The organism is Streptomyces sp. BV286, assembly GCF_019090165.1.
GTDB lineage: Bacteria > Actinomycetota > Actinomycetes > Streptomycetales > Streptomycetaceae > Streptomyces.
This window is the reverse complement of sequence record NZ_JAHRIB010000172.1, coordinates 1-100724: the sequence shown is the minus strand read 5'-3', so window position 1 is coordinate 100724 and position 100724 is coordinate 1. Positions and strand designations below refer to the sequence as shown.

The window sequence follows — 100724 nt, the reverse complement described above, 5'->3', positions numbered from 1 at the left end:
CCGGCTCCGGCCGCGCCGGTACCGGCTCCCGCTCCCGTCACCCCGGCCCAGGCGCCTGCCGCGACCTCGGGTGACGACGGCGCGTACGTGACCCCGCTGGTGCGCAAGCTCGCCGCCGAGAACGGCGTCGAGCTGGCCTCCGTCAAGGGCACCGGCGTCGGTGGCCGTATCCGCAAGCAGGACGTCCTCGCCGCCGCCGAGGCCGCGAAGGCGGCCGCCGCAGCCCCGGCTCCGGCCGCGGCCGCGGCCGCGCCGAGCGCCGCCAAGAAGGCGCCGACGCTGGAGGCCTCTCCGCTGCGCGGCCAGACCGTGAAGATGCCCCGCATCCGCAAGGTCATCGGCGACAACATGGTGAAGGCCCTGCACGAGCAGGCCCAGCTGTCCTCGGTCGTCGAGGTGGACGTCACCCGCCTGATGAAGCTCCGCGCGAAGGCGAAGGACTCCTTCGCGGCGCGCGAGGGCGTCAAGCTCTCCCCGATGCCGTTCTACGTGAAGGCGGCGGCCCAGGCGCTGAAGGCCCACCCGGCCGTCAACGCCCGGATCAACGTCGAAGAGGGCACGATCACCTACTTCGACACCGAGAGCGTCGGTATCGCGGTGGACTCCGAGAAGGGCCTGATGACCCCGGTCATCAAGCACGCGGGCGACCTGAACATCGCCGGTATCGCCAAGGCCACCGCCGACCTGGCGGGCAAGGTCCGGGCGAACAAGATCACCCCGGACGAGCTGTCCGGCGCGACCTTCACCATCAGCAACACCGGTTCGCGTGGTGCGCTCTTCGACACGATCATCGTGCCGCCGAACCAGGTCGCGATCCTGGGCATCGGTGCCACGGTCAAGCGCCCGGCCGTCATCGAGACGGAGGAGGGCACGGTCATCGGCGTCCGTGACATGACGTACCTGACGCTCTCCTACGACCACCGTCTGGTGGACGGCGCCGACGCCGCCCGTTACCTGACGGCGGTCAAGGCGATCCTGGAGGCGGGCGAGTTCGAGGTCGAGCTCGGCCTGTAGCTCCGCCATATCGCAGCAGAAGGTGCCCCTGTCCGGCTTGCCGGACAGGGGCACCTTCGCGTGGTGCTCCACCCCGTAGAGGCCATCCTGCGGGCCGGTGGGGGCTGGTCGCGCAGTTCCCCGCGCCCCTGAAAGACGAAAAGCCGGGGGCGTGGCCCCGCTTTTCAGGGGCGCGGGGAACTGCGCGACCAGCCACGCCCGACGGGAAGCCGCCGGACAGCCCGCAGGCCCCTCCCCTGTCGCGCACGGCCAACCCGGCGGAGCCACGTGTGCGGCTCATCTCACCTGCGGGAAAGCACCCCCGCGCACCCTTCCCGGAGGGACTACCGGCCTTATTGTCTAGAAGTCAACGCCCTCGGGGCCGGAGCGCCCCAGCCTAAGGAGCCCTCAATGACCGCGCCCGTCGTCCACTCGCTCCGCGAGCAGATCCGCGAGCACATCGTGGAGGGGATCGTGAGCGGCCGCTGGAAGCCGGGCGAGCGGATCGTGGAGCGGCGGATCGCCACCGAGCTGGAGGTCAGCCAGACGCCCGTGCGGGAGGCCCTGCGCGAGCTGGAGTCGCTGCGCCTGATCGAGTCGGCGCCCAACAAGGGCGTGCGCGTACGGAACCTGACCGCGGCGGACCTGGAGGAGAGCTATCCCGTGCGGGCGGGTCTGGAGGCCATCGCCGCCGAGCTGGCCGCCGAGCGGCTCGCCGCCGACTGCTCGGCGCTCGAACCGCATGTCACGGCCCTGTACGAGGCCGACCGGAAGGCCGACGGCACCGGACAGGTCCGCCACACGGTGGGCTTCCACCGCGAGCTGGTGCGGGCCGCGGGCAACTCCGTGCTGCTGCACACCTGGGAGGGCCTGGGCATCGAGGTCTTCACCGCCCTGTCGATCCGCTGGCTGGGCACGGTCCAGCAGTCGTACGCGGAGGAGCACGAGGCGCTGGTGGAGGCGTTCCGGCGCCGGGATCCGCTGATCGCCGAGCTGGTCAAGGCGCATGTGCTGGGGTGCGCGCCGCGGACGGGCAACGAGCCCGCGTAACCGCGATCCCGTCCCGTCGGCTGCCAGCAGTGGAGCGCCGGCCCGCTCAGAAGTACCCCCGACGGCATGCCTCACCTGCGAAAACAAGGCACCGCGTGCCTGCAGCCAAGGCACCGCGTGCCTACTTTGTCGTGATCAAGAGGTTTTCCCCTTCAACCCTTTGATCGATCATCGATCAGCGAGTTACAGTCACCGACGGGCTCCCACACGAGCCCGCCGCCCTGTCCTGCCAAAGACCAAGGGCACCCCCCGTAGAACCCCTTGCCGACGAGGGAACCCCCTCCGCATCCGGAAGGCGGCGCAATGACCGACCCCACCGCAATCCAGCCGAGCGAGCTCGACCAGCTCCCGGACCGCGACCCGGAGGAGACCGCCGAATGGCAGGCCTCCCTGGACGCCGTCACCAAGGCGGCCGGGCCGCACCGAGCCGCGTATCTGATGCGCCGCACGCTGGAGCGCGCCGAGGGCAACGGCCTCGCGCTGCCCAAGCTGCTTGAGACCGACTACGTCAACACCATCCCGACCGCCGCCGAGCCCACCGCGGACGGCGACGAGGCGATGGAGCGCAGGATCACCGCGTGGAACCGCTGGAACGCGGCCGCGATGGTGACCCGGGGCGCGAAACACGGCGTGGGCGGGCACATCGCCACCTTCGCCTCCGCGGCCTGGCTCTACGAGACGGGCTTCAACCACTTCTTCAAGGGCAAGGAGGCCGACGGGTCCGGCGACCAGCTCTACATCCAGGGCCACGCCTCCCCCGGCATCTACGCCCGCGCCTTCCTCGACGGCCGCCTCACCGAGGCGCACCTCGACAAGTTCCGCCAGGAGGCGGGCGGCAACGGCCTTCCGTCGTACCCGCACCCGCGCCGGCTTCCCTGGCTGTGGGAGTTCCCGACGGTGTCGATGGGCCTCGGCCCGCTCTCCGCGATCTACCAGGCGCGCTTCAACCGCTATCTCACCAACCGCAACATCAAGGACGTCTCGGCGTCCCACGTGTGGGCGTTCCTCGGTGACGGCGAGATGGACGAGCCGGAGTCGACGGCGGCCCTCGCACTCGCCTCCCGCGAGGGTCTCGACAACCTGACCTTCGTCATCAACTGCAACCTCCAGCGCCTCGACGGCCCGGTCCGCGCGAACTTCAAGATCGTGCAGGAGCTGGAGGCCCAGTTCCGCGGCGCCGGCTGGAACGTCATCAAGTCGCTGTGGGGCAACGCCTGGGACGAGCTGTTCCGGCTCGACACCACCGGCGCCCTCGTCCGCCGCCTCCGTGAGGTCCCGGACGCGCAGGTGCAGACGTACCAGACCCGCGACGCCGCCTACATCCGCCAGGACTTCTTCGGCGCCGACCCGGCGCTCGTCGAGCTGGCGAAGCTGCTGAGCGACGACAAGATCCTGGAGTGCTTCCACCTCTCCCGCGGTGGTCACGAGGCGCGCAAGGTGTACGCCGCGTACAAGGCGGCCGTCGAGCACAAGGGCGCCCCGACGGTCATCCTGGCCCAGACGGTCAAGGGCCACACCCTCGGCGAGGGCTTCGCGTCGAAGAACGCCAACCACCAGATGAAGAAGCTGTCGACGGACGAGTTCAAGCAGATGCGTGACCTGCTCGAACTGCCCATCTCCGACAGCCAGTTCATCGACGGGGTCGTCCCCTACGGTCACCCGGGCGCCGACGCCCCCGAGGTCCGTTACCTGCAGGAGCGCCGCGCGGCCCTCGGCGGCCCGGCCCCCGCCCGCCGTACGCACCCGCTCGCACCGCTGCCCGCCCCGGCCGACAAGGCGTTCACCGCCTTCGACAAGGGCTCCGGCTCGCAGAACATCGCGACGACCATGGCCTTCGTACGCCTGGTCAAGGACCTGGTCCGCGACAAGCAGTCCGGGAAGCGCTGGGTGCCGATCGTCCCCGACGAGGCGCGCACCTTCGGCATGGAGAGCCTCTTCCCGTCCCTCGGCATCTACTCGCCGAAGGGCCAGACGTACGAGCCGGTCGACCGTGACCAGCTGATGTACTACAAGGAGGCCAAGGACGGCCAGATCCTCAACGAGGGGATCACCGAGGCCGGTTCGATGGCGGACTTCATCGCCGCGTCCACCGCGTACAGCACGCACGGTGAGGCGATGATCCCGTTCTACATCTTCTACTCGATGTTCGGCTGGCAGCGCACGGCCGACCAGATGTGGCAGCTCGGCGACCAGCTCGGCCGCGGCTTCCTCGTCGGCGCCACGGCGGGCCGTACGACGCTGACGGGCGAGGGCCTGCAGCACGCGGACGGGCACTCGCCGGTCATCGCGGCGACGAACCCGGCCGCCATGAGTTACGACCCGGCGTTCGCGTACGAGGTCGCCACGATCGTCAAGGACGGTCTGCGCCGCATGTACGGCGAGGCCGCGCCCGGCGAGGACTCGAACGTCTTCTACTACCTCACCGTCTACAACGAGCCGATCCCGCAGCCCGCGAAGCCGTCGGGTCTCGGTATCGACGAGGGCATCGTCAAGGGCCTCTACCGCTTCAACACGGCGGAGTCGGCCGGGGTCCAGGTCAACGCCGCCAACGCCCCGCGCATCCAGCTGCTCGGCTCCGGTACGGCGATCCACTGGACCCTGGAGGCTCAGCGGCTGCTCGCGGAGGAGTGGGGTGTGGCCGCGGACGTCTGGTCCGCCACGTCCTGGACGGAGCTGCGCCGGGACGCGCTGGAGGCCGACGCGGCACTGCTGCGCGGCGAGGAGCGGGTGCCGTACGTGCGCCAGGCGCTGCACGGTGCCGAGGGGCCCGTCCTCGCGGTCTCCGACTACATGCGGCAGGTGCCCGACCAGATCGCGCAGTGGGTCGAGCAGGACTACTCGTCGCTGGGCGCCGACGGTTTCGGCCTCTCCGACACCCGTGAGGCGGCCCGCCGCCACTTCGGCGTCGACGCGCAGTCGATCGTCGTGGCGGCGCTGGCCCAGCTCGCGCGGCGCGGCGAGGTGCCGGCCTCGGCCGTGAAGGAAGCGCGGGAGCGGTACGGGTTGTAGGTGTCGTACGCCGGCTGCGGGCCGGTGGGGGCTGGTCGCGCAGTTCCCCGCGCCCCCGGACAAAGCGGGGCTGCGCCCCTGCATTGTCCGGGGGCGCACCCCGTACGGCCCGCACCCGCCCACCCGGCAAAATGGGTGCATGCGTGCTGCCCGGCTCATCAAGATGGTGTTGCTGCTCCAGTCCCGGCCGTCGATGACGGCTGCCGAGCTGGCCCGGGAGCTGGAGGTGTCGGAGCGCACGATCACCCGGGACGCGCAGGCCCTCTCGGAGGCCGGCGTCCCGGTGTACGCGGACCGGGGCCGGGTCGGCGGCTACCGGCTGATCGGCGGGTACCGAACGAGGCTCACCGGGCTCGCCAGGAGCGAGGCCGAGGCCCTGTTCCTCTCCGGGGTGCCGGGCGCGCTCCGCGAGATGGGCCTGGAGGACGCGGCTTCCGCCGCCCGGCTGAAGGTGTCCGCCGCCCTGCTGCCCTCCCTCAAGGACGCCTCCCGGACGGCGTCCCAGCGCTTCCATCTGGACGCGCCCGCCTGGTTCGCCGAACCGAAGACCCCCGAGCTGCTGCCGTCGATCGCCGAGGCGGTCTGGGACGACCTGCGCATCACCGCGCGCTACCGACGCCAGGAGGCCGACGTGGAGCGCGAGTTGGAGCCGTACGGTCTCGTGCTGAAGGCGGGCGTCTGGTACGTGTGCGCCCGGGTCACCGGGTCCGGTTCCTTCCGCGTCTACCGCATCGACCGGTTCACGGCGGTCGAGCCCGGCAGCGAGCGCTTCGGCCGCGACGAGTCGTTCGACCTGCCGGGTTTCTGGGCGGAGCGGGCCGCGCAGTTCGCCCGCTCGCTCCTGCGGGCGACGATCGTGGTGCGTCTCACCGAGGCGGGCGCGCGGCGGTTGAAGCACACCGTCGACCCGCTCTCGGCGCAGGAGGCCCTGGCCGAGGCGGGCTCGCCCGACGACGGGGGCCGGATCACGCTCACGCTGCCCGTCGAGTCGTACGACGTCGCGTACACCCAGCTGCTCTCCCTCGGCCCCGAGGTGGAGGTCCTGGAGCCGTCCGGGCTCAGGCGGCGTTTCGCCGAGGCGGCGGCCCGGACGGCCGCGTACTACGAGGAGCAGGGCTGAGGGGCTCCGGCGCGAGGGCTACCGGTAGCCGGTCACGTCCGCCGGCCTGCCCTGCGACTCCACCTCGATGAGGTAGCGCCACGCGTCGGGCGCCGAGCCGTCGACGTCCGTGAAGCCGTACTCCTGGGCGAGGCCGCCGCTGGACAGCGACCGACCGTTCCAGCGGGCCACGTCGGGGTCGGCGGCGAGTGCGACCAGGGCCCGGCCGACGTACGTGGGCGTCTCGGAGATCGCGAAGTGCGGGACGTTCTCGCAGGCGTCCCGCCAGTTCTCCTCGGTGACCTTGAAGGCGGTGTCGAGCATGGCCTCGGAGCGCAGCCAGCCAGGGGTGACGCAGACCGCCGTGCAGCCGTACTCCTTCAGCTCCTCCCCCAGGTCGTACGCCATGCGGATCGGGGCCGTCTTGGCGAGGTCGTAGAAGAGGGGCTTGCGGTAGCGCCGGTTGTACTCCTCGGTGCCGTCGGTGACCTCGACGAGCAGCCCGCCGGGGCTGCGGACGAGCAGCGGCAGCGCGCAGTGGCTGGTGACGATGTGCGACTCGATGCCGAGGCGCATGATCCGCAGCCCCTTGTCGAGGTCCATCTCCCACATGTCGGGCTGCTTGTCCGCCGACCAGTCGAGGAGGACGTCTCCGCCCCAGATGTCGTTGACGAGGATGTCGAGCCGGCCCTGCTCGCGGTCGATCCGGTCGACGAGCGCGCGCACCTGCTCCGGTTCGAGGTGGTCCGTCGGTACGGCGATCCCGCGGCCGGCGACCCCGGCGGCCGCGTCGACCAGTTCGCCCGTCTCCTCGATCGTCTCGGTGGTCCGGCCGACCTCGCTGACGTGCTCGCGGGTCGTGCGGCCGGTCACGTACACCGTGGCTCCCGCGCGTCCCAGCTCGACCGCCATGGCCCGTCCGGCGCCGCGGGTGGCGCCCGCGACCAGGGCGATCCTCCCGGTGAGCGGCTGCGCGGTCCCCTGTGCTGCTTCCTCTGTTCTCTCCATACGCCGAGCATCCCGCCGAATACCGACACCTGCTGTCGGACTTTCCGCAGGCATGTGCGCGGATAACGATCCGCCTGTCCCCGGGTGCGCGGGCCCGTCACAGGCCCGATGCTTGTCCCGTGATGGACGAGACGGAGTTCTGGGAGCTGGTGGACGCGACCCGCGAGGCCGCCGAGGGCGACCCCGAGGAGCAGGCCGATCTGCTGGTCGAGCGGCTCCTGAGGCTGGATCCCGAGATGGTCCTGGACTTCGCCCGCCACTTCGAGGCCCGCTACAACCGCGCGTACACCTGGGATCTGTGGGGCGCGGCCTGGATCCTGCTCGACGGGGCCAGCGACGACGCCTTCGACTTCTTCCGCTGCTGGCTGATCGGCCAGGGCCGGGAAACGTACGAGAGCGCCGTGCATGATCCGGACAAACTGGCCGACCTCCTGACGGACTTCGACGACGAGGTCGACGGGGACGGCGAGGAGCTGGGCTACTCGGCGGACGAGGCGTACGAGCAGCTCACCGGTACGGTCGCGCCCGACCTGGGTATCGCGGCGGCCCCGCCGGAGCCGCTCGGCACTCCGCTCGACCTGGAGAACCACTCCCTGCTGGCGGAGCGTTTCCCACGGCTGTGGGACCGGTTCGCGGACTGACGCGACGGGACACCGGCGCCGCTCGCAGCGGCCGCCACTCGCAGCGGACTTCGCCCGCCCGCTCCGCCTGCCCCGCTCCCTCTTGCCCTGCTCCCCCTATTGCCCTGCTGCGCCCGGCCCTCTCTACCGGGCCGGGCCCCGCGACCTCTCGGACCCGGTCCCCGGCGCTCCTGCGGGCAACGGCGAGCCCGCCCCCGGGGCGCTGTGCGGGGGCGCCGCGTTCGCCCGGTCCAGCGCGGACGCGGTGGCGGCGGACGGCCCCACCACGACGGCGGCCACCACACAGGCCACGGTCCACGGGCCGCGCATCACCCGCGCCCACAGGGACGTGCCCCGGGACGGCGGCTTCCTGCGGCTGTTGCTGTTGCTGTTGCTGTTGTCCGTACGACTGCTCATGTCCCTGCGACCGTTCATGATCCCCGCCTCCAGTCGGTGCGTGCCTCGACGGTAGGAGGCGTGGCTCGGGGTGATCCGTGAACCGGCTGTGGCGTACCTGTGAGGCGGTCGTACGGAGCCGCCGGGGGCCTAGGGACTGCCCTGGAGCCTGCCCTGGAGGCGGGCCGCGTGCTGTCTGATCTCGGGGAGCCTGGCCATGAGGGCGGCACCCGGGCACGCGGTCCAGTAGCCGTCGGTGTGGCCGGAGACGGCCGTGAAGGTGCCGCGGGTGCCCGCGCGGTACTTGCTCAGGCTGTTGGTGGAGACGAGCCGCACGGTGGCGCGCGGGTCGATGCCCGTGAGGCCCAGTTTCCAGGCGGCGACGGCCGCGATGGCGTCGGTCATGGCCTTGGGGACCGGCACGCCCGAGGTGAAGGTGCCGAGCGCGGCGATGCCCGTCGTGCCCACGTTGAAGCCCTGGGTGTGGGCGCCGACGACAGCGCGCTCGGTGCCGCCCGCCCGGCCTTCGTAGATCGTGCCGCAGCGGTCGACGAGGAAGTTGTAACCGATGTCGTCCCAGTGCCGGACGCCGGCCTGCCCCGTGTAGAGGTACTGGATGATGCGGGGCGCGTCGGCGCAGTCGTACCCGTTCGGCGAGTCGGTGTGGTGCACGAAGACGGCGGACACACGGTCGGCGTACCGGGTGGGCGGCCGGGTGTAGGAGGCGTCGCCCAGCCAGCGTTCCCTCGGCACGATGGGGGGCTTCGCGGCCTTGTGGCCGACCACGGCGGCCCGCGCCCGCGCCGCGACGGGGCGCTCGGGGTCGCCCGCGGTCCGGTCGATGCCCACGGCGCAGAGCACCAGTCCGGCGACGGCCACGAGACCGGGGGCGCAGGCGAGGGCGACACGCGCGCGACGGGGTGCGCGGGCCAGGAACGGCGGACGCGCTCCGCCCGGCGCGCGCGTGGGAGGTGTACGCCCCGGCCCATCCCTCCGTGCCATGGGCGCGCGCCCCTGCCGGACTCGTCGCATCGAGCGCCCCAGCTTCTCGCGCAGCCCTCTCGGCACGCCCCAGGTGCGTCGTGGGGGCGGGGTCCGATGGGCGCGCATGGGAACCACTCTCCGGGACACCTGGGACGTCCGCGATGTGTGCTGTGCCACCCGGTGGAACCAACGCCCCGGTCCGGGACGTTTCTACAGGTCCACGCACGTGTGCCGGCCGGCCGGTTCCACGCGCGCGTACCTGATCACTGGGCCCGCCCGGCACGTACTAAGGGGCCCAAGAGAAAGGGAGCTCCGTGGACCTGCTCGACATCCTGCTGTTGCTGGTCATCCTCGGCTATGCGGCGTCCGGCTACCGGCGCGGCCTGGTCGCGGGCTGTGTCTCGCTGGCCGGCTTCGTGGGCGGTGCCGTCATCGGCGTGTGGGTACTGCCCTGGGTGATGGACCTGGTGGAGGCGGGGACCACGGCCGCGACGGTGACGGCGGTGCTCACGGTGCTGCTGCCCGCCGCCGCGGGCCACGAACTGGCGGGGCGTCTGGCGCTGCGGCTGCGCCGCGAGCTGGACCGGGGCCCCCTGCGTGTGGTCGACGGAGTGGGCGGTGCGGCGGCGAACACGGTCGCGGTGCTGCTCGTGGCCTGGGTGGCCGCGAGCGTCCTCGGCGCGTCCGCCTCGCCCGTCGTCACCTCGTCCATCCGCGGCTCCGCGCTGCTCGGCACGGTGCAGGACGCGATGCCGGAGGCCACCCCGGCCTGGTTCTCCCGGGCCACCTCGGCGCTCACGGAGGCCGGCTTCCCGCAGGTCTTCAACCCCTTCGAGAACGAGCCGACGGCCAGCGTCGCCAAGCCCTCCGGGGACAGCGTCACCTCGGCGGCCACACGGGCCGCGCAGCGCTCCACCGTGAAGGTCGAGGGCGCGGTCGGCACCCAGGGCCGCGAGGGCAGCGGTTTCGTGTACGCGCCCGAGCACGTGATGACCAACGCCCACGTGGTGGCGGGCATCGACAAGCCGACCGTGCGCGTGGGCGGCACGGGCCGGGCGTACGAGGCGACGGTCGTCCTCTTCGACCCCGAGAAGGACGTGGCCGTGCTCGACGTACCGGGGCTCAAGGCACCCGTGCTGCCCTTCGACGACACCGCGGCCCGCGGCGACGCGGCCGTGGTCGCCGGCTACCCGCAGGACGGCGGCCTCGACCTCCAGGCGGCCACGGTCGCGAACAAGATCAAGGCCCGGGGCCAGAACATCTACGGCTCCGACCCGGTCACCCGCGAGATCTACTCGATCCGCTCCACGGTCCGCCCGGGCAACTCCGGCGGGCCCCTGCTGACCACCGGCGGCAAGGTCTACGGCGTCGTCTTCGCGCGTTCCACGAGCGACGCCGAGACGGGATACGTGCTGACCGCCGACGAGGTCGCGGACGACGCCGAGCGGGCGGCGACGGCCTCGTCGCCGGTGGACACGGGTGACCTCGTGACGTCCTGAGAGCCCTGTTCCCCGGGCGTCCACGCCGTGCGTCCCGGCCCGCCCGAGGGACACGTTCCGCCGACCGGGCGGCCCGTGTCGCCGTCTCCCGCCGGGCGTACGCTTCCTCGCGTGAGCACCGAGCCGTCCCGAGCGACCATGACCCCGTCGCTGACCGAACGCCGCAAGGCGGCAACCCAGCTGGACATCGCCCGCGCCGCCGCCGAGCTCTTCACCGAGCGCGGTCCCGACGGCACCACGGCCGAGGAGATCGCCGTACGCGCCGGCGTCGCACCGCGCACCTTCTACCGCTACTTCCGCAGCAAGCAGGACGCCGTCGGCCCGCTGCTCGCGATCGGCGGGGACCACTGGCGCGAACGGCTCGCGGGGGCCGAGCCGGGCACCCCGCTGCCCCGGGCGCTGGAGTCGGCCGTCACCGAGTCGCTGACCGTCCCCCACGAGGCCAAGGCCGAGGGCATGCGCTGGACACGGGGTCTGCTGCGGGCCGCCGCCGGGGACCCGGCGCTGCGCGCGGTCTGGTACCGGGTGAACCAGGAGTCCGAGGACAGGCTCGTTCCCGTCGTGGCCCGGCTGGCCGGGGACGACGCCGACCCGCTGGAGATCCGCTTCGCCGCCGCGGCCGCGACGGACGCGATCCGGGTCGCCCTGGAGACCTGGGCCGAGTCGGACGCGGGCCTGGAGGGTCCCGGCTCCCCCGCGGAGCTCGCGATGCGGTGCCTGCGTGAACTGGCGGGTGGTATGCGGCTGCTGACGGAGCCTCAGCAAAGCTGAACGCCCGCCCCGCCCGACTCAGGCCCGTTCCGTTCCGGACGCAGAAGCGGCAGCGGCGGTGGCGGTGGCGGTGGCGGTGGCACTGACAGTGACAGTGACAGTGACAGTGACAGTGACAGTCAGAGGCTGCGGCCCATGAGTACGTCGTCCACGTACTCCCCGTCGAGATGGAACTCGCCCGGCTGGATCCCCTCCACCACGAACCCCTCCGACTCGTAGAGCTTGCGGGCGGGCGTGTTGTGGCCGAGGACGCGCAGGGTGATCCGGAGCGCGCCCTGGCGGCGGGCCTGCGCGACGACGGCACGCACCAGCGCCCGTCCGACGCCCTGGCCGCGCACCTCGTCGGCGACGGCGAGGCCCTGGATCTGCCGTACGTGCGCGTTGGAGGCGAGGGGGGTGGGGTAACCGAGCCGTACGTAGCCGACGACACGCCCGCCCACCTCCGCGACCAGGTGGTCGTGGGGCCCGAAGCGTTCGTTGAAGAACGGCTCGTACGGCGGCTGGTCGCGGGGTCTGACCGCGTGCAGAGAGGACCAGGTCGCGCGGTCGAGAAGGGCCAGCACCTCTTCGTCGTCGGGCACTGCGACACGTATGTACGGCTCGGGCATGCAGATCACTGTAGGGCGACGCGGCGGGAGTCGCCCTCGTGTCCGGGCACCCTCGGCGCGATGCTCCCGGGGAGGCAGGCGGAGTATGGAGGCATGGATGCTTCGCGAATCGCCGTGGCCGGCGCGTCCGGCCTCATCGGTACGGCCCTGGTGCGCTCCCTGACCGCGGACGGGCACGAGGTGGTGCGGCTGGTGCGCCGCAAGCCCCGGGCGGACGACGAGGTGGAGTGGGACCCGGGGCGGCAGTACGTGGACGCGGCGGGACTCACCGGCTGCGACGCCGTGGTGAACCTCGCGGGCGCCGGGATCGGCGACCGCCGCTGGACCGACGCGTACAAGCGGACGATCCGCGACAGCCGGGTGCTCGGCACCGCCACGCTCGCGGAGGCCGTGGCCGCCCTCGACGAGCCGCCGCGGGTCTTCCTCAACGGCAGCGCGATGGGCATCTACGGAGACACCGGCGAGCGGGCCGTCGACGAGAGCACGCCCCCTGGGGACGGGTTCCTGCCCTCGGTGTGCGTGGAGTGGGAGGAGGCGGCGGCTCCGGCGCAGGAGGCGGGCGTACGGACCGTCTTCGCGCGCACCGGGCTGGTGGTGGCGGCGAAGGGCGGCGCCTGGGGCCGCCTCTTCCCGCTGTTCCGGGCGGGGCTCGGCGGGAGGATGGGCGACGGGCGGCAGTACTGGAGCTACATCGCGCTGCACGACCACGTGGCCGCCCTGCGGTTCCTGCTCGACTCCGAGTCGCTGTCCGGGCCCTTCAACCTGACGGCCCCGGAGCCCCTCACCAACCGCGAGATCACCGCCGCCATGGGACGTGTCCTGCGCCGTCCCACGCTCTTCGCGGTGCCCGAGCCCGTCCTGAGGGCCGCACTCGGCGAGATGGCCCAGGAGGTGCTGGGCAGCCAACGCGTACTGCCCACACGGCTGTTGGAGTCGGGCTTCACCTTCGCGTTCCCCGGCATCGAGGACGCCGTCCGGGCGGCCCGGGCGTAGGGGTGCCGGCGGCCCCGGCGGCCGGGCGGACGTCCGGCGCCGCGGCCGAAAAGCCGCGGGCCGGGACCCCCTCGGGCCGAACGCGGCCGAGGGCCCGGGGAGGCCGGTCGCTGCCCGTCGGCGGGGTCGCCCGGCCGACGGTCCCGCTCCCCCTGCCGGGATGGGCAGTTGGCCCGGGCATAGTCGGCGGGCCGCGGCGCCGACCACATGCGACCGGTGTGCGACCGTGCCCTGTCCGTGCGCGACTTCGCCCGACCGGCGGCAGCCCTAACCTCGACCCGAACTCGGGTATTCCGAAAGCCCGTTGGGGGCATGACGCCCCCAGCAGCCGCGCGACCTCGAGGAGGGGCACGTGATTGAGCCCGCTAGTGGGGCGGACGTCGTCATCGTGGGGGCCGGGGTCGCGGGACTCTCCGCCGCCCATCGGCTGAACAGCGCAGGTGTGACGACCCTGGTCCTGGAAGGCGCGCCCTGTGTGGGCGGCCGTATGACGACCGAGAAGGTCGACGGTTTCCGTCTCGACCGCATCGGCCGGTTCCTCTCGACGTCGTACCCGGAGCTGCGGCTGACCCCGGGCCTCGACGCCCTTGTCCTGCGCCCGTTCGCCCCAGGTGTCCTCGTCCACGCCGAGGGGCGTGTGCACCGTGCGGGTGAGCCCGCGAGCGCCGGGGGCGCAAGGGGCGCACTCGATGCGGCACGCGCCTTCGTGAGCCCCCCGCGAAGGGCTCGGCAGATGTCCGCGGCCACCGCTCCGCCCGTGTCACGGGCCTTCCCCCCGCTCGGGGGCCCACTCGACCAGGCGCGGCTGGCCGCGGCCCTCGGCCGGATCGCGACGGTCCCCGTGGGGCGGCTGCTGGCCCGGCCCGAGCGGCCCGCGGGGCAGGCGCTGGCAGCCCGCGGCATGCCCGCCCGTACCGTCGAGGGGTTCGTGCGCCCGCTCCTCGCCGCGCTGCTCTGCGATCCGGATCTGACGTCGTCCAGCCGGTGTGCCGACCTCGCGCTCCGAGCCTTCGCCTCGGGGCGGCTGTGCATCCCGGAGGGCGGCGCCGACATGCTGCCGGAGCTGCTCGCGGGGGCCCTGCCGCCCGGGACGGTCCGTACCGGCGTGCGGGTCACCTCCGTCTCGACCACCTCCGTGACGACGGCCGAGCACGGTGAACTGCGCTGCCGGGCCGTCCTGGTGGCGACCGGGGCCCGCGACGCCGCCGAGCTGCTGCCCGGTCTGCGGGTGCCCCCGCTGCGTCCGGTGACCGTGGTGCACCACACGGCGGACGAGCCGCCCCTGACGGACGCGGCGCTGCTCCTGGACGCCGACCGCCGGGGCCCGGTGGCCCACACCGCGGTCGTCAGCCAGGTCGACCCGTCCCGCGCCCCCGCGGGCCGCGCCCTGGTCTCGTCCACGATCCTGGGGCCGCCGCCCGCCGATCTGGACCGGACGGTGCGCACGCACCTGGCCGCGCTCTACGGCACCGCCACACACCGCTGGGAGCTGCTCGCGGTCCACCACACGCCCGACGCGGTGCCCGCGATGCCGCCGCCGCACGACCTGCTGCGCCCGGTGCGCCTGCTGGCTGGCCTGTACGTCTGCGGCGACCACCGCGACACCGGCACGGTCCAGGGCGCCCTGCACTCGGGTCACCGGGCCGCGGCGGCCCTCCTGGCCGATCTCGGCGTCGACTCGGCGCCACAGGCGACACCGTTACCGGCCCCGACCGCCGCAGCCGCATAGCCGAACCGACCCGAACCGGCGTCGCCAGAACCGGGGGTGGAGGTCCCGTCGCGGGGCAGGACCTCCATCCCCTTCCACCACGGCGCCCCACAAGGGGCGCGAGGAACTGCGGCCCGCAAGGGGCGCGGGGAACTGCGCGCCCAGCCACATACGACCCGCAGCCGCGACATCCCCTCCCCACCCCTGACCTTCGGCGGCCTCAGCCGAGCGCAGCGACCTTGTCGCGATACCCCCGCACCGGCACCGCGTCCTTGTACGGTTCGAGCCGCCGCTCGAAGTCACGTACGTACTCCAGCGCCCGCACCGACCGCATCTCCGATGCCTGCGCCGCCGCCTCCGCGCCCAGCTGGCAGGCCTGGTCGAGCTCGCCGAGGCCGAGCCGGGCCGAGGCCAGGACCACACGGCAGAAGAGCCGGCTGCGCGCGTAGCCCGGAGCACGCAGCTGCAGGGAGCGCTCGGCGTGCTGCGCGGCCGCCCGGTACTGCTGGAGGTCGCGGTGGCAGTGCCCGAACTCGTCCGCGAGCTGCGCCTCGTCGAAGAACCGCGCCCAGTACGGGACTTCGTCCCCGGGCCGGGCCGTCTCCAGGGCCCGCTCGGCCCGCACCAGCGAGGCCGTGGCCGCGCGCACCTCGCCGAGCACGCCGTGCCCGCGCGCCTCGACCGCGTACAGCAGCGCCTGGACGACCGGCGGCGCGGAGGAGCCCACGCCCTGCTGGGCGACCCGGGCCAGCTGGACCGCCTCCCGGCCGTGCCCGAGATAGACGGCCTGCCGGCTCATCGTCACGAGCACGTACGAGCCGTACGCCCGGTCCCCCGCCGCCTGCGACAGCCGCAGCGCCTGCACGAAGTACCGCTGTGCCAGTCCGTGCGCGGCGATGTCGTACGAGGTCCAGCCCGCCAGCCGGGTCAGGTCGGACGCCGCCGCGAACAGGCGGCGCCCCGCCTGCTCGCCGTACGTGCCGCGCAGCATGGGTTCCAGCTCGTGCTCCAGGTACCGCACGAGGGCCTGCCGGGCGTGCCCTCCCCCGTAGGTGTTGTCGAGCGCGCGGAAGAGTTCGCCGACCGATCGCAGCGCCGCGATGTCGCCCGCGGTCACCCGCTGCCCCGGCCCGCGCTCGGCGGTGGTGCGCTGCCGGGAGGCGGGCCCCGCCCCTTCGAGCCCGGGCGGGAACTTCGGGGCGGCCGGGCGGCCCTGTACGGGGATGCGCGCGGCAGCGGGGTCGCCGCGGCTCACCCGGTCGTCGGCCCGGCCGATCAGCCAGTCCCGGCTGGGTACGACGAGTCCCGCCGGGGTGAACGCGATCTTGCGCAGTTCCGCGTGGCTGCCCGAGTCCTTGCGCCACAGTCCGCCGACGATGTCGACGGCCTCCTCGGGCGTGGCGGCGAACTCGAGTCCCGCGTAGACCGGCGCGCAGGCGTCGAGTCCGAGGTCCTGCGCGCTGAGCCGGCGGCCGAGGCGGCGGGTGAACACCTCGGCGATGAGGGCCGGTGTGGTGCCCCGGGGCTGCTGCCCGCGCAGCCACCGGGTCACTGATGTCTTGTCGTATCTCAGATCGAGACCGTGTTCGAGGCCGAGCTGGTCCACTCGACGGGCGAGCCCCGCGTTGGAGAACCCCGCTTCTGCGATAAGTGCGGCGAGCTGACGGTTGGGGGTGCGCTGCGCGGGTCGTTCCGTCATCTGCGGTGCGAACTCCTGCCTTCCGGGCTGGGGGCCTGCACGGACAGGCCCGGGTGAGGTCGGCCGCCATGCGGTGAGCAGCCCTTATTAGCCTCGTGAACGGCGCGAATGTAGCGGTCCGTAAGCACCCGATCGCACACTTCGACACGCATTCATCCGATCGTGTGAGGATTGCCCCGAGGGCTGACGCACACGGGTCGGACGTACAGTGGCGTGGGGCCGTGACGAGCCTTACGACTCTTGCAGGGAGGCGCTTGCCGTGAGTGAGCTGCGGTTCGTCCGCATGGGTTTCGGTGCGGACGCCGTCGAGTACCAGGAGGCCTGGGACGAGCAGCGCCGCGTCCACGCGGCCCGCTTCCAGGACGAGGTTCCCGACACGTGCCTGCTCCTGGAGCACCCGCCGGTCTACACGGCCGGCCGGCGCACGGCGGACAGCGAGCGGCCCCTCGACGGCACGCCCGTCGTCGACGTGGACCGGGGCGGGAAGATCACCTGGCACGGTCCGGGGCAGCTGGTCGGCTACCCGATCCAGAAGCTTCCGCGCCCTGTGGACGTCGTCGCCCATCTCCGGCGCCTGGAGGACGCGATGATCCGTGTCTGCGCGGAGTTCGGCGTCGAGACCAGCCGGGTGGAGGGGCGGGCCGGCGTCTGGGTCCTCGGTGACCCCGTGGCCGAGCGGCCGTCCCTCGGCGGGCTCTCCCTGGACTTCGACCCGCGGCTGGCCGACGAGGAGTTCGACCCGCGGCTGGACGGGCCCGAGTACGCGCCCTCGAACGCCGGTCAGCGGCGCGAGGACCGCAAGATCTGCGCCATGGGAATCCGGGTCGCCAAAGGCGTCACGATGCACGGCTTCGCGCTCAACGTGAACCCCGACGTGGCGAGCTTCGACAAGATCATCCCCTGCGGGATCCGTGACGCGGGGGTCACGTCGCTCGCCCACGAGCTGGGACGCGACCTGACCATCGCGGAGGTGCTGCCCGTCGCCGAGCGGCACCTGGCGGACGTCCTCGGCAACGCGGAGCTCCGGCCGCGGGCCGTGGTCGCGTAGGGACCGTTTTCCCGCCGCGCCGCCCCTGCCCGCCCCTCCTGGGAATGCACCCCCGTTCCCGAAGGTTGCCCACCCCGGGGGCCGAGAACCGCACGGGCGTACCCTGGTGTACGCCGAAGAATCGAAGCTACAGGGAGCCGATGTGTCCGCAGTCGCACCCGACGGACGCAAGATGCTGCGCCTGGAGGTCCGGAACGCCCAGACCCCCATCGAGCGCAAGCCCGAGTGGATCAAGACCCGGGCGAAAATGGGTCCCGAGTACACGAAGATGCAGAACCTCGTGAAGAGCGAGGGCCTGCACACGGTCTGCCAGGAGGCGGGCTGTCCCAACATCTACGAGTGCTGGGAGGACCGCGAGGCCACGTTCCTCATCGGTGGCGACCAGTGCACGAGGCGCTGCGACTTCTGCCAGATCGACACGGGCAAGCCCGAGGCGCTGGACCGTGACGAACCCCGCCGCGTGGGCGAGTCCGTGGTCACGATGGACCTCAACTACGCGACCATCACCGGCGTCGCCCGTGACGACCTCGACGACGGCGGCGCCTGGCTGTACGCGGAGACGGTCCGCCAGATCCACCAGCAGACCGCGGACCGCGCCGAGGGCCGGACCAAGGTCGAGCTGCTGGCCCCGGACTTCAACGCCGAGCCGGCCCAGCTCGCCGAGGTCTTCTCCTCCCGCCCGGAGGTCTTCGCGCACAACGTGGAGACGGTCCCCCGCATCTTCAAGCGCATCCGCCCCGGCTTCCGCTACGAGCGCTCGCTGAAGGTCATCACGGAGGCCCGCGACTACGGTCTGGTCACGAAGTCCAACCTGATCCTCGGCATGGGCGAGACCCGCGAAGAGGTCAGCGAGGCCCTGCGCCAGCTGCACGAGGCGGGCTGCGAACTCGTCACCATCACGCAGTACCTGCGGCCCTCCGTGCGCCACCACCCCGTGGAGCGGTGGGTGAAGCCGCACGAGTTCGTGGAGCTGAAGGACGAGGCCGACCAGATCGGCTTCTCCGGCGTCATGTCGGGCCCGCTGGTCCGCTCCTCGTACCGGGCCGGTCGCCTCTACCAGATGGCGATCGAGAAGCGCGGTTCGTACGTCGCCTCGCAGGCTCTCTGAGCCGCACGCGGCACCCCACCGGATGGCACTCAGTGCCAGACGAATGTGTGAATCAGCGCACAAGTCGCTACTCGCGAGTAATGGTCGATACGACGCGGCCCCGACCGTCCCCGCAGATGGGGGCCCTGTCGGGGCCGCGTCGGCGTTTCAGGCATGCACAGCAAGGCTTCACTGGCGTTTGACCAGCCGGTCACGCCCTGGTAACACCATTCAGTGACCCTGGTCTTACACCCCGTAGAGCCCGAGCCAGAGCCATCGTCCCGAGGGGGGACCTCCACCATGCAGGCAGCGCCCGTACGCGCCACCGCGATTCCTTCGTTCACCGATGCACTCCGTGCCGTCGAATCCCTGCTCCTCAGCAGCGGCCAGCGCACGGCCCGCCGCAACGCCTGGACCTCCGTCCTGGAGGACCGCCGCCGCGCCAAGGACCGGGGCGAGGCGCAGCGCGTCCTGGAGCAGTCCTTCGTCGTCCGCCCCTGAGCGCGGGACGCGTCGGGGACCCGCCACGGGGCCTCGTGACGCGGGCCGACCCGGCACCGCCGTCGTCGGCGCCTCCGGCGCCACGTAGACTTCACGGCATGGCGAGGAAGGAACCCGCAGCGGACGCTGCGAACCCCGGGCGGCTCAAGCAGATCGCCCTGACTTACAAGATGACCCGCAAGGCCGATTCCAAGATCGGTCTTGTACTCGCGGCTGTCGGAATCGTCACCCTCGGCGTCTTCCTCGCGATCGGCTTTTTGATCGGGTACCCGATCTATCTCGGAATTCTCGGCCTCCTGCTGGCTTTCCTCGCGACGGCGATCGTCTTCGGACGCCGCGCCGAGCGTGCGGCCTTCGGGCAGATGGAGGGCCAGCCGGGCGCGGCGGCAGCGGTGCTCGACAACGTCGGGCGCGGCTGGACGACGACTCCGGCCGTGGCGATGAACCGCAGCCAGGACGTGGTCCACCGGGCCGTCGGCAAGGCCGGCATCGTGCTGGTGGCCGAGGGCAACCCGAACCGGGTGAAGAGCCTGCTGGCCGCCGAGAAGAAGAAGATGGCCCGCATCGTCGCGGACGTGCCGGTGCACGACATCCTCGTCGGCACGGGCGAGGGCCAGGTCGAGCTGAAGAAGCTCCGCACGACGATGATGAAGCTCCCGCGGGTCCTGACCGGCCCGCAGGTGACCGCGACCAACGACCGGCTGCGCGCTCTCGGTGACCTGATGAGCAACATGCCGCTTCCCAAGGGCCCGATGCCCAAGGGCATGCGGATGCCGCGCGGCGGCAAGATGCGCTAGCGACCACACCCGCGCTGCCACTGGCTTCAGCGAAACGGGGCTCTCCGCGACCACCGACGGTCGCGGAGGGCCCCGTTTCCGTTGGGCCGGGCACGTATACGGCGGGGTGCGTACGTCGTGAGGGGAGGGGCCCCGGAACCGGTCGGTTCCGGGGCCCCTCCCCTCACGACGATCCAAGACCTGTGCTGTGCGCTCGGTACGAGCTGCGAGCTGCAAGCTGCGGGTGAGTTGACCCGAATGGCGGTCAGGCCCCGATCCCGCCCGGTCAGACCCTGATCTCGACCGTGCCGGCCATGCGGTCGTGCAGCCCGCGCCCGTCGCGGTCCCAGATCAGGGCCGGGAGGGCGAGGAACAGCAGGATCGTGCGCAGCAGGGCGCGCAGCGGATGGACACGACCGGTGGCCAGGGCGACCACCCGCAGGCCGAAGAGCCGCTTGCCCGGCGTGCAGCCGACCGTGCCGAGGGTGAGGACGATCAGCGTGAACAGGATGATCGGCGCCCAGACCTGGGCCGCCCTGTTGTAGCTGTCGGTGATCAGGCCGTATGCGATCAAGAGGCACAGGCCCCAGTCGACGGCCAGGGCGCCCAGACGCCGTCCCGGGCGCGCGATCGATCCGGGGCCGGACTCGGGCAGACCCAGCTGCTCGCCGCGGTATCCGAAGTCGGCACCGGCTTCCTCCGCGGCCGCGCGGGGTCCGGAGAGCCACGATCCGATTACTTGCCTGTTGTCCACCCGTCCAAGGTACTGCGCCCGTTTTGCCATGCGGACAGGTGGGGTGCGACGGGCCGGGTCCGGTTAACTTGGGCGAAACAAATGGGTCACGCTTGAGAAACCACCCGTCCCTAAGGTCGGGATCAGCGTGTGCCACCGCACTGGCCGCACGAACGAACTACCACCCCGGTCCGAAGTGGGCGGGAGTAGGAGGAGCTGGATGTTCCAGAACGCCGACGAGGCCAAGAAGTTCATCAAGGACGAGGACGTCAAGTTCGTCGACGTCCGCTTCTGCGACCTGCCGGGTGTGATGCAGCACTTCACCCTGCCGGCAGAGGCCTTCGACCCGACCGAGGAACTGGCCTTCGACGGCTCCTCCATCCGCGGCTTCCAGGCCATCCACGAGTCCGACATGGCGCTCCGCGCCGACCTGTCCACCGCGCGCGTCGACCCCTTCCGCCGCGACAAGACGGTCAACATCAACTTCTTCATCCACGACCCGATCACGGGCGAGCAGTACTCCCGTGACCCGCGCAACGTGGCGAAGAAGGCGGAGGCGTACCTCGCGTCGACCGGGATCGCCGACACCGCGTACTTCGGCCCCGAGGCCGAGTTCTACGTCTTCGACAGCGTGCGCTTCGACACCAAGTCGAACGAGGCCTTCTACCACATCGACTCCGAGGCGGGTGCCTGGAACACCGGCGCCGTCGAGGACAACCGTGGTTACAAGGTCCGCTACAAGGGCGGGTACTTCCCGACCCCGCCGGTCGACCACTTCGCCGACCTGCGTGCCGAGATCTCCCTGGAGCTGGCCAAGTCCGGCCTCCAGGTCGAGCGCCAGCACCACGAGGTCGGCACCGCCGGCCAGGCCGAGATCAACTACAAGTTCAACACGCTGCTCGCCGCGGCCGACGACCTCCAGCTCTTCAAGTACATCGTGAAGAACGTCGCCTGGCGCAACGGCAAGACCGCGACCTTCATGCCGAAGCCGATCTTCGGTGACAACGGCTCGGGCATGCACGTCCACCAGTCGCTGTGGACCGGCGGTTCCCCGCTGTTCTACGACGAGGCGGGCTACGCGGGCCTGTCGGACACCGCCCGCTACTACATCGGCGGCATCCTCAAGCACGCCCCGTCGCTGCTGGCCTTCACGAACCCGACGGTGAACTCGTACCACCGCCTGGTCCCCGGCTTCGAGGCCCCGGTCAACCTGGTCTACTCGCAGCGCAACCGCTCCGCGGCCATGCGTATCCCGATCACGGGCTCGAACCCGAAGGCCAAGCGCGTCGAGTTCCGCGCGCCCGACTCCTCCGGCAACCCGTACCTCGCCTTCTCGGCCCTGCTGCTCGCAGGCCTGGACGGCATCAAGAACAAGATCGAGCCGGCCGAGCCGATCGACAAGGACCTCTACGAGCTGGCTCCCGAGGAGCACGCGGGTGTCGCCCAGGTCCCGACGTCCCTCCCGGCCGTCCTCGACCGCCTTGAGGCCGACCACGAGTTCCTGCTCGCGGGCGACGTCTTCACGTCCGACCTGATCGAGACGTGGATCGACTACAAGCGCACGAACGAGATCGCGCCGCTGCAGCTGCGTCCGCACCCGCACGAGTTCGAGCTCTACTACGACGTGTGATCCACACGGCGTCCGCCCGGTGCCCTGTCGGCGCCGGCCGGGCGTGGAGCCTCGCGGCCTTTCACGGAGCCCCGTCACCGCCTTCGGGCGGCGGCGGGGCTCCGTCGTTCCCCGTCCGGCATGGGACGACGCGCGACCCCACGGGCGTGCTCTTTGGGGACGGCCTCACTTCTGACGGGTCATCCAGGGGCGTTCGCGGCGGTAGCGGCGTTCCCACCTGGCCATCTGATCCCGGCGCTGCCGGTAGGCGCGATAGCTGTTGTCGCCGCCGCGTGCCGACGGTCCCGAACCGCCGGACGGCCTCGGGACGCCGCCGGGCGCCGACGAGCCCGGGGAGCGCCGACCGGTGCGGACGTATCGCGTGTGCAGGTAGAGCAGAGCGCCCGCGGCGAGCCACCAGACCGGGTTGTCGAATCCCAGGACGACCAGAGCGAGGACCGCTGAAATGATCAAGGTACCCATGACGGGTCTCCTTGTACGTGGAGGGCGTGACCTTGAGATGTCCGACGTGACGCCGGGAGTGTGCGCCGGCCCGCCGGTGCGTCGAGCGTAGCCCTCCGGATGCCGGGTGATGCCCCTCCGGCGGGGACGAACAGCGGCCCGGTCCACGGACGCACGGTCACGCGACGCCCTGAGGCCGGTGCGCCGCCCGGGAGTCGGGCGGCGCGACGGGCCTGGGTTCAGCGGGCGTACCTCATCAGAGCCCGGACCATGTGGCAGGTCGTGTCCGACGGGGGGTGCACACCCACGAGTCGGGCCGTGCTGCGGATCTTCTCGTTGCGAGCCTGGTTGGGCATGTGGACGCCGGAGTCGAGGAGGGCGATGGCGAGCCTCATCGCCTTGAGGCGGCGGTTGTGCATGACGTACCACTCGCGGGGGCGCCCCGGGGGCAGCGGACGCTTCTCGACCGGCTCGTACGGCAGGTCGAGCGGGACCGCCCTCTTGGATGTGGACTGGGTGGGCAGCGGACTGAGTGCGGCAGCGGGCACAGGCATCCTCCTGTCGCGGTCAGGGCACCGGCCGGCGTCTCCGGCGGCACCCTCGAACACTGCTTCTATTCTACTGCCGCCCACTGACAATCGCCCCTGGCCAGAGGGCCTTTGAGGGTGCCGTGACGGATGAGTGGCACGGTGTTTTCGCGTACCTTGTGCGGCATGGAGATCTGGATCAACCCCGCCTGTTCGAAGTGCCGCGGCGCCCTGAAACTGCTGGACGAGGAGGGGGCCGACTACACGGTTCGGCGGTACCTGGAGGACGTGCCCGACGAGGCCGAGATCCGGGAGGTCCTGGAGCGGCTCGGTCTGGAGCCCTGGGAGATCACCCGGACCCAGGAGGCCGAGGCGAAGGAACTCGGAATGAAGGAGTGGGCGCGGGACGCCGGTTCGCGGGAGCGGTGGGTCAAGGCCCTGGCCGAACACCCCCGGCTCATCCAGCGGCCGATCATCACGGCGCAGGACGGGACCGCCGTGGTGGCCCGGACGGACGAGGCGGTGCGGGACGCCCTGGGCAGGTGACCGCGGCAACCGGCCCCGAGGGCAGAGCGGTTGATGTGATCCACGTTACTTCGGTGACTCGTGTTACCTGCTGAGCAGGCCCGTTCGGTATTTCGTACATGACGGCGGACGGCCGCCGACCGGGGCGGCCGGGGACAGGAGCCGATCATGTCGCGCAGGAGAACTCTCGACCCGAAGAAGAAGATCGCGCTGCTGGTGAGCGCCGCAGCGGTGGCCGGCGGCGGGGCCTTCGCCCTGGCCTCGACCTCGAACGCGGCGCCCGCCGCGCAGTCCTCGGTGGTCTGCGACGGACTGGCCACGGCGCTCGGCAACAACGAGAAGTTCATCGAGGGACAGCGCACCGCCCCGGACGCCCAGTCGCAGGCGCGGATCGCCAACCGCGAGGCGGTCATCGCCCAGATCAAGGTGCAGCAGGAGGCGTCCGGTTGCACGGTCGGCGAGTCCGACGCGAACGTGGGCGCCGGAGCCGGTGCGGGAGCCGGAGCCGGGGCGGGCACGCAGGCGCCCGCAGAGTCCGCACCCGCCGAGCAGCCGTCGCAGAGCGCGTCCGCGCCCGCCGCCGGGGCGGGCGACGACGCGGCCGCCGGTGAGCAGGTCTGCAACGGGTCCACGGTCACCCTCTCCGGCGAGGCGGGCGCACCGGCCGCGTCCAGCAACCAGTTCCCCGCCGGCACGAAGCTCAGGGTCACGAACCTGGACAACAACAAGTCCACGACCGTGGAGGTCACTTCGGTCTCCGGCAGCTGTGCCCTCCTGAACAACGCGGCGTTCGAGCAGGTGCGGGAACCCGGGAAGTTCCTGATCCGCAAGGCCCTCATCGAGAAGGTGGGCTGACGGAACCCGTCCCACCGCAGACGCACTCCGTGCCACGCGGCAGCAGGGTGGCGGCCCCGGCCGTCACCCGACGCCCGCTCCCCGGAGCGGGTCGCCGCCGCTCTCGGCGAGTGAGTCGCAGCACAGAGGCACCAGGTAACACGGGGTTCACATTCGAGCAATGACCGGGAAATCGCCTGTTGGCAGGCTGCGGGCATCCTCGCGGCGCCCCAGTGCCGCAGCGCCGCAGCACCCGCATTGCGCGTAGAGACCCACCCCGAAGGATGTGTCCCGTGGCCTTCAAGGCTGAGTACATCTGGATCGACGGCACCGAGCCGACGGCCAAGCTCCGTTCGAAGACGAAGATACTGGCGGACGACGCGAAGGGTGCGGAGCTGCCGATCTGGGGCTTCGACGGTTCCTCCACGAACCAGGCCGAGGGTCACGCCTCCGACCGGGTGCTCAAGCCGGTCGCGTCCTTCCCGGACCCGATCCGCGGCGGTGACGACATCCTCGTCATGTGCGAGGTCCTCAACATCGACATGACGCCGCACGAGTCCAACACCCGTGCCGCGCTCAGCGAGGTCGCGGAGAGGTTCGGCGCCCAGGAGCCGATCTTCGGCATCGAGCAGGAGTACACCTTCTTCGACGGCGAGCGCCCGCTCGGCTTCCCCGTCGGCGGCTTCCCGGCCCCGCAGGGTGGTTACTACTGCGGCGTCGGCGCCGACGAGATCTTCGGCCGTGACATCGTCGAGGCCCACCTCGACAACTGCCTCAAGGCCGGTCTCGCCATCTCCGGCATCAACGCCGAGGTCATGCCCGGCCAGTGGGAGTTCCAGGTCGGCCCGGTCTCCCCGCTGGAGGTCTCCGACCACCTGTGGGTGGCCCGCTGGCTGCTCTACCGCACCGCCGAGGACTTCGACGTGTCCGCGACGTTGGACCCGAAGCCCGTGAAGGGCGACTGGAACGGCGCGGGCGCGCACACCAACTTCTCCACGAAGGCGATGCGCGAGGGCTACGACGCGATCATCACCGCGTGCGAGTCGCTGGGCGAGGGCTCCAAGCCCCTCGACCACGTCAAGAACTACGGCGCCGGCATCGACGACCGCCTGACCGGTCTGCACGAGACCGCCCCGTGGAACGAGTACTCCTACGGTGTCTCCAACCGTGGCGCCTCGGTCCGTATCCCGTGGCAGGTCGAGAAGGACGGCAAGGGTTACATCGAGGACCGCCGCCCGAACGCCAACGTCGACCCGTACGTCGTGACGCGGCTGATCGTCGACACGTGCTGTTCCGCACTGGAGAAGGCCGGACAGGTCTGACCCGGCTGTTTCTCCGCAAGGGCGCCCACCTGCCTGGTGGGTGCCCTTTCGCATCCGGCCAGGGGTGGGGCGGGCAGCCCCTCGGCAGGTGTGCGGGACGGTGTGAGCGGGAGGCATGCGCCACATCGTGGCTGAGAGGTGTCCGGCCTGTGAGAGGAGACTGATGCCGCCGTCCCGCGTCTGCTTCAATGAGGGCATGGCCAGCTTCCGGAAGTGCATCGCGACGGGTCGTCATGACCTGGAGCCCTTCTGGCCCTCCCGTCAGCACCACGACTTCGACCGGGTGTGTTGTCGCGCGACGAACGCGCCGGCCCTCTAAAGCCGTACCTCCCGGCCTTCGGCCAGCGCGCACGACGTACGTCCTCCGACGACCTCTCGCGCGAAAGAGCTGACCTCTCATGGCGAACACCCGTTCCTTCTCCGCCGTTGCCACCGCCCCCGCCCCGGCCGCCGTCACAAGCCCGGCACGCCACCGTCTGCGCTCCGTCGACCGGGACGCGGACTGGGGACCTGCCCGCCCGGACGACGCCAGGAGCCCGGGCCGGGACGTCACGGCCTTCCTGCCGCCGGGAACCACCTGGCTGCCCGCTCCCCCGCACACCCTGCCCACGCTGCCGGGCCGCCCGCCGATGATCGGGTACCTGGTGCTCGTACCGGCCGACCAGCCGTCCCTCCTGCCGGTCGCCGCACCGGAGACGGCCCGGGCGGAGTCCGAGGAGCCCGGCGACGCCTCCCGTGTACGGGTCGACACCCTCCGGCGCACCGCCCAGGTCGACGGGCGGCCGCTCGACCTCACGTACCTGGAGTTCGAGCTGCTCGCGCACCTGGTGACGCATCCGCACCGGGTGCACACCCGCGACCAGTTGGTCACCACGGTGTGGGGCTACGGACACGTGGGCGACGGCCGGACCGTGGACGTCCACATCGCCCGGCTGCGCCGCAAGCTCGGCGCGGAGCACCGGGACACCATCCGGACGGTACGACGCGTCGGATACAAGTACGCGCCCGCGACCGGGAGTTGACGCCGGCCCGGCACAGCTCTGAACCGCCCGCCGGCGGAACGGTTCGCCTGTGGGCAGATTCCCGTTCCGTCGCGCGGCTCATCAGGGCAGAGTCACCCGCATGAGACTTCTGATGCTGGGTGGTACGGAGTTCGTCGGGCGGGCCGTGGTGGAGGCGGCGCTCGGCCGCGGCTGGGACGTGACCGTCTTCCACCGGGGACGGCACGCCCCGCCCGCCGGGGTGACCTCTCTGCACGGTGACCGCACCGACCCCGACGGGCTCGCGGCCCTGGCGGAAGGGGAATGGGACGTCGTGGTCGACACGTGGTCGGCCGCTCCCCGGGTCGTGCGGGACGCGGCCCGGCTGCTGAAGGACCGGGTGCGCACGTACGTGTACGTGTCGAGCTGTTCCGTGTACGCGTGGCCGCAGCCGGCCGGCTACGACGAGAGCGCCCCCGTGGTGGCGGACGCCTCCCCCGACGCCGGGCAGACCGACTACGCCCGCGACAAGCGCGGTGGCGAGCTGGCCGTGCTCGGCGCGTTCGGTGAGGAGCGGGCGCTGCTGGTGCGGGCCGGCCTGATCCTCGGCCCGTACGAGAACATCGGCCGCCTGCCGTGGTGGCTGGCCCGGGCCGAGCGCGGCGGGCCCGTGCTCGCACCGGGCCCCCGTGAACTCCCCCTCCAGTACGTCGACGTCCGCGACCTCGCCGAGTGGACCCTCACGGCCGTGGAGGGCGGGGCGAGCGGGCCGTACAACCTCATCAGCCCGTCGGGGCACGCCACCATGGGGACGCTGCTCGACGCGTGCGCGCGGGTCACGGGCGGCGCGGCCGAGCTGCGGTGGACCGAGCCCGACGTGATCCTGGCGGCCGGCATCGAGCCGTGGGTGCAGCTGCCCGTGTGGGTGCCGCCGGGCTCGGAGTCGCACGACATGATGCACCGGGCCGACGTGTCGAAGGCGGTGCGGAACGGGCTCCGGTGCCGTCCCGTCGCCGAGACGGTCGCCGACACCTGGACCTGGCTGCAGGACATCGGCGGCGCCGCCCCCCAGCGCCCCGACCGGCCCGTGGTGGGGCTCGACCCCGTCGTGGAGGCGAAGGTCCTGACCGGCTGAGCACGGCCCGGGGGGGGTGGTGCCGGCACCACCCCCTTCCGGGTGGTTCGACCCCCTGACCGCGGCGACGGTCTGGGCGAGACTGAGGGCATGGACAGCAACGGGGACGACAGGACGGACAACAGGGCGGACGACAGGACGGTCGGCAGGGTGCGGGCCGCGGCGCTCGCCGGGGTGCGGGCCCTGCTGCTGGCCGTGGTGGCGCCCGCCGGGTCGATCGTCCTGTTCGTGCTGGCCGTCGTGTCGATCGTCCTGGTGCCCCTCGGCATCGGCATCGTCACGACACCGTGGGTGCTGGCCGCCGTGCGCGGCTTCGCCGACTGGCGGCGGCTGGTGGCGGCCCGGTGGTGCGGGGTGCGGATTCCGCCCGCGTACCGGCCGGTCCCGAAGGGCGCCAACCCGTGGGGGCGGTGCTTCCACCTGCTCGCCGATCCGGCCGTCCGGCGGGACCTGCTGTGGCTCCCGGTCGACATGACCGCGGGCTTCGTCACCGCGCTGCTGCCGGCCGTGCTGCTCGCCTATCCCTTCGAGGGGTTCGCCCTGGCCGCCGGGCTGTGGCGGGTCTTCACCGACGGCACGTACGTCGGCTGGTGGTACGGGTTCGTGCCGGTCGGCGGGCAGCTCAGCGCGCTGGGCGCGGCGGCCCTGGGCGCCGCGCTGCTCGTCACCGGTGTCCACACGGCCCCCTTCCTCCTGCGCGTCCACTTCCTGCTGACGCGGTCCGTCCTCGCGTCGGGCCAGGGCAAACTCGCCGAGCGCGTCCGCGTGCTCACCGAGACGCGGCGCGACGCGGTCGACACCTCCGCGGCCGAACTGCGCCGGATCGAGCGGGACCTGCACGACGGGGCACAGGCGCGGCTGGTCGCGATGGGCATGGACCTCGGCACGATCGACGCCCTGATCGAGAAGGACCCGGCGAAGGCCAGGCAACTGCTCGCACAGGCACGCAGGTCCTCCGCCGAGGCCCTCACCGAACTGCGCGACCTCGTACGGGGTATCCATCCTCCGGTCCTCGCGGAGCGCGGACTCGGTGACGCGGTCAGGGCGCTGGCGCTGCGGATGCCGATCGGGACGGAGGTCGACGTGGCCCTGACCGGCCGGCTCGGGGCGCCGGTGGAGTCCGCGGCGTACTTCGCCGTCAGCGAGGTCCTCACCAACGCGGTCAAGCACTCGGGTGCCGAGCGCATCTGGGTCGACGTGCATCACGCGCCGGTGCACGGCGGGATGCTGCGGGTCACCGTCACCGACGACGGCAGGGGCGGCGCCACGGTCGGCGGGGGCTCGGGACTCTCCGGAGTCGAACGGCGACTCGGTACATTCGACGGCGTCCTTGCCGTCAGCAGTCCCGTGGGCGGCCCCACCATGGTGACCATGGAGATCCCTTGCGAGTTGTCCTAGCCGAAGACCTGTTCCTGCTGCGTGACGGCCTGGTGCGGATGCTGGAGGCGTTCGACTTCGAGATCGCCGCCGCCGTCGAGAGCGGACCCGAACTGACGCGGGCCTTCGCCGAGTTGGCGCCGGACGTCGCCGTGGTCGACGTACGGTTGCCGCCCTCGCACACGGACGAGGGGCTGCAGTGCGCGCTCGCGGCCCGCCGGGCCAGACCAGGGCTGCCGGTGCTCGTGCTGTCGCAGCACGTGGAGCAGTTGTACGCGCGTGAGCTGCTCGCCGACGGGGCCGGCGGGATCGGATACCTGCTCAAGGACCGGGTGTTCGACGCCGAGCAGTTCATCGACGCGGTGCGCCGGGTGGCGGCCGGTGGTACGGCGATGGATCCGCAGGTCATCCAGCAGTTGTTGTCGCGGCGCCAGGCCGACGACCGGCCGCTGGGCCGGCTGACCCCGCGCGAGCTGGAGGTTTTGGAACTGATGGCGCAGGGCAGGTCGAATGCGGCGATCGCGGGCCAACTCGTGGTCACGGAGCGGGCGATCGCCAAGCACACGTCCAACATCTTCTCGAAGCTGGACCTGGACGTCTCGGACGATGACAACCGGCGCGTTCTGGCGGTTCTCGCCTATTTGGACCAGGGCCGCTGAAAGGCCCCGGAAGAAAGACCGGCGAAGGCCGGCGACGGTCGCGCACGGGCCGGCCGGAACACCGGTCCCGCGTTCCGTTTTCGCTGAATGATATTCAAAATTCGCGCCGTAACTGCCGTTGTTTCAGGGGCTTCTGAGCCCCTTGCGCCGGGATTGCGCCACAGAAGCCCCAGTAATTTCCGAGGCCTCTGAACGCCCCATGAACCTCCTCCGTATTGAACGGAGCCGCTTCACCTCCTGTCGGGCGCCCCGATGCCCCCGCAAGGAAGCCAGAGGAGTTCCATGGGACGCACGAACAGAAAACGCCGCTCCACGCTCGCCAACCGGGCGATAGCCGCATCGGCGGCTCTCGCGCTGGGTGGCGGCGGTCTGCTTGCGGCCAACATCTACGCTTCCGCGGGCGAGGGCAAGAACTCGACGCGGAACGCTCAGACGAACGCCGCCTCGGTGGCCACGATCAAATGCCCGGACGTCGGTCAGCAGCTGACCGACGTACCCAAGGGTGCCCGCGCCGGTGTCGACAAGGAACTGGCGCAGCTCGACCAGCAGGTCACGGAGGCCTATAAGCGTCTTGCGGACACACGCCAGGCTCAGGCGGGGGACCCCGGCTACGTCAACAACGCCATCCTCGGCCCGCTGAAGTCCAAGCGGGTGGCCACGATCGACCGCATCAACATCAACATCAAGCGTGCGGGCGGCAAGCCTCCCAACGCCGGCGACCAGCTCGCCGGCTGTGAGGGTGTGGCAGCCGACCAGCCCGCCGCCGGTGAGGGTCAGGGCGGCAACGGCGGCCAGGACCAGGGCGACGGCCAGAACCAGGGCGACAACGCCGGTCAGGGCGGCCAGGACCAGGGCGGCGACGGCGGCCAGGGCGACAACGGTGGCCAGGACCAGGGCGGCAACGGCGGACAGGACGGCAACGGTCCCGCCGCGGCCGACTTCCAGGACATCACCCAGGTCCAGCCGACCGGCGGAGCCAAGGGCGTGGGTGCGAACGGTCTCCCGGCGAACGGGAACGGCGGTTCCACGGGTACCTTCACCACGAACTGCGGCACCAACGAGAACGAGAACCGCAACTCGGACAACGTGATCGTCGCCCCCGGTGTCAGCAACGGTGCGCAGCACCAGCACGACTACGTCGGCAACCAGGACAACGACGCTTTCGCGAGCGACCAGGACCTGGCGGCCGCTGACACCACCTGCCAGAACCAGGGTGACAAGTCGTCGTACTTCTGGCCGGTGCTGCGTGTGCAGGACGGTCAGGACGACATCGACGCGAACGCGCCCGGTGGCGGTCAGGACGGCAACGTCGGCACGATCCTCCAGCCCGCCGAGGCGCAGCTGAAGTTCGTCGGCAACCAGCAGGGCGATGTCGTCGCGATGCCGACGGCCCTGCGCATCATCACCGGTGACGCCAAGGCCTTCGTGAACGGTCTCGGCAACGCCAACACGAACTGGAGCTGCACCGGGTTCGAGGACCGGCAGTTGACGGACAAGTACCCGATCTGCCCCGAGGGCAGCTCCGTGGTGCGGACCACCAACTTCCAGAGCTGCTGGGACGGTCAGAACATCGACTCGGCCAACCACCGCACGCACGTGTCCTTCGTTCAGCAGAACGGCGCCTGCGGCAACGGTTTCCAGGCCATCCCCCAGCTCCAGGTCCGTCTGGTCTACGACGTAGCGGCGCCGCAGATCCAGAACGGGCAGGTCCAGAACGCGTTCGCGGTGGACTCCTTCCCGGACCAGCTGCACAAGCCGATCACCGACCACAACGACTTCATCAACTTCTTCGACGAGAACACGATGAACGAGGTCGTCGACTGCATCAACAGCGGTCAGGACTGCCAGTAGCACCGGGGCAGTGAACAGTAGGAAGCCGGCGGTGGGATCTCCCACCGCCGGCTTTCGTCCGTCTTCCCGGCCCGCGCGGCCGGCCGTGGCGTGGCCGCTGTCGTTGCGGGGTCAGCTCTTGTGGCTGCCGCTCGTGTGGCCGCCGCTGTTGTGGCTGCCACCGGGGTTCATGTGCTCGGAACCCTCCTCCATGGTCCCGCCGAGCTCGCCGCGCAGCGCCGCCACCGTCTTCTTCTCGCCGACGGCGACCCACTTGCGGCCGACGAGGTAGTAGCCGCCGTAGTCCTTCGCCCCGTTCAGCCACTCGCGCTGACCGCGGTCGGTGGCGAACGTCGCGAGGACGTACTTGCCGTCGGAGCTCTTGCAGATGGCCTGGCGGATCGTGTCCGCGTCCGTCTGCATGTTCGGCTTGCAGCCCGCCTCACTCGCGATGTGCTCCAGGCTCCCGGACGCGGTCGCGGGTACCTTCTCCCCGCCGTCCCCGGAACCGCAGCCGGTCACCGCCAGCAGTGCCAGGGCCGCCCCGGCCGTACCGGCCGCGAGCCTCTTCCTCGTCACACTCATTCGTACGTACCTCCGGGTCGGTTCCGGCCTGGGAGACTGGGTCCCGGCCCACGCCGTCGAGAGCCCCGGCAGAGGGGCCCCGCCTTCGATACGGCTCCCGCACGCTCCGCGCTCAATCGGCTGCCGTACGGGCATGCGATCCTCATCCGTCTCGGTCCCGCCCAGCATGACGGCACAGGTGAACGGTTCCGTATTACCGGCACCGCGGGGCACAGCGCAGTGACGTGGACCACACCGGCCATCGAGGGGGCGGCCCTCAGTGATGATCGCGTAAAACCGGTGCGGGTCGCGGGCACACCCGTGCGAGGCTGACCCCATGACGGCAGAGACCGCGGCAGCGGACTGGGAAGAGCGTGTGACGGCCGCCTGGGCCGGCTTCGACGACCACCCGCAGGACCGGGCGGCCGACTTCCGCGCGGTGATCGACGGGCTCGTCGCCGAACTGCCCGCCGACAGCCCGGTCGGCCCCTTCGAGCAGGCCTGCGCCTGGGACTCGACCGGCCATTCGGACAAGGCCGTGCCGCTGTACCGGGAGGCCCTGGCGCGCGGGCTCGACGGATACCGGGGGCGGCGCGCGAAGATCCAGCTGTCCAGTTCGCTGCGGAACCTCGGACAGGCGGAGGAGGGCGTCAAGCTCCTCACACCCGAACTCGACGGCCCCTCCGACGAGTTGGACGACGCCGTGCGGGCCACTCTCGCGCTGTGCCTGGCGAGCCTGGGCCGCGAGCGCGAGGGGCTCTCCCTCGTCCTGGGCGCGCTCGCCCCCCACCTGCCGCGCTACCAGCGCTCGATGGCGAACTACGCGCGTCTGCTCGTGGCGCCGGAGAAGTAGTTCCGGCGCGGACCCGGAGCAACTCCCCACGGACTCGGGGCAGTCCAGGTGACCAACCACCGATTCGCTCGTTCTGCTGAACGTGCAGTCACAGGATGTCGCCCCGCGCCCCCGCCCCGCATCAGCCGCCGCCTGCGGACCGGTGGTCGACGTAGAGCAGGCCGAGGCCGCGCTCGTCGAGCACTACCCGCGGCTCGTCCGGCTCGCCTATCTGGTACTGCCGCCGAGCCTCGGCCGCAACCGCCGGGTGCTCACCGCGCACGCGCTCACCCAGCGCACCCTGCCCCGCGGCCGGATCTCCGGTGACGCCACGGTCGTCCCGGCCCAGAAGAGCGCCGCCCCGGGACGCGACGGAGATCCCGGATACGCGTACGTGCGCCTTCGCGTGCTGCGTTCGGCGCTGGAGGCCGGCCGGCCGCTGACCTTCCGGGCCTGGCCCAAGCGGGCGCAGCTGCCGCCGCTGCTCCCCCAGGTGTGGGGCCTGCGGCTCTTCCCGCGGTCGGGCGGAGCCGACGAACTCGCCCTGGACCAGAGCCTGTCGGCCCTGTCCGCCCCGGCCCGTGCCGCCTACGTCCTGCGCGGACTGGAGCGGCTGGCCGACCCGGACGTGCGCAAGGTGCTGGCCGCGGCCGGCGAGGACGACCCGGCCGCCGCCCTCGCCGAGGCGGACGGCGTGGACGCACGGCACGAGCTGCTGGTGTCCCCCGAGTTCGACCCGTGCTCCCTGCACGCCCGGCCCACCGATCTGATGCGGCGCCGCCAGCACACGAAGGCGGCGATCGCGGCGGCCGCCGCGGTGGTGGTCTGCGGGGCGCTCCTCGGCCTGCCCGGCGAGGGCTGGGGACCCGACGGGGCGGCCGCGCCCCCGTACGCGCGGAACCCGTCGGCCCAGGCCGCCCTGGACCCCAGCAGGCTCACACGGGTCCCGGCGGTCGCGTGGCAGTCGTCCGCGCGCACCGACTTCTCCGTGTGGCCCGCGCGCGGCACACTCACCGGCGACAAGGCGCTGCTGCGCCGCGCGCTCGCCGTCTGGGCCCGACCCGGCGGGTCCGTGCAGGTTTCGGCCACCCCGGGCACCCCGGCGGGCGCCCCGCCGGGACCGCCCCAGCTGTTGTTCGCGGGCGAGGTCGACCAGAGCCGGGTCGTGCTCCTCCACGACGGGCTGCGCATCGTGCGGTACGCCGAGCCGAAGGACGGCACCCAGGGCGCCGCCCTCGACTTCGCCCGGGTCGACGGCGCCACGGGGCCGGACGCGAGCGCGGTGGTCCTGGGCCGTGCCGACGGCAACGTCCGCTATCTGACGGCCCCCTGGGTGCGTACCGCCGCCGTGCGCGACCTGCTGAAGTCCGGCGCCGGTACGACCCGGCTGGCACGCACGGCCGACGGGGTCACCGAGCCGTTCGCCAGTCCGGCCCAGCAGACCGGCGCGTGCCGCTCCTGGAACGCGCTGGAGCTGACGGACCGGACGGGCACCCGGCTGACGACCGATCTCGGGGAGCTGACACCGGCCCGGCTCACCTCGGGACGCCCAGGGCGGCCCCACGACGCCTCGGCGGCGACCTGGGCGCCGCTCGCCTGCTCCCTCGCGGACGTCCGCGGCCAGGGGGTCCGCTCGGTGAACTCCTGGCAGTACGCCCGCCAGCCCCTCCCCGACGCGAGCGGCACCGCCGACTGGCTGTGCACCCGGGCCGACACCTGGCGCGGCGGGGGCCCCCGGGTGCTCGCCCAGTTCCACGCCCCCGGGCAGCCGTACGGCGCGGTCGTGGCGAAGGCGGAGAACGTGGCCGCCTGCAGCGCGAAGGACCCCCATGTCCTGGCGGGTGTGCTGTGGAAGTCCGCCACGGGCGGCTGGTACCTCCTCGCCGCCGGAAGCAAGGACACGGCGTCGATCCGTGCGTCGGGCGGGGTGAGAGGAACCGCCCGCGGGAACCTCCTCGACGTACGGACCGAGCAGGGCGCCCAGGCGGGCCTGGAGGGGACGCTGGCCGGCGGAAGGCAGATCGCCGGGCTCCGCTGAGCCGGGCGGCCGGGGCGGACGGCCGGGGCAGGCGGCCGGGGCACATGCGGCCGGGGCAGGCGAACATCCCTGCGGCACCGGTCCGTTCGCGGCCGGATCCGATCGGTAAGGTGTTCGTATGACTACCGGGGTGCGTCGCAGGATGGGCGTCGAGGAGCGGCGACAGCAGTTGATCGGCGTCGCCCTCGACCTGTTCAGCCGACGCTCACCCGAAGACGTCTCCATCGACGAGATAGCCTCCGCCGCGGGCATCTCACGACCGCTGGTCTACCACTACTTCCCCGGCAAACTCAGCCTGTACGAGGCGGCGTTGAAACGTGCCTCGGACGACCTGGCGGAACGTTTCATCGAGCCTCGGGAAGGCCCGCTGGGCGCCCGGCTGCTGCGGGTCATGCGGCGCTTCTTCGACTTCGTGGACGAGCACGGTCCCGGTTTCGCGGCGCTGATGCGCGGCGGCCCGGCGGTCTCCGCGGGCGGGGTCCCCTCGATGAAGACGGTCAACCACGCGAACGCCCTCATCGACGGCGTCCGTCAGGCCGCGTACGTCCAGATCCTGGCCCATCTGCGCGTCGACCGGCCGCCGGCCCGTCTCGAACTGGTCATCCGGTCGTGGATCTCGCTGGCCGAGGCGACCGCCCTGATCTGGCTGGACGGCCGCCGTATCCCGCGCGGCGAGCTGGAGGCCCAACTGGTCCACGACTTCGCGGCCCTGGCCGCGGTGAGCGCCGCGTACGACCCGGAGATGGCGGCGATCCTGCGAGGCGTCCTGGCCGAGGAACCCGCCGAGGGCCCTTTCGCGGACCTGATGGGCCGCTTGGTCTCCCTGGCGTCCTGACCGAGCGCCCCGAAAAGGGGCGCGGGGAACTGCGCGGTTTTTTCAGGGGCGCGGGGAACTGCGCGACCAGCCCTCACCCACCCGCACGGCGAACCCGGGCTTCGAGGGACGTCAGTCCACGAACTTCTCGTACGACGCGTCCAGATCCCGCACCTCGGCGGAGGCGTGCAGCGCGACCCCCTCCGCCGGCTTCACATGGGCCCGCACCAGCCCGAGCGTCCGCTCGGTCAGCGCGGCCTTGGTCTCGACCGTGCGCCCGGCGAGCAGCGCCAGTGAGACGTGCACCAGGGCGTGCCCCGACTCCTCCGAGCCGACGACGACGTCCTCGACGGGCCGGAACCGCGTCTTGCAGGCCTCGCTCTTCGCGGCGGCCGTGTCCACCACCATGGCGTGCAGCGCGACGGCGAACCCCCGCCGGTCGAAGGTGTCGGCGAGCGACGTGGAGTAGTCGACGGTGATCTGCGGCATGGGCACTCCTGTTCTAGGACAACAGGAGTCACACCCTAGCCTCAGCCCGACGACAGCCTCAGCGCGAGAAGCGCGATGTCGTCCTCGCGCTCACGGCCGAAACAGTCGAGGAGCGTGTCGCAGAGTGCGTCCAGCCCGGGCAGGGCTCCGGCGGAGGCCGCGCGAAGGTGGTCCATCGAGGTCGCGAGGTCCGTGCCCCGGGTCTCGATCAGGCCGTCGGTGACCATGAGGAGCCGGTCGCCCGCTGCGAGGAACAGCTCGGTCGGCGCCGGGTGGGGCAGCCCCACCCCGAGCAGCGGGCCGGCGGCCTTGGCGTAGTCGGCGCTGCCGTCCCCGATGATCAGCGGCGGGATGTGGCCGGCGTTCGCGATGAGCACACGCCCGGTGGCGGGGTCGATCAGGGCCAGGCAGACGGTGGCGGTGACCTCCGGGTGGTAGTGCTGGAGCATCCGGTCGAGGCGCTCGGCGAGCACGGCCGGGTCGCTCTCGTCGACGCAGTAGGCGCGCAGCGCGTGCCGGATCTCGACCATGACGGTGGCCGCCTCCAGCGAGTGTCCGACGACGTCGCCCACCGCGGCGAGCACGCCGTCACGGGTGCGCAGGGCGGCGTAGAAGTCGCCGCCGATCTCGGTCTCCTGAGAGGCGGGCACGTACCGGACCGCGACGTCGAGGCCCGGCAGTTCCGGCAGCCGGTGCGGCTGGGGCAGGAAGCTGTGCTGGAGGGTGAGGGCGACGTGCCGTTCGACCTGGTACATGAGCAGGGGTTCGGCGGCCAGGGCCGCGGCCTGGGCGAGCCGGGCCACCAGCGTCTCCTCCTCGGGATTGACCCTGCGCACCCCGCGGGTGGGCGTGGCCAGGCACACGGCGGCCTTGCCGTCCTGGGTGAGGTTCAGCACCAGGCGGGCGTCGTGCTGCACGCCGGGCCGGAAGAACCCGGCGGGCCACAGCGGCGCGGCCACCGTGGTGATCCGCACCCCGGCCTGTCCGCGGGTCAGGCGCCGGAGCAGCCCGGCCACGGTCCGGTGGGCGCCCTCGTCCGGCAGGGCGAGCGAGGTGCGGTCCCGGGAGATGCCGCGGTACAGCACGTCGTCCGGGCCGAGGAAGAAGACGGCGGCGGGGCCGCCGGTGAGCCGTGCGGTGCCGTTGGCGGCGGCGTCGGCGAGTTCCTGGAGGGAGCGGGCCGCCTGGATGGTGACGATGGTCTCCGACAGGAGCGTCAGCCGCCGTGCCAGCGCCTGGTCGTCGGCCCGCAGCCGGGCGGCGCGCACCGCGGCCCGGACGACCGCGTCGATCTCCTCGGGCTCCGCGGGCACCGTCACGAACGCCTCCCCGCCCGCGTCCAGTCCCCGGCAGCGGTCGCCGGGGGCCACGGGCGAGGCGGAGAAGTGCACGACGGGCAGGCCTGCCATGTGCGGCCGGTCCTTGAGTCTGCGGCACAGTTCGAAGCCGCTCATGTCCGGCAGGGTCACGTCGACGAGGGCCACGTCGGGCAGGGTCCCCCGGCGCAGCCGTGCGTCGAGTTCGACGAGCGCCTCGTGGCCGGAGGCGACCGGGACCACCTGGTGGCCGGCCCGGCGCAGCAGGGCGGCCATGGCATACCGGCCGGCCGCCACGTCGTCGACGAGCAGCACGGTCGCGTCTGTCCGCTTGCCGTTGACGTCCATCTGCCAGTCCTTGGACACACCGGTGGGGCGGACCCGGGATTCCGGGTCCGCCCCACCAAGGTAGTGCCCTGTCAGGAGGTCCGGGAGAATACGGCCACGGTCCGTCCGGGAACGGCGAACGTGCCCGATGCCGGCTCGTAGGAGGCGGACTTGACGGTAGGGTCCGCGCCCCCGGCCTGAACGGGGTGCAGTTCGTACGCCGTGCCCTTGAGATCCGTCACTCTCTGTTCCCGTGTCGTGGGTGTCGCGTTGAAGACGACGACGAGGTCGCCGAGTTCCATCGTGATCACGCCGGGCGTCTCGTCCGCCCCGGACAGCGGGAAGGACAGCTTCGACTGCACCTGTTCCGCGGTACCGAGCCCGAAGTCGCCCTCGGTCGTGCGGATCCGCAGCAGATCCCGGTACGCGGCCGCGGCGCCCTCGATCTGCGGGCAGCCCACCTTGAGTCCCGCCGCCGTCAACAGAGGCCTGCCGTAGGGCCACTTGGGCTCGTTGTCGGCGGCCGGCGGCAGCCCGCGCCCGAATCCGTTGCCGTCCCGGCAGTCCCAGTGGACGGCGTTGAACCAGTCACCGCTGTCGTACGAGTTGCGGTCCAGGGACTTGGACCGCAGCAGGTCGGTGCCGGCCTGGGAGAGCGCCGGGCCCTGCGACAGGGTGGCCGTGGCCATCGCGAGGACCTGCATCCGGGCCCGGTCGGCGGCCGGGGTGTCCTTCGGCAGCTTGAAGGCGAGCGCGTCGAACAGTGACTCGTTGTCGTGCGCGTCCACGTACGCGAGGGCGTCGCCCGGCGCGTCCGCGTATCCGGCGGGGGCCCCGTTGTAGTCGACCTCGGAGCCCTTCACCTTCTTGCCGCTGGTGTCGGTGAAGCCGTAGTGCGCGAGGTTGCCGGACAGGCCCACCTTGATCAGGTCCTGGTAGTGCAGGAGACGGGCCTTCTGCTCGGCCGGGGTGCCGTTGCCCTTCGAGGAGTTGGGGTCGGTGTAGAGGCCGGACGCGAAGCCCTGGACGCCCGGGTCCTCGTCGAAGGGGCCGCCGCCGCGCACGGCGTCACGTGCCCGGTCGGAGAAGGTGGCGATGCCGGTACCGGCCATGTTCTTCTGCGTGGCCTGGACGAAGCGGGCGTCGTCCGCGATCTCGCCGAAGTTCCAGCCCTCGCCGTAGAGGACGATCTTCTTGCCGTCGACGCCGTCCTTGGCGGGGGTGAGCGCGTCGAGGGCCTTCCGGACGGCCAGGATGTTGGCCTTCGGGTGGTGGCCCATGAGGTCGAAGCGGAAGCCGTCGACCTTGTACTCCTTGGCCCAGGTGACGATCGAGTCGACGACCAGTTTGCCCATCATGGCGTTCTCGGGTGCCGTGTTGGCACAGCAGGTGGAGGTGGCGACGCCGCCGTCGGCGAGGAGCCGCTGGTAGTAGCCGGGGACCACCTTGTCGAGCACGCTCGTGTCTGCCTGCCCGCTCGCGGTGGTGTGGTTGTAGACCACGTCCATGACGACCCGCAGGCCGTCCTCGTTCAGCGACTTGACCATCTTCCGGAACTCGACGGTACGGTCCGTCCCGTCGGGGTCGGTGGCGTACGAGCCCTCCGGGACCGTGTAGTGGTACGGGTCGTAGCCCCAGTTGTAGGCGTCCTTCGCGGCGGTCTTCGCCACGCACTCCTGCTGCTTGTCGGAGTCTGCGGCGTAGGAGGCGAGGTCGCAGTCGGTGGCCGCCTGGTCCGCCTTGCGCTCCGGGATGGTGGCGATGTCGAAGGCGGGCAGCAGGTGCACGTACGAAGTCCCGGCCTCGGCGAGCTTCTTGAGGTGCCTGGAGCCCGCGCTGCCCTTGTCGGTGAAGGCGAGGTAGGTGCCCTTCTCCTTGGCGGGGACGGTCTTGTCCTCGACGGAGAAGTCCCGGATGTGCAGCTCCTGGATCTGCGCGTCCTTCAGCGGGACGGCCTTCGGCTTCTTCAGGCCGGACCAGCCGCCCGGGGCGAGGGCCCTGTCGTCGAGGTCGACGACGAGACTGCGCGCGGAGTTCGCGGTGAGGGCGACCGAGTAGGGGTCGGTGACCTTGTTGGTGACGACCTCGCGGACGCTGGGCGCCCACACCTTCACGACGTACCGATAGGCCTTGTTCTTCCAGGAGGCGGGGCCCGAGACGGACCACACGCCGGTGGCACCGTCCCGTTTCATCGGCACGGATTTCGCCGAGGAGCCCTTGTCGCCGATCTCCAGCTTCACGTCCTGCGCGGTGGGCGCCCACACGGAGAGCGTCGGCCGGCCCTTCGTGAACGTCGGCCCGAGATCCGCCTTCGTGGCACCGCCGTACAGGTCGTCGAGCACGCCCGCGATCTGTACGCCGGTCGCCGCGAGTACCGCCCCGTTGGCGGCCCGCTGGGAGGCGACCAACTGGCCGCGCAGGGCCTCGCGCACCCGGTCGCGGTCGCGCGGGTCGACGGACCAGGCCGTGTACGCCTTCAGGTGCGGGAACCTGGCCTTCTGGGCGTCGGTCAGTGAGGTCTTCCCCAGCCTCAGCCACCGCTCGTCGTCGCTGGTGAGCGTGCCGTTCGCGGCCTTGATGCTCCCGTCGCGCGAGTACAGCAACTGCGTGGACGCGGCGCTCTCGTCGCCGTTCCAGGCGACCGTGTTCCGGTCGATCCACACCGCCTTGGAGGTGGTCAGGTCGAGCGCGGCCGCGCTGCCGACGGGCTGCGGGAGGAGGTACTTCTCCTGGCCGCTCAGCAGCCACACCTCGTGGCCGTTCGCCGTGAGGTCGAGCGACTGGTCGGTGGGCAGGTCCTTCTCGTCGCCCTTGTGGAGGATGTAGCTGAGGCTGGTGGCCCCTTCGGCGAGCGGCACCTCGTAGACGGCGCCGTACGCGTCGGTCCGCACCGGCTCCAGGGGCTTCGACCAGTCCGTGGGGTTCGCGGCGCCGGCCCAGGTGTGCAGGCCCCAGCCGTCGTACTTCCCGTCGGCGCGGTGGTGGTGGAGCACGGCCTTGGACTTGTCCGGCGCGGGGTAGTCGGCGTCCGGCCGCTCGGTGCGTACGGCTTCCTTGCCCTGCTCGACCCAGACCTCGCCCGTCCTGGTGACGTCGATCGTGCGGTCGGCGGAGACGTCCTTGGTGCCGTCCTTGTCGATGACGAGGAAGCTCACGTCCGACGCGCCCGGCTTCAGTTTCACGTAGGCGAAGGCCCCGTAGGCGTCCCGGCCGGTGAAGTCGTGACCGTCCGGCCAGGTGGTCGCCTCGCCGTCGGCGATGTCGCCCCAGGCGTACAGCCGCCAGTCGGTGTAGTCGCCGTCGGCACGCTTGTAGTGGACGACGGCGTACTCCCGCGAGGAGGCCGTCGGGATCTCCTCGGCGGGCGGGGTGCCGGTGGTGGAGGCGGCCGTGGCACTCGCGGTACGCCCGGCCGAGTCGATCACAACGGCCTTGTAGCGCAGGGCGGTTCCGGCCGGTACGTCGTCACCGACGACCTGGGTGACCTTGTACGGGGCGTGGTCGGCGGAGCCGAGCGTCTTCCATCTGCCGTTGCCGACCTGGGCGGCGAAGACGACGCGGGGCAGGTGCCCGCCGTCGATGTCGGCCGTCAGCTCGACGGTGCCGGTGGCGCCCGAGGCGGGAGCTTTCAGGGTGACGGCGGGCCTGTCCGCCGGCGCGTCCGGCCTGCCCGCCGCTCTGTACACGACCGAGGAGCGGGCCGGGACGGTGACGGTGACCTTCTGGTCGGAGCCGCTCCTGAGGGACTTCTCGGTGCCGTCGGTGCCGTGGATCCCGCGGAACGTCATGTCCGCGGAACCGGTCGCGAAGGTGGCGCTCTTCGCCTCGCCCGCGTTGTTCACGGCGACGACGTACTCGATGCCGCTCTTCGCGTCCGTCCGGGAGAAGGCGTAGACGCCTGCGCCGTCGGCCGCGTACCGCTCGGTCTGGATGCCGTCGGCGAGGGCCGGGTTGGCCTTGCGGAGCTTCGCGAGCGCGGCGATCTGCCGGTACAGGGGCGCACTCGTGTCGTACGCGTCCTCGGCGTGCGTGCGGTCGGTGCCGAGCTCGTCGTCGTCCAGGTAGTCGGCGGTCTTCGAGGCGAACATGGTCTGGCGGGCGTCCTTGTCGCCGCCGGCGCCCGTGAAGCCCTGCTCGTCGCCGTAGTAGACGACGGGGTTGCCGCGGCCGAGGAACATCAGCTCGTTCGCGAGCCTGTCCTTCTTCACCAGTTCCGCGTCGGAGGCCAACGGATCGTCCTGCTTGAGGAAGGTGCCGATGCGGCCCATGTCGTGGTTGCCGAGGAAGGTGACCTGCTCGTACGCGTTGGCCTTGTCCGTCGTGTACTTGTAGTCGTCCCCGAAGACCGAGGCGAGCCGCTTCGCGCTGCCGCCCTGCGAGACGTAGGCGCGCGCCGCGTCCTGGAAGGGGAAGTCCAGCGTGGAGTCGAGGCGGCCCTCGGTGACGTACGGGGAGGTGATCGACGTGTCCGCCGAGTACACCTCGCCGAACATGAAGAAGTCGTCGCGGCCCTGCTTCGCCGCGTACGCGTCGAGGGCGGTGGCCCACTGGGTCCAGAACTCCGTGTTGACGTGCTTGACGGTGTCGATCCGGAAGCCGTCGATGTCGAAGTCCCTGACCCACCGCTGGTAGATCCGCTCCATGCCGCGGACGACCTCGGGACGCTCGGTCCACAGGTCGTCGAGACCGGAGAAGTCGCCGTACGTGGAGTTCTCGCCGGCGAAGGTCGAGTCGCCGCGGTTGTGGTACATCGACGTGTCGTTGAGCCACGAGGGCACCTTGACGTTCTTCTTCGCGGCGGGCACGACGGGCGTGCGCGGGAAGGAGTCGTCGTCGGTCTGCGGGAAGTCCCGGGTGCCGTCCGCGTGGTCGGCGTCGTCGAAGGGCTCGCCGTCCTTCGTCAGGTACGGGAAGGCGCCCTTGGAGAGGTAGGAGTAGGACTTCTCCTCGTAGTCGACGACGTCGGCCGTGTGGTTGGTGATGACGTCGAAGAAGACCTTCATGCCCTTGGCGTGGGCCTTGTCGATGAGCTTCTCGAGGTCCGCGTTCGTGCCGAAGTGCGGGTCCACCTGCGTGAAGTCGGTGATCCAGTAACCGTGGTAGCCGGCCGAGGCGTCCTTGCCGGTGCCCTGCACGGGCTGGTTCTTGAAGATCGGCGCCATCCAGATGGCGGTGGTGCCGAGCCCTTTGATGTAGTCGAGCTTCTTCGTCAGGCCCTTGAGGTCGCCGCCCTGGTAGAAGCCCTTGTCGGTGGGGTCGTACCCGGTGTCGAGGCGGGAGCCGGTGAGGCCGCCCCTGTCGTTCGACGTGTCGCCGTTGGCGAAGCGGTCCGGCAGGACGAAGTAGAACTGCTCGCGGGTGAGGTCGTTGCGGGCCGGCGTCCTGGCCAGGGCCGCGTCCGACGGGGGTGCGGGCGGGGCGGCCGCGCGGGCGGCGAGGGGCTGGACGAGCGCTGCCGCGAGAGCGGCCACGGCGACGGCCGCGACTCGTCTGCGCTGCGCGGAACGGCGCACCCAGGGCGCCGGCCATCTCGGTATCACAGGCGTGAACTCCTTGCGATTACGGCTCAATCGGGTCCGACCCCGCGCGCCGCGGCACGGCTACGGTGCCGGGCGCCCGCGTGACGGTATCGCCAACGAAAGCCTTACAGCAAGAGTCTTGAAAACAACAGCAAGATATTTCAGCGTCAATCTTGGCGGTTGTTCCCCTTGCAGGCGTTCCCCTTGCCCGATGTGTGGCCGAATGCGCGACGGAAGACCTCGATGGAGACCTCGCCGAAGGCACCGGTCACCCGGAGCTCCGTGGTGCGCTCACGGTGACCGCCGGGCCGGGGGCGTACCCGTCCCCGGCCCGGCGGTCCACGTACCCGTGGCGCTGATCCTGCCGCCCACCCCGCGCCGGCCGGCGGCGCGCACGCCGCCCGAGCCGGACGCGGCTGTCAGCAGCTCGACTTGCCCGCGTGGACCGCCAGTGCGGTCTGGGAGGCGAGGGTCGCGGTGAGCCGGCCCGAGCCGTCGACCGTCACGGTCGTGTTGCTCTGCACGTTGCAGTACGTGCCCGCCGCGAGCGAGGTCTGGTAGGTGCGGGTCAGCGACGACGACTCGTGGTTGACGGCCACGAAGCCCTTGCCGCCCCGGCCGAACGCGATGGCGTCGCCCCCGTTGTCCCACCAGTTGGTGACGGACTCGCCCCGGGTGGCGTTGCGGAAGGCGACCATCGACTGGATCTCCGGCCAGGCGTGCTGGCACTTCCAGCCATCCTGCCAACAGGCGTTGACCGTACCGCCGTTCGGCGGGCCCGCGTCCGTGGAGGAGAACTCGTAGCCGGAGTTGATGTCGGGCGCGCCGTACGGGTACGCCAGCATGAAGACGTTCGCCAGGGTGTAGTTGGCGTTGTCCTTGTAGCTGAGCGTGGAGCCGTTGCGCTCGGTGTCGTGGTTGTCGACGAAGACGCCCGAGACGCCACTGGCCATGTAGCCCCAGCCCTCGCCGTAGTTCTTCAGATAGGCGAGGTTCTCGTTGTTGAAGACCCGCTTGAGGTCGAACGCGTACCGGAACTCCTGCACGTCGCCGGTGCCCGTGTACTCGGTGGGCTGGACCGCCTCGCCGGAGCCGAAGATGGCCTCCTGCTTCCAGTACGCGGACGTGTTGCTCAGCCGGCCCTTGATGTTGGCGAGGTCGGCGGCCGGGATGTGCTTGGCCGCGTCGATGCGGAAGCCGTCGACGCCCAGCGAGAGCAGGTCGTTGAGGTACTTGGCGATGGCCGAGCGGACGTACTCCTCGCCGGTGTCCAGGTCGGCGAGCCCGACCAGCTCGCAGTTCTGTACGTTCCCGCGATCCTGGTAGTTCGTGATCTGCGCGGTGCAGTTGTCGAAGTCGGGCGCGGAGTACAGCCCCGGGTAGGTGTACTTCGAGTAGGACGAGCCGCCCGTGCCGGTACCGCTGCCGGCCGACATGTGGTTGATCACCGTGTCGGCGACGACCTTCACCCCGGCCGCGTGGCAGGTGTTCACCATGTTCTGGAAAGCCGTACGGTCGCCGAGGCGCCCGGCGATCCGGTAGCTGACGGGCTGGTACGAGGTCCACCACTGCGAGCCCTGTATGTGCTCGGCGGGCGGCGAGACCTGGACGTATCCGTAACCGGCGGGGCCCAGTCGGTTGGTGCACTCCTTGGCCACGGAAGCGAAGTTCCACTCGAAGAGGACGGCGGTGACGTCCTTGGTGCCCGGAGGGGCGGCGTACGCGGTGCCCGTGGTGCCCGCGGGGAAGACGAGCGCGGCCGCCGCGAGGGCGAGCGAGGCGCGGAGAGCTCTCTTGGCCATGGGGGGGGTCCTTCTCCGTTGAAGGTTCTTGCTGCAAGATTCAACCGCCAGGCGGTGCGCCAGATAGTAGAAGCCCGCCTTCCAAAGCGGAAGACGGGCTTCTGAAAATGCCGGAAAGTTCTTGCAGAACCCCTCGGTTGATGAACGGTCAGTCAGCGATCCACCACACCGTGGCGTCGGCGGGCAGCTTCGCCTCGCCGTCGTCCGTCACGGTCACCTCGCCGCTCGCGAGCAGCACCCTCCCGTACGCGGGGACGGTCACCGACTCACCGCCGGTGTTGGTGGTGCAGGCGAACGCCCCCCGCCGGAAGGCGAGTACGCCCTCGGGCGCCTTCAGCCACTCGACACGGTCGCCCGCGCCGAGGTCGGCCCGCTCGCTCCGGACGGCGAGCGCGGACCGGTACAGCTCCAGGGTCGAGCCCGCGACGCCGGTCTGCGCCTCGACGCTCAACTCACCCCATCCCGAGGGCTGCGGCAGCCAGCTGCCACCGCTGCCGAAGCCGTACGACGAGCCGTCCCGGGTCCACGGGATCGGCACCCGGCATCCGTCGCGGAACCCGTCCTGGCCGGCGCCGCGGAAGTACGCCGGGTCCTGGCGCACCTCGTCCGGCAGGTCGACTACGTCCGGCAGGCCCAGTTCCTCGCCCTGGTACAGGTACGCGGAGCCCGGCAGTGCCAGCATCAGCAGGGTCGCCGCGCGTGCCCGGCGCAGGCCCAGTCCGCGGTCCCCGGCGGTGCGGATCTGGGTGCCGAGCCCCGCCGGGTTGGCGAACCGCGTCGCGTGCCGGGTCACGTCGTGGTTGGACAGCACCCAGGTGGCGGGAGCGCCCACGGGACGCATCGCGTCGAGGGTGCGGTCGATGCAGGAGCGCAGTTCCCCGGAGTCCCAATGGGTGCTCAGGTACTGGAAGTTGAAAGCCTGGTGCAGCTCGTCGGGGCGCACGTAGTTGGCGGTGCGCTCGATGGTCGGCGTCCACGCCTCGGCGACGAAGATCCTCTCGCCCGCGTACTCGTCGAGGACGATCCGCCAGGCCCGGTAGACCTCGTGCACACCGTCCTGGTCGAAGAACGGCATGACATCGTTGCCCAGCAGCTTGAGCTGCTCGTGGGATCCAAGGTCCGGCAGCCCGTCCGCCTTCACCAGCCCGTGTGCCACGTCGATACGGAATCCGTCGACACCCATGTCGAGCCAGAACCGCAGGATGGAGCGGAACTCGTCGCCGACGGCCGGGTGGTCCCAGTTGAAGTCGGGCTGTTCGGGCGCGAAGAGGTGGAGGTACCAGTCCCCCGGGGTGCCGTCCGGCTCGGTGACCCGGGTCCAGGCGGGGCCGCCGAAGATGGACTCCCAGTCGTTGGGCGGCAGTTCGCCGTTCGCGCCCTTGCCGGGACGGAAGTGGTAGCGCTCCCGCAGCGGCGAGCCCGGCCCTTCCGCGAGAGCCCGCTTGAACCACTCGTGCTGGTCGGAGGAGTGGTTGGGCACGAGGTCGACGATGATCCGCAGGGCGAGGTCGTGGGCGTCGCGGATCAGCGCGTCGGCGTCGAGGAGGTTGCCGAACATGGGGTCCACGGCCCGGTAGTCCGCCACGTCGTAGCCCGCGTCGGCCTGCGGCGAGGCGTAGAAGGGGCTGAGCCACACGGCGTCCACACCGAGGTCGCGCAGATACGGGAGTCTGGAACGTACGCCCTCCAGGTCGCCCATGCCGTCGCCGTTGCTGTCGGCGAAGCTGCGCGGATAGACCTGGTAGATCACCGCGTCGCGCCACCAGTCGCGGCGGTCGGCGACGGTTGCGAGAGCGGAGTTCGGTGCCGGGTCGGCGGAGTGCTGGCTCATGGCTTCCTTGGTACGTAACGGAGTCATCGGGTCAGGGTCAGGTAGGCGGCGGGGTGATGAGGCGGCCGCGGTCACAGCGGGGTCGGATGGTGACCACGGCCGCCACCCGCGCGCCCCAAAAGGGCGCGGGGAACTGTGCGACCGGCCACGACGGCGCCGCAGTCGATCGACGGCGGACGCATCGCGGCCCTTCAGGGGAGCGTCACCCCTTCGTGCCGCCCGCGGTCAGTCCGGTCACCAGGTTCTTCTGCACAAGGTAGAAGAACGCGGAGACCGGGATCGCCACCAGCACCGCGGTGGCGGCCATGAGGTTGCGCTGAGCGTCGTGCTCGCTGACGAAGCTCTGCAGGCCGACCGCGAAGGTGTACTTCGTGTCGGACAGCATGAACGTCGAGGCGAACGCGACCTCGCCGAACGCGGTGATGAAACTGTAGAACGCGGCAACGGCCAGGCCGGGCTTGGCGAGCGGCAGGATCAGCCGCGTGAACGTGCCGAAGGGCGAGAGCCCGTCGACGCGCCCCGCCTCGTCGATCTCGAAGGGGATGGTGTCGAAGTAGCCCTTGAGCAGCCACGCGCAGTACGGCACCGCGGTCGAGCAGTAGACGAGGATCAGGCCGAAGTAGTTGTCGATGAGCTGGAGTTCGCTGAGGATCTCGTACATCGGGACCATCAGTACGGCGACCGGGAACATCTGGGTCACCAGCAGCACCCACATGAACTTCCGGTAGCCGGGGAAGCGCATGCGGGAGACCGCGTACCCGGTGGTGGCGGCGACCATGACGCCGATGACGGTCGTCCCCAGCGACACGATGAGCGTGCTCTTCAGCCAGTCGAAGAACGGCGTGTGCTGCAACACGAACGAGTAGTTGTCGAACGTCATCTTCCCGAGGATGCCCCCGGGGTGCAGGTAGTCGTCCTTGTCCGGCCCGAGGGACAGGTAGATCAGCCACGCGATCGGGAAGAGTGCGATCAGGCTCGCGACGCCGAGGATGCCGTGCGAGGTCAGGGTTCCGGCGAGGCTGCGCTCGCCGCGTCGTGGTCCCTTGCCCGCCGGCGCGGTGCCCGCGGGATCCCTGTCCGCCGGGGCGGAGGACTTGACTGTCGTGGTGCTCATGGGGACTCCTGCCTCAGATCGCGAGCTGCTGCTCGTTGCGGGCCAGCCAGCGTCGGTAGACGGAGGTGAAGACGATCAGGATCGAGAGCAGCAGGACGCCGTACGCGGCGGACTGCGCGTAGTCGCGCGGCTGCTGGCCGAATCCCAGGTAGTAGGCCCAGGTGACGAGGATCTGCGCGTCCGGTGCGGTGTCGCCGAAGAGCAGGAAGATGATGGCGAACTGGTTGAACGTCCAGATGACGCCGAGCAGTACGACGGTGGAGCTGACCGACCGCAGGCCCGGCAGGGTCACGTGCCGGAACCGCTGCCAGGCGTTCGCACCGTCCATCTCAGCGGCCTCGTACAGGGCGCCGTCGATGGACTGCAGGCCGCCGAGCAGCGAGACCATCATGAACGGCACTCCGCACCAGGTGTTGACCATGATGGCGGCGAACCGCTGCCAGAAGGTGTCCTCCAGCCACAGCGGTGTGGGCAGATGCACCGCGTCCAGCATGGAGTTGATGACTCCGCCGTCGGCGAGCATGAAGCGCCAGCCGAAGACGGTGACGAACGTCGGCACGGCCCACGGCAGGACGAGGACGAGGCGGTAGAAGGTCCGGCCCCGCAGCTTCTGGTTGAGCAGCAGGGCGAGACCGAGGCCGATGGCGTAGTGGAGCAGCACGCACAGGGCCGTCCACACGATCGTCCAGATGAAGTGCGACCAGAAGCGGTCGTACGCGGTGGGGCCCCACAGGATGTCGGCGTAGTTGTCGAGGCCGATGAACTTGTAGGTGGCGTCGATGTGGTTGACGCCGATCGTGCGGGCCGAGTTGAGGCTGTTGGCGTCGGTGAACGTCAGGTAGATGCCCCGCACCAGCGGATAGAGCACCAGCACACCGAGCACGAGGACCACCGGGGCGGTCATCGCGTACGCGTACCAGTACTTCTGGTACGAGTGCTTCATGCGCTGGAGCGGACCGGGGCGTGGGGCCCGGTCACCGCGGCGCTTGCCGGTCGCGCGGTCGATGACGACTGTCATGGTTCGACACCTTCTGGAAAATCTGGCGTTGGGCGCACGTCTGGAGGCTCGACGGGCGGGGCGTGGACGCCTACCGGTTGCGGTGGCGGTCGCGCGCACGGCCGGTGGCCGCGGGATCCGTCCCCCCTGAGAGGATCCCGCGGCCACCCGGGCTCACTTGCTGAAGTCCGGGACCAGCTTGGCGATCGCGGTCTCCGCGTTGCCCAGGCCCTTGTCGAGGGACTCCTTGCCACCGGCGATCTTCGGCAGCTCGGTGTCGAGCGGGCCCCACAGCGAGCTGTACTCGGGCAGCGCCGGGCGCGGCTGGGCGGCGGAGAGCACGCCCTGGTAGCCGGCGATGCCCGGGTCGGACTTGACCTCGGTGGTGTAGGCGTCGTCGCGGGTCGGCAGCGTGGAGTTCTTGAGGGCGATGGTCTCCTGGGACTTCGCCGAGGTCATGAACTTCAGGAACTTGAGCGAGGCCTCCTGGTGGGCCTTGTCCGAGCCCGCGTACACGGAGAGGTTGTGGCCGCCGGTCGGGGCGCCCGCCTTGCCGCTGGAGCCGGCCGGGACGGTGGCGATACCGAGGTTGGTCTTGTCCTTGAAGGCCGAGCCCTTGTAGAAGTTGGTGATCTCCCACGGGCCCTGGACGATCGAGGCGACCTTGCCGTTGACGAACGCGTCCTGGATGTGGGCGTACGCGTCGGCGGTGGTGTCGGCCTTGTGCAGGCCCTTGCCGTCGAACAGGCCCTTCCAGGTGCCGTAGGCCTTCTTGGCCGCGGGCGAGGCGACAGTGATCTTCTTGGCGTCGGCGTCGACCGTGTCGGTGCCCTCGCCGTAGAGGAAGGACTGCGCGTAGTAGGCCTGGGTGGATCCCCAGTAGCCGTCGACGCCCGTCTCCTTCTTGATCGTCGCGGCGTCCGTCTTGAGGTCGGCCCAGGTGGTGGGCGCCCCGTCGATGCCGGCCTTCTTGAAGAGTTCCTTGTTGTAGACCAGCGCGAGGGTGTCGGTGACCAGCGGCACACCGTACGTCTTGCCCTCGTACTTGGCCTGCTCGATCAGGCTGGGCTGGAACTTGCCCTGGTCCGCGAGGGCCTCGGTGCCGTCGAGCGGCAGGAAGAAGCCCTTCTTGGCGAACGCGGGGGTCCAGCCGACCTCGGAGCGCAGGATGTCCGGGGCGCCCTTGGAACCGGCGGCGGTGTCGAACTTGTTCTGCGCCTGGTCGAAGGGCACGTTGACGTACTTGACCTTGATGTCCGGGTTGGCCTTCTCGAATGCCTTCGCGAGGGCCTTGTACGTCGGTGCCTCGTTCGTGGCGTTGGACGTGTCCCACCACGTGATGGTGACCGGGCCGTCCGCCTTGCCACTGTCGTCGCTGTCTCCGCCGCAGGCCGTCGCCGCGAGGGCGAGGGACGCCACCAGTGCGGTGGCCGCTATGCCACGCCGCATGAGTTCTCCTTGAGGGTGAAAGCCCGTGTGCTCGAGGGAGCGGCCCCGTCCGCCGCCCCTCCCGACTCGCCGACCGCACCGTTGCCGCCGTCGGGCGACGTGAACGTAACAGCGATGAAAGCGGCGCGAAAGACCTTGCAGCAAAAAAGTGCAAGACCGACGGAGAGTTACCCCGCCGTGACCTCCCCTCGACCACTCCGAGGCCTTGGTACAGGCCCGTTCACCGGGAGTGGAGCCACTGTGCAAGACTCTGCAAGCTCTTGCCACAGCCGTCCGTCGCGGGGATCATCGGCCCGGGGCGCCTTGCAGGAACGAGCCCGTCCCCACGGGCGCACGCGGCGGACAGTGACCGGAATGCCGACCAGAATCACGAGGGAACGCGATGACGCAGCAGCCCGGAGCGGGCCGTCCAGGTGCCCGCACACGGCGTTCTGTCGGTGGGCAGGGCGAGACCCGGCCGGTACAGTCCCATCCCGTGACCACACGGCTTGCCGACATCGCAGCCCAGGCGGGGGTGAGCGAAGCGACCGTCAGCCGCGTCCTGAACGGGAAGCCGGGCGTCGCCGCGACCACCCGCCAGTCCGTTCTCGCCGCGCTCGACGTGCTCGGCTACGAGCGGCCCGTACGTCTGCGGCAGCGCAGTGAGGGGCTCGTCGGGCTGATAACCCCGGAGCTGGAGAACCCGATATTCCCGGCCCTGGCCCAGGTGATCGGCCAGGCACTGACGCGGCAGGGCTACACGCCGGTCCTCGCGACCCAGACCCCGGGCGGTTCCACCGAGGACGAACTGACCGAGATGCTGGTCGACCGGGGGGTCGCCGGCATCATCTTCGTCTCCGGGCTGCACGCGGACACCTCCGCGGACATGCAGCGGTACGAGCAGCTGCGCGGCCAGGGGGTGCCGTTCGTCCTCGTCGACGGGTTCTCGCCGAAGGTGCAGGCTCCCTTCATCTCGCCGGACGACCGGGCGGCGATGGCCCTTGCGGTCACCCACCTCGTGTCCCTCGGCCACACCCGGATCGGTCTCGCCCTGGGTCCCAAGCGGTTCGTGCCGGTGCAGCGCAAGATCGAGGGCTTCGTCCGCACGATGCAGGATCTGCTGGGCCTGACCGCGGACGACGTCGAACAGCGTCTGGTCCAGCACTCCCTGTACACGCTGGAGGGCGGCCAGGCGGCCACGGCGGCGCTGATCGACCGCGACTGCACGGCCGTCGTCTGCGCGAGCGACATGATGGCCCTCGGCGCCATACGGGCCGCCCGGCAGCGTGGCCTCGACGTCCCGAAGGACGTCTCCGTCGTCGGCTTCGACGACTCCCCGCTGATCGCGTTCACGGACCCGCCCCTCACCACGGTCCGCAAGCCGGTTCCGGCGATGGGCCAGGCCGCGGTGCGCACGTTGCTGGAGGAGATCGGCGGGACGCCGGCTCCCCACAGTGAGTTCGTGTTCATGCCGGAACTGGTCGTGCGGGGGTCGACGGCCTCGGCCCCCGGGGACCGCAGTCGTGCGTAAGCAGTAGGGCCCCACCTACTCCAGGTGTAGAACGTGCGACCAGGACCCACCCGAGGGATGATCGGTGAGGAAAGGCTCATCTGGCAGACTCTGTCCCTATGGGTGAGAGCACCGTGACGACACTGGAAGGCCAGGAGCAGGCCCCTCCACAGCCCGTCGCGGACGAGGCGAACGGCCGCGCGGGACACCGTTTCCTGCGCCGGCTGCGTACGCCCCGCCGCCCCCGGCTCTGGTTCGAGATCCTGCTCATCGCGGTGAGTTACTGGACGTACTCACTGATCCGTAACGCCGTTCCGGAGCAGAAGGCGCAGGCGCTGGAGAACGCCGACTGGATCTGGAAGGTGGAGCACCACCTCGGCATCGCCGTGGAGGAGTCCGTCAACCACGCCGTGAACTCGGTGACTTGGCTGATCGTCGGCATGAACTACTACTACGCGACGCTGCACTTCGTGGTGACCCTCGGTGTCCTGGTGTGGCTCTACCGCAGTCACCCGGGCCGGTACGCGGCGACCCGCATGGTCCTCTTCGCGACGACGGGTGTGGCCCTGGTCGGTTACTACCTGTATCCGCTGGCCCCGCCGCGCCTGATGAACGGCGGCGACTTCATCGACACGGTCGTCGTCCACCAGACCTGGGGCTCCATGGCCTCCGGCGACCTGAAGAACATGTCGAACCAGTACGCGGCGATGCCCTCCATGCACATCGGCTGGTCCCTGTGGTGCGGCCTGACGATCTTCGCCCTGGCCTCGGTCCCCTGGGTCCGCGTCCTGGGCCTGCTCTACCCCACGGCGACCCTGGTGGTCATCGTCGCCACGGCCAACCACTTCTGGCTGGACGCGGTGGGCGGCATGGCGTGCCTGGCGTTCGGCTTCACGGTCGCGAGGCTCTGGTACGGCTCCCTGCCGTACGCGCTGCCGCAACTGGTCCCGGCGAGAGAGCCCGGCCGGTTCCGGCTGCCGAAGAAGGCCTAGCCGCGGGCGGAGCGACCTGGTCAGGAAGCCGCGCCGCTCCTCTCCGCGGCCTCCCGCAGCGCCGCCAGGAAGCTGCGCAGGGCGGGCGTCGGGGCCGCCGACTCCCGTACGGCCGCGAAGATCACCCGTGCCGGCTCCGGCCGCCGGACCTGCCGTACGGCCACGTCGGGGTGCGGGCTGCCGAGGCCCAGCCGCGGGACCAGGCTCACGCCGAGCCCCGCCGCGACGAACCCCTGCGCGGTCACGTAGTCCTCGCTCTCCACCACGAACCGGGGCCGGAACCCGGCGGCCTCGCACGCCGAGAGCTGCGCGTCGAGACAGGGCCCCGGCCACTCGCTGCCGACCCAGGGCTCCTCGGCGAGGTCGGCGAGCGCCACGGTCCGCCGCCCCGCCAGCCGGTGCCCCTTCGGCAGCACGGCGAGGTACGGATCGTCGAGCAGCCGCACCAGCCGTACGCCACCCGCCCCCTCCTCCTCTTCCCGGTCCTCGGCGTCCGGCCGCACCACCAGAGCCAGGTCCGCCCGGCCCTCCCGGACGGCCGGCAGCGGGTCCTCGGGGTCGATGAGCTTCAACTCCACCTGTACGCCCGGGTGTTCGACTCGTACCCGGGCCACCGCCGGGGCGACCAGCGCGGCCCCCGCCGTCGCGAAGTACCGCACGGCGAGCCGTCCCGTGCGCCCCTCCCGCAGGTCGTCGAGCGCGGTCTCCGCCTCGGCGACCTGGCGCCCGATGGCGTCCGCGTACTCGGTGAGCAACAGCCCCGCCCGGGTGGGCCGCACACCGCGCCCCACCCGTTCGAGCAGGGGGGTGCGGGCCTCCTTCTCCAGCACCGCGATCTGCTGGCTGACCGCCGACGGCGTGTAGCCGAGCCGCGTCGCCGCCGCCGTCACGGACCCGCTGGTCACCACGGCCCTCAGCATCTGCATGCGTCGCACATCAAGCATGTAGGTGAGGTTAACAGTGCATGCAAGATCTTTCACTTGTCCTTACAGTCCCGTTGGCGGACCGTGGACGCATGCCGCTCACCTCTTCCCTGCGCATGGCCGCCCTGGCACTCCTGTGGGGCTCCGGATTCCTCTGGATCAAGATCGCCCTGAACCACGGTCTGTCCCCGGCCCAGATCACCATCGCCCGCTGTGCGCTGGGCACGGGCGTACTTCTTCTCCTGGCACGCTCGGCGGGCCAGCGCCTCCCCCGCGACCGCGGGACCTGGGCCCACCTGATCGTCGCCGCCCTGTTCTGCAACGCCGTCCCGTTCGCTCTCTTCAGCATCGGCGAGCAGACGGTGGACTCCGGTGTCGCGGGCGTACTGAACGCGACGACCCCCCTCTGGTCACTGCTGATCGGCATCGGCCTGGGCACGGACCGCGGACTCGGCCGCACCCGCCTGACCGGCCTGTTCCTGGGCTTCGCGGGCACGCTCCTGATCTTCGCCCCCTGGCACCGCTCGGGCCTGCTGACCTGGGGCGCCCTGGCTCTCCTGGCCGCCGCGGCGAGCTACGCCGTCGCCTTCGCGTACATGGCCCGCACGCTCACCGGCCGGGGCGTGCCCCTGGCCGTCTCCGCCGCCCAACTTTTGACCGCCACCGCCTGGACCACCCTGGCACTCCCCGCGGCCGGCCCGCCGCGCACCGACGCCACCGGCCTCTTGGCGATCGCCGCCCTCGGCATCCTCGGCACCGGCGTCACCTTCTACCTCAACTACCGGCTGATAGCGGAGGAGGGGCCCACGAGCGCGGCCACGGTCGGCTATCTGCTCCCGGTGGTCTCCGTGGCGCTGGGCGCACTGGTACTGGACGAGGAGATCGGGCTGCGCGTGATCGTGGGCATGGGAGTGGTCCTGGCAGGAGTGGCACTGAGCCGCCCCCGCCGCGCCGGCGTCCCGGACGGCATCACGGCCCGTCCGGCGGTGTCCGAAGACTCCAAGGACTCCGAGGACGCCGAGGACTCCAAGGACGGCGAGGCTCCGACGCGCGGGCTGAAGCGGGGGCTCGAGGGCGCGGCGGCCCTGAAGGGACAGGACGGGTAGGGGCGGCGGCGGGGCACCGGATTCGGGTGCGGCCGCGTGCCCGCTGACCGGCTCGCCGCCCGCGAGGTCACGCCCCGTAGAACCGCTCGTCCACCACGGCCCGGGCCCGTCGCGTCGTACGCCGATAGTCGTCGAGCATGTCCCCCACGTGACCCGGCCCGTACCCCAGGTACCGCCCCACCGCCGCCAGTTCGCGCCCGTCGGAGGGGAACGTGTCGCCGGCCCGCCCGCGCACCAGCATCACGGCGTTGCGCACCCGGGTGGCGAGCACCCAGGCCTCGTCCAGGATCCCGGCGTCCTCGCCGGAGATCAGCCCGGCCGCACACGCCGCGGCCAGGGCCTCGCGCGTACGCGTGGTCCGCAGCCCCGGCTCCGCCCACCCGTGCTGGAGTTGGAGCAGCTGCACGGTCCACTCCACGTCGGACAGGCCGCCCCGTCCCAGCTTGGTGTGCAGCGTCGGGTCGGCCCCGCGGGGCATCCGCTCCGACTCCATCCGGGCCTTCAGCCGCCGGATCTCCCGCACGGCGTCCTCCCCGAGCCCTTCCGCCGGATACCGCAGCGGATCGGCGAGCTCCAGGAACCGCTGCCCCAACTCCTCGTCCCCGGCGACGACTTCGGCCCGCAGCAGTGCCTGCGACTCCCACACCAGCGACCACCGGCGGTAGTAGGCCTCGTAGGACTTCAACGTCCGTACGAGCGGGCCGGACTTGCCCTCGGGCCGCAGGTCGGCGTCGATGAGCAGCGGCGGGTCGGCGCTGGACATCTGCAGCAGCCGCCGCATCTCGGAGACGACGGCGCTGGCGGCCCGGGCGGCCTCCTCCTCGCCCACGCCGTCCCGGGGCTCGTGCACGAACAGCACGTCCGCGTCGGACCCGTAACCCAGTTCGTGTCCGCCGAAGCGGCCCATGCCGATGACGGCGAAGCGGGTGGGCAGGGTGTCGCCCCAGCCGTCCCGGACGACGGCCCGCAGGGTGCCCGCGATCGTCGCCGCCGTCAGATCCGAGATGGCACCCCCGACCAGGTCCACCAGCGCGCCCTGGTCGGCGTTGGCCGGCGTCTCCTCGGTGCCGTACGAGCTGACGATGTCGATGGCAGCCGTGCGGAACAGCTCCCGCCGCCGCACGCCACGGGCGGCGTTGACCGCGGCCTCTCCCCCGGCGGCCCGTCCCACCGCGGAGAGGATCTCCTGCTCCAGATGGGGCCGGGCCCGGGGTTCGAGGCCGCCGCTGTCCCCGTTCCCGAGCAGTGCCACGGCCTCGGGCGCGCGCATCAGCAGGTCGGGGGCGAGCCGCCCGGCGGACAGGACCCGGGCGAGGTTCTCGGCGGCGGCCCCCTCGTCCCGCAGCAGCCGCAGGTACCAGGGCGTCTTGCCCAGCGCGTCCGAGACCTTGCGGAAGTTGAGCAGGCCCGCGTCGGGGTTGGCGGAGTCCGCGAACCAGCCCAGCAGGACGGGCAGCAGGGTCCGCTGGATGGCGGCCTTGCGGGAGACGCCGGAGGCCAGCGCCTCCAGGTGCCGCAACGCGGCGGCGGGGTCCGCGTAGCCCAGGGCGACCATCCGCTCCCTGGCCGCGCCCGGACTCAACCGGACTTCGCCCGGCGCGAGTTGGGCGACGGCGTCGAGCAGCGGACGGTAGAAGAGCTTCTCGTGGAGGCGCCGCACCACACCGGCGTGCCGTTTCCACTCACGGTTCAGCTCGGTGACGGGGTCGGTCCGCAGCCCGAGCGAGCGCCCGATACGCCGCAGATCGGCCTCGTCCTCGGGCACGAGGTGCGTACGCCGCAGCCGGAAGAGCTGTATGCGGTGCTCCATGGACCGCAGGAACCGGTAGGCCTCGTCGAACTGGACGGCGTCGACGCGCCCCACGTACCCGCCCGCGGCCAGCGCCTTCAGGGCGTCCAGCGTGGTCCCGCTCCGCAGCGAGGTATCGACCCGGCCGTGCACCAACTGCAGCATTTGTACAGCGAATTCGACGTCCCGCAACCCGCCGGGCCCCAGCTTCAGTTCACGCTCGATCTCGGCGGGCGGAATGTTCTCGACGACGCGCCGCCGCATCTTCTGCACGTCGGTGACGAAGTTGTCCCGCTCGGCGACCTGCCACACCAGCGGTGACAGCGTGGCGACGTACTTCTCGCCCAGGTCGACGTCCCCGGCGACGGCCCGGGCCTTCAACAGGGCCTGGAACTCCCAGGTCTTGGCCCACCGCTGGTAGTAGGCGAGGTGGCTGCTGAGCGTCCGTACGAGCGGTCCGTTGCGCCCCTCGGGCCGCAGGTTGGCGTCCACGGGCCAGATGGATCCCTCGACGGTGGTCTCGGAGCAGATCCGCATCAGGTGGGACGCCAGCCGGGTGGCGGCCCGCAGGGCCTTGTCCTCGTCGGCTCCCTCCACGGCCTCACCGACGAAGATGACGTCGACGTCGGACACGTAGTTCAGCTCGTGGCCACCGCACTTGCCCATCGCGATCACCGCGAGACGGCACATCGCGGCGTCCTCGGGCGCGGCGGTCCGGGCGATGGCGAGCGCGGCCCGCAGGGTGGCGGTCGCGAGGTCGGCGAGCTCGGCCGCGGCCTGCACGACGTCGGTCGTCCCGCACACGTCACGGGCCGAGATGGACAGCAGGCACCGCCGGTAGGCGACCCGCAGCGACACGGGATCGGTGGCGTCGGCGAGCCCGCGCTCGAACTCCACTACGCCCGGGTGCAGGTCCTGCGCCTCGTACGTCACGAGGGCCTGCCAGTCGAGGGGATGGCGCGCGAGGTGGTCGCCGAGCGCGGTGGACGCGCCGAGGACCCCGAGCAGCCGGTCGCGCAGCGGCTTCGACGCGATCAGCGTGTCGAGCAGTTCCCGCTGTCCCGCGGGGCTCTCCTGCGCCTCGACGAGTCGTACGAGCCCGAGCAGGGCCAGATCCGGGTCGGCGGTGGCTCCCAGCGCGTCGAGCAGCACCGGGTCGTTCGTCACCGCCGCGAGTTCCGCGCTGTCCAGCAGCCGCTCGGCGGCCGACGGATCGGTGAAACCGTGCCGCAGCAGACGCGTGAAGGTACTGCTCCTGCGTCCCGGCACCGTCATCCCGGCCTCCGTCCTCCCACACGATCAAGGTCGTACGGGGTCGAGCCTAACCGGAGAGCCTGGGCGAAGCGCCTGGACGCGGAGGACGGTTTCGACGCCCCACGCGCCTCGGCCACCGTCACGGGCCACCGCGCCGGCCCGCCCGCTCCCCTGGGCGCTGACCGCGCGAGGGGAGCCGACGGCCGCGCGAGGGGGGAACGGGTCGCGCGGACCGATGAATTCCGCCGCGGACCGGGGTCTGCCCTTGTGGGAAACCCCCGTGGTCCGCCGAGGACCACCCGCAGTCCACCAGGTCCAGGAGGAGAGCTCATGGAACCACGGTCCGAACTGGATGCCCGGTACAGCGACGAGACCGCCACCGCCCGCCCCTGGTCCGAGGCCGAGGCCCTGCTCCGTGAAGCGGAGCTGTTCTGGATCTCGACAGTACGGCCCGACGGGCGGCCGCATGTGACACCGCTGCCCGCGGTGTGGTCGCGGGGCGCGCTGCACTTCTGCACCGGCCCCGAGGAGCGCAAGGCACGCAACCTCGCCCTGAACCCGCACGTCGTACTGACCACCGGCACCAACACCTGGAACGAGGGGTACGACCTCGTGGCCGAGGGCGAGGCGGTCCGCGTCTCCGACGACGACAGGCTGCGCGAGCTGGCCGCGGCCTGGGAGAGCAAGTACGGCAGTTTCTGGCACTTCGAGGTGCGGAACGGGCACTTCCACCACGGTTCCGGCAAAGCCCTCGTCTTCTCGGTGGCGCCCGGGACCGTTTTCGGCTTCGGTAAGGGGGAGCCGTTCAGCCAGACCCGCTGGCGGTTCGACCGACGCACGACCTGCTGACTGACGTACGACCTACTCATCGCGTACGACAAAGGAGTCGTCCATGGACATGGCCTTCGAAGTGATGGTGCTGCCGGTCTCCGACATCGACCGGTCCAAGGCCTTCTACCAGGACAAGGTCGGCTTCCACGTCGACCTCGACCAGGAGGTCATGCCGGGTACCCGCGTGGTACAGCTGACGCCCCCGGGCTCCGGCTGTTCGATCGCGCTCGCCCAGGGTGTGCCGATCCCGACGGGTACGCCCCAGCCGGGCACGTACCACGGCATGCAGCTGGTCGTGGCGGACGCCAAGGCGGCGTACGAGGAGCTGACGGCCCGGGGCCTGGAGGTGAGCGAGCCCGTCCAGTACGCCCCTCAGGACGGCGGCACGTTCATGCACTTCACGGACCCGGACGGCAACGGCTGGGCCATCCAGGAATTCCGCGAGCGCGCCACGAAGCCCTTGCACCAACTGATGAAGGATTCGTCGGACCAGGCGCGGTAGACGCCGTAACCGGGCCTCTCCGGCCCTGAAACGTCGGCAATCGCCAATGGTGCCCCGCGCCTCGCAGAGGGCGCGGGGTTGGGTGACATCCTCAGCGAGCCAGAAATCCGTCTCTGCCCAGGTGGGCCGCCAAACCTCAGCCTCATTACGCAGTCGACAGCATCTAATTCGTAGAGTTCAACCTTGGTGAAGTATTTTCAGCAGGCGCACTCGCGGAACGACTCACGCCGGACCAGCCGGCCAGATCCTGATCCAGAATTTCGTCGAGCTTCTTCATGATCTCAGATGCCACGAGCTGCTCGTCCTCACCGCTCGCAATGCGGTACCTCATCTCTCTCTTGATCTGCTGAAGTTTCGACAGAATCATGGATCTGAGCTGCCAGAGCTCCTGATCACGGAACAGGTTATTCCGAGCTGCCAGAATTCCGACAACCCCAGCAAGGGCAGTACTCGCCAGACCGAACCACGGATATTTCCAGGCCGCGCTGGCCACTCCCAGGACGGCGATCCCTGCATTAAGAGTCGCAACAAGAGTAATCACACCGCTTACTCTCATTTTAGAGAAATTTCGTATCCTGGCATACTCTTTCTCGTAGGATTCAACATAGTAGGAAACAACAGCGAGGCCCCCTTGGCCTACAGGCGGATCAGAAGGGGCTTTCATGCCACCCGACCTGAACAACACACTGCCCCAGCCGGTCTTTTGCGTCTCAGAGTGAGCTGATTCTCCCATGCTTCACGACTCCGCTCTCTTGGCGCTCGACCTGCCGCTACGGCACAGGCAGATTCTTCCGCAGTTCGAAGGCCGTCACCTCGCTGCGGCACTCCTCCCGCTCCTGGCGCTTGTTGCGCAGGAACCACCGGCATCAAGGCGGCCCACGCCGAACTGACCGAACGCGGTCTTGAGGTGTCCGAGCCGAGGTCGTACGCATTCGACGACGGCGCCACGTTCATATACTTCAAGAACCGGACGGCAACGGATGGGCGCCCAGCAGTGACCGATCCGGTCGTCCGCCGACGCCGACGGGCGGCGGTTCGGATCGAGCGCGCGGACAACCGAGCGTCAGGGAAGCGGGTCTTCTTTGGTGGACCGGTCATCGGCCTCCTGCTTGACCACTTGTATCGCTGTGCCACCCCCGTTTCTCGCATATACGCCCGCCTGCCGCGCGACATCGCCGCTCTCGAAAGGGCCCATCGACTGTGGAGTGCCGTCGGCCGCACGCCAGCGCAGGAAATAGGCGGACTTTGAGGCGGACGGCGGGGACGTAGTCCTGTGAATACGACCGTGCCATGACCTGGCATCTCCCCCGCGGAGCTGGAGCACACTGCGGAGGTGCGCGCGCGTCGCCACAGTGGCACGGTCCTTCTGACCAAACAACCGCTCGGTGTCGTCGAGCAGTACCTCCAGCATGGAGGCCGCGTCGGTCAGGCGGCCGGCCCGCTTCAGCCATTCAGCGATGGCACCCCGGACCGCGAGCGTTTCACGGTGATCCGGGCCGAGATTTCGTTCGATGTCATCGCGAGCCAAACGCAGTGCGGCCACCGCGTCCGTTCGACCGTCCTCCTGCTCACGCTGAAGTGCGAGGTGACGGCGGAGAATGCTGATGGATGCCCCATTGTTTCCGGCTCTCACTCTGCGGGCCGCGATATGACCTTCCAAAGCAATGACTGCCTGGGATTTCGGCTTCCCTTTCGCCTGCTTGGGTACGCTCTTCGCAGTGCCGGATGCAGCGGCGCTGTGGGGACCGTCACGAGATTCCTCGGCCTGCTGCTGGCGCTTCAGCTTCGCAACCAGTCGTACACAGTGCGTAAGCGCGCGGCTGGTGCGTACGGTCTCGGAATGTTCCGGGCCCAGTGTGCGATTCAGGATGGCAAGAACTTCTCTCAGCTCCACCTCCGCCAATGGACTCTCTCCCGTGTCGAGCATGTGCATGGCCAGTCGGCGGCGGATGAAGAGAACTTGGGAGTGCTCGGGCCCCAGCGCCCGAAGCTGAATGGCGTACAGCTTCCGCAATTCGGCGATCGCGGATCCGGGATCGCTGGCACTGAGATGCCAGTGAATGAGCATGCGGTGGGTGGCCCACGTGTCGGAGTGCTCCGCGCCCAGCACCTGCGTCTGATCGGCGAGTAGTGAACTGGTGGCAGATATGGCCGCGTCCAGATCTCCCGACCGGCCGAGCCACTCGGCGATGTTGCTTCGGATGGTCAGCGTGCCGAGGTGGTCGGGGCCTCGGCTCCGCTTCCAGTCGTCGAGCAGATGGGTGGCCGCGGTGATCGCCCCCATCCGGTCCCCGGTGCGAAAGCGCGAGCCGATCAGGTGACCGCGGATGGCGAGCGAGTCGGGGTGATCAGGGCCGAGGCAGTCCTCGGCGACGTTCTGCAGCTTCTCCCAGTAGTCGATCGCCGAAGCCAACTGTCCAGCCCTGCCCAGGCTGCGTCCCGCCCGTAGCAACACGTCATGGGTGCCCGCCGACCAGAGGATCGATCCCGAATTCCTGTGCAGCGCCTCGGTGTTGGCTCGAAGTACCTCACCGCCCATGTCCGCCTCGACGGCAGGCCAGGCCTCCAGCAGTGCCTGCGCTGCCGTCTCGGTGATCCGGCCGAACTCGTCCCCGGCCGCCACGGACTCGTCCCGGGTGGCCCGCTGAATGAGACTGTGGACTCGCAGACTGCCTTCCACGAGGTCGACGTCGACGAGGCTCAGCCGCTGCAGGCACAGCATCGCTTCGCGGGCGGTTTCGGGCAGGCGGGCGGTTGGCCCCAGGCAGGCCAGGGCCGCGGGGCTGGTCAGCACAGGGAGGGGGATGCCGTTGGGGTTGAGCATGCTGGCCAGTCGGAGCATGGGACGGGCCAGACCGACCGGTTTGAGCTGATCGGCCAGTTCGATCGACAGCGACCATGTGGCGGCCACGGTCGAGCGCTGCTCGTCCGGCAGCGCTCCGTCCTCGGGAAGAATCTCCGAGAGCGCGCTCCGCCGGTCGGCCAGTCGCCTTCGATACTCGCCGCAGCCCATACGCCGGTCAGCCATGTAGGCGGTGGCTTGCGCGAGGGCGAGCGGCAGACAGCCCAGATCCGCGGCGAGTCCCCGGATCTCCTCAGGGTCGTCCCGTATGTCGCGTTCGGCGAACTTGGCAACGAGGTAGGCCGTGGCCTCTTCCGGCGTGAACAGACCGACGGTGATGAACCGCCGCCGGTCGTGGGCCAGTGCGGCATCCTGACGTCGTGTGGTTACCACCACACGCCCCGTTGGGTGCTCCGGGGGCCACAGGCTCCGCAGATCACCAGGGTCAGCGAGGTCATCCAGTACGACAAGCCAACGGCGGTCAGTGACCTCCAGCCAGATCAGGAAGTCCTGGGCGGCCTGTTCAGGATCTCCACCATCCGCACCGGCCAGCTTCCGGCCGGCATGCGCGTAGCTGGAAACGATCGCGTCCCGGTTGCCCGCAGTGACCCAGACCAGCAGATCCACCGTGCCGGCGCTCCACTGATGGCGCGCGTAGCGAGCCGCGAGCTGTGTCTTGCCGACACCGCCGGTACCCGACAGCACCTGGCACAGCACCGCCGTCCCACCGTCGGCCATTGCCGCGTCGAGATGGTCCACGGCACTGCGATGCTGGAAACAGTGCGCCTCCGCAGGGATGACACCCATCCGGTACGGCCATGCCACAGGCTGCCGTTCGGCTGCGTACTGAACGACCTGAGCGGCGTAGCCCACAGCGATGCTCTGGTCGCTCGCGCTGACGACGAGACCGTTCTCCCGTGCGGTACCTGGACGAAAAGCAGGAGGGCCGCTTATAGCCGGTCCGGTCAGCCCTGAACCGGATCCGGCTTCGGAGGGGAACCGATCGCCGCACCTCCGTTGATCACTCCTGCCGCGATCGAACCGTCCTCGGCGCGGATGTCCAGGTTCCCGCCGACGGCCAGCCCACCCGGTCCGGCCGACACCGACCCCAACACGTCGGCGTGTTCGTCGAGCACGGCACGCAGTTCAGCGGCAACCTGGTCGCGTTCGTCGGCGCTCAGGCCCTCCAGGAGGCTTTCGAAGCGCGTCTGCCAGGACGACTCCTGACGAATCCTTACCCGCTCGGTCTCTCCCGGGCCGGCCCCCACGACAGCGACCGCTGTCTGATCGAGCCGTTCCAGTTCGGTGGCCTCACGCTGCGCGTCTCCCCGGCTGAAAAGCTTGGCGACCCTGCCCCGAAAACCCGCCCACGCGTCAGTACCCGCTGCCTGTACCACAGCGGTACCACCCGCCGCGGACAGCGCCATCAACACCTCATTCAGCACGCGCATGTCCTCACTGTCGTCCGTGACCGCTCTGTCACGCCGTGCGAGCAGCGTAGCGAGATGGGGAGTGGGCACAACGAGATTCACGGAATCCTGGCTGAGGCCCGCTGGACACGGGCGGCGATGCGGTGCCGGTCGGACCAGAGGCGCGTCCGGCGACGGCCCGGATCGGGTCAGACGCCATGGGGCCGACGGTTCGCAACCGTCGGCCCCACGTGTCGTTCTGGCGGGAAAACTGCAATGGCCTGCACCTACAGCACAGGCAGGTTCTTCCGCAGCTCGAAGGCCGTCACCTCGCTGCGGTACTCCTCCCACTCCTGGCGCTTGTTGCGCAGGAAGTGACGTCGGCCCGGAGCGACCTCCCGCGATCGACGTCGGCGCAGCGCTGACCTGCGGTCGGACAGTCGTCGTTGGTCGTTGTTGGTCGCTGTGGGCCACCCTCCGACGGCCCACAGACGGCCCGTCTCGCACGGCTTGAACCTCCTGCGCGCTCGTCACCTCCCTCTCCACGGGTTCCCGGGGTGCCCGGGGCCATGAAGCGCAACAATGATCCTGTCAGGATTGGTGATACCGAACGCGCCCAGGAGGCTGACACCCATGAGTCGAGTTCTTCTACGTGGATTCGGAGTTTCTAACTACCGCAGCTTCGGCCGTCATGTGCAACAGGCAGGGCCGTTCGCTGAGGTCAACCTCCTGGCCGGACAAAATAATTCCGGAAAGTCGAATTTCCTTCGATCCGTAGCCAAAGTGCTGAAGGGATCTGGACGTATCTCATTTGACGAGCTTGACACTCCTGAACACGCGGAGAGAGATGACTACTTTACGTACTCAATCCCAATCAGACTAACCCCGGAGGAGATTCGGAAGACCTTCCCGCAGCTGCCAGAGAGGATCGATCAGTCCCAGGCTGGCGCTTTCCTGCTCAAGCTAATTGAAAACCCAGAACTACATCCGAACGGCAGTGAATATACTTGGTTTCGCTTCACGGAGGAACGATCACTCGACCCGAAGCAGCTCGCATCGATAGCTCCTCCCGAGCTCTACAATCAGTCAATGCAAGCCAGCAATGACCTGACGCGCGGGTACAATCAAAATGACCCTGTCACCTCAACTATCGAGAACGCTAAAAACCTCCTTCAAAAAATCTTGACCGCGGAAAAGTTGAAGTTGCCGCCTTGCGTGACAATCGAAGCGTTTAGGAAAATAACCTCTGCGGACGCCGTGGAGTCTTATGACGGTACGGGCCTTCTAAATCAACTCCAACAACTCCAGAATCCTCCGGCAGTCTCTTACAAAGCGGACTCCGCTCGCTTCGTAGCCGTCAATGACTTCCTAAGAAACATTCTGGGGGACGCCGACGCGAGACTCGAAGTGCCGTACGGCGCCCAAACACTCAACATCCATCATGATGGAAAGGTGCTGCCACTAGAGCACTTGGGTACCGGCATCCACCAGGTGGTGATCCTGGCGGTTGCAGCCACAGTCCTTCAGGGGTCGGTCGTGTGCATTGAAGAACCGGAAGTACACATGCACCCTGAATATCAAAGGAAACTAATCAGATACCTGTACAGTCAAACCACAAACCAATACGTCATCGCTACGCACTCCGCCCACCTGTTGGACTATAAGAGGTCAAACATTGTCCATGTAACTCACGATGGAAAACAAAGCACGTTGGCGCCAGCCACTACGCCGGCAGAGCTTTCGGAAGTGTGTGTCGACCTCGGCTATAGACCATCAGACATCTTGCAAACAAATGCGATCATCTGGGTCGAGGGTCCATCCGATCGAATCTACCTTCAACATTGGATCTCACAGCTCAATCCGGACCTGATTGAAGGCCTGCACTACTCAATCATGTTCTACGGAGGGAGGCTTCTCAATCATCTCACCGTAAGCGATAACGAGGTGACGGACTTTATCGAGCTTCGCCGCTTGAATCGGTACACCTCTATCATCATCGATAGTGATAAAACATCAGGTAGAGCCAGAATTTCTCCGACAAAGAAGAGAGTGATTGACGAGTTCGAGAGAGACCTAACCACGGGATTCGCCTGGGTCACAGAGGGATACACGATCGAGAATTATGCGCCCTCTAAGCTTCTTGCGGCGGCAGTAGCTGACGTACACCCTAATGCCCCGAAGTTCACATGGAATGGAGACCGATGGACCAATCCACTTGCACTGCGTAAAACGTCAGGCGACCTATTCCATCCAGACAAAAATAAGATCGCTCGGACAGTATGCAGCGGCTGGGGTGAGCTCCCTGACCAGAAATCTCACCTGTCGAAGCAGCTCGCTAAAATAATTCAATTCATCGAAGCAGCGAACCACACTGCGTGAACGTTGCGGTGCCAAGAGATCCCCACCCTGACAAACTGTCAGGGTGAGTGAACCCGGGGGCCGCCAAGCTCTCTGTACCGCTAGACGGTCCCCCACAACTCCGCAGGAGGCAGCACGCTATGCGTGGTCTTGGAGATCACCTCAGCATCGGTGAACGGATCGCTTTCTACCGCAAGCGTCGCGGCTACACCCAAGAGGTGCTTGCCGGCCTGGTCGGACGTAGCACCGACTGGTTGGCGAAGATCGAGACAGGGCGCCGGAAGCCTCCCCGGATCGACATGCTCGCGGAGCTGTCGCGCATCCTGCGTGTGCCCCTCGGAGACCTTCTCGGTCAGACCGTGCTCATGGAGGACGAAAGGCAGCAGGACGACGTTCCGGCCGTGCGCGACGCCCTCATGAGCCCACGCCGGCTGTCTCGCCTGCTCTTCGGCCCTGAGGCTGAGGTGCAACTCCCCACACCTGCACCCGTGGCCGTGCGTGTGGAGCAGGCGTGGAACGACTACCAGAGCGGGCGGCTCGGCAGCGTCATCGCCGCGCTTCCCGCGCTCCTCCAGACTGCACAAGAACTGGAGGAGCGAGCTGCACGGCGCGGCGAGGACCGTAGCGACTGCTGGGCAGTATCGGCACGTACCCACCACCTCGCAGCAACGACGCTCGCGAAGATCGGTGAATCGGACATCTCATGGCTCGCTGCCGAGCGCGCAATGCGTGCTGCGGACGAGTCTGACAACCCGCTCGTGTTGGCGTCTGCCGCACGGTCCGGCACGCACGCCCTGTTGGCCAACGGCCGGTACGACGACGCGTTGGAGCTGGGCAACACGGCCGCCGCATGGCTCTCGTCTCAGGTGACCGACTACGACCCTGCGGCACTGAGTCTGCTGGGGATGATCCATCTCCGAGCCGCTGTGGCAGCGGCCCGCCACCAGGACCGGCCCACGGCAACCGGTCTGCTGGATCGAGCCGAGGAACTCGCGGATGACCTTGGCTCGGATGAAAACTACTGGCAGACCAGCTTCGGGCCCACGAACGCCCTGCTTCACCGTCTGTCGGTTGAACTGGACCTCGACAATGTGTCGTACGTGGTGGAACACGGCCGGATCAACGTCGACCACATGCCACAGGAACGCGGCGTGTCACACCGCATCGACTTCGCGCGTGCCCTGTCGCTCAACGGACAAGGCGATGAGGCGTTCACGGAACTCCGCACGGCTGAGCGCACCTCGCCTCAGCTCGTGCGCAACAATCCCAGGGTGCGCGAGACACTGCGAGACCTGATCAAGCAATCACCGGTCACCGGTGGCTCGCGATCGTCCGAGGTGTTCGTGATGGCTCAACGGTGCAGGGCGGTTCAGTGAGTTCAGGCAAGCGCGGGGTGCTCGGAGTCGTCGGGTCCGCAGCCGGAGGCGTAGAGGTGTTGCGCACCGGCCTGGTCGAGCCCGCGATGGAGCGAGGATGGCAGGTGGCAGTCACTCTGACGCCGACGGCAGGCCAGTGGCTGCGGATGAGTGGCGAGGTCGAGCAAATGGAGAAGCTGACCGGCCTGCCCGTGCGCGATGAACCGCGCTTGCCCGGCAAGGCCCGGCCGCACCCGCCGGCTGACTGTTACGTGGTAGCCCCTGCGTCGGCCAACATGGTGGCCAAGCTCGCCACGGGCCTGATGGACAACCAGGCGTTGACTCAGGTGGGCGAGGCGATCGGCACCCTCGGGTTGCCCGTAGTCGTCTTCCCTCGTGTGAACGCGGCGCACGCTCGCCACCCTGCATGGCAGCACCACATCGACACTCTCCGAGCAGGGGCCGTGCGCATCGTCTACGGCCCCGACGTCTGGCCGTTGTACGAGCCGCGCGAAGCGCCGGCGGGGCGTGACCTCCCGTGGGAGGCAGTGCTGGACGCCGTGGACGAAGTCACTCGATGACGAGTCGTCAACCCTCCTGATCTGCAAGGAAAGAGGACCCGGACAGACTGTCCGGGTCCTCTGCCGTTCCCGGCCACATGCTCATTGGCATGTCAGGGATCAATGAGCGAAGCGGCGAGCTGGAAGGCATGACTCCTGCTGAACTCGCTTTGATCAAAGCGAGTTTGAGCAAGGCGCGCGTCAAGGTCCAACGACTGCTGAGGCGCGCGGACGAACTCACGGCGACGGTGGAGTCTCGCTACCCACGAGCCGCTCAAGCCGGTCTAGACGCTCCCCGAGCAAGTGGAGGGCGTCATGAATCGTGCTGAGCTCTGCCGCCAAGGCCGTGAACGCCGGGCTACTACCCGGCTCGGTGCCGAGGGGCACGGAGGGATCACGGACGAACGTTCCGCGGCCCTGCTGAGTGAGAACCAACCCCTCGTCGCGGAGTTGACCGAACGCGCTCTGAACAGTCATGAGCTGCACGCCAAGTTCCTTGGCGAGCTTCCGAGCGGCTGGGAGCTGGACGCCCGGCTCGTACTCGCGGTCGGGGCCCGTGATCTTCTCGCGGAACTCCGCCGCGATCTCCTTGGCCGTGGGCGTCTGCTTGGGCGCTTCGGGGCTCTGGTCCATGGCTTCGAGAGTAACCGGACCTAGGTCAATCTCTGATCCGTCTTCGCATCCCCTTGACAGCCAGATTGACCTAGGTCAATCTGAGGTCAGGACAGCGCGGCGGGCCCGGAAGGGCTTCACCGGCTGTGTTCGCAAGTGCTTGACCTGCACGAATCGCAAAGGGCGGGGACGCTGCAATCCCGCTAAAGGCCAGATGAACAGGGCTTCGGCCCGACTGGCGAGGTGGCCCGGTGACCGCGAGCAACGGCCGGCGTGTGGGGACGTAGTCCCCCTTGCAGTGCAATTCCTTGCCCCTTCGATCTTCGGGAGTCCAGATGCGTCAACGACAGCCTTGGGCGTCGCCGTGATGGACCGGTCGGCGTCGCCTGGGCGGTAGCTCGGTCCACCTTCTCTTCCAGCCTTCGCGGCGGCTCGTGCTGCGTCGGTTGCCTCCTCCGGCCGTCCGGTCCCGCATCTTGCGGAGGCCGTACGGGCGGGGCGCGGGGAGCCGGATGTTCCGACCCCAACGGCAAGCGCCCCCGGTGCTCTAACACCGAGGGCGCGGTTCGGGCCGTTGCCACCTTGCAGGGAGAACACGACCCATGAACTCCATCGTCACTGTTCAGGCGCTTGTTACCGCCGCTGAGTTCGACCGCGAGCCGACGTCCGCGGAGCTGGACGCGATCGACCGCGAGATGCCCGTCATCCAGGCGAACATCGAGCTGCTGGACGCACAGATCATCACGCTGGACCGCATCCCGACGGAGCTGGACGCGCGGCGTATCCGCCGGGCCCACCGCAAGGTGCTGGCCGCTCGCCGCACGCTGGCGAACACCGCCGCGATGCAGGTTCCGGGGGTGGGCGCATGAGCGCCAAGACCGTACTGCCCGCCGTCGCGATGACGGCCGTGTCCATGGTTCTCACGCTGGCTGTGGTGGTGATGTGGCTCGGCGGGGCGATGCCGTGGCCGGTCGCCCTCATCGTCGGTCTCGGGATCGACGGCGGATGGCTCGCCACCCTCGCCTACGAACGGCGCCTGGCCGCGCAGGGCGACCACAGCAACGCCGTGACCGCCGTCGGCTGGTCCTTCGGCCTGGTTGCGACCGGAGTCCTGATCGCTCACGCCCTCACTGGCGAGGACAACCCGGGTGCGTGGCTGGCCGTGGCCTGGCTGCCCATCGCGGCCAAAGCCCTGTGGCTGGTCCACGGGCTGTGGGAGCGCACCGCCCTCACCCCCAACGCCCTCGGGGCGATCCGCGGTATCCAGCAGGAGGCCCGTGATGAAGCGGCCGTGGCCCGCGCCCGGTTGCGTTCTGAGGCCGCGACCGAAGAGACCCGGTTGACGGCCGTGACCGAGGCCGGCGCCCGCGTCGCCCGCGTCCAGGCCAAGACCGCACAGAGTCTGTCGCGGGCGTGGTCGACGCTGGAATCAGCGCGTGAGGGCGAAGACACCGGCAGGGCCCTGACCAGCGTGACGGCCCGCGTCACAGCCGACGTCACGCCCCGCTGGGAGCTCCCCGTGTGGGGCCCGGTGGAGCCGGTTTCCGCGTTCCGGCTGGAAGCGGCACCCGCCCTCACGGATGCGGCGCTGGATGCGCTGGTCGATGAGATCCGGCACAGCGAGTCGCCCGCACTGTCCTACCGGGAGATGGCGGTGCGCTTCCGCGCGGCCGGCCACTCCGCCTCTGAGGTCCGCCTTCGGGCGGCGTGGAAGCGGATGGTCGCCTGATGCCCGGCATCTACGCCCAGTGCTTCGACCCCACCGGTGCCCGTCACGGCATCCCCACCTACCCGTGGCGGCTCGCCCCCGACGAGGGTCTCGCGACCCGCCGTCAGCTCCGCGCGAAGGGTCTGCGTCCGGGTGGTCAGCCGATCCAGGCGCAGGTCATGCGGGTCAACCGGCGGCGCGGCACAGTCCGTGTCGCCTATCTCTACCGCGAGGACCTGGCCAAGCCCGTCCGGCCGATGACGTCGCGCAAGTGGGGTGCGCTCGCGTTGGCGATGCTCGCCCGCCGCACCTGCCCGCGCTGCCGACTCGATGCCGGGTACTGCATCCCGACCTCGCTCGGCATGTGCGGCACCTGCCTCACCCACCTCCCCGCTTGACCTGCGGAAATTCGAGACGGAGACACGTGTGAAGACCACTGTGAGCACGCACAAACTCCCCGGATATGGCGCCACCCTCCGCACCGCGAAGCGGCTGACCGAGCAGGCAGTCCGGATCGTCAACCGGGCCGTTCCCGGCCGGATGCCCGACGTTGAGGTCACCCTGACCACCGAACGCGGCATGGCCGAACTGGCCGCCGCCGCCACGCTGGCCCTGGTCGGCAGCACCGACCGCAAAGCAACCTCCCGGGCGGAACGCGAGGCGAAGCAGGTGGCGCGCGGCGTTCTTGCCTGTGCGATCCCACGCCCCGACGGAAGCGCGTTGGTGCTGGTCATCGCCGACAAGCACCGCGACGACGGCGAGTTCGCCGTGACCCTCGTCCACGAACTCGTGCACGCCATGCAGTTCAGCCGCAAGGACGTCGTCGAGCGGCTCGTGCGCGACAAGCGCGACGCCCTGGGTATCGAGCGCCAGTCCCGCCGGCAGGCCCGCGAGTTCCTGCACCTGCTTGAGCAGGACGAACGCGAAGCGCACGGCAAAGAGCACCTCGCCCGCCAGATCGTTCCCGCCGCCGCTGCCTGACCCGCCGCCCCGCGCCTGTCTGCGCGGGGCGGCCCACCCTCACCGTTCTTGCCCTTACCGCCCCCGGACCTGGGGGAGTCGAGGAGACCTCAAGCATGTCCGAGAACGTCATCAACCTGCGCAAAGACACCAATCTCCCTGCCCCGGTCGCGTCCGTGACCACACTGACCGTGGTCCCCGACCCGCCGGCCGCTCCCGTGGTACCGCTGTGGGTGCGCTCCGGCCGCGCCGTGAAGACGGCCGTTACGCACGACCGCACCAAGACCGGCGCCCGGGCACTCGCCCGCCACAGCCTCTACGTTGTGGGCGGGGCACGGATCGCGGCCCGCCGGACCTGGGACGGCCGTACCGCCGCCCGCTACGAACGCCTCCTGCGTGCCGCCGAAGCGCAGGGCAACTACGAGGTGGCCGCGGAGTGGGAGGAGCGCGGGCAGCGCTTCCGTGACGCGCGGCACCGCCGCCGGATGGACCTTCTCACCTCACCCATCGACGCGGCCAAGGGTGTGCTGGTCGGGACGGGGATGGGGATCGGCTCGCTGGTCGCCCTCGGCATCGTGATGGCCATTGCGACGAAGGACGTCACGCACGTCGTCACGCCTTTGATGGCCGTGGTCGACTTCATCAATCTGCTGATCACCATCGTCCAGGTCGTCTGGGGACCCGCGCTGACGATCGGCCCGTTCCTCGCGCTGCTCGCGCTGTGGGCGGTCGGCAGCAAGCAGCAGGCCGCCCCCGCATGGGCCCTGCCCGACAACGTCCGCAACGGCGAGGGCGAACCGATCACCCCCTCGATCGTCGTCAAGGCCCTGCGCGACCTCGGAGTGCCCGCCCTGCGCAACGCCATCAAGGACATGGGCGACGCCGGCGCGAGCATGCTCGGTCCGATCCGGATCGCCGGATGCGGCGTCGAAGTCGACGTCACCCTGCCCTCCGGGGTGTCGACGAACGAAGTGCAGGGCAAGCGCCGCAAGCTCGCCGAGAACCTCACCCGCCATGAGCACGAGGTGTTCATCGCTATCCCGCAGGCGGCCCGCACCGTGCGGCTGTGGGTAGCCGACTCCGGAGCGCTCGATGAGCCGATCGGCCCGTCTCCGCTCGTCACGGACGAGACGATGACCGCCGACTACACCAAGGGCCGCGCCCCCTGGGGACAGGACCTGCGCGGCGATGCCGCCCTGCTGAGCCTGTTTCAGCGAATGCTGCTGGTGACCGGCATGTCCAACCAGGGCAAGACCGCCGCCCTGCGTGCACTCGCGCTGTGGATCGCACTGGACCGCACGGTCGAGTTCCGGGTGGCCGACCTGAAGGGCGCCGGCGACTGGGCCATGTTCGACGGCCTCGCCACCGTCCTCATCCAAGGGCCCACGGATGAGCACGTGATCGAGGCGACCGAGATGCTGGAAAGCGGTGTGGAGGAGATGAACCGCCGTCTCCAGGCCCCGCCCGGCACCGCGTTCCCGCCGCTCATCCTGCTGGTCGACGAGGCACAGGTCGCGTTCATGTGCCCCGCCAAGGACGAGGACAAGCGACCCTATGGCGGGTCCAAGGCCAACTCCCGGTACTTCATGGCCTGCCGCAAGGTCCACAACCAGGGCCGCGCCGTGAACGTGCTGCTGTGGCAGGGCACCCAGGACCCCACCGACCAGAACCTCCCCAAGCTGGTCCGCGAGGGAGCCCACACCCGCGCCTCCCTCGCGCTCGGTACCGAGTCGCAGGCCCGCATGGCCCTGAGCGACAAGGCCGTCGACGGCGGCGCCGCCCCGCACCTGCTACGCCCCGGGCTCGACAAGGGAACCCTGGTCGTCGCGTCCGACGGCATCGAGATCCCCGCCGGGCAGGCATCCATCACGGTGCGCACGCACTACATCGACACCGACGCGGCCCACGCCATCGCCGACCGCGCCAAAGCACTCCGGGACGGCGTCACCACCCTGCACGTCATCGAACGGGGCGAGGACCGCGACCCGCTCACCGACATCGCATCCGTGGTCGGCACCGCCTCCCGGGTACGCACCCAGGACGTCATCAAGCGGCTGTCCGCCCTCAACGCAGACGCCTACGGCGACTGGTCGTTCGGTGACCTCACCCGCGTTCTCGACGGCACCGGAGCCGAGCCCTACAAGTCCGACGGCGTCATGGTCATCGGCCGCGACCGCCTCACCCGCGCCCTCACCAACCGCGACATCGACGGTTCCGCTTCTGCCGCTGAGTGACAGGGAGCCGACCGGTAGCGGGGCAGGGAGGCAGGGAGAACTCCCTGAACCCCTCCCTGGCCCGCATCCCTGGACCTGACCTGCACAAATGATCTCTCAGGGAGTCAGGGAGGCCCGCAGGTCAACACCCCTGAAACCCGCTCCACACGCTCACCTCAGGGGGTGCTTCCGCCTCCCTGAACCATTCCGAGAAGGGATTCCGGATGAGCCACCGTGACCCGCCGGGGATCATCGCCCCGCACATCCCCGCCGACGCCTACCGCCGCGCCGAAGCCACCGGACAACCGGTCGTCATCGTCGTGCAGAGCACCGACCGGACCGGCCGGCCCCTGCGCCACTACCTGTACCCGCTCGCCATCGCGGGCGCCGGCGTCATGGGCGTCTTCGGCCTCGTCGCCGCGTTCCTCGCCCTGCTCGACTTCGCCGCACAGACCGCCGCCACCGTCGGAGGCGTCGCCGGAACGCTCGGCATCGGCGGCATCAGCCTCAGGCTCTTCGGCTCCAAGCGCTGACAGGAGACCACCACCCATGACCCGCCTCCCCACCCTCCACGGACCGTTCCCCACGCCGGAGCAGGCGTACGCGAACGCCCCCAGCATCCTCGACGAGATCGGATGGACCGCCCGCACCCTGGCCAACCTGGAGTGCTTCACCGAGCTGGACCGGGACTTCTACCTGCGCAAGGCCGCACTGCTCGACCGCATCGCGCTGCTGGACGAGCCCGACGCCCCCTGCGACGCCACCGAAACCGCCGTTGCGGCGGCCCGCTACCTGGCGGACATCGACCAGCCGGACGTGACCTGCGACCCGCGCGCCTACGTCCGCCATCAGTACGCCCTCAGCTTCACCGCCGACGGCCAGTAGCTACGCCGAGGGCGGCCCCCCATTCCGCCAAGAACCCGGGGCCGCCCTTGCCAACCAGCCCTCTTCAGACCTGTTGGAGGCCTCCCAGCATGACGCAACCCACCGACATTCGGCGAGTGCCCGCCGCGCTCACACTCGCCGCGCACGGCGTGCCCGTGCTGCCCCTGCGAGCAGGGAAAGGCCCATTCGGCAACTGCCGTTCCTGCGCCCGGAACGTGTGCGGCGGCCGGCCGAACATGCGGACCCCCGGGCCCTGCGCCTGCCCGTACCCCTGCCACGCGTGGGCCGCCGCCACCACCGACCCGCACACCCTCAACTCCCCGCAGTGGGCGACCGCGTGGCGTACGGCCGCTGCGGTCGCCTACCACCCCGGCGGGGCAGGGCTGACTGTGGTCGACCTGGACGACGCGGCGGCCATCGAATGGGCCCGCGCCACCCTGCCCGCGACGCGCACGGTGGCGACGACGCGGGGCGAGCACTGGATCTACCAGGGCGTCATGCAGTCCGTGAACGCGGTCAGGCCCGGCGTGGACATCAAGTCCCTTATGGCGTACGCCCGTTGGCTCGGACCCGGCACCGGCACCACAGCCGCTATCCCCGCCGTGGTGCGCGCGCTCGCAGTAAAGGAGACGTCCCCCGCCCGCAGGGCGCCACAGGCCGTCACAGTGCCCCTGAGAGGTCAGGGCGGGGCGTGCCCGCATCGCACGCCCGCCTATCTGGACCGTGGCATTGCCATGGCCGTACAGCGCATCACCGAGGCGTCCAGCGCGGTGCATGCGACCGTCTACCGGACGTTCCTCGCGGTGCTGTCCACGCACGGCCGGTGCGGCTGCCTCACCGACACCCACGCCGCGCGGCTGTTCACCGCCGCGCAGGCCAAGGGCGAAACCGTCCGGCACTGCACCGACGCGTGGACCAACGCCCGTACCGCATTGGGGCTGTAGCCATGTCTGAGGACGAGAAGGACCCAGCTCGCAAGGTCATCACCGACTACGCGCAAGCGCACTTCCGGTACTTCCGCACCGCCGACGGAACCGTGTACGCGCAGAAGAACGCCCACCCCGTGGCCCGTCCGATCCGCTCCCAGGGCACCACGGGCAGCCACCGGCAGGAACTCATGGTCGGCCTCTTCCGCGACGGGGCCGGCGTGTTCAACGGCAGTGCACTCAAGGAGGCGTTGGACTTGATCGAAGCACTCGCCCTGACCGAGGACGTACAGCCCGTCCACATCCGCGTTGCCCCGGGATTCGACGGCGCGACGTGGCTGGACCTGGGCCGCGATGACGGACAGTCCGTCCGCATCCACCCTTCGGGCTGGGACATCCTCACCCCCGACCCGCGCGAGGTCTGCTGGCGACGCACACAACTCACCGGCGAACTGCCCCTGCCCGTCAAGGACACCGACGGCAAGGGCATCGACCTCCTGATGAGGCTGTGCAACTTCGCCACCGCAGAGACCGAGTGCCTGGCCATCGCCTGGCTCATCGGCTGCCTCGGACCGTCCGTGCCCGTCCCCGCGCCGTTCCTCACCGGACCGCAGGGCGCGGGCAAGTCCACGGGCGGGCGGATGCTCGTGCGGATCATCGAGGGCATGACCGGCGACCTGCGCCGCGCACCCAAGGACGAAGAGAACCTGATCGCGGCCGTGGCCGCGGGGTGGGTGACCGCGCTGGACAACCTGTCCCACATGACGCCGGACCTGTCCGACGCCATGTGCTGCATCGTCACCGGAGCCGAAAGCGTCAAACGCGCCCTGTTCACCGACGGAGACGTGTTCCGCGTCGGCTACCGCCGCCCTCTCCTCCTGACCGGCATCGACGTGGGAGTCATCCGCCCCGACCTGGCGGAACGGCTCCTGCCGCTGCGGTTGGAGCGCCCCCGGGTGCGGCGTACCGAGGATGAGCTGTGGACGGAGTACGCGGAGGTCCTGCCCGTCGTTCTCGGCTCGCTGCTGGATCTCACGGTCAAGGTCCGCGCTGTTGCAGCCGAGACTCCCACGGACCTGCGGATGGCGGACTTCGCGCACCTGTGCGCGCAGCTCGATGCCGCGACCGGTCTGGGAGCGCTCAGCGCCTACCGGGCCAGTCTCGATGACCTGAACGACGACGTGATCGAGGGCGACCTGTTGGCGCAGACCGTGATCGCGCACGCGGCGGGCATGGAGGCGGGCGCGGAGGAGCGGATGACGTCCACGCAGTGGCTGCACTGCCTCAGCCGCCTCTACGCGGGCGAGGAACTGCGCGCCCTGCCGAAGGGGTGGCCGACCACCGGAAAGGTTCTCTCCGACCGGCTCAAGCGTCTTCAGCCCACCCTCGCCGCCCGGGGCGTGATCATCGACTCCGGCCGTACCAAAGAGGGCCGCTACATCGAAATCACCCGACTCGCCCCACCCCCGCACGAGCAGGAACGGGCGTTCTGACCGGCTCGCCTACCGCATACAAGCAAGAGGAGCACCCCCGGCCCGGCGTGCTCCTCTTGCTTGTTCGCCGCCGCCGCGGCGGCCAAGGACGTGCCGCGAAGCGGCTCCTTCTTCACTTCCTGAGGCGCACCGCACCACCACAGAAACCCGCTCCTTTTTTCCTAAGTAGGGGAACGCTGCGTCACCTGCGTCACCCGACCCCACAAAACGGCGGGTGACCTGCACGGACGCGGGTGACGCAGACGGCATATCTCTGCGTCACCGTGCGTCACCTGCGTCACCTGCGTCACCGATGACGGACAGCCTGCGTCACCGATGACGCACACCCAAACCTCTGCGTCACCCCAAACCCGCAGGTCAGACGCGTGCATGACGCAGATGACGCGGGTGACGCAGAAATCCCCACCTCGGACACACACGCACCCCGAAGCCTGCCCCGGCCCGCGCACGGAGGACATGCCATGAGTACTGCACATGAACAGCCGGACCCGCGCGCCACGCTCCGCGCCGGGCTGCCGGACCGCTATCTCACCCCCGACGACATCGCCGGAATCTTCGAGGTCCCCAAAGAGACCGTCTACCAGTGGCGCAAGAAGCGAATCGGCCCGCCCGGATTCCGCATCGGCAAGCACCTCCGCTACGACCCCACCGACGTCCGCGCCTACGTCACTCAGCGCAAGACCGCAGACCACGCCGCCGCCTGACCCGACACCCACCGCAGACAGCAGGGAGAGCCGCTACCCGGCGGCTCTCCCTGCTGCGTGTTGAGAGGACCGCCGCCACATGGCAGGCCACATCCAAGACCGCTGGTTCAAGACCGAGACCAACGCGGCCGGCAAGGCCGTCCGCATCAAGAGCGACCGCCATGGAAGCGGCCTGCGCTACCGGGCCCGGTACATCGGCCCCGACGGCACCGAGAAGTCCAAAAGCTTCCCCGACGGACAGAAGCGACTCGCCGAGAAGTGGCTCACGAAGACGGAAGCCGACATGGACAGCGGCACTTACGTGGACCAGGCCGCCGGCCGTGTGACGTTCGGGCAGTACGCCGAGAAGTGGCTGAGTACCCAGACCACCGACTTGACGACCCGCGAGACGGTCACCTCTGCGGTTCGCGGTCACGCGATCCCATATATCGGGACGCGCCCCCTCGGGTCCTTCAAGCCTGAACACATCCGGGACTGGCTGAGCGAGTTGGAACGGGCCCTACCTGCGTCGTCGTACCGACGGGTGATCTACAACAGCGTATCGACGATCCTCAACGCGGCCGTCGATGACGCCCACCTGTTGAAGAACCCGTGTCGCGCGCAGTCCGTACGCCCTCCTGCGCCGGGAGCCGGCCGGGTAGTGCCGTGGACGGCTGAACGCGTCTTCGGCGTCCGGGAAGCGCTGCCGGAGCGCTTCCGCGCGGCGGTCGATCTCGGGGCGGGGTGCGGGATGCGGCAAGGGGAGATCTTCGGGCTACCTGTCGACGAAATTGACTTCGATTCCGGATGGCTGCACGTCGTGAATCAGGTCAAGGTGACGACCGGGGGGCTCGTGTTCGGTCCGCCGAAACGGGACAAGCTTCGCGACGTTCCCCTGTCCGATCGCGTGGCGGACATCCTCAAGAGCCACATGAAGGCGTTCCCGCCGGTCTCGATCACCTTGCCGTGGCTTCGGAAGGACGGCCGCCCGGTGACACGGCAGTTGCTGTTCACCCGCCTTGACGGTACGGGCGCGGTTCGGCGAACCGATTTCAACGACCGCGCATGGAAACCTGCTCTCGTAGCGGCCGGGGTGCTACCAGAGCCGAAGCCGGGCGAGCGTCACCAAGCCGCCCGCGAACACGGCATGCACGCCCTGAGACACTTCTACGCGTCGGTCCTGCTGAACGCGGGGGAGAACATCAAGGCGCTGAGCCGCTACCTCGGACACAACGACCCTGGATTCACGCTCCGGGTCTACACCCACCTCATGCCGAACAGCGACGCCCGCGCCCGCATGGCCGTGGACAGCCTGTATGACGGGGCCGATCCGGCGTCGGACGGCCCACAGACGGCCCAGGGGCAGTAAGACAGCGTTGGGCCGACGGTATGCGACCGTCGGCCCAATCGTCTGGTTGGCGAGAAAACCCGCTCTGACCTGCCCCTACAGCACCGGCAGGTTCTTCCGCAGCTCGAAGGCGGTCACCTCGGAGCGGTACTCCTCCCACTCCTGGCGCTTGTTGCGCAGGAAGAAGTCGAAGACGTGTTCGCCGAGGGTTTCGGCGACCAGTTCGCTGCGTTCCATGAGGGTGAGGGACTCGCCCAGGTTCTGGGGCAGGGGCTCGATGCCCATCGCGCGGCGCTCGGCGTCCGAGAGGGCCCAGACGTCGTCGTCGGCGCCTGGGGGCAGCTCGTAGCCCTCCTCGATGCCCTTGAGGCCGGCGGCCAGCAGGACCGCGTACGACAGGTAGGGGTTCGCGCCCGAGTCGAGGGAGCGGACCTCCACCCGTGCCGAGCCCGTCTTGCCGGGCTTGTACATCGGCACGCGGACCAGGGCCGAGCGGTTGTTGTGGCCCCAGCAGATGTACGAGGGGGCCTCGCCGCCGGCGCCGGCGGTGCGCTCGGAGCCGCCCCAGATGCGCTTGTACGAGTTGACCCACTGGTTGGTGATGGCGGCGATCTCCGCCGAGTGCTTGAGCAGGCCCGCGATGAAGGAGCGGCCGACCTTGGAGAGCTGGTACTCGGAGCCCGACTCGTAGAACGCGTTGCGGTCGCCCTCGAAGAGGGAGAGGTGCGTGTGCATGCCCGAGCCCGGGTGCTCGCTGAACGGCTTCGGCATGAACGTCGCCTGGACGCCCTGCTCCAGCGCCACCTGCTTCATGACCAGGCGGAACGTCATGATGTTGTCGGCCGTGGAGAGGGCGTCCGCGTAGCGGAGGTCGATCTCCTGCTGGCCCGGCGCGCCCTCGTGGTGCGAGAACTCGACCGAGATGCCCATCGACTCCAGCATGGTGATCGCCTGGCGGCGGAAGTCCATGCCGACGTTGTGCGGGGTGTGGTCGAAGTAGCCGGAGTTGTCGGCCGGGGTCGGCCGCGAGCCGTCCGTCGGCTTGTCCTTCAGCAGGAAGAACTCGATCTCCGGGTGGGTGTAGAAGGTGAAGCCCAGGTCGGAGGCCTTGGCCAGCGCCCGCTTCAGCACGTACCTCGGGTCCGCGAAGGACGGGGAGCCGTCCGGCATCAGGATGTCGCAGAACATGCGCGCCGTGCCGGGTGCCTCCGCCCGCCACGGGAGGACCTGGAACGTCGACGGGTCCGGCTTGGCGATCATGTCGGACTCGTACACGCGGGCGAAGCCCTCGATGGCCGACCCGTCGAAGCCGATGCCCTCGTCGAATGCCTGTTCCAGCTCGGCCGGGGCCACGGCCACGGACTTGAGGAAGCCCAGCACATCCGTGAACCACAGGCGTACGAAACGGATGTCGCGCTCCTCCAACGTACGGAGCACGAACTCCTGCTGCTTGTCCATCTTCCGCTTCCACCCAATCCTTGCTGGTCAGGCCGCCTGCTCCCGTCCCGTGGGAGGCGGTCGGGCACCTGAGCATCACACCACAACAGCGTTTCATGCGCGTTGCGGACCTTGATCGCCCCGTCGGCTTCCGGCTGAACGCCTCACGACCGGCGGGTGTACTGCTCTGTCGCCCATCTTGCCTGCTGAGTGCCGTACATGTAATGGCCGACCACTGCCGTCTCTCCGCCTCCTTCCCGCATCTCCCTTAATTTGCATCTCAGATGCAAGTTTTAATACCGTGCGGGCAGCCGAGTCCGAGGAGCCCTGATGCTGTCCGAGCAGTCCGCCGCCACCGTCCGCGCCACCCTTCCCGCCGTCGGCGGGGCCCTGGGAGAGATCAGCGACCGCTTCTACGCGAGGCTGTTCGCGGCCCACCCCGAGCTGCTGCGCGATCTCTTCAACCGCGGCAACCAGGCCTCCGGCACCCAGCGCCAGGCACTGGCGGGCGCCTTCGCCGCGTTCGCCGCCCAGCTCGTCGAGCGGCCGGACGAGCGGCCCGACGCGATGCTGAACCGCATCGCGCACAAGCACGCCTCCCTGGGTATCGCCCCCGAGCAGTACCCGGTCGTCCACGAGCACCTCTTCGCCGCCATCGGCGAGGTCCTCGGCGAGGCGGTCACCCCGGAGGTGGCCGCCGCCTGGACCGAGGTGTACTGGCTGATGGCGAACGCGCTCATCGCCGTCGAGAAGCGGCTGTACGCGGCGAGCGAGGCCACCGGCGGGGGCGGCCCGCGCACCTGGGAGGTCGTCGAACGCGTCGAGGAGACCGCGGAGGTGGCCACCTTCCTGATACGCCCGGCCGACGGCGCCCCCGCACCGGACTTCAGGCCCGGCCAGTACGTCTCCGTGCGCGTCGAGCTGCCCGACGGGGCCCGTCAGACGCGCCAGTACAGCCTCGTCGGTGCACCCGGCCCGGCCGTGCGCCGGATCGCCGTGAAGCGGGTGCGCGGCGGCGCGGCGCCCGACGGGGAGGTCTCGAACCACCTCCACGCGCGCGTGCGGGCCGGCGACACCATCGAGGTGTCCGCCCCGTACGGCGATCTCGCTCTCGACGACGCCCCGCGGACGCCGCTGCTCCTCGTCTCGGCGGGTATCGGTGTGACGCCGATGATCGCCATGCTGGAGCACCTCGTGGTCCGCGGACACCGCGCCCCGGTGACCGTGGTGCACGCGGACCGCTCCCCCGCCGAGCACGCCCTGCGCGACGAGCACGAGGCCCACACGGCGAAGCTCGCGGACGCGGAGGCGCACTTCTGGTACGAGCGGCCGGAGCCGGGCCACCCGGCCGACCGCACGGGGCTGGTGGACCTCTCCGGGGTGGCGGTCGCGCCGGGCACGCGCGCGTACCTGTGCGGTCCGCTGCCCTTCATGCGAGCGGTGCGCGGCGGGCTGATCGAGAAGGGGGTCGCGCCCGCCGACATCCACTACGAGGTGTTCGGGCCCGACCTCTGGCTCGCCCGGGGCTGACAGCGGAGACGGGACGTCGGCCACGCGCCGGCGACGCGACCGGGTCCGTGGCCGGCGCCCGAAGGCCTGGGCCCGCCGGACCCGGGCGCCGCGGGGCCTGACGCTCCCCGGGGCCGGGCACTCCGCGGGCCCGGCCCTACCGTCTCGTGATGCCCAGCAGCAGCGGACCGGTGGGGGCGGCGACCATGTCCGTGACGGTCAGCGGGTCCAGGGAGGCGTAGAAGGCCTCCTGGGCCCGGCGCAGGGCCCCACGCAGCCGGCATCCCGAGTGCAGGGGGCAGGGCGCGGACCCCTCGCAGTCGACGACGTCGCCGTCGCCCTCGAAGGCCCGTACGACCGCGCCGACCGAGGCCGTCCGTCCCTCCCCGGTCAGGGCGAGGCCGCCGCCGCGGCCACGGCGGGCGTCGAGCAGGCCGAGGTGCTGGAGCTCGGCGACCACCTTCGCGGCGTGCGTGTACGGCACCTCCATGGCGGCCGCGACCTCCCGGGTCGTCGGCGTCGTCCCCTCGGTGACGGCGAGCCGCATCAGGACGCGCAGTGCCAGGTCGGTGGATCGCAACAGCCGCATACCGCCAGCGTAAATAATGCGCATTCAGGGTTCAAATTATCGTCCGGGGTCCCGGCTTCGGCCATTCCTGCGGGCTCCCCGCCTACTCCGGCTTCTCCCCCACTACGATCAGCTGACCACTCCACTGCCTCTTTTCCCCAGAAGGACCACCCCATGGGTTCCGCCAAGAAGACAGAGACCACGTCGCGCAAGGCGCGGATAGAGGAGATGCGGCGCGCCGAGCAGGCCCGTGAGCGCCGCAACCGGTTCCTCACGATCACCGCCAGCGTGATCGTCGTCGCCGGTCTCGTCGCCGGTGGCGCGTTCCTGATCAAGTCGCAGGCCGACGACGAGAGCAGCGCGTCGAGCGACTCCAAGTCGGTGTCGGGGAAGTTCGTCACGGGCAAGGACGGCGTGAAGACGTGGAGCACGAAGCTCACGCAGAACCACGTCACGAAGAACGTGACGTACCCGATGGAGCCCCCGGTCGGCGGTGACCACAACCAGGTCTGGATGAACTGCAACGGCGACGTCTACGACCAGGCGATCAAGAACGAGAACGCCGTGCACTCGCTGGAGCACGGCGCGGTCTGGGTGACGTACAACAGCAAGGCGTCGGACGCCGACGTGAAGGCACTCGCCGCGAAGGTCAAGAAGACGCCGTACTCGCTGATGAGTCCCGTCGACGACCAGAAGGACCCGATCATGCTCTCCGCGTGGGGCCACCAGCGGACGGTGAAGGGTGCGAGCGACCCGGACGTCGCCAAGTTCTTCGAGACGTACGTCCAGGGCAAGCAGACGCCCGAGCCGGGCGCCGCCTGCACCAACGGCCTGTCGAAGTGAGGAAGATGAAGTCCGCCGGCTGGATCAGCGGGGCCGCCGCGGCCGTCCTCGTGGCGGCCGGGGCGATCACGTACGCGGTGGCCGACGGCGACGACTCCGGGATGAAGCCACCCGCGGCCGACTCGGCGGACGCCGGCTTCGCCCGTGACATGGCCGTGCACCACCAGCAGGCCGTCGAGATGTCGTACATCGTGCGCGACCGCACGGACGACGAGGAGGTGCGCCGCCTCGCGTACGACATCGCGCAGACCCAGGCCAACCAGCGCGGCATGCTGATCGGCTGGCTGGACCTGTGGGAGCTGCCCAAGGTGTCCGCCGATCCGCCCATGGAGTGGATGGGCATGGCCGGCATGGGGACCGGTGAGGACGGCGCGCTCATGCCGGGCATGGCGACCAACACGCAGATGGACTCGCTGCGCAAGCTGAGCGGCAAGGCGGCCGAGATCCGCTACCTGCAGCTCATGTACACGCACCACGTGGGCGGCGTGCACATGGCCGAGGGGTGTGTGGAGCGGTGCCGGGTCGGTGTGGAGCGGCGGCTCGCGCGGGGCATGGTGCAGGCCCAGGAGTCGGAGATGAAGCTGATCTCGGACCTGCTGAAGCAGCGCGGCGCCAAGCCGCCGAACTGACGCGGTGCCGGATCCGCCGAGACATCCCTCGGCGGTCAAGCACCGGCTCCGCTGGGGCGCGACCCGGCTTTATGTCGGTCATCGCGCCCCAAATCCTTTGCGTATACGGTTCCTTGGGCTCCTTTTGGCCCAGCCGTGCCCCGGCCATTCCCCTGGCATGAATGGTTGATCGCAAGAGTGACCCCCATCCAGTGATCCTTCAGGGGGTTCTCCATGAGATCCAAGAGATCCAACCGTGCCTCGGTGCGCGCCGGTGTGAGCATGGCGGCGACACTGCCTCTGCTCGCCGGTGCGCTGGCGCTCGGCATACCCGCGGCACACGCCTCCGACGCCCCGGCCGGCCGCGACACGCTCCAGGGCACCAAGCCCCTGTGGGCCACGGCGCGGGCGGACAAGGGGGCCACGGCGAACGGCTCCCGGGTGTCGGCCCGGGTCTATCTCGCCGGCCAGGACGCGGCGGGCCTGAGCGCCTACGCCAAGGCCGTGTCCGACCCGTCGTCGGCCTCGTACGGGAAGTACCTCGGCGCGCGGCAGGCCCAGGCGCGCTTCGGTGCGACCAGGGCCCAGGTGGCCGAGGTGACCGCCTGGCTCAGGTCGGCGGGGCTGACCGTCACCGGTACCAGTCGGCACTACGTGTCGGTGACCGGTGAAGTGGCCGACGCCGAGAGGGCGTTCGGCACCCAGCTGCACAACTACGCCAAGGGCGGGAAGACCTACCGCGCCCCCGCCGAGGCGGCCTCGGCACCGGGCGGCCTGAACGGCGCCGTCCTCACCGTGACCGGCCTGGACAACGCCCCGCACAAGGCGGACCACTCCGACACGCTGCCGCCGCCGGACGCGGTGTTCCGCAACGCCGGGCCGTTCTCCTCGTACTACGGCTCGAAGACCGCGACGACCCTCCCGGGCGCGTACGGCACGAAGATCCCGTACGCCGTGAAGGGCTACACCGGCAAGCAGTTGCGGGCCGCCTACGGGGCGGGCCGGGCGACCGGCAAGGGCGTGACCGTGGCGATCACGGACGCGTACGCCTCGCCGACGATCGCGGCGGACGCGGCCACGTACGCGGGCAGGCACGGCGACGCGGCGTACGGCGGCGGCCAGTTGCGGCAGGTGCTGCCCGGCGCGTACACGCGGACCGAGGAGTGCGGGGCGGCAGGCTGGTACGGCGAGGAGACCCTCGACGTCCAGGCCGTGCACGCGGTCGCGCCCGCCTCGGACATCGTCTACGTGGGCGCCGCGTCCTGCTACGACGACGATCTGCTCGACTCGCTCGGCAAGGTCGTCGACGGGCACCTGGCCGACATCGTCTCCAACTCGTGGGGCGACATCGAGGCCAACCAGACCCCGGACCTCGCCGCCGCCTACGACCAGGTCTTCCAGCTGGGCGCCATCGAGGGCATCGGCTTCTACTTCTCCTCCGGCGACAACGGCGACGAGGTCGCCAACACCGGTACGAAGCAGGTCGACACCCCCGCCAACTCGGCGTGGGTGACGGCGGTCGGCGGCACCTCGCTGGCCGTCGGCAAGGGCGACGCGTACAAGTGGGAGACCGGCTGGGGCACGCTCAAGGCCACGCTGTCGGACAACGGCAGGAGCTGGACGGACTTCCCGGGCGCCTACACCTCCGGCGCGGGCGGCGGCACCAGCGCGACGGTGAAGCAGCCGTTCTACCAGCGGGGTGTGGTGCCGTCCGCCCTCGCGAAGGCGAACGGCAAGCAGGCCATGCGCACGGTGCCGGACATCTCCGCGATCGCCGACCCCAACACGGGCTTCCTGGTCGGGCAGACGCAGACCTTCCCGGACGGGACGCAGAAGTACGGCGAGTACCGCATCGGCGGCACCTCGCTGGCCTCGCCGGTCATCGCGGGCATCCAGGCGCTGGCCCAGCAGCAGCGCGGCGGCCGGCCGATCGGTTTCGCCAACCCGGCGATCTACGACCGGTACGGCACGAAGCTGTACCACGACGTCACGGACCGCCCCACGGGCCGTGAACTCGCGGTGGCGCGGGTCGACTTCGTCAACTCGTTCGACGCGTCGGGGGGTCTGCTGACCTCGGTCCGCAGCCTCGGCAAGGACAGCTCGCTGAAGGCCGTCCGGGGGTACGACGACGTCACCGGCGTGGGTTCGCCCGCACCCGGATACGTGAACTCGTACCGCCACTGAGGCTTTCAGGCCTCTCTCGCCCGTCCCTCGTCCTCGTCGGCGAGGGGCGGGCGCGTCCCTGTGTCCAGGACCGCGTCCGCCACGTCCCGGGGGCGGTCGAGCATGACGAGGTGACCGGCGGGGGCGGACACCCGGAACGTGCCACCGAGCCGCTCGGCGAGGCGTTCCTGCCGCTCCAGCCACCGCCGCGAGCCGCCGGCGTGCGCGGCGAGCACGGTGACGCGCGCGTCCAGCGGAAGCCACTGCCGCAACGAGGCGAGCTCGACGGCCTGGTCCCGGTAGCGGGCGTTCTCGGCGAGGACGGCCCGCAGGAAGCGGCTGGTGGAGTAGGCGCGCCGGACGAGGCCTGCCGGGGCCGGGTCGCCGCCGCGGCTGCCTGCCCGGACCGCGGTACGCCGCAGGAGTGGTCCGAGGGCCCGTGGGAGGCCCGCGCCGGCCAGCAGCGTGCCGCACGCGCGCGTGGCGGCGTCCCGGAGCGCGGGGGCGGCCCTCGGGCGCGGGTTCTCCTCGACCGCGGTGTCGACCAGGACGAGCCCGGCCGTCCGCTCCGGGTACAGCCGTGCGAAGGCCTCGCAGTGGAATCCGGCGAGCGAGTGGCCGACCACGGTGGCGGGTGTGCCGACGCCTGCCGCGTCGAGCACGCGCGCGATGCGCTCCGCCTCGCCGGTGAGCGTGGGCCACGCGCGCGCGTGGCCGCTGAGCCCGAGGCCCGGCCGGTCGAAGCGGACGACCGTGCGGTGCGGGGCGAGGAGCGGTACGACCGGGTCCCAGTCGAACCACGCCATGCCCAGGCCGACGCTGAGCAGGCACGCGGGGCCGGTGCCTTCGACCCGGATGTGGTGGGGGACGCCACCTATACGGACGAAGGTCATGGCCGGGCGTCCCGGGAGGGCACGCGTTCGCCGCCCCGCACCTCGGGGATCCCGCCTCGGAGGGGTGCGCCGGGCGCCGGGGCGCGCAGGAGGGAGAGGGCCAGTACGCCCAGCCAGATGGCGACGACGCCCACCTGGAGCCGTTGGGCGAGGCCGACGCCCCAGTCCCCGTGGCCGGTCTCCAGGGCGGCGATCGCGGCCAGCGTCCAGGCGGTGGCGCCCAGTTCGAGCACGACGAGGCCGACACCGGAGCGGGCCGGCGGCGGCCCGGGCGCGCGGCGCCGGGCGGTGGGTGTGAGGGCCACCATGGCGACGAGGACGGCACACAGGGCGACCGTGCTGCTCACGGTGTGCGCGGAGTGGGCCCAGGGCACCAGGCCCGTGCGTTCCTGTGCGGCGCACACCGGGTCCGCGGTGGGGGTGCAGCTGAGCGGCAGGCGGGAGTCCACCGCGGTGGCCGTGCCGAAGAGGACGAGCGCGGCCCGGCCGACGAGCGCTCCCGGTCGCCCGCGGGGCCGCTCGCGGAGGGCCAGCAGGCCGCCGGCCGCCACGAGCACGCCCGCGACGAGGTCCGTCGTGCGGAACAGGGTGCCGTACGGCTGGTCGGCCGCGGCCAGTTCACTCACGTACGCGTGCACCGGGGAAAGGCCTGTCGGCAGGACGGCTTCGAGTGCCCAGGCCGTGTAGGTGAGCGCGCCGAGGGCCAGGAGGACGGCTGCGGCCGTGCGTGGTGTGGTCATCGACGACCATGATCGGGGCGCGGGCGGGGGTTCGCATGCCGTTCGGGCACCCGCGTGTTGTCCGCGGCCGGCCGCGCCCGCCCGGTGGGACCGCGCGGGCATGCCGGGTGGGGCGCCCCACACCCCTCCCCCGGCCCATCGCGTCGCTCTGACGATTACACTGGAACGCGTGCCTCAACTACGTCTCGCTCTGAATCAGATCGACTCGACCGTCGGCGATCTCGCCGGGAACGCCGAGGCGATCGTCCGTTGGACCCGGCACTCCGCCGAGCAGGGTGCGCATCTGGTGGCGTTCCCCGAGATGGTGCTGACCGGGTATCCCGTCGAGGACCTGGCTCTGCGCTCGTCCTTCGTGGAGGCGTCCCGCGCGGCCCTGCGCTCGCTCGCCGCGCGGCTCGCCGACGAGGGGTTCGGGGAGCTGCCGGTCGTCGTCGGCTACCTCGACCGCTCCGAGAAGGCCCAGCCCAAGTACGGCCAGCCGGCGGGCGCCCCGCGGAACGCGGCGGCCGTGCTGCACGGCGGTGAGGTGGTCCTCACCTTCGCCAAGCACCACCTGCCGAACTACGGCGTGTTCGACGAGTTCCGCTACTTCGTGCCCGGTGACACCCTGCCGGTCGTGCGGGTGCGCGGCGTCGACGTCGCGCTCGCCATCTGTGAGGACCTCTGGCAGGACGGCGGCCGGGTCCCGGCGGCCCGTTCCGCCGGGGCCGGTCTGCTGGTGTCGATCAACGCCTCGCCGTACGAGCGCGACAAGGACGACACCCGGCTCGGTCTCGTGCGCAAGCGCGCGCAGGAGGCCGGCTGCACGACCGCGTACCTGGCCATGATCGGCGGTCAGGACGAGCTCGTCTTCGACGGCGACTCGATCGTCGTCGACCGCCACGGCGAAGTCGTCGCGCGGGCCCCGCAGTTCGCCGAGGGATGCATCGTCCTCGACCTGGACCTGCCAGCCGCTGCCACCGAGGTTCCGTCGGGGGTCGTGGACGACGGGCTGCGCATCGACCACCTCGTCCTCTCCGAGGAGCCGCTGCCCGCGTACGAGCCGGAGCTCTCCGGCGGGTACGCCGAGCGGCTGGACGACGACGAGGAGGTGTACTCCGCGCTCGTGGTGGGGCTGCGGGCGTACGCGGCGAAGAACGGCTTCCGGTCCGTGCTGATCGGGCTCTCGGGCGGTATCGACTCCGCGATCGTCGCCGCGATCGCCTGCGACGCGCTCGGCGCACAGAACGTGTACGGCGTGTCGATGCCGTCCAAGTACTCCTCGGACCACTCCAGGGGTGACGCGGCGGAGCTGGCCCGGCGGACCGGGCTCAACTTCCGGACCGTACCGATCGAGCCGATGTTCGACGCGTACATGGGGTCACTGGGGCTCACCGGTCTGGCCGAGGAGAACCTCCAGTCACGGCTGCGCGGCACCCTGCTCATGGCCCTCTCCAACCAGGAGGGGCACATCGTGCTGGCGCCGGGCAACAAGTCCGAGCTGGCGGTGGGGTATTCGACGCTGTACGGCGACTCGGTGGGCGCGTACGGGCCGATCAAGGACGTCTACAAGACGTCGATCTTCCGGCTGGCCGAGTGGCGCAACCGCGCGGCGGCCGAGCGCGGGCAGACCCCGCCGATCCCGGAGAACTCCATCTCCAAGCCGCCGAGCGCCGAGCTGAGTCCCGGCCAGGTCGACACGGACTCGCTGCCGGACTACCCCGTCCTGGACGGGATTCTGGAGCTGTACGTCGACCGTGACACGGGGGCCGACGCGATCGTGGCCGCGGGGTACGACCGCGAGGTGGTCATGAAGACCCTGCGCATGGTCGACACGGCGGAGTACAAGCGGCGGCAGTACCCGCCGGGGACCAAGATCTCCGCCAAGGGGTTCGGCAAGGACCGGCGGCTGCCGATCACCAATCGGTGGCGGGAGAGCGTCTGACAGGGGTACGAGAAAGGGGGCGCCCGGTGTCGGCCGGGCGCCCCCTTCTTGTTGTTCTTCCCCGCGCCCCTCGAACGGCTGAGCCGTTCGTCAGAGGTGGGCGGGGGTCTCCGTGGGGTGGGGGGTGTGTGTCGCCACCACGCGGCCCTTGTGGGGGGTGGTCCGGCGCCGGTCCACCACGTACGCGATCGTCGCCACGCCGAGTCCCAGTACGGCGAGGGCCGCGCCCGCGAGGGCCGGGGACGTCACGCCGAAGCCTGCCGCGAGGGCGAGGCCGCCGATCCAGGCGCCGCCGGCGTTCGCGAGGTTGAAGGCGGCCTGATTGGCGGAGGACGCCAGCGAGGGGGCCGAGGACGCCTTCTCCATGACCATCAGCAGGAGCGGGGAGCTGGTGACGAACGCCGCCGTGCCGAGCAGGACCACGGCGAGGGCCGCGCTCCACGCCGTGGCCATCAGGGCCGGGAAGACGGCCAGGACCGCCACCAGCGAGATGAGCCCGCCGAACAGGGTGGCACGCATCGACCGGTCGGCCAGGCGGCCGCCGAGCAGGTTGCCCGCGGTCGCGCCCACGCCGAACAGCGCAAGCAGCAGGGTCACGCTGGAGTCGGCGTATCCGGCGGAGTCCGTGAGCATCGGCGTGATGTAGCTGTACGCCGAGAAGAGCGCGCCGAAGCCCGCGACGGTCGTGCCGAGGGCGAGCCAGACCGGGAGCGACCTGAGGGCGGCCAGTTCGCCGCGCAGGCCGGCGGCGGGGGCGTGCGCGTGGTCGCGGGGCAGTACCAGTGCGAGGGACGCGATGGCCGCGAGGCCGATCACGCTGACGCCCAGGAACGTGGCGCGCCAGCCGAAGTTCTGGCCCACCAGGGTCGCGGCGGGCACTCCGGCGATGTTCGCGACGGTCAGGCCGAGGAACATCAGGGAGACCGCGCGGGCCTTGCGCTCGGGGGCGACGAGGCCGGTGGCGACGACGGCGCCCACACCGAAGAAGGCGCCGTGGGGCAGGCCGCTCAGGAAGCGGGCGGCGACCAGCCAGTGGTAGTCGGGGGCGAGGGCCGAGAGCGCGTTGCCCGCGACGAACAGCACCATGAGACCGATGAGGACCTTGCGGCGGGACATGCGGGCGGTCACCGCGGCGAGCAGCGGGGCGCCGATGACGACGCCGATCGCGTACGCCGAGACCAGGTGTCCCGCGGTGGGGATCGAGATGCCCAGGTCGTCCGCGACGTCGGGCAGCAGGCCCATCATCACGAACTCGGTGGTGCCGATGCCGAAGGCGCCCACGGCTAGGGCGAGCAGGGCCAGGGGCATGAGGGACCTTCCAAACGAGTGCGGTGTTCCGTACAGCTTATGTTCATCTACGGAACAAAGCATCCCGCGCCTGGTATTCCCAGGGGTTACGGGGTGGTTGCCGAAAGCTTCACGCGGGCGGCGATCGGAAGATGGTCACTGCCCGTCCCGGGGAGGGTCCACGAGGTGACCGGCTCGACGCCCTTGACCATGATCTGGTCGATCCGGGCCATCGGGAACGACGCCGGCCAGCTGAACCCGAAGCCGCTGCCCGCGGCGCCCTGCGTGGAGCGCATCTGCGAGGTGACGGCGTTCAGCGCGCGGTCGTTCATCGTGCCGTTCAGGTCGCCGAGGAGGGCGATCTGCGGCAGCCTCTCGTCGGCGATGGCCTCACCGAGCGCGTCGGCGCTCTTGTCGCGCTGCCGCGCGGTGAATCCGGCCTCCAGCTTCACGCGTACGGAGGGGAGATGGGCCACGTACACCGCGAGCCGCCCCTCGGGCGCGGTGACCGTCGCCCGCATCGCGCGCGTCCAGCCGAGCTTGATGTCGACGGGCCTGGACGCGCTCAGCGGGTACTTGCTCCACAGGCCGACCGTGCCCTGCACGGAGTGGTACCGGTACGTCGAGGCGAGGGCCTTCTCGTACACCGGGACCGCCGAGGTCGTCAGTTCCTCCAGGGCCACCACGTCCGCGCCGGACGCGGCGACGTCGCGGGCCGTGCCGGCCGGGTCCGGGTTGTCGGCGTTGACGTTGTGCGTGGCGACGGTGAGGTCCCCGCCGGGGCCCGTCCGGTCGACGAGCAGCCCGCCGAAGAGGTTGAGCCACACGACGGCCGGCAGCAGCACGGCGATCAGCGCGGTCGCGGACCTGCGGACCAGGGCGAGGACGAGCAGCACCGGCACGAAGAGGCCCAGCCAGGGCAGGAAGGTCTCCAGGAGACTGCCGAGGTTGCCGATGGTGTTCGGGATCTGCGCGTGCAGCACCATCACCAGGGCGAGCACGAGGGCGAACGCGGCGAGGACGATTCCCCGGCGCCAGATGCCCCGGTCGGCGCGGAGCGTGGAGAACAGGCGCCGGAGCCGGGTTCCTCTGCGGTCGGGCCCCTGGCCGCCGCTGCCCGTCTCCGTCATGTACGCCTGCGCCATACCGTCGCCTCACCAACTGCCGTTCACATCGTCCCCGCGTCTAAGACCCTAGGGGATGATCGCGTCCGTTCCCGCCGTCTCTTGACGGCCGTACGGGCACGAGGACGAGGAAGTGGGTGTGCCGAGTTCCGGCAGCGCGCCCATCGGGGTGGCTTGTGACGAAACGTGCACATTCGCCCGGGAGCCGGGGCGCGGCTCAGGGGGCGGCGGGTCCCAGCCCGGCGAGGACGGTGTCGACGATCCGTTCGGACAGGCCCTCCTCCAGCTCCGCGTCCGGGCGGATGACGGCGCGTACGAGCATGGGCCCCACGAAGAGGTCGTTGGCCAGTTCGACGTCGACGTCCGCGCGGATCTCGCCGTTCTCCTGGCCGCGGCGCAGCACGTCGAGCGCCCTCAGGCGGCGCGGCTCGACGACGGCCGCGTGGTACACCTTCCACAGCTTGGGACTGCTCTTCATCTGCGCGAAGACGTTGTGCATGATCGCCGACGAACGGCTCACCAGCCCGCGCTGCCGCAGCGATTCGAGCAGGACGATCAGGTCGTCCCGCATGGACGTGCCGGGCAGTTCCGGGTCGGGCGGCTCGGCGGTGCGCAGCACGTCGCAGAAGAGCTCCTCGCGGCCGCTCCAGCGCCGGTAGATGGTGGCCTTTCCCACACCGGCGATGCGCGCGACCCGCTCGATGGAGATGTCCGCGAGCGGAACGCCCTCCTCCAGCAGCTTCATGACGCCCTCGACGATCGAGCGTTCCACCGCCTCGCTGCGGGGGCGCCCTCTGGCGGCCCCGCCCCGTACGGCCGTACCCGCCTCGCGCTCCGCGCCGCCCACGTGTTCGCTCCGCTCTCCTCGCATGCCGCTGTCCTGTCCCCGCGCCGGCGCACTGTTCCGCCGCTCCCGGCCAAGTCGATTGTCCCTGGCCGACCGGGCGACGGCGGCCCGTCCGGCCGAGCCGTACGCCCCGGCGGGAGGCCGATGGGTCGCCCGCGGGCGTGTCGTGGCCGGGCGCGCAGTTCCCCGCGCCCCCTTCGGGAGCCCTCGCTTCGGGGGCGCTTCAGTGGTCGGCGCCCACCAGTTCAGTCTCCGTGTCGGCCGGGTTCGGGGTGCGGCCCGGCAGGTACAGGCCCACGACCACCGCGCCCACGAGGGCGACGCCCGCGCCGCACAGGGCCGTGACGTGCATCGCGTGCAGGAAGGCGTCGTTGGCCGGGCCGACGAGGGCGTCCCCCTTCGGGCCGAGCTTCGCGGCGAAGCCGAGGGTCGCCTCGATGGACTCCCCCGCGGTGTGCCGTGCGGCGGCGGGCAGCTCGTCCTCGATGCCCGAGCGGTACGCGGCGGACAGGACCGAACCGAGCACGGCGATGCCCAGGGCGCCGCCGACCTGCCGGAACGTGTTGCTGAGCGCGGAGGCGGAACCCGCCTTCTCACGGGGCAGGGCCTGCATGATCACCACGCTGGTCGGCGTCATGATGTGCGCCATTCCCGCGCCCATCAGGAAGAAGACGACCTCCAGGATCCAGATCGGCGTGTCCGCCTCCAGCGTGGCGAACGCGGCCAGCATCGCGGCGATGGTGAGCATGCCGCCGGTCGTGGTGGCCTTGTTGCCGAAGCGGTCCACGACGAGCCGGGCGCGCGGCGCGAAGACGAGTTGCGCGACGGCCAGCGGCAGCATCAGCAGGCCGGTCTGCAGGGGCGAGTATCCGCGCACGCTCTGTGTGTAGAAGACGGCGAAGAAGGTCACGCCCATCAGCGCGAAGAACACGAGCGCGATGGCGGCGATGGCGGCCGAGAAGACCTTGTTCCGGAAGTGGCCGACGTCGATGGACGGGTGGTCGCTGTGCTTCTGGTGCACGACGAAGCCGACGAGTACGGCGAGCCCGGCGCCGATGGTCGCGAGGACCGTGGGGTCGGTGAAATCGGCGAGCTGGCCGCCCTTGATGATGCCGTACACCAGCAGGACGAGCCCGACGACGGACAGCCCGACGCCCACCGGGTCGATCCGGCCGGGCGCGGGGTCGCGGGAGTCGGGGACGAGCCAGACCATCAGGGCGAGCGCCACGACCACGATCGGCACGTTGACCAGGAAGACGGATCCCCACCAGAAGTGGTCGAGCAGGACCCCTCCGGTGATCGGGCCGATCGCGATGGCCAGGCCCACTCCGCCCGCCCAGATGCCGATGGCCTTCGGCTGTTCGTCGCGCTCGAAGACGTTCATGAGGACGGCGAGCGTGGCCGGCATCACAAAGGCGGCGCCGAGGCCCATCACCGCACGGAACGCGACGAGCTCGGCCGGGGAGCCGGAGGAGGCGGCGAGCGCCGAGCCGATGCCGAACACGAGGAGGCCGCCGAGGAGGACCTTCTTGCGCCCGAGCCGGTCGCCGAGCAGGCCCGCGGAGAAGAGCAGGCCCGCGAAGACGAGGGTGTAGGAGTTGATGGCCCATTCCAGCTCGCTCTGGGTGGCTCCCAGGCCGGTCGGGGCGGGTGTCGAGATGGTCTTGATGGCGACGTTGAGGATCGAGTTGTCGAGGACGACGATCAGCAGGCTCAGCATCAGGACGCCGAGGATCGCCCAGCGTCGCCGGTGCACGGCTTCCGGTGTCCGGGAGGCGGGAACGGCAGGTGTTGTCATGGCTGAAAGGCTATGCAGTTTTCGATACGAGACCGTCTCGTATCGAAATCTCTTACCGAAGCCTTACGCACCGTGGAGGCCGCTTCGGGGCCCGGCGGAGCAGGGCCGTGGTGGCCCCCCTAGCCGTTCGAGGGCACGAGGTGCCACCATGGACGTGATCCGGGGACACCGTCAGGGTGCCTCGAGATGACAGAAGGAGCCGTTGCCATGACGCAGCTTTCGGCTGCCCGGACCACCGACAGCAGCAGCAATGCGCTGTACGGGGGCAAGGGCACACGCCGTATCACCGTCCGCGACATCACCGTCGCCAAGGAACGCGGCGAGAAGTGGCCGATGCTCACCGCGTACGACGCGATGACCGCGTCCGTCTTCGACGAGGCCGGCATCCCGGTCATGCTCGTCGGTGACTCGGCGGGCAACTGTCACCTGGGCTACGAGACGACCGTGCCCGTCACGCTCGACGAGATGACCATGCTGTCGGCCGCCGTCGTACGGGGCACCTCGCGCGCCCTCATCGTGGGTGACCTGCCCTTCGGGTCGTACCAGGAGGGGCCCGTGCAGGCGCTCCGGTCGGCCACGCGGCTGGTGAAGGAGGCCGGGGTCGGCGCGGTGAAGCTGGAGGGCGGCGAGCGCTCGCACCGGCAGATCGAGCTGCTCGTGGAGTCCGGCATCCCCGTCATGGCGCACATCGGCCTGACGCCCCAGTCGGTGAACTCCATGGGATACCGCGTCCAGGGCCGCGGCGAGGAGGCCGCCCAGCAGCTGCTGCGGGACGCGAAGGCCGTCCAGGACGCGGGTGCGTTCGCGGTCGTGCTGGAGCTCGTGCCGGCCGAGCTGGCCGCCGAGGTCACCCGGGTGCTGCACATTCCGACGGTCGGTATCGGTGCCGGGCCCGACACGGACGCGCAGGTTCTCGTGTGGACCGACATGCTCGGGCTCACGGGCGGCAAGATGCCGCGCTTCGTGAAGCAGTACGCGAACCTGCGTGAGGTCATGGGCAACGCCGCGAAGGCGTTCGCCGACGACGTCGTCGGCGGAACGTTCCCGCAGGAGGAGCACTCCGTCCACTAGTCCACTGCGGCACCAAGGCAGCCCGCCGATCTTCCCCCGTCGGCGGGCTGCCGTTTTGCGCTCCCGTTTCGCACCGGGGGGCACGGCATGCGGCGGCGGGTCCGTCTCGGCCGGTCGCGCAGTTCCCCGCGCCCCTGAAAGCGGGCTGTCGGTGGTACGTCGAGCCTGTCGGTGGGCTGTCGGTGGTTTGTCGGTGAGGGCTGACACCTTGGCGGCATGACGCGAATCGACAAGAACCCCCGGCAAGAAGGCGGCCGCCGTGACGCCGTCACCGTCCGGGGACTGGTCAAGCACTACGGCGAGACCAAGGCACTGGACGGCGTGGACCTGGACGTGCGCGAGGGCACCGTGATGGGTGTGCTCGGACCGAACGGCGCAGGCAAGACCACCCTCGTACGGATCCTGTCCACCCTTCTCATGCCCGACACCGGGCAGGCGACCGTCGCCGGTTACGACGTCCTGCGCCAGCCCCGGCAATTGCGCCGGGTGATCGGCCTGACCGGGCAGTACGCCTCCGTCGACGAGAAGCTCCCGGGCTGGGAGAACCTCTACATGATCGGCCGGCTCCTCGACCTGCCCCGCAAGGACGCCCGCGCCCGCGCCGACGAGCTGCTGGAGCGCTTCTCGCTCACCGACGCCGCCAGGCGTCCGGCGAGCACGTACTCCGGAGGTATGCGGCGGCGGCTGGACCTGGCCGCGTCGATGATCGGGCAGCCCTCCGTCCTCTTCCTCGACGAGCCCACCACCGGTCTCGACCCGCGCACCCGCAACGAGGTGTGGACCGAGGTCAAGCGCATGGTCGGCGACGGTGTCACCGTCCTGCTCACCACCCAGTACATGGAGGAGGCCGAGCAGCTCGCCTCCGAGCTGACCGTCGTGGACCGCGGCAAGGTCATAGCCAACGGCGCCATCGAGGAGCTGAAGGCGAAGGTCGGCGGCCGCAGTCTGCGGGTCCGCCCGGTCGATCCACTGCAGCTGCGGCCGCTGGCCGTCGCGCTCGACGAGATGGGCCTCACCGGGCTGGCCACCTCGACCGTGGACACCGACCGCGGTGACGTCATCGTCCCGATCCTCAGTGACGAGCAGCTGACGGCCGTGGTCGGCGCGGTCACCGCGCGCGGCATCACGCTCTCCTCCATCACCACCGAACTGCCCAGCCTGGACGAGGTGTTCCTCTCCCTCACCGGCCACCGTGCCAGTGCCCCGCAGGACGCCACGCCCGCCCCCGACCTCGAGGAGGTCGCCGTATGAGCGCCGCCGCCACCACTCTGTCCGCCGACGACCTCAAGGCGGACGCCCGGATCTCGCTGCGCGGTCACCTGCGCCACACCGGCGCCCTCGTCCGCCGCAACCTGCTGTGGATCCGGCAGGACCCCGAGTCGATGTTCGACGCGCTGCTGATGCCGGTCGTCTTCACCCTGCTGTTCGTGTACGTCTTCGGCGGCTCGATCGGGCAGGCCCTGGGCGGCGGGCAGGACGGGTACGTGCAGTACGTGATCCCCGGCATGATCGCGATGATGAGCATGACGCTGTCCCAGGGCGTCGGCACGGGCTTCAGTCAGGACTTCAACTCCGGTGTCATGGACCGCTTCCGGTCGCTGCCGATCGGGCGGGGCTCGGTGCTGTTCGCGAAGGTCTCGGTGGAACTGGTCCGCATGCTGTTCGCGACGACCGTGCTGATGATCGTCGCCGTCCTCGTCGGGTTCGACATCAACAGCTGGCCCGGCCTGTTCGCGGCCGTGGGCCTGGCCGCGGTGTTCGCCTCGTCGATCATGTGGGTGTTCCTCACCCTGGGCGTGATCCTGAAGAACGCGCAGTCCGTCCAGGCGATGGGATTCCTCGTGCTGTTCCCGCTGCAGTTCGGTTCGTCGATCTTCGCCCCGACGGCGTCGATGCCCGGCTGGCTGCAGGCGTTCACCGACTACAACCCGCTGTCCACGCTCGCGGACGCGGCCCGTGGGCTGATGGTGGGCGGCCCGGTCGCGCACGACCTGTGGGTGACCCTCGGCTGGTCGGTGGCGATCACCGCGGTGATGGCGCCGGTCGCGATCCACAAGTTCCGCACGAAGAGCTGACCTGGGCCGGGGCCCCGTCCTCGCCTCGCACGCGCGTCAGAGCAGGGCGGTGGCCTCCTCGAAGGAGAGGCTGCCGCCCTCCGCGTACGCGGTCTCGTAGGCCTCCTCGCCGAGGACCGCGCGTGCCTCGGACTCGGCCCGGTCCCGTGCCTCCCGCTCAGCGGTGGCCCGGAAGTAGGCGGGCGGCAGCAGCCCGTCGGCGACGCCGAGGCAGCGGGCGGCGTCCCGGGCACGCCGGCCACCGTCCAGGCCGGACAGCACGAGGGCGGCGGTGGTCAACTGCATGGACCTCATGTGCGGCGACAACATGCGGGTCAGGGGGTCGTCCGCCTGCGCCAGGGCACCCCGGATCTTCACCGACGCCTCCTCGTAGAGGCCCTCCTGGACGTCCAGCCAGGCCTCGACACCGAGGACGTATCCGTTGAAGACCACGAAGCGCACGGCGGCGAACTCGGCGCGCAGCCTGCTGATCTGCTCACGGGCCTCGGGGACGCGGCCGGTGCGGCTGAGCCACATCGTGAGGGAGAGCCGGGCCGCCGGCATGGCCTCGTTGTGTGCGCCCTGTCCTTCCTCCAGGACGTCGCGCAGCAGCCCCTCGCCCCGCTCGGTCTCGCCCGAGTCGATGAGGACGCTGCCGAGGCGGGTGGTGAGGATGGCCGTCTGGGCGCGGGCGCCGAGGCGTTCGGCGTGGGTGATGGCCCGCGTGTAGTCCGCGGCGGCCAGGGCGTTGTCGCCCTGGCGTTCGTGGGCCTCACCGCGGACGGAGAGCGCCTCGGCGGTGCCCCAGGCGTCCCCGATGCCGGCGAAGATCTCCAGTGACTCGTCGGCGTCACGGGTCGCGTCGCCGGCCCAGTCGCTGCGGTTGGCCAGGACGTTGGCGCCCATCTGCAGGGCGACGGCCAGCTCCCACCGGTAACCGAGCTCGCGACAGGTGTCGACGCTCGCGTCGACCACCTCGCGCAGCCGGTCCATGTCGCCGGTCAGCATCACGGCGAAGAACCAGAGGTAGCCGGGGTTGCGGCAGACCTGCGGGAGCCCCGGCCGGTAGGCCTCGGTGATGGCCAGCAGCTTCGCCTCGGCCTCGGGCGTGCTCCAGGTCTCCAGCTCCAGGTCCATGCAGGCGAGATGGATGAGGTGGACACCGCGCCGGGCCTCCTGGAGGACCTCTGGCCGCATCGGCGGCGGCGTCGCGGTGCACGGTTCGTACAGGGGGACGGCCGGCTCCGCGGGCGGCGCGAACGGGTCGGGGCCCAGTGCGATGACCTCGCGGGACCAGTTGCGGAGCGCTGTGCGCGCGTCGCGGATCTGCCAGTACCAGGCGAGGGAGAGGACGAGGCTGAGCGCCTCCTGCTCGTCGTGTTCGGCGACGGCGTGCTGCAGGGCCGCGCGCATGTTCTCGCCCTCGCGCTGGAGCAGTTCGATCGCCGCGCGCTGGCCGGGGCCACGCAGTGCGGGGTCGGTGGTGCGCGCGAGTTCGCGGTAGTACGTGAGGTGGGCGCGCTCGGTCGCGGGGCGGTCGCCGGACTCGTCGAGCCGCTGCCCGGCGTACTCGGCGACCGTCTCCAGGAGCCGGTAGCGCATCTCGCCGCCGCCCGAAGGGGCGGCCACCACGAGGGACTTGTCGACGAGCGAGCCGAGAGCCTCCAGTGCGGCGGGGCCGCAGACGGCCTCGGCGGCGGCGAGGTCGCAGCCGCCCGCGAACACGGACAGCCGCCGCAGTACGTCGCGTTCGTCCTCGTCCAGGAGTTCCCAGGACCAGTCAACGACGGCCCGCAGGGTCTGCTGGCGGGGCAGGACGGTACGGCTGCCGGAGGTGAGGAGACGGAAGCGGTTGTCGAGACGGTCGGCGATCTGACGCGGGGTGAGCATCCGCAGCCGGGCGGCGGCGAGTTCGATGGCGAGCGGCAGCCCGTCGAGCCGCCGGCAGATCTCGGCGGCGGCCTCCGGGTCGTCCTCGATGCGGAAGCCGGGCCGGGCGGCCGCTCCCCGGTCGGCGAGCAGCTTCAGCGCGTACGGCTCGGGCAGCGGCTCGACGGGCCTCAGCAACTCCCCCGGCACACCGAGGGGTTCACGGCTCGTGGCGAGGACGGTCAGTCCCGGGCAGCGCTCCAGCAGTTGCTCGACGAGCCGGGCCGCGGCGTCCACGACGTGTTCGCAGTTGTCGAGGACGATCAGCATGCGGCGTTTGGCGCAGTGCTCGGTGAGCCGAACGAGCGGGTCGTCGTGCCGGTCGGTGACGGCCCGCATCTCCTCGGCCCCGGCGCCGCGCAGCACGGTCTCGCGGGCCCCGAGCGCGGTGAGGACGGCCTCGGGGACGGCCTCCGGGTCGTCCACGGGAGCGAGTTCGGCCAGCCACACCCCGTCGGGCAGGGTCTCGGCGACGCTCTCCGCCGCTTCCTGCGAGAGCCGGGTCTTCCCGGCGCCGCCGGGCCCGAGCAGCGTGACGAGCCGCGCCGACGCGAGGTCGTCGCGGATGGTCGCGAGGTCGGTGCTCCGGCCGACGAAGGAGGTGAGCCGGGCCCGGAGGTTGCCGAGGACCACGGCACGCTCCCGCATCCCGGACCTGGCGCCGCGGTGCCCCGCGTCCGGTGCCGGGGCGGGGTGCGGCGCCGCCCCGGGTCCATGGCTGTACGAAGCGGGGTCGGGCCCCCGGCGGTCCGGGACC

At 70.4% G+C, this 100724-nt stretch carries 84 protein-coding genes and 3 pseudogenes; 53 read left to right on the top strand and 34 right to left on the bottom strand.

Features of this window, described 5'->3' with window-relative positions; genetic code table 11:
* From sucB to KUF83_RS31645, 4 genes are all read left to right on the top strand, one after another.
* A partial coding sequence (sucB, locus tag KUF83_RS31660) for a 2-oxoglutarate dehydrogenase, E2 component, dihydrolipoamide succinyltransferase (RefSeq protein WP_217458431.1) occupies nt 1-1014 on the top strand: 1014 nt, incomplete at its 5' end.
* A 390-nt stretch (nt 1015-1404) separates the two neighbouring features.
* The gene (locus tag KUF83_RS31655) at nt 1405-2043 is read left to right on the top strand and encodes a GntR family transcriptional regulator (protein ID WP_217458430.1); all 639 of its coding nucleotides are present in this window, start codon (nt 1405-1407) and stop codon (nt 2041-2043) included.
* A 303-nt stretch (nt 2044-2346) separates the two neighbouring features.
* Nucleotides 2347-5052: a pyruvate dehydrogenase (acetyl-transferring), homodimeric type gene (aceE, locus tag KUF83_RS31650; protein ID WP_217458429.1), complete on the top strand. Its 2706-nt coding sequence runs from the start codon at nt 2347-2349 to the stop codon at nt 5050-5052.
* 139 nt (nt 5053-5191) lie between these two features.
* Complete coding sequence (locus KUF83_RS31645) at nt 5192-6172, top strand: YafY family protein (protein ID WP_217458428.1); 981 nt, start codon at nt 5192-5194, stop codon at nt 6170-6172.
* 18 nt (nt 6173-6190) lie between these two features.
* Here the strand turns inward: KUF83_RS31645 and KUF83_RS31640 are convergent, their stop codons facing one another.
* Nucleotides 6191-7159, bottom strand: a complete 969-nt coding sequence (locus tag KUF83_RS31640) for an SDR family oxidoreductase (RefSeq protein ID WP_217458427.1) — start codon at nt 7157-7159, stop codon at nt 6191-6193.
* Nucleotides 7160-7281: 122 nt separating this feature from the next.
* Between KUF83_RS31640 and KUF83_RS31635 the strand changes: the two genes are divergently transcribed.
* On the top strand, nt 7282-7800 hold the full coding sequence (locus KUF83_RS31635; protein ID WP_217458436.1) for a DUF4240 domain-containing protein: 519 nt from the start codon (nt 7282-7284) through the stop codon (nt 7798-7800).
* Nucleotides 7801-7923: 123 nt separating this feature from the next.
* On the opposite strand, the gene KUF83_RS31630 is transcribed toward KUF83_RS31635, so the two are convergent.
* Nucleotides 7924-8214 (bottom strand): hypothetical protein, encoded by a 291-nt coding sequence (locus KUF83_RS31630; protein ID WP_217458437.1) that lies wholly within the window; start codon nt 8212-8214, stop codon nt 7924-7926.
* A gap of 111 nt (nt 8215-8325) precedes the next feature.
* Nucleotides 8326-9177, bottom strand: coding sequence for a peptidoglycan recognition protein (locus KUF83_RS31625; RefSeq protein ID WP_217458426.1), 852 nt, complete (start codon nt 9175-9177; stop codon nt 8326-8328).
* Nucleotides 9178-9473: 296 nt separating this feature from the next.
* Between KUF83_RS31625 and KUF83_RS31620 the strand changes: the two genes are divergently transcribed.
* Together KUF83_RS31620 and KUF83_RS31615 are read left to right on the top strand one after the other, a co-directional pair.
* Nucleotides 9474-10658, top strand: a complete 1185-nt coding sequence (locus KUF83_RS31620) for a MarP family serine protease (RefSeq protein WP_217458425.1) — start codon at nt 9474-9476, stop codon at nt 10656-10658.
* Nucleotides 10659-10796: 138 nt separating this feature from the next.
* Entirely contained in the window at nt 10797-11429 is a 633-nt protein-coding gene (locus tag KUF83_RS31615) for a TetR/AcrR family transcriptional regulator (RefSeq protein ID WP_217458435.1), read from the top strand.
* Between the two features lie 119 nt (nt 11430-11548).
* Here KUF83_RS31615 and KUF83_RS31610 read toward each other — a convergent pair whose 3' ends face one another.
* Nucleotides 11549-12037, bottom strand: a complete 489-nt coding sequence (locus KUF83_RS31610; protein ID WP_217458424.1) for a GNAT family N-acetyltransferase — start codon at nt 12035-12037, stop codon at nt 11549-11551.
* Between the two features lie 93 nt (nt 12038-12130).
* On the opposite strand from KUF83_RS31610, the gene KUF83_RS31605 reads away from it, so the two are divergent.
* Together KUF83_RS31605 and KUF83_RS31600 are read left to right on the top strand one after the other, a co-directional pair.
* The gene (locus KUF83_RS31605) at nt 12131-13030 is read left to right on the top strand and encodes a TIGR01777 family oxidoreductase (RefSeq protein ID WP_217458423.1); all 900 of its coding nucleotides are present in this window, start codon (nt 12131-12133) and stop codon (nt 13028-13030) included.
* Nucleotides 13031-13382: 352 nt separating this feature from the next.
* Nucleotides 13383-14759, top strand: coding sequence for an NAD(P)/FAD-dependent oxidoreductase (locus tag KUF83_RS31600; RefSeq protein WP_217458422.1), 1377 nt, complete (start codon nt 13383-13385; stop codon nt 14757-14759).
* 199 nt (nt 14760-14958) lie between these two features.
* Here the strand turns inward: KUF83_RS31600 and KUF83_RS31595 are convergent, their stop codons facing one another.
* Nucleotides 14959-16437: a regulator gene (locus tag KUF83_RS31595; protein ID WP_217458421.1), complete on the bottom strand. Its 1479-nt coding sequence runs from the start codon at nt 16435-16437 to the stop codon at nt 14959-14961.
* 259 nt (nt 16438-16696) lie between these two features.
* On the opposite strand from KUF83_RS31595, the gene lipB reads away from it, so the two are divergent.
* The 4 genes from lipB (at nt 16697) to KUF83_RS31575 (ending at nt 19870) form a co-directional block, all read left to right on the top strand.
* Nucleotides 16697-17485: a lipoyl(octanoyl) transferase LipB gene (lipB, locus tag KUF83_RS31590; protein ID WP_217458420.1), complete on the top strand. Its 789-nt coding sequence runs from the start codon at nt 16697-16699 to the stop codon at nt 17483-17485.
* 142 nt (nt 17486-17627) lie between these two features.
* Nucleotides 17628-18593 (top strand): lipoyl synthase, encoded by a 966-nt coding sequence (gene lipA / locus KUF83_RS31585; RefSeq protein WP_217458419.1) that lies wholly within the window; start codon nt 17628-17630, stop codon nt 18591-18593.
* Nucleotides 18594-18872: 279 nt separating this feature from the next.
* Nucleotides 18873-19073, top strand: coding sequence for a hypothetical protein (locus tag KUF83_RS31580; protein ID WP_217458418.1), 201 nt, complete (start codon nt 18873-18875; stop codon nt 19071-19073).
* 98 nt (nt 19074-19171) lie between these two features.
* The gene (locus KUF83_RS31575; RefSeq protein WP_217458417.1) at nt 19172-19870 is read left to right on the top strand and encodes a DUF4191 domain-containing protein; all 699 of its coding nucleotides are present in this window, start codon (nt 19172-19174) and stop codon (nt 19868-19870) included.
* Between the two features lie 265 nt (nt 19871-20135).
* Here the strand turns inward: KUF83_RS31575 and KUF83_RS31570 are convergent, their stop codons facing one another.
* Nucleotides 20136-20603: an RDD family protein gene (locus KUF83_RS31570; protein ID WP_217458416.1), complete on the bottom strand. Its 468-nt coding sequence runs from the start codon at nt 20601-20603 to the stop codon at nt 20136-20138.
* Between the two features lie 199 nt (nt 20604-20802).
* Between KUF83_RS31570 and glnA the strand changes: the two genes are divergently transcribed.
* Nucleotides 20803-22212, top strand: a complete 1410-nt coding sequence (glnA, locus tag KUF83_RS31565) for a type I glutamate--ammonia ligase (RefSeq protein WP_217458415.1) — start codon at nt 20803-20805, stop codon at nt 22210-22212.
* 165 nt (nt 22213-22377) lie between these two features.
* Here glnA and KUF83_RS31560 read toward each other — a convergent pair whose 3' ends face one another.
* The gene (locus tag KUF83_RS31560; RefSeq protein ID WP_217458414.1) at nt 22378-22674 is read right to left on the bottom strand and encodes a hypothetical protein; all 297 of its coding nucleotides are present in this window, start codon (nt 22672-22674) and stop codon (nt 22378-22380) included.
* Between the two features lie 218 nt (nt 22675-22892).
* On the bottom strand, nt 22893-23201 hold the full coding sequence (locus KUF83_RS31555; protein WP_217458413.1) for a hypothetical protein: 309 nt from the start codon (nt 23199-23201) through the stop codon (nt 22893-22895).
* A gap of 165 nt (nt 23202-23366) precedes the next feature.
* Between KUF83_RS31555 and KUF83_RS31550 the strand changes: the two genes are divergently transcribed.
* The 8 genes from KUF83_RS31550 (at nt 23367) to KUF83_RS31515 (ending at nt 31863) form a co-directional block, all read left to right on the top strand.
* Nucleotides 23367-23726, top strand: a complete 360-nt coding sequence (locus tag KUF83_RS31550; protein WP_217458412.1) for an arsenate reductase family protein — start codon at nt 23367-23369, stop codon at nt 23724-23726.
* Nucleotides 23727-23873: 147 nt separating this feature from the next.
* The gene (locus KUF83_RS31545) at nt 23874-24560 is read left to right on the top strand and encodes a septal ring lytic transglycosylase RlpA family protein (protein WP_217458411.1); all 687 of its coding nucleotides are present in this window, start codon (nt 23874-23876) and stop codon (nt 24558-24560) included.
* Nucleotides 24561-24832: 272 nt separating this feature from the next.
* On the top strand, nt 24833-25861 hold the full coding sequence (gene glnII / locus KUF83_RS31540; RefSeq protein WP_217458410.1) for a glutamine synthetase: 1029 nt from the start codon (nt 24833-24835) through the stop codon (nt 25859-25861).
* Between the two features lie 398 nt (nt 25862-26259).
* Nucleotides 26260-26883, top strand: coding sequence for a winged helix-turn-helix domain-containing protein (locus KUF83_RS31535; protein ID WP_217458409.1), 624 nt, complete (start codon nt 26260-26262; stop codon nt 26881-26883).
* 100 nt (nt 26884-26983) lie between these two features.
* Nucleotides 26984-27976 carry an SDR family oxidoreductase gene (locus tag KUF83_RS31530; protein ID WP_217458408.1) on the top strand — a complete coding sequence of 331 codons (993 nt, stop codon included), beginning with the start codon at nt 26984-26986 and terminating at the stop codon, nt 27974-27976.
* 90 nt (nt 27977-28066) lie between these two features.
* Nucleotides 28067-29374 carry a sensor domain-containing protein gene (locus KUF83_RS31525; RefSeq protein ID WP_217458407.1) on the top strand — a complete coding sequence of 436 codons (1308 nt, stop codon included), beginning with the start codon at nt 28067-28069 and terminating at the stop codon, nt 29372-29374.
* Entirely contained in the window at nt 29359-30012 is a 654-nt protein-coding gene (locus KUF83_RS31520; protein ID WP_217458406.1) for a response regulator transcription factor, read from the top strand. The genes KUF83_RS31525 and KUF83_RS31520 overlap by 16 nt, the downstream gene beginning before the upstream one ends.
* 282 nt (nt 30013-30294) lie before the next feature.
* On the top strand, nt 30295-31863 hold the full coding sequence (locus KUF83_RS31515; protein ID WP_217458405.1) for a DUF1996 domain-containing protein: 1569 nt from the start codon (nt 30295-30297) through the stop codon (nt 31861-31863).
* Nucleotides 31864-31974: 111 nt separating this feature from the next.
* On the opposite strand, the gene KUF83_RS31510 is transcribed toward KUF83_RS31515, so the two are convergent.
* The gene (locus tag KUF83_RS31510; RefSeq protein WP_217458404.1) at nt 31975-32427 is read right to left on the bottom strand and encodes a hypothetical protein; all 453 of its coding nucleotides are present in this window, start codon (nt 32425-32427) and stop codon (nt 31975-31977) included.
* 316 nt (nt 32428-32743) lie between these two features.
* On the opposite strand from KUF83_RS31510, the gene KUF83_RS31505 reads away from it, so the two are divergent.
* The 3 genes from KUF83_RS31505 (at nt 32744) to KUF83_RS31495 (ending at nt 36111) form a co-directional block, all read left to right on the top strand.
* The gene (locus KUF83_RS31505) at nt 32744-33259 is read left to right on the top strand and encodes a tetratricopeptide repeat protein (protein WP_217458403.1); all 516 of its coding nucleotides are present in this window, start codon (nt 32744-32746) and stop codon (nt 33257-33259) included.
* A gap of 82 nt (nt 33260-33341) precedes the next feature.
* The gene (locus tag KUF83_RS31500) at nt 33342-35276 is read left to right on the top strand and encodes a hypothetical protein (protein WP_217458402.1); all 1935 of its coding nucleotides are present in this window, start codon (nt 33342-33344) and stop codon (nt 35274-35276) included.
* Between the two features lie 118 nt (nt 35277-35394).
* Complete coding sequence (locus KUF83_RS31495) at nt 35395-36111, top strand: TetR/AcrR family transcriptional regulator (RefSeq protein ID WP_217458401.1); 717 nt, start codon at nt 35395-35397, stop codon at nt 36109-36111.
* Nucleotides 36112-36222: 111 nt separating this feature from the next.
* Here KUF83_RS31495 and KUF83_RS31490 read toward each other — a convergent pair whose 3' ends face one another.
* The 8 genes from KUF83_RS31490 to KUF83_RS31455 form a co-directional block, all read right to left on the bottom strand.
* Nucleotides 36223-36579 carry a 5-carboxymethyl-2-hydroxymuconate Delta-isomerase gene (locus tag KUF83_RS31490; RefSeq protein WP_217458400.1) on the bottom strand — a complete coding sequence of 119 codons (357 nt, stop codon included), beginning with the start codon at nt 36577-36579 and terminating at the stop codon, nt 36223-36225.
* A 41-nt stretch (nt 36580-36620) separates the two neighbouring features.
* Nucleotides 36621-38243 carry a fused response regulator/phosphatase gene (locus tag KUF83_RS31485; protein ID WP_217458399.1) on the bottom strand — a complete coding sequence of 541 codons (1623 nt, stop codon included), beginning with the start codon at nt 38241-38243 and terminating at the stop codon, nt 36621-36623.
* 71 nt (nt 38244-38314) lie between these two features.
* Complete coding sequence (gene pulA / locus KUF83_RS31480; protein ID WP_217458398.1) at nt 38315-43762, bottom strand: pullulanase-type alpha-1,6-glucosidase; 5448 nt, start codon at nt 43760-43762, stop codon at nt 38315-38317.
* 398 nt (nt 43763-44160) lie between these two features.
* Complete coding sequence (locus KUF83_RS31475; RefSeq protein WP_217458397.1) at nt 44161-45543, bottom strand: alpha-amylase family protein; 1383 nt, start codon at nt 45541-45543, stop codon at nt 44161-44163.
* 148 nt (nt 45544-45691) lie between these two features.
* Nucleotides 45692-47374 (bottom strand): alpha-amylase family glycosyl hydrolase, encoded by a 1683-nt coding sequence (locus KUF83_RS31470; protein ID WP_217458396.1) that lies wholly within the window; start codon nt 47372-47374, stop codon nt 45692-45694.
* A 202-nt stretch (nt 47375-47576) separates the two neighbouring features.
* Complete coding sequence (locus tag KUF83_RS31465; protein ID WP_217458395.1) at nt 47577-48488, bottom strand: sugar ABC transporter permease; 912 nt, start codon at nt 48486-48488, stop codon at nt 47577-47579.
* Between the two features lie 13 nt (nt 48489-48501).
* Complete coding sequence (locus KUF83_RS31460) at nt 48502-49506, bottom strand: carbohydrate ABC transporter permease (protein WP_217458394.1); 1005 nt, start codon at nt 49504-49506, stop codon at nt 48502-48504.
* Between the two features lie 153 nt (nt 49507-49659).
* Nucleotides 49660-50934 carry an extracellular solute-binding protein gene (locus KUF83_RS31455; protein WP_217458393.1) on the bottom strand — a complete coding sequence of 425 codons (1275 nt, stop codon included), beginning with the start codon at nt 50932-50934 and terminating at the stop codon, nt 49660-49662.
* 475 nt (nt 50935-51409) lie between these two features.
* Between KUF83_RS31455 and KUF83_RS31450 the strand changes: the two genes are divergently transcribed.
* Together KUF83_RS31450 and KUF83_RS31445 are read left to right on the top strand one after the other, a co-directional pair.
* A complete protein-coding gene (locus KUF83_RS31450) occupies nt 51410-52444 on the top strand; it encodes a LacI family DNA-binding transcriptional regulator (RefSeq protein ID WP_308403215.1) in 1035 nt (344 codons plus the stop codon).
* 98 nt (nt 52445-52542) lie between these two features.
* Entirely contained in the window at nt 52543-53415 is an 873-nt protein-coding gene (locus KUF83_RS31445) for a phosphatase PAP2 family protein (protein ID WP_217458391.1), read from the top strand.
* A 20-nt stretch (nt 53416-53435) separates the two neighbouring features.
* On the opposite strand, the gene KUF83_RS31440 is transcribed toward KUF83_RS31445, so the two are convergent.
* Nucleotides 53436-54359, bottom strand: a complete 924-nt coding sequence (locus KUF83_RS31440; RefSeq protein WP_254644655.1) for a LysR family transcriptional regulator — start codon at nt 54357-54359, stop codon at nt 53436-53438.
* Between the two features lie 71 nt (nt 54360-54430).
* On the opposite strand from KUF83_RS31440, the gene KUF83_RS31435 reads away from it, so the two are divergent.
* The gene (locus KUF83_RS31435; protein WP_254644654.1) at nt 54431-55444 is read left to right on the top strand and encodes a DMT family transporter; all 1014 of its coding nucleotides are present in this window, start codon (nt 54431-54433) and stop codon (nt 55442-55444) included.
* 67 nt (nt 55445-55511) lie between these two features.
* On the opposite strand, the gene KUF83_RS31430 is transcribed toward KUF83_RS31435, so the two are convergent.
* Nucleotides 55512-58508 (bottom strand): bifunctional [glutamine synthetase] adenylyltransferase/[glutamine synthetase]-adenylyl-L-tyrosine phosphorylase, encoded by a 2997-nt coding sequence (locus KUF83_RS31430; RefSeq protein ID WP_217458390.1) that lies wholly within the window; start codon nt 58506-58508, stop codon nt 55512-55514.
* Between the two features lie 309 nt (nt 58509-58817).
* Here KUF83_RS31430 and KUF83_RS31425 point away from each other — a divergent pair, with 309 nt between their 5' ends.
* Together KUF83_RS31425 and KUF83_RS31420 are read left to right on the top strand one after the other, a co-directional pair.
* Nucleotides 58818-59336 (top strand): pyridoxamine 5'-phosphate oxidase family protein, encoded by a 519-nt coding sequence (locus KUF83_RS31425; RefSeq protein WP_217458389.1) that lies wholly within the window; start codon nt 58818-58820, stop codon nt 59334-59336.
* Between the two features lie 43 nt (nt 59337-59379).
* The gene (locus KUF83_RS31420) at nt 59380-59820 is read left to right on the top strand and encodes a VOC family protein (protein WP_217458388.1); all 441 of its coding nucleotides are present in this window, start codon (nt 59380-59382) and stop codon (nt 59818-59820) included.
* A 163-nt stretch (nt 59821-59983) separates the two neighbouring features.
* On the opposite strand, the gene KUF83_RS31415 is transcribed toward KUF83_RS31420, so the two are convergent.
* Together KUF83_RS31415 and KUF83_RS43080 are read right to left on the bottom strand one after the other, a co-directional pair.
* The gene (locus KUF83_RS31415) at nt 59984-60553 is read right to left on the bottom strand and encodes a DUF4231 domain-containing protein (protein ID WP_217458387.1); all 570 of its coding nucleotides are present in this window, start codon (nt 60551-60553) and stop codon (nt 59984-59986) included.
* Nucleotides 60554-60590: 37 nt separating this feature from the next.
* Nucleotides 60591-60680: pseudogene (locus KUF83_RS43080) on the bottom strand (glutamine synthetase); the annotation flags it as partial.
* Here KUF83_RS43080 and KUF83_RS43075 point away from each other — a divergent pair.
* Nucleotides 60644-60933 (top strand): annotated as a pseudogene (locus KUF83_RS43075) (hypothetical protein); the annotation flags it as partial. The pseudogenes KUF83_RS43080 and KUF83_RS43075 sit on opposite strands and share 37 nt — an antisense overlap.
* On the opposite strand, the gene KUF83_RS31410 reads toward KUF83_RS43075, so the two are convergent.
* The 3 genes and pseudogenes from KUF83_RS31410 to KUF83_RS43070 form a co-directional block, all read right to left on the bottom strand.
* Nucleotides 60884-63421 carry a tetratricopeptide repeat protein gene (locus KUF83_RS31410; protein WP_217458386.1) on the bottom strand — a complete coding sequence of 846 codons (2538 nt, stop codon included), beginning with the start codon at nt 63419-63421 and terminating at the stop codon, nt 60884-60886. The pseudogene KUF83_RS43075 and the gene KUF83_RS31410 overlap by 50 nt on opposite strands.
* Nucleotides 63422-63627: 206 nt before the next feature.
* Nucleotides 63628-64113: a hypothetical protein gene (locus tag KUF83_RS31405; RefSeq protein ID WP_254644653.1), complete on the bottom strand. Its 486-nt coding sequence runs from the start codon at nt 64111-64113 to the stop codon at nt 63628-63630.
* A 245-nt stretch (nt 64114-64358) separates the two neighbouring features.
* A pseudogene (locus KUF83_RS43070) lies at nt 64359-64445 on the bottom strand (glutamine synthetase); the annotation flags it as partial.
* A 259-nt stretch (nt 64446-64704) separates the two neighbouring features.
* On the opposite strand from KUF83_RS43070, the gene KUF83_RS31400 reads away from it, so the two are divergent.
* From KUF83_RS31400 to KUF83_RS31390, 3 genes are all read left to right on the top strand, one after another.
* Nucleotides 64705-66450, top strand: a complete 1746-nt coding sequence (locus tag KUF83_RS31400) for an ATP-dependent endonuclease (protein WP_217458385.1) — start codon at nt 64705-64707, stop codon at nt 66448-66450.
* A gap of 119 nt (nt 66451-66569) precedes the next feature.
* Nucleotides 66570-67805, top strand: a complete 1236-nt coding sequence (locus KUF83_RS31395; protein ID WP_217458384.1) for a helix-turn-helix domain-containing protein — start codon at nt 66570-66572, stop codon at nt 67803-67805.
* Nucleotides 67806-67909: 104 nt separating this feature from the next.
* Entirely contained in the window at nt 67910-68365 is a 456-nt protein-coding gene (locus KUF83_RS31390) for a flavoprotein (RefSeq protein WP_374106211.1), read from the top strand.
* Nucleotides 68366-68581: 216 nt separating this feature from the next.
* On the opposite strand, the gene KUF83_RS31385 is transcribed toward KUF83_RS31390, so the two are convergent.
* The gene (locus KUF83_RS31385; protein ID WP_217458382.1) at nt 68582-68977 is read right to left on the bottom strand and encodes a GntR family transcriptional regulator; all 396 of its coding nucleotides are present in this window, start codon (nt 68975-68977) and stop codon (nt 68582-68584) included.
* A 581-nt stretch (nt 68978-69558) separates the two neighbouring features.
* Between KUF83_RS31385 and KUF83_RS31380 the strand changes: the two genes are divergently transcribed.
* The 11 genes from KUF83_RS31380 to KUF83_RS31330 all read left to right on the top strand — a co-directional run bounded on the left by KUF83_RS31380 (nt 69559) and on the right by KUF83_RS31330 (nt 79193).
* Nucleotides 69559-69825 (top strand): DUF6284 family protein, encoded by a 267-nt coding sequence (locus KUF83_RS31380; RefSeq protein WP_217458381.1) that lies wholly within the window; start codon nt 69559-69561, stop codon nt 69823-69825.
* Nucleotides 69822-70685 carry a protein spdB gene (locus tag KUF83_RS31375; RefSeq protein WP_217458380.1) on the top strand — a complete coding sequence of 288 codons (864 nt, stop codon included), beginning with the start codon at nt 69822-69824 and terminating at the stop codon, nt 70683-70685. Before KUF83_RS31380 ends, KUF83_RS31375 begins: the two co-directional genes overlap by 4 nt.
* Nucleotides 70685-71062 (top strand): RRQRL motif-containing zinc-binding protein, encoded by a 378-nt coding sequence (locus KUF83_RS31370; RefSeq protein ID WP_217458379.1) that lies wholly within the window; start codon nt 70685-70687, stop codon nt 71060-71062. Before KUF83_RS31375 ends, KUF83_RS31370 begins: the two co-directional genes overlap by 1 nt.
* Before the next feature lie 28 nt (nt 71063-71090).
* Nucleotides 71091-71645 carry a hypothetical protein gene (locus KUF83_RS31365; protein WP_217458378.1) on the top strand — a complete coding sequence of 185 codons (555 nt, stop codon included), beginning with the start codon at nt 71091-71093 and terminating at the stop codon, nt 71643-71645.
* A 95-nt stretch (nt 71646-71740) separates the two neighbouring features.
* Entirely contained in the window at nt 71741-73858 is a 2118-nt protein-coding gene (locus KUF83_RS31360) for an ATP-binding protein (RefSeq protein WP_217458377.1), read from the top strand.
* 203 nt (nt 73859-74061) lie between these two features.
* Nucleotides 74062-74370 carry a hypothetical protein gene (locus KUF83_RS31355; protein ID WP_217458376.1) on the top strand — a complete coding sequence of 103 codons (309 nt, stop codon included), beginning with the start codon at nt 74062-74064 and terminating at the stop codon, nt 74368-74370.
* Between the two features lie 16 nt (nt 74371-74386).
* Nucleotides 74387-74722 (top strand): hypothetical protein, encoded by a 336-nt coding sequence (locus KUF83_RS31350; protein WP_217458375.1) that lies wholly within the window; start codon nt 74387-74389, stop codon nt 74720-74722.
* A gap of 89 nt (nt 74723-74811) precedes the next feature.
* Nucleotides 74812-75666: a bifunctional DNA primase/polymerase gene (locus tag KUF83_RS31345; RefSeq protein ID WP_217458374.1), complete on the top strand. Its 855-nt coding sequence runs from the start codon at nt 74812-74814 to the stop codon at nt 75664-75666.
* A gap of 2 nt (nt 75667-75668) precedes the next feature.
* Entirely contained in the window at nt 75669-77141 is a 1473-nt protein-coding gene (locus KUF83_RS31340; RefSeq protein WP_217458373.1) for a virulence-associated E family protein, read from the top strand.
* A 461-nt stretch (nt 77142-77602) separates the two neighbouring features.
* Nucleotides 77603-77845, top strand: coding sequence for a helix-turn-helix domain-containing protein (locus KUF83_RS31335; protein ID WP_217458372.1), 243 nt, complete (start codon nt 77603-77605; stop codon nt 77843-77845).
* Between the two features lie 79 nt (nt 77846-77924).
* Nucleotides 77925-79193 (top strand): site-specific integrase, encoded by a 1269-nt coding sequence (locus tag KUF83_RS31330; RefSeq protein WP_217458371.1) that lies wholly within the window; start codon nt 77925-77927, stop codon nt 79191-79193.
* Nucleotides 79194-79268: 75 nt separating this feature from the next.
* Here the strand turns inward: KUF83_RS31330 and KUF83_RS31325 are convergent, their stop codons facing one another.
* Entirely contained in the window at nt 79269-80630 is a 1362-nt protein-coding gene (locus KUF83_RS31325; protein ID WP_217458370.1) for a glutamine synthetase family protein, read from the bottom strand.
* A 309-nt stretch (nt 80631-80939) separates the two neighbouring features.
* On the opposite strand from KUF83_RS31325, the gene KUF83_RS31320 reads away from it, so the two are divergent.
* Complete coding sequence (locus KUF83_RS31320; protein ID WP_217458369.1) at nt 80940-82139, top strand: globin domain-containing protein; 1200 nt, start codon at nt 80940-80942, stop codon at nt 82137-82139.
* Nucleotides 82140-82275: 136 nt separating this feature from the next.
* Here KUF83_RS31320 and KUF83_RS31315 read toward each other — a convergent pair whose 3' ends face one another.
* Nucleotides 82276-82707, bottom strand: coding sequence for an Rrf2 family transcriptional regulator (locus tag KUF83_RS31315; protein WP_217458368.1), 432 nt, complete (start codon nt 82705-82707; stop codon nt 82276-82278).
* Nucleotides 82708-82860: 153 nt separating this feature from the next.
* Here KUF83_RS31315 and KUF83_RS31310 point away from each other — a divergent pair, with 153 nt between their 5' ends.
* The 3 genes from KUF83_RS31310 (at nt 82861) to KUF83_RS31300 (ending at nt 86321) form a co-directional block, all read left to right on the top strand.
* Nucleotides 82861-83529: a DUF3105 domain-containing protein gene (locus KUF83_RS31310; RefSeq protein WP_217458367.1), complete on the top strand. Its 669-nt coding sequence runs from the start codon at nt 82861-82863 to the stop codon at nt 83527-83529.
* 5 nt (nt 83530-83534) lie between these two features.
* Entirely contained in the window at nt 83535-84158 is a 624-nt protein-coding gene (locus KUF83_RS31305; RefSeq protein WP_217458366.1) for a DUF305 domain-containing protein, read from the top strand.
* Between the two features lie 213 nt (nt 84159-84371).
* Entirely contained in the window at nt 84372-86321 is a 1950-nt protein-coding gene (locus KUF83_RS31300) for a protease pro-enzyme activation domain-containing protein (RefSeq protein WP_254644652.1), read from the top strand.
* A gap of 5 nt (nt 86322-86326) precedes the next feature.
* On the opposite strand, the gene KUF83_RS31295 is transcribed toward KUF83_RS31300, so the two are convergent.
* On the bottom strand, nt 86327-87193 hold the full coding sequence (locus tag KUF83_RS31295; protein WP_217458365.1) for an alpha/beta hydrolase: 867 nt from the start codon (nt 87191-87193) through the stop codon (nt 86327-86329).
* Nucleotides 87190-87933 carry a DUF998 domain-containing protein gene (locus KUF83_RS31290; protein ID WP_217458364.1) on the bottom strand — a complete coding sequence of 248 codons (744 nt, stop codon included), beginning with the start codon at nt 87931-87933 and terminating at the stop codon, nt 87190-87192. The genes KUF83_RS31295 and KUF83_RS31290 overlap by 4 nt, the downstream gene beginning before the upstream one ends.
* A gap of 169 nt (nt 87934-88102) precedes the next feature.
* Between KUF83_RS31290 and KUF83_RS31285 the strand changes: the two genes are divergently transcribed.
* Nucleotides 88103-89857 (top strand): NAD+ synthase, encoded by a 1755-nt coding sequence (locus tag KUF83_RS31285; protein WP_217458363.1) that lies wholly within the window; start codon nt 88103-88105, stop codon nt 89855-89857.
* Between the two features lie 90 nt (nt 89858-89947).
* Here KUF83_RS31285 and KUF83_RS31280 read toward each other — a convergent pair whose 3' ends face one another.
* The 4 genes from KUF83_RS31280 to KUF83_RS31265 form a co-directional block, all read right to left on the bottom strand.
* Complete coding sequence (locus tag KUF83_RS31280) at nt 89948-91165, bottom strand: MFS transporter (RefSeq protein WP_217458362.1); 1218 nt, start codon at nt 91163-91165, stop codon at nt 89948-89950.
* Between the two features lie 86 nt (nt 91166-91251).
* Nucleotides 91252-92289, bottom strand: coding sequence for an endonuclease/exonuclease/phosphatase family protein (locus KUF83_RS31275; RefSeq protein WP_217458361.1), 1038 nt, complete (start codon nt 92287-92289; stop codon nt 91252-91254).
* 196 nt (nt 92290-92485) lie between these two features.
* Complete coding sequence (locus tag KUF83_RS31270) at nt 92486-93139, bottom strand: TetR/AcrR family transcriptional regulator (protein WP_217458360.1); 654 nt, start codon at nt 93137-93139, stop codon at nt 92486-92488.
* Nucleotides 93140-93338: 199 nt separating this feature from the next.
* On the bottom strand, nt 93339-94913 hold the full coding sequence (locus KUF83_RS31265; protein WP_217458359.1) for an MFS transporter: 1575 nt from the start codon (nt 94911-94913) through the stop codon (nt 93339-93341).
* A gap of 207 nt (nt 94914-95120) precedes the next feature.
* Here KUF83_RS31265 and panB point away from each other — a divergent pair, with 207 nt between their 5' ends.
* The 3 genes from panB to KUF83_RS31250 all read left to right on the top strand — a co-directional run bounded on the left by panB (nt 95121) and on the right by KUF83_RS31250 (nt 98059).
* Entirely contained in the window at nt 95121-95984 is an 864-nt protein-coding gene (panB, locus tag KUF83_RS31260; RefSeq protein ID WP_217458358.1) for a 3-methyl-2-oxobutanoate hydroxymethyltransferase, read from the top strand.
* Between the two features lie 216 nt (nt 95985-96200).
* A complete protein-coding gene (locus KUF83_RS31255) occupies nt 96201-97235 on the top strand; it encodes an ATP-binding cassette domain-containing protein (protein WP_217458357.1) in 1035 nt (344 codons plus the stop codon).
* Complete coding sequence (locus KUF83_RS31250; RefSeq protein ID WP_217458356.1) at nt 97232-98059, top strand: ABC transporter permease; 828 nt, start codon at nt 97232-97234, stop codon at nt 98057-98059. The genes KUF83_RS31255 and KUF83_RS31250 overlap by 4 nt, the downstream gene beginning before the upstream one ends.
* Nucleotides 98060-98095: 36 nt before the next feature.
* On the opposite strand, the gene KUF83_RS31245 is transcribed toward KUF83_RS31250, so the two are convergent.
* Nucleotides 98096-100724, bottom strand: a 2629-nt coding sequence (locus KUF83_RS31245) for an AAA family ATPase (RefSeq protein WP_254644651.1), incomplete at its 5' end; no start/stop codon positions are given.

Excerpts from the sequence above, each read along its gene's own strand:
- KUF83_RS31465 (WP_217458395.1), bottom strand. The coding sequence starts at position 48,488 with ATGAGCACCACGACAGTCAAGTCCTCCGCCCCGGCGGACAGGGATCCC.
- KUF83_RS31610 (WP_217458424.1), bottom strand. The coding sequence starts at position 12,037 with ATGCCCGAGCCGTACATACGTGTCGCAGTGCCCGACGACGAAGAGGTG.
- KUF83_RS31495 (WP_217458401.1), top strand. The coding sequence starts at position 35,395 with ATGACTACCGGGGTGCGTCGCAGGATGGGCGTCGAGGAGCGGCGACAG.
- KUF83_RS31535 (WP_217458409.1), top strand. The coding sequence starts at position 26,260 with ATGGCGAACACCCGTTCCTTCTCCGCCGTTGCCACCGCCCCCGCCCCG.
- KUF83_RS31475 (WP_217458397.1), bottom strand. The coding sequence starts at position 45,543 with ATGGCCAAGAGAGCTCTCCGCGCCTCGCTCGCCCTCGCGGCGGCCGCG.
- KUF83_RS31340 (WP_217458373.1), top strand. The coding sequence starts at position 75,669 with ATGTCTGAGGACGAGAAGGACCCAGCTCGCAAGGTCATCACCGACTAC.
- KUF83_RS31385 (WP_217458382.1), bottom strand. The coding sequence starts at position 68,977 with ATGGACCAGAGCCCCGAAGCGCCCAAGCAGACGCCCACGGCCAAGGAG.
- KUF83_RS31440 (WP_254644655.1), bottom strand. The coding sequence starts at position 54,359 with ATGCTTGATGTGCGACGCATGCAGATGCTGAGGGCCGTGGTGACCAGC.
- KUF83_RS31355 (WP_217458376.1), top strand. The coding sequence starts at position 74,062 with ATGAGCCACCGTGACCCGCCGGGGATCATCGCCCCGCACATCCCCGCC.
- KUF83_RS31550 (WP_217458412.1), top strand. The coding sequence starts at position 23,367 with ATGGAGATCTGGATCAACCCCGCCTGTTCGAAGTGCCGCGGCGCCCTG.
- KUF83_RS31420 (WP_217458388.1), top strand. The coding sequence starts at position 59,380 with ATGGACATGGCCTTCGAAGTGATGGTGCTGCCGGTCTCCGACATCGAC.
- KUF83_RS31460 (WP_217458394.1), bottom strand. The coding sequence starts at position 49,506 with ATGACAGTCGTCATCGACCGCGCGACCGGCAAGCGCCGCGGTGACCGG.
- KUF83_RS31635 (WP_217458436.1), top strand. The coding sequence starts at position 7,282 with ATGGACGAGACGGAGTTCTGGGAGCTGGTGGACGCGACCCGCGAGGCC.
- KUF83_RS31280 (WP_217458362.1), bottom strand. The coding sequence starts at position 91,165 with ATGCCCCTGGCCCTGCTCGCCCTAGCCGTGGGCGCCTTCGGCATCGGC.
- KUF83_RS31490 (WP_217458400.1), bottom strand. The coding sequence starts at position 36,579 with ATGCCGCAGATCACCGTCGACTACTCCACGTCGCTCGCCGACACCTTC.
- KUF83_RS31530 (WP_217458408.1), top strand. The coding sequence starts at position 26,984 with ATGAGACTTCTGATGCTGGGTGGTACGGAGTTCGTCGGGCGGGCCGTG.
- KUF83_RS31320 (WP_217458369.1), top strand. The coding sequence starts at position 80,940 with ATGCTGTCCGAGCAGTCCGCCGCCACCGTCCGCGCCACCCTTCCCGCC.
- KUF83_RS31345 (WP_217458374.1), top strand. The coding sequence starts at position 74,812 with ATGACGCAACCCACCGACATTCGGCGAGTGCCCGCCGCGCTCACACTC.
- KUF83_RS31645 (WP_217458428.1), top strand. The coding sequence starts at position 5,192 with ATGCGTGCTGCCCGGCTCATCAAGATGGTGTTGCTGCTCCAGTCCCGG.
- KUF83_RS31435 (WP_254644654.1), top strand. The coding sequence starts at position 54,431 with ATGCCGCTCACCTCTTCCCTGCGCATGGCCGCCCTGGCACTCCTGTGG.
- KUF83_RS31430 (WP_217458390.1), bottom strand. The coding sequence starts at position 58,508 with ATGACGGTGCCGGGACGCAGGAGCAGTACCTTCACGCGTCTGCTGCGG.
- KUF83_RS31335 (WP_217458372.1), top strand. The coding sequence starts at position 77,603 with ATGAGTACTGCACATGAACAGCCGGACCCGCGCGCCACGCTCCGCGCC.
- KUF83_RS31580 (WP_217458418.1), top strand. The coding sequence starts at position 18,873 with ATGCAGGCAGCGCCCGTACGCGCCACCGCGATTCCTTCGTTCACCGAT.
- KUF83_RS31330 (WP_217458371.1), top strand. The coding sequence starts at position 77,925 with ATGGCAGGCCACATCCAAGACCGCTGGTTCAAGACCGAGACCAACGCG.
- KUF83_RS31630 (WP_217458437.1), bottom strand. The coding sequence starts at position 8,214 with ATGAACGGTCGCAGGGACATGAGCAGTCGTACGGACAACAGCAACAGC.
- KUF83_RS31560 (WP_217458414.1), bottom strand. The coding sequence starts at position 22,674 with ATGGGTACCTTGATCATTTCAGCGGTCCTCGCTCTGGTCGTCCTGGGA.
- KUF83_RS31315 (WP_217458368.1), bottom strand. The coding sequence starts at position 82,707 with ATGCGGCTGTTGCGATCCACCGACCTGGCACTGCGCGTCCTGATGCGG.
- aceE (WP_217458429.1), top strand. The coding sequence starts at position 2,347 with ATGACCGACCCCACCGCAATCCAGCCGAGCGAGCTCGACCAGCTCCCG.
- KUF83_RS31305 (WP_217458366.1), top strand. The coding sequence starts at position 83,535 with ATGAAGTCCGCCGGCTGGATCAGCGGGGCCGCCGCGGCCGTCCTCGTG.
- KUF83_RS31290 (WP_217458364.1), bottom strand. The coding sequence starts at position 87,933 with ATGACCACACCACGCACGGCCGCAGCCGTCCTCCTGGCCCTCGGCGCG.
- KUF83_RS31400 (WP_217458385.1), top strand. The coding sequence starts at position 64,705 with ATGAGTCGAGTTCTTCTACGTGGATTCGGAGTTTCTAACTACCGCAGC.
- KUF83_RS31625 (WP_217458426.1), bottom strand. The coding sequence starts at position 9,177 with ATGGCACGGAGGGATGGGCCGGGGCGTACACCTCCCACGCGCGCGCCG.
- KUF83_RS31415 (WP_217458387.1), bottom strand. The coding sequence starts at position 60,553 with ATGGGAGAATCAGCTCACTCTGAGACGCAAAAGACCGGCTGGGGCAGT.
- KUF83_RS31615 (WP_217458435.1), top strand. The coding sequence starts at position 10,797 with ATGACCCCGTCGCTGACCGAACGCCGCAAGGCGGCAACCCAGCTGGAC.
- KUF83_RS31300 (WP_254644652.1), top strand. The coding sequence starts at position 84,372 with ATGAGATCCAAGAGATCCAACCGTGCCTCGGTGCGCGCCGGTGTGAGC.
- KUF83_RS31375 (WP_217458380.1), top strand. The coding sequence starts at position 69,822 with ATGAGCGCCAAGACCGTACTGCCCGCCGTCGCGATGACGGCCGTGTCC.
- KUF83_RS31295 (WP_217458365.1), bottom strand. The coding sequence starts at position 87,193 with ATGACCTTCGTCCGTATAGGTGGCGTCCCCCACCACATCCGGGTCGAA.
- KUF83_RS31640 (WP_217458427.1), bottom strand. The coding sequence starts at position 7,159 with ATGGAGAGAACAGAGGAAGCAGCACAGGGGACCGCGCAGCCGCTCACC.
- KUF83_RS31360 (WP_217458377.1), top strand. The coding sequence starts at position 71,741 with ATGTCCGAGAACGTCATCAACCTGCGCAAAGACACCAATCTCCCTGCC.
- KUF83_RS31545 (WP_217458411.1), top strand. The coding sequence starts at position 23,874 with ATGTCGCGCAGGAGAACTCTCGACCCGAAGAAGAAGATCGCGCTGCTG.
- panB (WP_217458358.1), top strand. The coding sequence starts at position 95,121 with ATGACGCAGCTTTCGGCTGCCCGGACCACCGACAGCAGCAGCAATGCG.
- KUF83_RS31255 (WP_217458357.1), top strand. The coding sequence starts at position 96,201 with ATGACGCGAATCGACAAGAACCCCCGGCAAGAAGGCGGCCGCCGTGAC.
- KUF83_RS31265 (WP_217458359.1), bottom strand. The coding sequence starts at position 94,913 with ATGACAACACCTGCCGTTCCCGCCTCCCGGACACCGGAAGCCGTGCAC.
- KUF83_RS31455 (WP_217458393.1), bottom strand. The coding sequence starts at position 50,934 with ATGCGGCGTGGCATAGCGGCCACCGCACTGGTGGCGTCCCTCGCCCTC.
- KUF83_RS31485 (WP_217458399.1), bottom strand. The coding sequence starts at position 38,243 with ATGGACGTCAACGGCAAGCGGACAGACGCGACCGTGCTGCTCGTCGAC.
- KUF83_RS31310 (WP_217458367.1), top strand. The coding sequence starts at position 82,861 with ATGGGTTCCGCCAAGAAGACAGAGACCACGTCGCGCAAGGCGCGGATA.
- KUF83_RS31510 (WP_217458404.1), bottom strand. The coding sequence starts at position 32,427 with ATGAGTGTGACGAGGAAGAGGCTCGCGGCCGGTACGGCCGGGGCGGCC.
- KUF83_RS31605 (WP_217458423.1), top strand. The coding sequence starts at position 12,131 with ATGGATGCTTCGCGAATCGCCGTGGCCGGCGCGTCCGGCCTCATCGGT.
- KUF83_RS31445 (WP_217458391.1), top strand. The coding sequence starts at position 52,543 with ATGGGTGAGAGCACCGTGACGACACTGGAAGGCCAGGAGCAGGCCCCT.
- KUF83_RS31425 (WP_217458389.1), top strand. The coding sequence starts at position 58,818 with ATGGAACCACGGTCCGAACTGGATGCCCGGTACAGCGACGAGACCGCC.
- KUF83_RS31370 (WP_217458379.1), top strand. The coding sequence starts at position 70,685 with ATGCCCGGCATCTACGCCCAGTGCTTCGACCCCACCGGTGCCCGTCAC.
- KUF83_RS31250 (WP_217458356.1), top strand. The coding sequence starts at position 97,232 with ATGAGCGCCGCCGCCACCACTCTGTCCGCCGACGACCTCAAGGCGGAC.
- KUF83_RS31525 (WP_217458407.1), top strand. The coding sequence starts at position 28,067 with ATGGACAGCAACGGGGACGACAGGACGGACAACAGGGCGGACGACAGG.
- KUF83_RS31380 (WP_217458381.1), top strand. The coding sequence starts at position 69,559 with ATGAACTCCATCGTCACTGTTCAGGCGCTTGTTACCGCCGCTGAGTTC.
- KUF83_RS31595 (WP_217458421.1), bottom strand. The coding sequence starts at position 16,437 with ATGACGGAACGACCCGCGCAGCGCACCCCCAACCGTCAGCTCGCCGCA.
- KUF83_RS31325 (WP_217458370.1), bottom strand. The coding sequence starts at position 80,630 with ATGGACAAGCAGCAGGAGTTCGTGCTCCGTACGTTGGAGGAGCGCGAC.
- KUF83_RS31350 (WP_217458375.1), top strand. The coding sequence starts at position 74,387 with ATGACCCGCCTCCCCACCCTCCACGGACCGTTCCCCACGCCGGAGCAG.
- KUF83_RS31405 (WP_254644653.1), bottom strand. The coding sequence starts at position 64,113 with ATGCGCGTGCTGAATGAGGTGTTGATGGCGCTGTCCGCGGCGGGTGGT.
- glnA (WP_217458415.1), top strand. The coding sequence starts at position 20,803 with ATGTTCCAGAACGCCGACGAGGCCAAGAAGTTCATCAAGGACGAGGAC.
- KUF83_RS31275 (WP_217458361.1), bottom strand. The coding sequence starts at position 92,289 with ATGGCGCAGGCGTACATGACGGAGACGGGCAGCGGCGGCCAGGGGCCC.
- KUF83_RS31470 (WP_217458396.1), bottom strand. The coding sequence starts at position 47,374 with ATGAGCCAGCACTCCGCCGACCCGGCACCGAACTCCGCTCTCGCAACC.
- KUF83_RS31655 (WP_217458430.1), top strand. The coding sequence starts at position 1,405 with ATGACCGCGCCCGTCGTCCACTCGCTCCGCGAGCAGATCCGCGAGCAC.
- KUF83_RS31515 (WP_217458405.1), top strand. The coding sequence starts at position 30,295 with ATGGGACGCACGAACAGAAAACGCCGCTCCACGCTCGCCAACCGGGCG.
- KUF83_RS31395 (WP_217458384.1), top strand. The coding sequence starts at position 66,570 with ATGCGTGGTCTTGGAGATCACCTCAGCATCGGTGAACGGATCGCTTTC.
- KUF83_RS31505 (WP_217458403.1), top strand. The coding sequence starts at position 32,744 with ATGACGGCAGAGACCGCGGCAGCGGACTGGGAAGAGCGTGTGACGGCC.
- KUF83_RS31270 (WP_217458360.1), bottom strand. The coding sequence starts at position 93,139 with ATGCGAGGAGAGCGGAGCGAACACGTGGGCGGCGCGGAGCGCGAGGCG.
- KUF83_RS31575 (WP_217458417.1), top strand. The coding sequence starts at position 19,172 with ATGGCGAGGAAGGAACCCGCAGCGGACGCTGCGAACCCCGGGCGGCTC.